Here is a 108,679-nt window from a genome sequence, read left to right on the forward strand (position 1 = left end):
CGTGGGCGCGCCGCCCGGCCCGGTCGCCGCGCCCACCGGCCGCCCCAACGTCGTGCCGAACTGGCAGGGCGAACTCATGGGCCGGCTGCAGCGCGCGCTGCGCTACCCCGAGAACTCGCGCTACCGGCGGGAGCAAGGCGTCGCGCTGGTCACCTTCACCATGGACCGGTCGGGCCGGGTGCTGGGCGCGCGCCTCGCCCGCTCCTCCGGCTCGCAGGACCTGGATGGGGAGGCGGCGGCGGTGGCGCTGCGCGCCTCACCGCTTCCCTCGCCGCCACCCGAGCTTCCGGGCGACCCGCTCACCCTGACCGTGCCGATCCGCTTCCACCTGCGGTGAAGCAACCCCTGGCGCGCGGCCACTTCCTCACGCCGCGTTCCCCGCCCCGGCCCGCGCAAGACTTCCCCACCGCGCGGGCCGGGATCACAGCCCCCGCTGGATGCGTCCCACGCGGTCCACGGTCAGCGCCTCGGGCCAGCCCCAGATCCGCTCGACTGCCACCACCGCCACGACCAGCACCGCCGCAGCCGCCATGGCGAGGAGGTGCGACCGCGAGGGCGGGTGCCGCAGCCATCGCGCCATCTGGATCGAAAGGCGCAGCAACGGGTCCATTCAGCCGCCGAGGCAGGCCGCTTCCAGCGCCGCGAAGGCGCGGGCGCGGTGGGAGAAGCGCCCCTTCTCCTCGGGCGTCATCTCGCCAAAGGAATGCGTCTCGCCCTCCGGCACGAAGAGCGGGTCGTAGCCGAAGCCGTTGCCGCCACGCGGCGGGTCGATCCAGCGCCCCTCGCAGCGTCCCTCGAAGCTTTCGGTGTGCCCGTCGGGCCAGGCCAGGACCAGCACGGCCACGAAGGCGCAGCGCCGCTCGGGCGAGCGGTCCTCCGCGGCGATGCGGGCCATGGCGGCGGGGTAGTCGCGCGACCCGTCCGGGCGCTGCGCCCAGTCGGCGGTGCGCACGCCGGGCGCGCCGCCCAGCCCTTCCACCGCAAGCCCGCTATCGTCGGCGAGGGCCGGCAGGCCGGTCGCGCGCGCGGCGGCCAGCGCCTTGATCGTCGCGTTCTCCCGGAAGGTGTCGCCGGTTTCCGCCGGCTCGGGCAGGCCCAGCTCCCCGGCGGAGAGGACCTCCAGCCCGTGCGGCGCCAGCAGCGCGGCGAATTCCCGCCGCTTGCCGGCATTGTGCGTCGCCAGCACCAGCTTGCCGGGGAGGAGGCGCCTCATCCCCCCACGGCCTCGCGCTGCTTCAGCACCAGCGCGGCAACGCCGTCCCGCGCCATGTCCAGCATGGCCAGGAACTGCGCCTCGCTGAAGGGCGCGCCCTCGGCGGTGGCCTGCACCTCCACGAGGTTGCCCGAGCCGGTCAGGACGAAGTTGGCATCCGCCTCGGCCGTGCTGTCCTCGGCATAGTCGAGGTCCAGGATCGCCTCGCCATTCGCGACGCCGCAGGACACGGCGGCGACGTGGTCGCGCAGCGGGATGGCGGACATGATGTTGGTGCGCACGCAATGCTGGAAGGCCAGGTGCAGCGCCACCCAGGCGCCGGTGATGGCGGCGCAGCGCGTGCCGGCATCGGCGTTGATGACGTCGCAATCCAGGGTGACGGTCATCTCGCCCATCGCCTTGCGGTCGGTCACGGCTCGCAGCGACCGGCCGATGAGGCGCTGGATCTCCTGGGTGCGGCCGCTCTGCTTGCCGCGCGCCGCCTCGCGGTCGCCGCGCGTGTGGGTGGCGCGGGGCAGCATGCCGTATTCCGCCGTCACCCAGCCCAGTCCCTGGTTGCGCATGAAGGGCGGCACCCGCCCCTCCACGCTGGCGGCGCAGAGGACCTCGGTGTTGCCGATGCGGATCAGGCAGGAGCCCTCGGCGTGCTTCGCGATGCCGGTCTCGATGGAAACGGGGCGCAGGGCCTCGGGGGTGCGGCCGGAAGGGCGCATGCTAAGATGCCTTCGAAATGGATGGGGTGCTTTAAACGGCAATGAGGCTGGCATGACCAGGGGTGGGTCCGCACCGCAGAACCTGGACGACGAGACGCGACACGCGGTCACGGTCGGATTGCCGCCCGCCGCGGCCTTCCGCCTCTTCACCGAGGGGTTCGGGCGCTGGTGGCCGCCGGAATATTCCTGGGCCGGAGACGGGCTGGTGCGGATCGGCATGGAGCCGGTCGAGGGCGGCGCCTGCTTCGAGGTCGGACCCCACGAGTTCCGCTGCGACTGGGGCCGCGTCACGGTGTGGGAGCCGCCGCGCTTCCTGGCCTTCACCTGGCAGATCGGCCCCGACCGCACCCCGCAGCCCGACCCGGCCCGCGCGTCCTTCGTGTCGGTCGCCTTCCGGCCGGAAGGGGCGCGGACCCGGGTGGAACTCACCCATGCCGGGTTCCGCAACCATGGCGAGGCCGGTCCCGCCTATCGCGAGGAGATGTCGAGCCCGCTGGGCTGGCCCCTCCTCCTGTCGCGCTACGCCCGCATCGCCGGCTGAGGCGACGCGGGCGCGGCGTCCCGTCACATCTGCTCGGACTGCGCGCCGGAATCCGGGCGCGGCCGCGCCAGTTCCGGCTCCCCGCCCAGCGGCTCCGAGATCATCGGCTCGAACTGCCCCTTGCCGTCATAGGACGGCCCCTGCGTCCAGCGCCCGCTGGGAATGGTGGTCCCGTCCTTGTGATGGCCGAGATAGGCGTAGGAGAACTCGTTCTTCTCGCCCGATTGCGGGAAGGAGTTGGGGATGGGCAGGCCAGCGGAGCCGCCCAGCTCCTCGATCACGGCGAGCCATTGCTGCTGGTGCATGGTGTCGCGCGCGATCAGGAAGGACAGCATGTCCTTCATGCCCGGATCGTCCGTCATGCCGTAGAGCCGCGTGGCTAGGACTCGCCCCGTCGCCTCGGCGGTGACGTTGGCGTACATGTCCGCCATGAGGTTGCCGCTGGCATAGACGTGGCTGGCGTTGAACGGCACGCCGTTGCAGTTCTCCGGCGTCGCACCAAGGCCGGTGGACAGGATGTGGCGCAGATTCATGCCGCCCAGCACCGCGCCGGCGACGCCGTCATTCGCCACGTCCTCCTGCATGGAGAGCGGCGCGCCCTCCAGGTTCAGCGCCACGGCGGTGGCCAGCATCTCGATATGGCCGATCTCCTCCGTGCCGGTGTTGATCAGCATGTCGCGGTACTTCTTCGGCCCACGCGCGCCCCAGCCCTGGAACAGGTACTGCATCATCACGCGGATCTCGCCCTCGACGCCGCCGATCGCCTGCTGCAGCGCGCGCGCGAAGATCGGGTTGGGACGCTCGACGCGCACCCGGTACTGAAGCTTGCCGTCCTGATAGAACATCGTGCCTTCCTCCGGCCTTAATCCATGCCGGGGAAAGCTTCAGGGGTGGATCGGTTGCCCTTGCTTCAGCGGGACACCACCCAGGGAAGGTCGGTGTCGGCGGTGCGCGCGCCGTGCCGCGTCAGCAGTGCATGGGCCTGCCCGCGGTGATGCGTCCCGTGGTTGAAGAGATGCATGACCAGCAGCGCCGCATGGTTGGTCCGTACTTTGCCCTGGCTGTTGGTCCAGGTGAAATCCGCGTCCAGCCAGGGCTGCGTGACCTCGGCCGCCCATCCCTCGATGCGCGCATCCAGGGCGAAGCGCGCCTCGCGCATCGCGTCCCAGTCCGGATGCAGCGCCGCGCTGCCGGGAATGCCGCCCGCCGGCGCGTCCCAACCCGCGAAGCGGTGCATCCAGATCGCGTCGGCCCAAAGCAGGTGGGACAGCGTGCCGTGCAGGGAGCCGAAGAAGGCGCCGTCCTCCGCGCGGCGCTGCGCCTCCTCCAGCATGTCGCCGGCCGCAAAGGTGCGACGGTTCATCTCGCTGTTGTAGGCGGCCATGGTCTGGACATATCGCGGCGTGATCATCCGATGCGCCTCCAGAAAAAGATGGTGGCATGGCCCCGCCCCTGCTCGTCCAGGGAAAAGCCCGGGATGCGCCCCGCCTCTTGCCAGCCCAGATCGCGATACAGCGGCTCCGCTAGGTCGCCCTCGCGCGTGTCGAGCACCAGCAGACGCCTTCCCAGCCGTTCCGCCGCCTGCTCGGCGCGGCGCATCAACGCCCGGCCGATGCCGCGCCGCCGATACGCCGGGTCCACCAGCAGCTTTCCCACCTCGGCCCGGTGGGTCTGGTTTTCCGGCATGGCGAGGTCGATCTGCACCGCCCCCGCCATCGCACCGTCCAGCCAAGCCACGAGGAGCACGCGCTGCCCCTGCGCCACCTCGGTCGAGACGCGCTTCCAGAACTGCCGCGACTTCTCGGGGGAAAGCGGCGCGAGAAAGGAGATGCTCGCCCCCTGCGCCACGCAATGGACCAGGATCTGGGCCAAGCGCCGCTCTGCGCTCGCCGCGGCCGCGGCGTCCAGCGCCTCCACCACCAGTCCCTTCGCCGGCTTGCCGTAGCGGAACTCCAGCGATTTCGACAGGTCGTCGAGGATGCGGATCGCGCCCTGCCGGACATAGCCGCGCTTCTCGTAGAAGGAATGCGCGGCCTCAAAGCGCGTGTCGGTCCAGAGCACCATGCGCTCCGCCCCCTCGGCGCGCGCATGCGCCTCGGCGACGGCCAGCAGGCGATGCGCGAGGCCGGTGCCGCGCGCCGCCTTGTCCACATAGAGGCGGCAGATCTCCCAGGCGCCGTCCTCGCGCAGCGGGCGCGTGGCGATCATCCCGTGCCGGTCCTCGCTCAGCCAGAGCTTGCCGCCCCGCGCGGCGAAGTGGCTGGCTAGGGCACGCAGCTCGGGCAGTTCGCCGTCCACGTCGAAGACGATGGACGGGTATTCGGCCCAGGCCTCGCCGACGAGGCGGATGAAATGCGGCGCGTCCGCGTCCGTGCCGTCACGCAGCGCGGGCAGCTGGGCTTGATCCGCGATCAAGCCCAGCTGCCCATCTGCGCGGCCGATTCACCGTTCCGGCGCAAGCGCCTTCGCGGATCGGACGCGGGACACGCCGCTTCGCTCACGACAGGCCCCGGCAGAATTCTTGGATGCGGCCCATCGCCTCGCGCAGTTCCTCCATGCCCGTGGCGTAGGAGATGCGGACATAGGGCGACATGCCATAGGCCGCGCCCTGCACCACGCCCACATGCGCCTCCTCGAGCAGCGCCAGGGCGAAGTCGGTGTCGTTCTCGATCCGCACCCCGCCCCTGGTGGTCTTGCCCAGGCAGGCGGCGATGTTGGGGAAGACGTAGAAGGCGCCCTCGGGCTTGTGGCAGGCCATGCCGGGGGCCCCGTTCAGCGCCTCCACCACGAAGTCGCGGCGGTTGCGGTATTCCGCCGCGCGCTCCGCCACCAGGTCCTGCGGCCCGTCCAGCGCCGCCACCGCAGCCGCCTGCCCGACCGTGGACACGCCGGAGGTCGCCTGACCCTGCATGTTGAACATGCCCTTGATCAGCTCCTTCGGCCCGCCGCAGAAGCCGATGCGCCAACCGGTCATCGCGTAGGTCTTGGAGGCGCCGTTGATCGTCAGCGTGCGGTCCTTCAGCCGCGGCTCCACCTCAGCGATCGTGCAGAACTCGAACCCGTCATAGACGAGGTGCTCGTACATGTCGTCCGTCATCACCCAGACATGCGGGTGGCGCAGCAGCACCTCGGCCAGCGCCTTCATCTCCTCGCGGGAGCAGGCGGCGCCGGTCGGGTTGTTGGGGAAGTTCAGCATCACCCATTTGGTCCTGGGCGTGATCGCCGCCTCCAGATCCTCCGGGCGCAGCTTGAAGCCGTTGTTCTGCGGGCAGGACACGGTGACCGGCACGCCACCCGCCACCTTCGCCATGTCGGCATAGGACACCCAGTAGGGCGCGGGGATCACCACCTCGTCGCCCGGGTCCAGCGTCGCCATGAAGGCGTTGTAGATGCTCTGCTTGCCGCCATTCGTGACCAGGATCTCGTCATCCGAGTAGTCCAGCCCGTTGTCGCGCTTGAACTTGCGTCGGATCGCCGCCTTCAGTGCCGGCGTGCCGCCCTGGGGCGGGTACTTGGTGTCGCCCTTCAGCGCCGCCTGGTGCGCTGCCTCGATCGCATGGGCGGGGGTGGCGAAGTCCGGCTCGCCCTGGGTCAGCGAGATCACCTTGATCCCCTTCGCCGCCAATTCGCGCGCCTTCATCCCCATGAGGACGGAGGCGGAAACCTGGACATCGGCAAGGCGGGCGGCGAGGGCGGGCATGGATGAATCCTGCGTCATGGAAATCCGGGGGAGGATAGGCCGCGCCCGCCCCTGTCGCCAGATGGGCGGGGCTGCGCTATCACGCCGCGCCATGCGCCACTTCCTGGATTTCGAGAAACCGATCGCCGAGCTGGAAGGCAAGGTGGAGGAGCTTCGCCGCACCACCGATGCCGGCGGCATCGACGTGGCGGAGGAGGTGGCGAAGCTGCGCGACAAGGCGGAGAAGCTGCTCGCCGCCACCTACGCCAAGCTTTCGCCCTGGCAGAAGGCCCAGGTTGCCCGGCACCCGGAGCGGCCCAAGTGCCTCGACTACGTAGCCGGGCTGATCGAGGAATGGACGCCGCTGGCCGGCGACCGCGCCTATGCCGACGACGCCGCCGTGATCGGCGGGCTGGGCCGGTTCCGCGGCCGCGCCGTCGCCGTGCTGGGCACGGAAAAGGGCCGCGACACCGACACGCGGGTGAAGCACAATTTCGGCATGGCCAAGCCCGAGGGCTACCGCAAGGCCCGCCGCATCATGGAACTCGCGGGCCGCTTCGGCCTGCCCATCCTGAGCTTCGTGGACACCTCCGGCGCCTTCCCGGGCATCGAGGCCGAGGCTCGCGGCCAGGCCGAAGCCATCGCCCGCTCCATCGAGGCGGGGCTCGACGCCCCCGTGCCCTTCGTCGCGACCGTGATCGGCGAGGGCGGGTCGGGCGGCGCCATCGCACTGGCCGCCGCCGACCGGGTGCTGATGCTGCAGCACGCCATCTATTCGGTGATCTCGCCCGAAGGCTGCGCCTCCATCCTGTGGCGCGACGCGGCCCTGGCCCCCCAGGCGGCCGAGGCGCTGCGCCTCACCGCCGAGGACCTCAAGCGCCTCGCCCTGATCGACGAGATCATCGAGGAACCGGTGGGCGGCGCGCACCGCGACGGCGCCGCCACGGTCGCGGCCGTGGGCGACGCGGTGGCGAACGCGCTGGAGCCGCTGCTTCTGCTGGACGGGCCGACGCTGAAGGCCCGCCGACGCGAGAAGTTCCTGGACATGGGCCGAAGCGCCGTCGCGTGAGGACGGGCGCGGAAGGGACCGCGCCATGGCGGTGAAGGCGGAAAGCCGCCGCGCCTTCCTGCGCGCCTTTCCGGCGGTGGCGCTGGCGATCTTCACCGCCGCCATCGACCAGACCATCACCGCCACCGCCCTGCCCGCCATGGCGGCCCGCTTCGGCGAGGTGGAGCGCATCTCCTGGGTCGTGGTCGCCTACCTGATCGCCGCCACCGTGGCCGCGCCGGTCTTCGGGCGGCTGGGCGATGCCTTCGGCCGCCGCCGCATGATGGTGCTGGGCTTCCTGCTGCAAGGCTCCGGCGCGCTGGCCGCCGCCTTCGCCCCCAATTTCGAGATGCTGCTGCTGGCGCGCCTCGTCCACGGCATCGGCGGCGGAGCGCTGCTCACCCTCGCCATGGCGGTGGTGGGGGAAAGCCTGCCGCCGCGCGAGCGCGGGCAGTACCAGGCCTATCTCGTGGCCTGCTTCATGTCCGCCTCCGCCCTCGGCCCCACGGTGGGCGGCTGGCTGACGGAGCACTACAGCTGGCAGGCGGTGTTCCTGCTGGGGCTGCCGCTGGCGCTGATCGGCCTCCTCGCCACCACGCGCCTGCCGCGCCGGCCCGGCGGGGGCGGGTTTTCCTTCGACGCGCCGGGCGTGGCGCTGTTCACCCTCTTCGTCGTGGCGCTGGTCGCGATGCTGGACCGGGTGCAGCGTCTGGACTGGGCGCTGGCCGCCTTCGGCGTGGCCTTCGCCGGCCTCGCCCTGGTCCTGCTGCTGCGCGCCGAGCGCCGCGCGCCCGACCCGCTCCTGCCACTTTCCGTGCTGGGCGAGGCGACGGTGTGGCGCACCAACGCCCTGTCCTCCTTCATCGCCGCGACGCTGGTGGCGATGATCTCCTTCCTGCCGCTCTACCTTTCGGTGGTGCGGGGCGTGCCCATCGCCACGGTCGGGCTCATGCTGCTGCCGATGAGCATGGGGGGTGGGCTGGGCGCGCTCTCCTCCGGCCTGTTCATGGCGCGCACCGGACGCAACATGCTGCTGCCCTCGGTGGGGCTGGCCGTTTCCACGCTGATCCTCTGCTTCCTGTCCTTTGGCGCCGGGCAGGTGCCGCTGTCGGTGTTGCCCTGGCTGCTCGGCCTCGTTTCCGTCGGCTTCGGCACCTCCTTCCCCGCCGTGCAGACTACGGTGCAGGTGGCGGCCGGTCCGGGGCGGCTCGGCACCGCCACGGCCAGCGTGCAGTTCATGCGGAACCTGGGCGCCGCCGCGGGCACCGCGCTGCTGGGCGCCCTGCTCTTTGGCACACTGGCGCTGGGCGAGGCCGGGCTGGCCGAGCGCGTCCGCGCCGCCATCCAGGGCGGCCGCGCCGCCCTCGGCGCGATGCCGGAGGCGGAACAGGCGGTGCTGGCCGCGGCGCTGGCGGAAGGGTTCCGCTCGCTCTTCGCCGGGGCGGCGGTGATGGGCGGCGTCGCCACGGTGCTGGCCTGGCGCGTGCCGCTGCGGCGGATCTGACCGGGCGCCTTGACGGTCGCCCGGCCCGCGGCGGAGGATGACGCCGTGATCCATTGCTGCGCCAAGCCTGCGAAGTCGAAGAAGTGCCCCTCGCGGGGCACCCTGGATCGTCGCGCGCGGTAAGCCCAAGCGCCACAGGATCAGGTTGAACCCCGCCGGTTTGGACGGGGTCGCCTTTTCACTCCCGTCTCCGGCACCAGACAGGAGACGGACCCTATGCAAGAGAACCCCCTGGCCCCTGAAGGGCTTTGGCTGCCCCTCGTCACGCCCTTCCGCGAGGGCCAGCTCGACGAGACCTCGCTGCGGCGCCTAGTGCGGCACTACGCGGAGCAGCCCATTGACGGTCTGATCCTCGCTGCCACGACCGGCGAAGGGCTTTCCCTCGACGAGGAGGAGGTTGAGCGTCTCGTCTTCGTCGTCGCCGAAACCCTGGCCGCCGCTGGCCGGCCGCTTCCCCTTCTCCTTGGCCTGTCTGGAAGCGACACCCGCAAGGTCGCGAAGGGGCTGGCACGCAGCACTGCTTGGCCGCTCGACGGCTACCTCGTGACCTGCCCCTCCTACACGCGGCCATCCCAGGAAGGGATGATCGGTCACTTCTCCACGCTGGCCGACGCCGCCGCTCGGCCGGTGATGATCTACAACATCCCCTATCGGACCGGCGTGAACCTCGGCAACGCGGCGATGCTGGAACTCGCCGCGCACCCGAACATCGTCGGGGTGAAGGACTGTTCCGCCGACATGGCACAATCCTTCGAACTGCTGCGCCGCAAGCCGCCTGGCTTTGCCGTGCTCACCGGCGAGGATGCCTTCTTCCACCCCATGCTGGCGCAGGGCGCCGATGGGGCCATCCTCGCCTCCGCCCATGTCGAGACGTGCCGCTTCGCCGCCGTGTGGGCCCGGATGCGCGCGGGAGACGCGGCGGGGGCGCTGGCCGCGTGGCACGCGATCTGCGACCTGCCGCGCCTGCTCTTCGCGGAGCCGAGCCCGGCGCCCCTCAAGCACTGGCTCTGGCGCGCCGGGCTGATCGACAGCCCGGAACTGCGGCTGCCGATGCTTCCGGCGAGCGACGGGCTCGCCGTCCGCATCGAGGCGGAGATGGACCGCTGCCAAGCCCTCCCCGCTCCGGCAGCTTGGTAGCGCATCGCTAGGTGGGGGTCGTCCGGAACAGCACCCCCGCCACCTCCGCGCCCTTTTCCACCCGCAGCGCGGCGTCGCGCCGCTCCTCCACGCGCAGCCCGGCTCCTTCCGCCAGAAGCGCCGCGTGGTTGGGGTTGTGGCGGAAGCGCAGCCCCTCGTGCAGCGCCACGGGGGCCTCGCCGCGCTCCAAACTGAACACCGCCGCGCCGCCCGGCCGCAGCGCGGCGCGGATCGCGGTAAAGGCGGGGGCAAGGTCGCCCAGGTAGTTCAGCACGTCCGCCGCCGCCACCACGTCCCAGGCGGCGGGGCGCTTCGGCAGGAACTCCAGCAGGTCGGCCTCGTGCAGCGCGTCGTAGATCCCACGCCCGCGCGCCTCCGCCAGCATGCGGGGCGACAGGTCCAGCCCTTCCAGCCGCGTCGCGAAGGGCTTCAGCGCCACGCCGGACAGGCCGGTGCCGCAGCCCAGGTCGAGCACGCGGCCCGGGGCGCGGTCCTCCAGCATCGCCGCCAGCAGGGCGGGCGTCCGGTAGCCCAGCGCCCCTTCCAGCTCCGCGTCGAAGCGCGGGGCGAAGGCGTCGAACAGCTCGCGCACGTAGCTGGCCGGGGCGCGGGGTGGCGCCTCGCCCTCGCCCAGCGCGGCCAGAAGGAACCCGGCCTGGGCGGCGAGCGGGCCGGACACGCGCCGCGCCACCTCCCGCGCCTCGTCACGCTCCCCCGTTTCCTTCAGGGCATGGGCCAGGGCCAGGGTGGCTTCCGGTGTCGGCGCGAGGCGCAGCGCCTCGCGAAGCGGGGCCAGCGCGGCCTGGGCCTCGCCCGCGGCCGTCAGTGCCTGGCCCAGGTTGCGCAGCGTCACCGCGTCATCCGGACGCATCTCCAGCACGCGCCGCATCACCGCGACCGCGGGGCCCAGCTGCCCGGCCTCGGCCAGGGCCGCGCCCTGGTTGCTGAGGAACAGGGGCGAGTCCGGCATGGCCGCCACGGCCCGCGCCGCGTGCTCCAGCGCCGCGCGGAGGTCGCCGCGCTGCCGTGCCGCCACGCCCAGCAGGTTCTCCGCATCCGGATGCCCGGGGGCGAGGCGCATGGCGCGGCGATAGAACCCCTCCGCCCCCGCGATGTCGCCGGCGCGGTGGCGCTCCGCGCCGCGGCGGAGCAGGTCTTCGGCGGTGATCCTCATGCCGCCCGGGTTACAGGGTCGCCGCTAAGTTGACACGGGGGGTCCGAGGGGCGAAAGCCGCCGCCAACGCCACAGGACAGACACGGAACCGCCATGTCGCTCGCTTTCGTCTTTCCCGGCCAGGGCTCCCAGGTGCCCGGCATGGGACGCGACCTCGCCGAGGCCTTCCCGGTCGCGCGCGAAACCTTCGAGGAGGTGGACGAGGCGCTGAAGCAGAAGCTGTCGCGCCTGATGTTCGACGGCCCGGCCGAGGAGCTGACGCTGACCGCCAACGCCCAGCCGGCGCTGATGGCCGTTTCCGTCGCCGTGGCGCGGGTGCTGGCCAAGGAAGGCGGCTTCGACCTGTCGCGGCAGGTTTCGCTCGTCGCCGGCCACTCGCTCGGCGAGTACAGCGCGCTGACCGCCGCTGGCACCTTCGACCTCGCCACCGCCGCGCGCCTGCTGCGGCTGCGCGGCGAGTCCATGCAGAAGGCCGTTCCCGCCGGCGAGGGTGCCATGGCCGCCCTGCTGGGCGCCGAGGCCGAGGGGGCCCGCGCCGTCTGCGCCGACGCCGCCGAGGGCCCGGAAGGTCGCCAGGTGGTGGAGGTCGCCAACGACAATGGCGGCGGGCAGGTCGTCATTTCCGGCGCCCGCGCGGCGGTGGAGCGCGCGATCGAGAAGGCCAAGGAGGCCGGCATCAAGCGCGCCATGCTGCTGCCCGTCTCCGCGCCCTTCCATTGCTCGCTGATGGAACCCGCCGCGCGCGCGATGGAGGAGGCGCTGGCCAAGGCCGGGATGCAGGTCCCCGCCGTGCCCGTGGTGGCCAACGTGTCCGCCGCGCCGGTCAGCGACGTGGATGCCATCCGCGCGCTGCTGGTCCAGCAGGTGACCGGCACGGTGCGCTGGCGCGAATGCGTCGCCGCCATGGCCGCGGCCGGCTGCATCCGCTTCGCCGAGATCGGCGCGGGCAAGGTGCTGACCGGGCTGATGAAGCGCAATGCCCCGGAGGCGACCGCCGTGACCGTGGGCACGCCGGCCGAGGTCGAAGCCTTCCTGAAGTCGCTGTGATCCAGCTTTCCGACGACCCAACGCCGGAGGAGCGCCAGGCGGTGCTCGACGCCATCGTCGCGTTCAACGACGCGGCGACCGGCGCGAAGGCGGAAACGCAGGCCTTCTCCGCGCTGGTGAAGGATGAGGAGGGGCGCACCCTCGGCGGGGCAATCGGCTATTCCCGCCACGGCTGGCTCTACATCGAGCTCCTGCACCTCCCCGAGGCGATGCGCGGCCAGGGCACCGGCACGCGGATCATGGAGGCGGCGGAGGCGGAAGCGCGGCGGCGCGGCCTCCTCGGCATCCACCTCGATACCTTTTCCTTCCAGGCGCCCGGCTTCTACGAGCGGCTGGGCTTCGCGCGCATGGGCACGCTGCGGGACCACCCGCCGGGCCACGCCATCCACTGGTACGCCAAACGCTTCGATGCAGGACCTCCGTCCGGCGAGGCCAAGCACCACTCAGGAGACGCATGATGTTCGACCTTTCCGGCAAGATCGCCCTGGTGACCGGCGCCTCCTCGGGCATTGGCGTCAGCATCGCCGAAGCGCTGCACGCGAACGGCGCCACGGTGGTGCTGACCGGGCGGCGCGAGGCCGAACTGCGCGCCGTCGCGGAAGGGCTGGGCGAGCGCGCTTCCATCCAGGTGGCCGACCTCAACGACCCCGCCGCCCCCGCCGCGCTGGTGGAAGCGGTGGAGGGCGCGCACGGCAAGCTCGACATCCTGGTGAACAATGCCGGCTTCACCCGCGACATGCTGGCGCTGCGCATGGGCGACGAGGACTGGAACGCGGTGCTGGAGGTGGATCTGAACGCCCCCTTCCGCCTCGCCCGCGCCGCGCTGCGCGGCATGATGAAGCGCCGCTCCGGGCGCATCGTTTCCATCGCCTCCATCGTCGGCGTCACCGGCAATGCGGGGCAGGCGAACTACGCCGCCGCGAAGGCCGGGCTGATCGGCATGAGCAAGGCGCTGGCGCAGGAAGTCGCGCCGCGCGGCGTGACGGTGAACGTGGTCGCGCCGGGCTTCATCGCCACGCCAATGACCGACAAGCTGAACGAGGCGCAGAAGACCGCGCTGCTGGGCCGCATCCCGCTGGCCAAGATGGGCGAGCCGAAGGACGTCGCCGCCGCCGTCGCCTATCTCAGCAGCGACGAGGCGGCCTGGGTCACCGGCACCACGCTGCACGTCAATGGCGGCATGCTGATGGTCTGATCCCCACGACAATTTTCCCGGACGCGATGCGCCCGGGAAAATCGCCGCGGGGGCTCCGTGAAGGGCGCTGGCTCTTCACGGTCTTCCCCGTTGCCGCGGCAGAGCCGCGGTGCCGACCGGGGCTTTCCGGCCGGGCACGCGTCCCCGGTTGGGCCAGGCGTCACTTGGCGCGCGTCGCGGCCTCGTAGTCGCGCATCAGCGTCTCGGTGATCTGGCCGGGGGTGAAGTCCTGGTCGCCGATGCGGCGGATCGGCGTCACCTCGGCGGCCGTGCCGGCCACGAAGGCCTCGGTGGCGCGGGGCAGTTCCTCCGGCTTGATGACGCGCTCCACCACCTTCATCTGGCGCTTCTTGGCCAGCCCCATCACCGTGCGGCGGGTGATGCCGTCCAGGAAGCAGGTGGGGGTCGGAGTGTGCAGCTCGCCGTCGAAGACGAAGAAGGCGTTGGCGCCCGTCGCCTCGGCCACGTCGCCCTTGTAGTCCAGCATCATCGCGTCGTCCGCGCCCTCGTCCATCGCGGCATGCTTGCTCAGCGTGCCGATCATGTAGAGGCCGGCGGCCTTGCTGGCGGTGGGGGCAGTGGCGGGGTCCGGCCGGCGCCACTTCGCCCAAGCCAGGTTGATCCCCTTCATGCGCTGCTCGACGCCGAAATACGCGCCCCATTCCCACACGGCGATGGCGACGTTTACCCCCGCCTGCTGCGCCGCCACCCCCATCTCGCCCGATCCGCGCCAGGCGATGGGGCGCACATAGGCGTCCGTCAGGCCATTGGCCTTGATCGTCGCGTCGCAGGCGGCGTCGATCTCGTCGGCCGAGTACGGCACCTGGAAGCCCAGGATGCGCGCCGAGTTGAGGAGCCGGTCCGTGTGCTCGCGCAGCTTGAAGATGCGGCCATCGTAGCAGCGCTCGCCCTCGAACACGGCCGAGGCATAATGCAGGCCGTGGCTCAAGACATGCAGATTGGCGTCGCGCCACGGGCGCATCTCGCCGTTCCACCAGATGAAGCCGTCGCGGTCGTCGTAGGGAACCAGGGCCACCACTCATCCTCCTTGCCCGGACCGGCCCCGTGCCGACCCGAATGGAACGCCGACTAGGCTTTCCGCGCATCAATCGTTCGTTCTATGCTTCGCTTCTAGAAGGTCCGCAAAAAATGTGTCAATCTTACTGACCGAAAAAGGACGCATGCCAGCCATGCCGGAACGCCCCGCCAGTCCGCCGCCCGCCGGCCGGAACCTGCTCTTCCTGCGCGAGGAGGAGCTGCGTCTCGCCCAGGACCTGCTGTATTTCGGCTATCGCGACTTCACCGCCGGGGCGGACCGCATCCTGGACGGGCTGGGCATGGGCCGGGCGCATCACCGCGTGATCCACTTCGTCGGCCGCGCCCCCGGCATCAAGGTGGGCGAGCTGCTCGCCATCCTCGCCATCACCAAGCAGTCCTTGGGCCGCGTGCTCCAGCCGCTGATCGAGCAGGGCTACGTGCGCCAGTCGCCCGGGCTGACGGACAAGCGCCAGCGCCTGCTCCACCTCACCCCCACCGGCGAGGCGCTGGAGCGCCAGTTGTTCGAGGCGCAGCGCGAATGGGTGCTGCGCGCCTATCGCGAGGCCGGTCCGCAGGCGGTGGAAGGGTTCCGTCAGGTGATGCGCGGCCTGATGGGCCCCGAGGCCCGCGCCCAGTTCGAGGGGCTGGAGCGGCAATCCGGCCGCGCCCGCCCCGCCTTTCTCCGGAGCGCCTGAGCCATGCCCGATTCCGGTGCCGATCTCCTCGTCGTGGACGACGATGCGCGGCTGCGCTCCCTGCTCCAGCGCTTCCTGGCCGAGCAGGGGCACAACGTGGCCGTCGCGGCCGATGCGGCGGAAGCGCGCGCGGCACTGGCCGCGATGGCTTTCGACCTCCTGGTCCTCGACGTGATGATGCCCGGCGAGACCGGGCTGGAACTGGCGGAGGCGCTGCGCCGCGGGGGAATGGAGACGCCCATCCTCATGCTCACCGCCCGGGGCGACCCGGATGACCGCGTGGCGGGCTTCGAGCACGGCGCCGACGACTATCTCGCCAAGCCCTTCGACCCGCGCGAGCTGGCGCTGCGCATCCGCACCATCCTGCGCCGCGCCGCCCCACACGCCCCGCCCTCCCCCGCGCCCTCCGGCCCCATCCGACTCGGCGAGCGCTGGTTCGACCCCGACCGCTCGGAACTGCGCGGGCCGGAAGGAACCCTGCGCCTGACGGGCGGCGAGGCCGCCCTGCTCGCCGCCCTGGCCGCCCGGGCCGGGGAGGTGCTGTCGCGCGAGGAGATCGCCGCCGCCATCGGCACGCCCGAGGCCGGCGAGCGCTCGGTGGACGTGCAGGTGACGCGTCTGCGCCGCAAGATCGAGATCGACCCGCGCGAGCCGCGCTTCCTCCACACCATCCGCCACCGCGGCTACGTGCTGCGCCCGGGGCCGTGACGCCGCTCCGCCCGGACAAGCGACTGTTGCGCCCGCTTGGCGCCCTGCTGCCGCGCGGCCTCTTCGCGCGCACCCTGCTGATCCTGCTGTTGCCCATGGTGATCCTGCAGGGCGTGGCGCTGCAGCTTTTCTACGGTGGGCATCTCGATGTCATCTCCCGCCGCCTCGCGGGCGCGCTGGCCGGCGACGTGTCCTTCGTGGCGGAACTGCTGACCCAGATGCCGGAGGAATCGCACCCGCTGATCCTGCGCGAGGGGAATTTCCGCCTCGGCCTCGCCCTGTCCTGGCAGCCGGGGCGCGGCTTCTCCGGCCCGACCCAGCGCGCGCCCTGGATGTCCTTCCTCCCGCTGGAGCGCGACCTCGACCAGGCGCTGCGCGAGCAGATGCCCCACCCCTTCGATGCCGACTGGCACAGCGACCCGCAGAGCATCGTCATCCGCGTCGGCCTGCCCACGGGGTTGCTGTCGGTGGAGGCACCGCGCAAGCGCCTCCTGTCCACCACCCTCTATGTCTTCGTGATCTGGCTCGTCGGCTCCGCCCTGCTGGCCGGGGCGGTGGCGGTGATGTTCCTGAAGAACCAGGTGCGCGCCATCCGCCGCCTCGCCACCGCCGCCGAGGATTTCGGCCTGGGGCGGGACAGCGGGGCGATCAAGCCCGAGGGCGCGCGCGAGGTCCGGCAGGCGGCGCTGGCCTTCAACAACATGCAGGAGCGCATCCTGCGCTTCGTGTCCCAGCGGACGGAGATGCTGGCCGGCATCTCCCACGACCTCCGCACGCCGCTCACCCGCATGCGGCTAACCCTGGCCATGCTCCCCCCCGACCCGCAGACCGAGGAGGACCTCGCCGCCCTTGGGGAGGATGTGGAGGAGATGGAGCGGCTGGTGGAAACCTACCTCGCCTTCGCCCGCGGCGAGGGGACGGAGCAGGCGCGCGACACAAACCTGTCCAGCCTGGTGGCCGAGGTGGCGGAAAAGGCCCGCCGCGCCGGCGCCCAGGTGGAGGTCCAGGCACCCGAGCACCTGTCGCTGCGCCTGCGGGGCGACGCGCTGAAGCGGGCGCTCGGCAACCTCCTCGACAATGCCCGCCGCCACGCCGAGCGGATCGCCGTCGCCGTGTCCGAGGCGCGCGAGGCCGGGCGGGACTGGGCCGAGATCACGGTGGACGATGACGGCCCCGGCATTCCCGCCGCCCAGCGCAACGAGGCCTTCCGCCCCTTCGCCTCGGGCTCCGCCACCGGCACGGGGCTCGGCCTCGCCATCGCGCGCGACATCGTCCGCGCCCATGGCGGCGAGATCCTGCTGGAGGAAAGCCCGATGCGCGGCCTGCGCGCCCGCATCCGCCTGCCGGTCTGAGCACCTTGATCTTCCGCCCGTTCGCGGCGATTGTGCGCCCATCTCCGGGCGCCCTTCGACGCGCCTGATTCACAATGACCAGGACGCGTGATGGCCAACACCGCCTCTGAGGGATCCACTCCCTACAAGCACCCCTACCATCTGGTGGACCCCTCGCCCTGGCCGCTGCTTTCCGCCTTCGCGGGCGGCGCGCTGGTCTCCGGCCTGATCGTCTGGGCGCATGGCGGCGGGCTGTGGCTCGTCCTGCTCGGCGCACTGGCTGTGCTGTTCTGCATGGCGGGCTGGTGGCGCGACGTGCTGAAGGAAAGCCGCACCCCCGGGCTGCACACCCCGGTGGTCCGCATCGGCCTGCGCTACGGCATGATCCTGTTCATCGCCTCCGAGGTGATGTTCTTCGTCGCCTTCTTCTGGGCTTATTTCCACTTCGCCCTGTATCCGGAGCACGTGTCGGGCGCCGAGACGGCGATCTGGCCGCCTGCGGGCATCCACACCTTCGACCCGTTCCACCTGCCCTTCCTCAACACGATGATCCTGCTGCTTTCGGGCTGCACGGTCACCTGGGCGCACCACGCGCTGCTGCACAATGACCGGAAGGGGCTGGTCACGGGCCTGGCGCTCACCGTCGTGCTGGGCATTTCCTTCACCATGCTCCAGGCCTGGGAATACGCGTCCGCGCCCTTCGCCTTCAGCGGCGGCGGCGTCTACCCCTCGACCTTCTACCTCGCCACCGGCTTCCACGGCTTCCACGTGATCGTCGGCACGATCTTCCTGGCGGTCTGCCTGGTGCGCGCCATCCGCGGCGGCTTCTCGGCAGAGCGGCATTTCGGCTTCGAGGCGGCGGCCTGGTACTGGCACTTCGTGGACGTGGTGTGGCTCTTCCTGTTCGTCGCCATCTACTGGTGGGGCGTGGGCGAGATCGCCCACCATTAAGGCCCTCTGGCGCCGGGCGGCGCTCTTGCCGCCCTGGCTTCCGCGCCTCCGACCTGTGGCGCGGCGTGGGTCCGCTCCGCACCGCGCGCCGGCCGATTTCCGGCCGGTTTCCCTGAAGTTCCGCCGATGATCCGACCCGCTTCCCTTCGCGGGGGCCGCCCCTGGCGGGCGCTGATCCTTCCCTCCTTCCTCGCCCTGCCGGTCCTGGCGCTGCTGCTCGGCCTCGGCACGTGGCAGGTGCAGCGCCTGGCCTGGAAGACGGCGCTGCTGGAGGAACTGGCCGAGCGCCAATCCCGCCCCGCCATCGAGGCGCCCACACAGCCCGACCCCTTCGCCGCCGTCAGCGCCACCGGGCGCTTCCGCCCCGGCGCCGAGGCCTTCCTGGGACTCGAGGTGCGCGGTTCGTTGCTGGGCGGCTCCCTGCTTGCGATCCTCGACCGCGAGGGCGCGCCGCCGCTCCTGGTCAATCGCGGCTGGGCGCCCTTCGAGGGTGGGCGGGTCGAGCGGCCCGAGGGCGTGGTGACGGTCACCGGCTACGCCCGCCCCGGCGAGCGGCGCGGCCTGATCACGCCGCGCGACAACCCTGCGGAGCGCCGCTTCCTGCATTTCGACCCCGTCGCCATCGCTGCCACGCTCGGCGCGCCCAACGCCCCCCCCTATGCGCTGGTGGTGGTGGAGCCGGGGCCGGCCACCACGCCATCCGGCTTCGGCGCCGCCCCGCCCCCGGCTCGCGCCACCCTGCCCGACCCCGCGACGGGCTTCCCCAGCCCGAACAACCCGCATCTGGGCTACGCCCTCACCTGGTTCGGCCTCGCCATCGGCTGGGTCGTGATCTTCGGCCTCTGGGCCCATCGCCGCCTCCGGGAACCCGCATGACCGCCTATGACCGCCTCCTGGCCCGCTTTTCCCGCATCGCCGCGCTGGGCGAGGCCGCCGCCATGCTCCACTGGGACGCCAGCGCGATGATGCCTCTGGGTGGCGGCACGGCGCGGGGCGAGCAGCTCGCCACTCTCGCCGGGCTGTCGCACGAGATGCTGACCGACCCGTGCGTGGAGGACGATCTCGCCGAGGCCGAGGCGGAGGGCGAATGGCACGCGGCCAACCTCGCCCTCATGCGCCGCACCCACCTCCGCGCCACCGCCCTTCCGGTCGAGCTGGTGGAGGCGACGGCCCGCGCCAATTCCGCCTGCGAGAAGGTGTGGCGCGACGCCAAGGCGCGCAGCGACTTCTCGGCCGTCCGCCCCTTCCTGGAAGAGGTGCTGCGCCTCCAACGCGAGACCGCCCAGGCCCTCGCCGCCCGCACCGGCCTGTCGGCTTACGACGCGCTGATGGATTCCTTCCAGCGTGGCGTGACGGCTGCCGAGGTCGAGCCGGTCTTCGAGGCCTATGCCGCCTGGCTGGCCGAGGCGTTGCCCCGCGCCGAGGATATCCAGGCCCGGCAGGGCGAGCCGCTGCCGCTGCGCGGCCCCTTCCCGGCTGCCGCGCAGCGCGAACTGTGTCGCAGCCTGTCCCTTCGCCTCGGGCTGGAGGAGTCGCATTCCCGCCTGGACGAGAGCCTGCACCCGTTCTGCGGTGGCACGCCGACCGATGTCCGCATCACCACCTTCTACAGCGAAGCCGACCCGGCCAAGGCCATCCTCGGCGTGCTGCACGAGACCGGGCACGCCCTCTACGAGCGCGGCCTGCCCGCCGGCTTCGCGCGCCAGCCCGTGGGCGAGGCGGCCGGCATGGCGGCGCACGAATCGCAGTCGCTGATCGTCGAGATGCAGGCCTGCCGCTCGGACCCCTTCCTGCGCTTCCTGTCCGGCGAGATGCGCGCGTCCTTCGGGGACGATCCCTCGCTGGATGCCGGCAACCTCGCCCGGAACTGGCGGCGGGTGGAGCGCGGCTTCATCCGCGTGGACGCAGACGAGATGACCTACCCCGCCCACGTCATCCTGCGCTTCCGGCTGGAGCGGGCGATGATCGAAGGGCGGCTGGAGGTCGCGGACCTGCCCGGCGCCTGGGCGGAGGGACTGCGTGTCCTGCTCGGCATCACGCCGCCGGACGACGCGCGCGGCTGCCTGCAGGACATCCACTGGCATGACGGCGCCTTCGGCTACTTCCCCTCCTACACGCTGGGCGCGATGGCAGCGGCGCAGCTGATGAAGGCGGCGCGGGCGGCCGAACCGGGGCTCGACGCGGCGCTGGAGCGGGGTGACCTGTCGCCGCTGCTGGGCTGGCTGCGGCGCGAGGTGCATGGCCGCGCCTCGCTGCTCGGCTTCCAGGATCTCATGCGCGCGGCGACCGGAAAGGGGCTGGACCCGTCGGACTTCACCGCGCATCTCTCCGCCCGCTACCTGGCGGAGTAGAGCGCGCTACCGCGTGGCGCGCCCCACATGCGCGCCCGCATTGGCCAGGGCGCCGCTGCGCTCCGCGTCGTTCAGCGAGCGGAAGAAGGTGTAGGACACGGTGATGGTGCGGATGTCGCGCGTTACCGGGTCTTCCGCGATGCGCGGGTCCACCCAGAAGGCTATGGGCATGTCCACGGACTGGCCGGGGGTCAGGGTCTGGTCCTCGAAGCAGAAGCAGGCCACCTTGTGGAAGTAGCGGCCCACCACCTCGGGCGTGACGTTGTAGGTGCTGATGCCTGTGGCCGGGGCGTCGGCGCTGTTGCGGGCGGTGTAGAAGGCCAGCGCCTCCTCGCCCAGCTTCACGCGGATGGCGGGCTGCTGCGCCGCGAAGCGCCATGGCAGTCCGGGCTGGGTGGCGGCGTTGAAGCGCACCGTCACCTCCGCCTCGCTGGCCGCGCCCGGCGCCGCCAGGCCGATCATCGGCGTGCCGCCATATCCCGTGACCTTGCAGAACAGGTCGTAGAGCGGCACCGAGGCATAGGCGAGCCCGACCATGCCGAAGACGACGCCGAAGGCGCCGCCGAGCATGCGGCGGTTCCGCTTGGCCAGGGCCTGGGGATCAAGACGCTGCGGCATCCCGCCTCTCCTCAGTCGCGCAGCAGGCGCGCGACGGCGATCAGGTAGAACAGCACCACCAGCCCCGCCAGCGCGGCAAGGATGGCCCAGTTCCGCGCCTTGCGGCGACGGTCGAACTCCCGCTGCTCCTCCGGAGTCATGCGAGCAGCAGCCGGTCCAGCGCCAGCGCGCCGAGCAGCGCGAAGAGGTAGGTGATGCTGAAGCGGAAGCAGGCCTTGGCCGGGCGGTCACCGGTGAGCGAAACGCCTGCCGCATCCTGCGCGTCGGTCCAGACCGCCCAGGCGTGGCGCAGGAAGTTCGCGCCCAGCAGCGCCGCGACGAGGCCGTAGACGGGGCCGGAGAAGCCGATGAGCCAGGGCACGAGAGTCAGCGGCACCAGCAGCACCGTGTAGATCACCACCTGACGCCGCGTCTCGCGCGCGCCGGAAACCACTGGAAGCATGGGAACGCCGGCGCGCTTGTAGTCCTCGTGGGCCCAGAGCGAGAGGGCCCAGAAATGCGGCGGCGTCCACATGAAGACGATGGCGAAGAGCACGAGCGGCAGCACGTCCACCGAGCCCGTCACCGCGACCCAGCCGATCAGCGGCGGGAAGGCGCCGGCCGCGCCGCCGATAACGATGTTCTGCGGCGTCCGGCGCTTCAGCCACATGGTGTAGATGACGACGTAGAAAAGGATGGATCCGGCCAGCACGGCAGCGGCGAGCCAGTTGGTCGCGAGGCCCATCAGCCCCACCGAGCCCACGGCCAGCACGACGCCATAGCCCAGCGCGGCGCCCGCCTCGATCCGCCCGGCCGGGATGGGCCGGGCGCGGGTGCGCTTCATCACGGCGTCGATGTCACGGTCATACCACATGTTGATCGCCCCGGCGGCGCCGGCCGCCAGGGTGATGCACAGGATGGCCGAGACGGCCAGGACCGGGTGCAGCGAGCCGGGCGCGATCAGCAGCCCGATCAGCCCCGAATACACGACCAGAGACAGGACGCGCGGTTTCAGCAGCGCGATCCAGTCACGCACCTCCGAGGCGCCGTGGAGGGCGGAAGCATCGAGGGGGGCTTGCGCCCCCCTCGAACCATGAACCGTGGTGTCGCTCATCGCGTGTCCCGGTGCTGCCCTCAGCGGATGCGGGGCAGCTCGTCAAAGGTGTGGAAGGGCGGCGGGGAGGAAACCTGCCACTCCAGCGTGGTCGCCCCCTCGCCCCAGGGATTGGACGACGCCACCGCGCCGCGGCGGAAGGTCGCCCACAGGACGAAGAAGAAGAACACGAAGGACGCGACCGAGATGTAGGAGCCGATCGAGGCGACGAGGTTCCAGCCCGCCAGCGCGTCCGGGTAATCCGGATAGCGGCGCGGCATGCCCTGGTTCCCCAGGAAGTGCATGGGGAAGAAGGTCAGGTTCACGCCGATGAAGGTCATCCAGAAATGGATCTGGCCGAGCTTCTCGGGGTACTGGCGGCCGCTCATCTTGCCGATCCAGTAGTAGATGCCGGCATAGATGCCGAACACGGCGCCCAGGCTCAGCACGTAATGGAAGTGCGCCACCACGTAGTAGGTGTTGTGCAGGATCTGGGTGATGCCGGCATTGGCCAAGACCACGCCCGTCACGCCGCCCACCGTGAACAGGAAGATGAAGCCGATGGCGAAGAGCATCGGCGTGTCGAAGCGCATGGAGCCGCCCCACATGGTGGCGATCCACGAGAAGATCTTCACCCCCGTCGGCACCGCGATCACCATGGTCGCGGCCATGAAGTAGGCGCGCGTGTCCACGCTGATGCCCGAGGTGAACATGTGGTGCGCCCACACCACGAAGCCCACCACGCCGATCGCGACCATGGCGTAGGCCATGCCGAGATAGCCGAAGACCGGCTTGCGGCTGAAGGTGGAGACTACGTGGCTGACGATGCCGAAGGCCGGCAGGATCATGATGTAGACTTCGGGGTGGCCGAAGAACCAGAACAGGTGCTGGAACAGCACCGGGTCGCCGCCGCCGGCCGGGTCGAAGAAGGCCGTGCCGAAGTTGCGGTCGGTGATCAGCATGGTGATGGCGCCGCCCAGAACGGGCACGGCCAGCAGCAGCAGGAAGGCCGTCACCAGCATGGACCACACGAAGAGCGGCATCTTGTGCAGCGTCATGCCCGGGGCGCGCATGTTGAAGATGGTCGTGATGAAGTTCGCCGCGCCGAGGATCGAGGACGCGCCCGCGAGGTGCAGGGCGAAGAGCGCCATGTCCATCGCCGGGCCGGGCTGGTACTCGGCATCCGACAGCGGCGGGTAGATGGTCCAGCCCGCGCCGGGGCCGCCGCCCACGAAGAGCGAGCCGCCCAGCAGCAGGAAGGCCGGCACCAGCAGCCAGAAGGAGATGTTGTTCAGCCGCGGGAAGGCCATGTCCGGCGCGCCGATCATGATGGGCACGAACCAGTTGCCGAAGCCACCGATCAGCGCGGGCATGATCACGAAGAACACCATGATCAGCCCATGGGCCGAGACGTAGGCGTTCCACATCTGCCCGTCGGCGAAGATCTGCATCCCCGGCGTCATCAGCTCGATGCGCATCAGCAGCGACAGGCCGATGCCCACGATCGCCGCGACGAGCGAGAAGATGATGTAGAGGGTGCCGATGTCCTTGTGATTGGTGCTGAACAACCAGCGCGCCACGAAGCCGGGCTTGTGGTCGTGATGGTCGTGGCCGTGGGCGTCTGCCGCATGCGCCATGGGGTCTGCCTCTCTCGAACTCGGGCCCGTCGCGTTACTGGCGCGCCGCGGCGATGTGAATGGTGTCTGCGGTGGCGGATGCAACCCCCACCGGCTGCTGCGGCATGGTGTGGGCGAAGCGCTGGCGCGCCTGGCCGACCCACTGCTCGAACTCGGCCGGCGTCACGGCGCGGACCATGATGGGCATGAACCAGTGGTTCACGCCGCAGATCTGGTTGCACTGGCCGTAATACACGCCCGGCCGGTCGGCCCGCATCCACGTCTCCATGATGCGGCCGGGAATGGTGTACTTCTGCACGCCGAGCGAGGGCACGAAGAAGGAATGGATCACGTCGGCGCCCTGGGTGATGACGCGCACCGTGGCACCGGCCGGGATCACCAGCGGCTCATCCACCGCGAGGTTCCGAAGCTGTCCGGGCTGCAGTTCCTCCTCGGGGATCGGGCGGCTATCGAAGTTGAAGTTGCCGTGGTCGGGGAAGGCGTAGTTCCAGTACCACTGGCGGCCCGTCACGTTGATCGTGATGTCGGCGTCGCGCGCCCGGTCCTGAAAATAGATCAGGCGGAAGGACGGGATGGCGATCACCAGCAGCAGCAGCACCGGAATCACCGTCCAGGCGATCTCGAGCGGCGTGTTGTGGCTCACGCGCGACGGCGTGGGGTTGCGGGACGCGCTGTAGCGCCAGATGCAATAGACCAGCAGCAGCGCGACAAAGATCGTGATCGCGACGATGATCCAGAAGACCAGCGTGTTGAAGGAATGGATCGCGTCCTTGACCGGCCCGCCCGAGGGCTGCAGCCCCATGCCCCAGGGCACCGGCGCGCCCAGGCTGGTTTCCGAGGCCATCGCCCCACCCATCGCAAGCATCGCGGCCAGTGCCGCCAGCCCCAGAACACGTCCGATCCGACCGATCACGCCATCCACCCCTGGAACACCGCGCGGCGGCCCCAGTGGCCGTCGCCCGCGCGCGCGTGACCGATTTTACGGGCCCGGCGCAGCGGCGCGACCATAGTCCGTGATGCACCCGCGAACAAGTCCGACCCCCCAGGAGCGACTTGCGGCGCGCCCTCAGGAACCGGGCTCGATCTCCGCTTCCGCAACGTCCTCCGCCACGTGGTCGGCCATGTCGGTGAGCATGGAGCGGATATGCGGGTCGCCCACCATGTAGAACACCATCCGCCCGCGCCGGTCCGCCTGCAGCAGCCGCGCCGCGCGCAGCAGTCGCAGGTGGTGCGACACGAGGCTGGCGGAGATGGAAAGCCGCTCCGCCATCGCGCCCACCGAGGCGGGCGAATCCAGGCAGGCCAGGATGATCTTGAGCCGCGTCGGGTCGCTCATCAGGCGGAACATCTCCGCCAGCTCGACCACCTCGTCGTCATTGATTCGCAGCGTCATGCGAACAGCTTCGCAGCGCATTCCCCTTGACGCAATGGCGCGAGGAGGCAACCTCCTTCCTTGCAAGTGACTGAAAATATTGGACGAATGAAGACGTGAACACCTGTTCAGGCGTCACCCGCCGCGCCATCCCGGCGCTCATCCTCGGCCTGCCCGCCCTTGCGCGCGCGCAGGGCGGTCCGGCGCGCCCCCTCGTCGTGGCCACGACCGCCATGGTGGCGGAGCTGGCGCGCGGCATCGGCGGCGAGGAGTTCACGGTCGAGGCGCTGATGGGCGAAGGGGTGGACCCGCATCTCTACCGCCCCACCCGCGCCGACCTCGTCCGGCTGCTGCGGGCCGATCTCATCCTGTGCAACGGGCTGCGGCTCGAAGGCCGGATGGGCGACGTGCTGGAACGCGCAGCCGCCACGCGCCCCGTCATCGCCGTGGCCGAAACCATTCCGCCCGCGCGCCGCCGCGCCCACCCCGAATATCCCGACGCGCCCGACCCGCATCTGTGGATGGACCCGCTGCTCTGGGCCGAATGCGCCGCGCCGGTCGCCGCTGCCCTGTCCCGGCTGCGGCCCGGCTTCGACCCGGCGCCAGGCCTCGCCGCCCTGGGGGGGCGCCTCGAGGGGATCGCCGAGTATGCGCGCCGCGCCTTCGCCCCGCTGCCGCCGGAACGGCGCCTCCTCGTCACCGCGCATGACGCCTTCGGCTATTTCGGGCAGCGCTTCGGGATGGAGCTGGCCTCCATCCAGGGCCTGTCCACCGAGGCGGAGGCCTCGCTCGCCCGCATCGAATCCCTGGTGGCGCTGCTGGTGGAACGCCGCGTTCCCGCCGTCTTTCCCGAAACCTCTGTCCCCGATCGCGCGGTGCGCGCCCTGATCGAAGGCGCCGGCGCACGGGGCCACCGCGTCGCGTTGGGTGGGGCGCTGTTTTCCGACTCGCTCGGCCGTCCCGGCACTTATCGCGGCACTTATGAAGGGATGCTGGACCACAACATCACCACCATCGCCCGCGCCCTGGGCGGCGAGGCGCCCGAGCGCGGGCTGCGGGGCCGGCTGTGATCCCGCCGCTTTCCCTGCGCGGCGTTTCGGTCCGCTACGGCGACCGTCCGGCCCTGTCCGACGTTTCCTGGGACGCCGTGCCCGGCCTCACCGCCATCCTGGGACCCAACGGCGCTGGCAAGTCGACGCTGCTGCGCGCCGCGCTGGGCCTCGTCCCCGCCACCGGCGAGGTGCGGTTCTTCGGTCGGCCCCTGGCGGACGTCCGGAACCGCGTCGCCTTCCTGCCGCAGCGTGCCTCGGTGGATTGGGACTTCCCGGCCACGGCGCTGGACGTGGTGGGGATGGCGCGGCTGCCGCGGCTGCGCCGCTGGTGGGGCGGGCTGCCGGGTCCCGATCGCGACGCCGCCCTGTCGGCGCTGGATTCGGTGGGGATGGCGGATTTCGCGGGGCGGCAGATCGGCCGGCTGTCCGGCGGCCAGCAGCAGCGCGTCTTCCTGGCCCGCGCCCTGGCGCAGGGCGCCGACCTGTTCCTGATGGACGAGCCCCTGGCCGCGGTGGACGCGGTGACGGAACGCGCCATTCTCGCCGTGCTCCACCGCCTGGTGGACGAGGGCAAGACCGTGCTGATGGTCCATCACGACCTGTCCCTGGTTTCGGAGCACTTCACCGACGTGCTCCTGCTCGCCGGGCGCGTCGTCGCCGCCGGCCCGGTGCGCGAGGCCTTCACGGAAGACAGCGTGGCCCGCGCCTTTGGCGGCCTGCCACGGATGATGGTGGCTTGATCGGGCACAACACCCTCATCGTCCTGCTGGGCTGCGTCGCGCTGGGCTTGGCGGCCGGGGTGGTCGGCTGCTTCGCCTTGCTGCGCGGCCGCGCCCTGCTCGCCGACGCGATCGGCCATGCCGCCCTGCCCGGCGTGGTGGCGGCCGCGCTGCTGACCGCCGCGCTGGGCGGCGAGGCGCGGGCGCTCGGCCCGCTGCTGCTCGGCGGCGCGCTTTCGGCACTGCTGGGGCTCTGGGCGCTGCGGATCCTCACCGCCTCCGGCCGCATCCGCGCCGATGCCGGGATCGCCGTGGTGCTGTCCGCCTTCTATGCGCTCGGCACGGTGGGGCTTTCGGTGGCGCAGGCCATTCCGGGCGCGGCCCAGGCCGGGTTGCCGCACTTCATCCTCGGACAGGCGGCGACGCTGACCACGAACGATGCGCTGGTCGCCGCCGCGCTGGCCCTCGGCGCGGTCGGCGCCGTGCTGGCGCTGTTCCAGCCGCTCCGCGCCCTTTGCTTCGACGAGGCGCATGCCGCCTCGCTCGGCCTTCCGGTGCGGCGGCTGGACGCTCTGCTGCTGGCGCTCATCCTGCTGGTGACGGTCGCCGGGTTGCCAGCGGTCGGGCTGATCCTGGTGGTGGCGCTGCTGATCGTGCCCGCCGCCGCCGCGCGCCTCGTCACCCGGCGCCTGCCGGGCATGGTGGCGCTCGCCGGCGGGCTGGGCGCCCTCGCCGGGGTGGCGGGGGCGCTCGCGTCGCAGCGCCTGCCGGAACTGCCGACCGGGGCGGCGGTGGTGCTGGCCGGACTGGTCTTCTTCGCCCTCGCCCTGCTGCTGCGGCGCCCGGCATGAGCAGCTTCCTCCAGCTCGACGCCCCCGCCCTCCTGGCCGCCACTCTGGCGGGCGGGACCTGCGGGCTGCTCGGCTCCTTTCTGGTGCTGCGGCGGGAAAGCCTGCTGGGCGACGCGCTCTCCCATGCCGTGCTGCCGGGCATCGTGGCGGGCTTCGCGCTGACCGGGCTGCGCGCCTCACTGCCCATGCTGCTCGGCGCGCTGGCGGCGGCGCTGCTCGCCACGGTCGCGATCGGGCTGGTGCGCCGTCTGGCGCGACTCGAAGCTGGGGCAGCGACCGGGCTGGTCTTCACCGGCTTCTTCGCCCTCGGCCTCGTGGGGCTGGAGGTAACGGGCGCGCGCATGGCCGATCTCGACCTGGATTGCGTGCTGTTCGGCCAGATCGAAACGCTGGTCTGGCTGGAGGCGACGGGCTGGGCTTCCTTGCTCGACCCCGCGGCACTGGCGGGGCTGCCGCGGCAGTTGGGGCTGCTCGCCGGCGTGGCGGCGGTGGCGGTGCTGGCCGTCGCGGCCTTCTGGCATCCGCTGCGGCTCGTCTGCTTCGACCGGGACTATGCGAGCGCCCTCGGCCTGCGCGTGTCCTGGTGGGAGATGGGGCTGAACCTGCTGATCGCCGCCGCCGCGGTCGCCGCCTTCGAGGCGGTGGGCACGGTGCTGGTGGTGGCGCTGCTGGCCTGCCCGGCCGTGGCGATGCGCCTGCTCACCGACACCTACCGGGTGCAGGTCTGGGGCGCGGCGGGGCTCGGTGCTGTTCTGGGAGCGCTCGGCGTGCTGCTGGCCGGGCCGCTGCCCGCGGCGCTCGGCCTCGCCTTCTCGGTGAACGCGGCGGGGGTGATCGGCAGCCTCGCGGGGCTGGCCGTCTTCCTCAGCCTGCGTTTCGCACCTCGACGAGGGTGAAGAGCGACATCGGCGGGCAGTTCTGCGTCCGCTCGATCCGCGCCGTGCCCTTGTCCAGCAGGTCCTCCAGCCGGAAATCCGGGTGCCAGCCCAGCACGCGCGCCAGCGGCGCCGTGGTCCGCTCCACCCACCAGCGCAGCCCGTCATCCGCCGCGAAGTGGTTCACGAAGAGCAGGTGCCCGCCAGGCCGCACCACGCGTGACATCTCGGCGAAGAGCTTGCGCGCATCCGGCACCACGGAGGCGGTGAACATCGCGACGGCGATGTCGAAGGAGGCGGTGCCGAAGGCCATGCTTTCCGCGTCCATCTCGAGAAGGCCATGCACGGCGGTGAGGCGCTCCGACGCCACGCGCTCGCGCGCCTTCAGCAGCATCTCGCGCGACAGGTCGATGCCGACCACTTCCAGGTCGCGCCGATAATGCGGCAGGGCCAAGCCGGTGCCGACGCCCACTTCCAGCACGCGGCGGCCGGCCGTCTGGGCCAGGCGGTTCACCGCATCCACTGCGGCGCGGCGGCCGAAGCCGGACACGCCGCCGAAGACCAGATCATACACCCCCGCCCATCGGCGATAGGCATCGCGGACCGAATCCGCATCCAACGCGGCACGTGGGTGGGCGCGTTCGTTCTCAGAGAGGCCAAAAGTGGAAATGTTGATGGTCCCTTCCGAACGGGGCGGCACCCGTTACCAACTGCCGACCGGGGGTGCAAGCTTCAACCCCCCGCCGCTTTGTCTCCGGCCGCCTTCGGACGCGACGGCGCGGCGGCGAGCAGCCCGCCCACGGCGATGACCACCGCGCCCAGCAACGTCCAGCCATCCGGGCTGTCGCCGAAGACCACGACGCCGGCCAGCGTGGCCCAGACCAACTGCGAATAGGAAAGCGGCGCGAGGATGGAGGCGGGCGCCCGCGCATGGGCCAGCACCAGCAGCCCATGGCCCAGCGCGCCCATCGTTCCCACCGCCACCAGCAGCGCCCATTCGGCGGCCGACGGAGGAATGAACACGAAGGGCTGGAGGAGCGAGGCGCCCAACGTGGCGGCGAGGCTGGTGTGGAGGATCGTCACCCGCGCATTGTCCAGCCCGGCGAGGCGCCGCGTCAGGATCTGGTACCAGGCGAAGCCGAAGGCAGTGCCCAGCGGCAGGAGGTAGCCCCAATCCGGCACGGTGCCGGTAAGAAAGGGCGGGCGCAGCGCCACCAGCACCCCGGCGAAGCCGAGCGCCACGCCCAGCCAGCGCCGCGCCCCCACTCGCTCGCGCAGCACCAGCGCCGCCAGCGCGACGGTGAGCAGCGGCGAGGCGAAGCCCACCGCCGTCGCATCGGCCAGCGGGATGCGCGCCAGCGCCATGGTGAAGAGCAGCGAGCAGCCGAGCAGGATCAGCGAGCGCAGCGCCTGCAGCCGCGGCGCGCGCGACCGCCACGGCAGGCGGCCGCGCGTGACGGTGAAGAACAGCGACACGGCCAGAAAGGCGAAGAGGAACCGTCCCCAGATGATCTGCGCCGGGTTGAAGCCGGCCGTCAGCCACTTCAGCGACGTGTCCATCGCCACGAAGATCAGCAGCGCCCCAAGCTGGAGCAGGATGCCGCGCAGGACCATGGGTGGCGGGCGCCCGCGCCGTCGCTACTGGCTCGCCCAGAGGATCCGGTGGATCCACTGCACGTCCTCGATCTCGAAGGAGTAGTCGGGGTGGACGGGGTTGAGGGAACGCAGCTCGATCCGCTTGGCGCTCTGGCGCTTGAGTTCCTTCGCCATCACCTCGCCGAGGCGCGTGCGGGCGACGACGCGGTCGCCGCGCCGGATGGGTGAGGAAGGCGAAACGATCACCATGTCGCCGTCGCGGAACACCGGCTCCATCGAATCGCCGGAAATCTCCAGCGCATAGGCATGCGGGTCGGGGATCTCGGGCAGGGAGATCTCGTCCCAGGCGCCGCCGACCGGAAAGCCGCCATCGTCGAAGAACCCCTCTCCCCCCGCCTGGGCGAAGCCGATCAGCGGCACGCGGCGCCCCACGCCGGGGCGCGGGCCGCGCGGGGCGGATGGCAGCGCCGCCTGGCCGGAAACGAGCGCCGCGAAGCCCTCGATGCCCACCTGGGTCGCGGACAGGATCTTGGCGATGCTCTCGGTCGAGGGCCAGCGCGCGCGCCCATCGGGGCCGATGCGCTTCGAGGGGTTGAAAGCCGTCGGGTCCAGCCCGGCGCGCCGCGCCAGCCCCGACGCGCTGAGGCCATTCTCGGCCGCCAGCGAGTCGATCGCGCGCCAGATGTCGTCATGCTTCACGGACGGAACCTTTATAGGCCCATCGTCAGCAGGCAATAGGAAAATGTTGCTTCTTTCCGCTTGCCCCTTCCCACAACCGCAGGTTATGTTCTTAATATGTTCTCAAGGCCGGATTCGGCCGGAACGCAAGCTGGAAAGGTCCGTTTCCCATGCCCCTCGCCCCCCGCGGCGGTCATTCCCCGGTCCTTGTGACCCTGGACCGCACCACCCCCTTCGCCTCTGCGGAGGAGGCGTGGTTCTGGACCATGTCCGCGTTGGTCGCGCGGCGCGACGGGGCGCGCGTTTCCGCCGGCAAGGGGCTGGTGCCGCGCCCCTGCGAGCCGGACGACGTGGTGAAGTGCCTGGACCGCCTGTATCGCCAGCGCCGCATCGAGCTGGCCCATGCCCGCATCATGCGGATCTGGGGCGAGCGCGGCACCGCCCCCAACCCGCGCCACACCTCCGAGCGCGGCGATGCCCGGCTGTGGCGCGAGGCGATGAACCGGCTGGAATGGCCATTGCGCGTCAAGGGAATCATCACGGCTGCCCCCGCCATCCCGGCCGGGTCGCCGGCGTCCACCGCCGAGATCATCCCCTTTCCACGGGCGCGATGAGCAGCCTCGCGGCGCGCGGCGCGGCGCCGGATCCGCAGCGCGTCTGGATCGTGTTCTCCGGCCGCGCCGACCATCGCTGGCTGCGCCTCCTGCGCCCCGGCTTCTGCCACTGCTTCGCCGCGCTGCACGACGCGTCAGGCTGGACGGTGCTCGACCCCCTCACCGGCCGCTTGGCCTGCGCCCGGCCCGAGGTCGCGCCGGATTTCGACCTGCCGCGCTTTTTTCGCCGGGCCGGAATGCGCGTTCTCGGTCCCTTTGCGCCCGCTGCGCCGGGACGCGGCAGCCTCCTCCTTCTCGCGCCCTTCTGCTACGTCTCGGTTTGCCGCGCCGTGCTGGGTCCGGCGGCACCGCGTGCATGGACCCCCCATGGCCTTTATCGAGGGTTGCGAAATCTTGGAGTGTCTAGGAAAGAAAACTTGACTCCGGCCGGGATGCCGCGTTAAGACACGCTCACCAACGGGCGAATTGCGTCCGCTGGCTTTTCCTCCTCCCCCCATTTTCAACTGTGAGCGCCCGGGACGTTTCGCACGTCCTGGGCGTTCTCTTTTTGTTCGGGCGAGGGGCAGGACCCATCCCCAAGCCGAGAGGAGACACGCCCGAATGGGAGGCCTGTTTCGTGCCCCGAAGCCCCTCGTGATCGAGGCCCCTCCGCCCTTGGCCGCCGCCGCCGCACCCGCGCCCGCGCCCGCGCCCGACATGGTGGCGGAGGATGCGCGCCAAGCAGCACGCTCCCGCGCCACGGGCGGGATGGCCGGCACGGTCGCCACCTCCTCGCGCGGGGTGCTGCTGCCCCTCTCCGTCACGCGTAAGTCGCTGCTGGGCGAATGAGCATGACGCCCGAAGCCCTGCTGGCCCGCCAGTCCCGCGCCGCCTCCCGCCGCCGCCCGCTCGAAGCAGGCTGGCGAGACGCCTACGCCCATGTCCTGCCGCGCGCCGAGGACGCCGCCGCGCTGTTCGACGCCACCGCCGCCGATGCGGCGGAACAGCTGGCCGCCTCGCTCCTTGCCGAGCTGACCCCGCCCTGGTCGCGCTGGTTCGGCCTCGCTCCCGCCGCGGGGGAGAACGGGGCGGACCCGGCCGCGCTGGAGCGCGTGGCCGAGACGCTGCAGGCGCATCTCGACCGCTCCAACCTGGCGCAGGAGATGCACCAAGCCTTCCTGGACCTCGTCATCACCGGCACCGGCCTCCTGCTGGTGGAAGAAGCGCCGCCCGGCGACGCCTCGGCGCTGCGCTTCACCGCCGTGCCGGTGCTGAGCGCGGTGCTGGAGGAAGGCCCCTCCGGCCGGCTCGACACCGTGTCCCGCGAAACGCGCTTTCGCGCGCGGAGATCGCGCGGCGCTTCCCCTTCGCCGAGCTGCCGGCCGCCTTGCTGCGCGAGGAGGAGGAGGACGAGCCGGCGCAGCACCGCGTGGTGGAAGCGGTGTGGCCGGATCGCTTCGGCCATCGCTACGCCGCCATCCTGGACAGCGCATCCGCCAATGCTCCGTGCTTCCTCGCCCAGGGCGGCTTCCCCGAGGCGCCCTTCATCGCCTTCCGCTGGCTGAAGGCGCCTGGCGAGGTCTATGGGCGTGGACCGGTCACCAAGGCGCTGCCCGACATCCGCACCGCGAACCGCGTGGTGGAACTCGTGCTGAAAAACGCCTCCATCGCCGTCACCGGCATCTGGCAGGCGGAGGATGACGGCGTTCTGAACCCGGCGACGGTGCAGCTCGTCCCCGGCCTGCAGGAGGTACGCGACGAGGTGGGCGGCGCCATCCGCCTCGACCCGTCTGAGCCGCCGACCGGCATGGTGCTGCCCGCCCGCGCCGCGCGCGCCGGCACGGTGCTGGGCTTCGACGCGCTGGGCAACGTCGCCGCCCTGCCGCGCAATGGGCAGGTCCTGGGCGGCTTTGCCGGCGCCGTGCCGCGCACCGTGGAGGACAAGCTGGGCGAGGCGCTGTCGGCGCGCAACTTCGGCGCGACGGGCGACGGCGTCTCGGATGACGGCCCGGCCCTGCAGGCGGCAATGAACGCCGCCGCCGTGTCCGGCTGGCACCTCGTCATCGGCGAGGGCACGCACCGCACTACCATGCCGCTGGCGCTGGGCGGCGCCGCCTCCGGCCTCACCATGCGCGGCGCCGTCCTGTATGCCGGCCCCCCGGGCCAGGCGGCGCTGACCCTTGGCGATGCCGGCGCGGTGCGCAACGCGGCCAAGGTCTATGACGGGCTGTGGGTGATCCGCGCCACGGTCAGTGACTGGCTGGACGAGGCCGATGCAGGCATCATGCTGCGCAACCTCGACGCCTCCACGGTGGAGATCCGCCAGGTGGAAGGATTCACGATCGGCATCCGGACCCTGGGCGCGGAGCGCGGCTTCGAGGACAGCGTGCTGTACCTCGGACGCGTGTTGAACAACCGCATCGGCCTCGACATCCGCACCGAGACGGCGGCGGCGTGGAACACCTCCGTCCGCTACCACGGCGGCCACTTCGCCATCGCCTCCTCGCTCCATCCGGACAAGGATCGGTTCGGCGTGCGGCTTTCCGCCGCGCCGGGTGCCTATGCCGCGCATAACCGCCACGTCTTCTTCGGCCCCGCCTTTGAGCTGCAGGTGCGCGACCGGCCCATCCGCGGCATCTCTTTCCTGTCGGAGGTGAACTCGCGAGCCGTGCTCGCCAACGGGATGCGCATGGAAGGCTGCTCGCCCTTCGCCGCCCGGCACACGGCGAATGCGCAGGACCATGTCTACGAGGTGGCCTGGGCCAGCCAGGGCTACGAGGTGGGCGTGGACTACGCGCCCAGCGCGGCGCGGGTCGGCGCGGTGGTGCGGGCGCTGCACCAGGCGGCGGCGCATCGCGAGTTCACCCGCGACGTCGCCAACATTCCCAATCTCCGCGCCGCCGCCTTCCGCTGGAGCGCGACGCAGACCGGCTTCGACCGCCTCGCCTGCCTGTCCAGCAACGTGGGCGGCTCGCCCTTCACCCTGGCGCATTTCGCCTTTCCGGGGCTGGAGGATTTCGGGCTCACCGATCGCGGCGTGGTGCTGACGGGCGGGCGGGGCTTCGGCTTCGTGGTGGATGCGCGGCGCTGCAAGGAGTTCGCGCTCGCCGTGGACGCGGACAACCCTCGCCTCGTCGTGCAGTGCTTCGATGCGGGGATGAACCTGCTTTCCGTCGCATCCGGCACGCTGGTGCGCGCCTCCGGCATGTCGCTCACCTGGAACGAGGCGGCGCGCTGGTGGCAGGGCGCGGCCGACCTTTCCGACGCGGCACTGACGCGGCTGCAGGTGGTGCGGCTGGAAGCCGCGGTGGCCTTCGCCATCATCGGCGTCGCGCGCATCGGCGCGGATTACGAGGTGCGCGCCCTGCGCCTCGCCACCGACCCGTCGCAGAACCCGCCTTTGCTGTTCGGCCTGCCCGACCTGCCGCACGGCGCACGAGAGTTGCGCGGCGAGGTGGCCTGGGACCCGCCTTCGGTCGCGGCGGGGGCCAGCGCGCAGGTGAACGTCACGGTGCCGGGGGTGCGGCCTGGCGATTTCTGCCAGGCGGGCTTCACGCTCTCCACCTCCGGCCTCGTGTTCCTGGCGCAGGTCGGCGCGCAGGACACGGTCACTGTGACTCTGTGGAACCGCACCGGCGCCGCGATCGACCTCGGCGCCGGCACGGTGCGCGTGCGGGTGCTTAAGGGATGAGCGCGGAGGAGGTGCCCGAGATCGACGCGCTGGCCGCCATGCGCGTGCTGGCGCGCGAATACGACCGGCTGCTGCATGACGAGGAGGCGGATGCGCGCGGGGCCTCGGCCCGGCACGCGGCGCTGAAGGTCATGCTCGCGCATTACGAGGCGCTGCGGAAGCTGCTGCCGCGCCCTGCCCCCTCGATCCTCGACCTCGGCGCCGCGCGCGCCGCCATCGCGCAGGAGGAACCATCCCTTGACGACGACGAAGGAGAGTCCGGCTGAGCTGATCGAATTCGCCTGGATCTGGAACCGCCTGCTCGGCCAGTCCACGCCGCCGGTCCACCGCCGCATCCTGCGCTGGCGGGGCGCGGGGAGGGCGGACGGCGCGGCGTGCTCATGGCCTTCCACGGCTGCGGCAAGAGCACGCTGGTCGGGCTGTTCTGCGCCTGGACGCTGTATCGCGACCCGTCGCGGCGCATCCTGGTGCTGGCCGCCGAGCAATCCCTCGCCGGCCGCATGGTGTCGCATGTCCGCCGCATCATCGAGCGCCATCCGCGCTGCGCCGCGCTGGTGCCGGACATGGCGGAATCCTGGGCGGCGGACCGCTTCACCGTGCGCCGCCCCGGCGCGCTGCGCGAGCCTTCCATGCTGGCGCAGGGCCTGCTGGGCAACATCACCGGCTCGCGCGCCGACCTCATCATCTGCGACGACGTGGAGGTGGCGAACAACTGCGACACGCCCGGCAAGCGCGAGGAGCTGCGCGAGCGCCTGGCGGAAACCGAGTTCGTGCTGGCGCCGGGCGGCAGCGTCCTCTACGTCGGCACGCCGCACACGGAGGAAAGCCTCTACCGCACCGGCGAGCCCTTCCTGCGCGGCTATGCGCGGCTGGAGGTCCCGGTGCTTGGGCGGGAGGGCGAATCCGCTTGGCCCGAGCGCTTCACCGCTGCGGGCATCGAGGCGCTGCGGGCACGGGTCGGGCCGCTGCACTTCACGCGGCAGATGCTGCTGCGCCCCGTCGCGGCCGCCGCGGCGCGGCTCGATCCCGCCCTGCTGATCCGCTACGCCGAGGAGCCGGAATACCGCGAGGCGAATGGACGCGCGCAGCTCTGGCTGCTCGGCCGGCGCATGGTGGCGGGGGGCGGCTTCTGGGACCCCGCCTTCGGCCGCGCCGGCGGTGGGGGCGACGGCTCCGTCCTCGCCGCCACCTACGCGGACGGGGAGGGAAACCATTACCTCCACCGTGTCCTGTGGCTCACCCAGCGCGAGGATGCGCCGGAGGACCCGGCCACGCAGCAATGCCGCCAGGTGGCGGAGGCGGCGGGCGCGCTGCACCTGCCCGTCATCCGGGTGGAGACCAACGGCATCGGCCGCTTCCTGCCCGCCCTGCTGCGGCGGGAGATGGCGCGGGCCGGCGTCGCCTGCCAGGTGCGGGAGGAGCCGAGCCGCGCGGCCAAGGCGCAGCGCATCCTCTCCGCCTTCGACCCGCTGCTGGCCGCGCGCCGCCTCTATGCCAACGACGACGTCCTCCGCTCCCCCTTCGCGCGGGAGATGGCGGAACGGCGGCCGGAGGCGAAGGGGGCACGCGACGACGCGCTGGACGCCGCCGCCGGCGCCCTGCTGCACGAACCGGCGCGCCTGCCGGGACTGCCGCCCCGCATCGCGCCACGCTGGCGCGGGGTGGCCTGACCTCCTGTCCGGACGCGTCCCACGAGCCGCCAGGCTCGGGGATGCCTAGTCCACCTTCAGCACGAGCGCCGCGTGGCGCTCGCGCCCCTCATCCGTGATCGCGAAACGCCCGTCTGGCCGCTCCGCCGCGAGGCCCATGGCCTCCAGGCGGCGCAGGCAGGGCTGGTCCGCGAGGCCGGGCGGCCTGCCATGCCGCCCCACCAGCGTCAGCCGGTGCAGGGCCGAGCGGCAGCACGTCTCGAGATAGGGCTCGTTCCACATCGCTTCTCACCCCCGCGTCGCCGCACTTGTGGCGACAACCACCCAAGGCTGCAAGGAGGCCGCATGGAAGCCATGACGCCCACCATGATGTGGTGGATCAACGCCGTGGAGGCGCCGATCGTCGCCGCGCTGTTCTACATGATCCACGGTCTGCGCAAGGACCTGGATGCGCGGCTGGAAACCAAGGACACGCGCCAGAGCGACGGCCTCGCCCGCACGCGGGAGGAGCTGGCGGCCTTCAAGCTGGAGGTCGCGCGCACCTATGTCCCCCTTTCGCTGATCCGCGACGTGGATCGCCGCATGACCGAGCAGCTATTCCGTATCGAGGAGAAGCTGGAGGAGATGCGGCGCGAAACGGAGGGCCGCCGATGAGCGCCGCCCCTGCCCTGACGGCCAACGAGGCCGCGGCGGAACTCCTCGCCCGCGTGCTCTACGCCGAGGCCGGGTCCTGCCCGGTGCGCGGCATCGAGGCGCTGGCCGGCCTGGCGATGAACCGCGCCCGGCTGGTGCTGGAGGACGCGGCGGCGCAGGCGCGCTTCGCCAATGGCGAGGCGCCGGCGAGCCTGCCGCGCGCCCTCATCGCCGTGCTGCGTGCGCCCTTCCAGTTCCCCACGCGCCATCCCCGCCACAAGCGCCACGCCCTCTTCGCCGCGCCGCCCGAGGAGGATACGGCGCTGGCGGTGTGCCGGCGCGTCGCACAGCGGGCGCTGGCCGGGGCGCTGCCCGACGCATCGCGCGGGGCACTGCTGTGGCACGGGGCTTTGTGCCTGCCCGGCTGGGCGGTGGGGCGCATCCCCTGCGCCGAGCTGGGGGGCCTGATCTTCTACCGCCCCGCGTGATAGCTCCATCCCATGGAGCGCTTCATCTACACGCTGGTCCGCGCGTCGGACTGGGAGGCGGCGCGGGCCCTCGGCGAATACCGGGGCAGCGCCGATGACAAGCGGGACGGGTTCCTGCATTTCTCCACCGCCGCGCAGTTGCGGGCGACCGCGGCGAAGCACCGGCGCTGCGTCCTCGACTTGTGGATGCTGGAGGCGAACACGGCGGCGCTGGGCGACGCGCTGCGCTGGGAGGCCGCGAGCGGTTCCTCGCGCCCCGGGCTTTTTCCGCATCTCTACGCGGCGCTGCCGGTTTCGGCGGTGACGCGCGCCGTCGCCGTGCCGCTCGGCCCGGATGGGGCTCACCGCTTCCCGGACGACGTCCCCTGAATGACGGCGCGCTCGCTCATCAGGCAGGCGAGCGCGACCACTACCCCACCCGCAATGGTGGGCCCGGCCGGGGCGTTGCCGAAGACCAGCCAGTCCAGCGTGACGCTCCAGGGCAGGGCGATGAACTCGAAGGGCGCGAGCCGCGCCGGGGTGGCGTGGCGGAAGGCCAGCGCCAGCAGCACCGTGGCGGTGCCGGCCAGGATCCCGTTCGCCATCAGCGCCAGGGCTTGCGGCACGTCGGGCGTCACCCAGTGCAGCCCCGCAAAGGGCGCGGTGGCGAGGAGCCCGAGTGTGGAGGGAAACAGCACCAGCCGCGCGATGCCGCTTTCCGCCTTCAGGCTGCGATTCACCGTGATGTTCACCGCGTAGGTCACGGTGCCGAGCGCGGCGCACAGGAAGCCGAAGGCGCTGCCGCCCCCGGACAGCGACGGCATCAGCGCCAGCAACACGCCCGCGAACCCCACGCCCGACCAGATCCAGGCGGCGCGCGGCACCGATTCGCGCAGGGCGAGCCGCGCCAGCACCAGGGTCATGAAGGGGGCGGTGAAGAAGACCAGGTAGCCATCGGCCAGCGGCAGGTGGCGGAACGCCAGAAAGAACATCAGCCCCGAGCAGAGCATCGCCACGGCGCGCAGTGCATGCAGGCGCGGATGCCCGGTGCGGAAATCGCCCCCGGTGCCCGGCCAGGCGGCGCGGAGGAGGAAAAGCAGCAGCAGCAGCGTCGCGTGGCGGAAGGTCAGCGCCTGGGCGGCGCTGAAATCCCCCGACAGGAACTTGCTGTTCGCGTCCAGCACGCCGAACAGGCCGATGCCGAGCATCAGCAGCACCGGACCCTTCATGGCAGCGGATTTCGGGCGGGGTGGCGCCCCCTGTCAACCTCCAGGGAACCGGGATAGGAGACGCGGCATGACGCCCGCCCTGGCCTCCGCCCTCCTGCCGCTCGTGCGCCGCTTCGATGCCGAGACGGCGCATGGCTGGGCCATCGCGGCGCTGCGCGCGGGGCTGGCCGGGCAGGATCGGACGCCCGACGCGCCGGAACTGACGGTGGAGGCGATGGGGCTGCGCTTCGCGAACCCGATCGGCCTCGCCGCCGGCTTCGACAAGGACGCGGCGGCGATCGTTCCGCTGCTGCGCCTGGGCTTCGGCTTCGTGGAGGCGGGAACGGTGACGCCGCGCCCGCAGGCGGGCAATCCGCGCCCGCGCCTGTTCCGGCTGGAGGAGGATCACGCGGTCATCAACCGCATGGGCTTCAACAATGCCGGGCTGGATTCCTTTCTGGCGCGGCTGCGCGACCTCCGGCGCCCGCTGCCCGGCATCGTCGGCGCCAATGTCGGCGTGAACAAGGAAGGCGCCGACCCGGAGCGCGACTACCCCGCGCTGTGCCGCGCCGTCGCGCCGCTGGCCGACTACGTGACGATCAACATCTCCTCCCCCAACACGCCGGGTCTGCGCGACCTCCAGGGCGAGGAGCGGCTGCGCGCCATCCTGCGCGCCGTCGCGCCGCGCGGCCTGGGCAAGCCCGTGCTGGTGAAGCTGGCGCCCGACCTTGCGGAGGAAGCGCTGCCGGCGCTGGTCGAGGCAGCGGTGGAGCATGGGGTGGCGGGGCTGATCATCAGCAACACCACCATTTCCCGGCCCGAGACGCTGCGCTCCGGGCATCGCGGCGAGGCGGGCGGGCTGAGCGGCCAGCCTCTCTTCGAGCGCAGCACGGAGATGCTGCGCCGCGCGCATCGGCTGGCGGGCGGGCGCCTCGTCCTGGTGGGCGCGGGCGGCGTGGCCTCGGCCGAGCAGGCCTATGCGAAGATCAAGGCCGGCGCGACGCTGGTGCAGCTTTACACCGGCTTCGCCTTCGCGGGACCGGCCCTGCCGGGGCGGCTAAAGCGGGACCTTCTCGCCCTGCTGCGGCGGGATGGCGTGGCGCGGCTGCAGGACGCGGTTGGCGTGGAGGCGTAATCCGATGAAGATCTGGGAAAGCCTGGAACCGGTCGCGGACCGGTATGACGGCTTCGTGCTCGATTTGTGGGGCGTCGTGCATGACGGGCGCAAGCCCTATGCCGGCGTGCCCGAATGCCTGCGGGAGATGCGGCGGCGCGGCAAGCGCGTGGTCTTCCTCACCAATGCGCCGCGCCGCTCCTGGTTCATCGCGAACATGCTGGACGGCATGGGGCTGGAGCGCGACCTGTATGACGGCATCATCTCCTCCGGCGAGGTGACGTGGCGCTGGCTGAAGGACAGGACGCATCCCTTCTTCGCGGCACTGCGCGGCCGCCGCGCCTTCCACATCGGCCCGGAGCGCGACCTGTCGGTGGTGGAGGATGGCGCGGCGGAGATCGTCTCCTCGCCGGAGGAGGCCGACCTGCTGCTGAACACCGGGCCGGACCCTGAGCGCGGCCCCCGTTCCGTGGAGCCCTATCGCGAGGATCTGCGGGCCTGCTTCGCCGCCGGCCTGCCCATGGTCTGCGTCAACCCGGACCGCGCGGTGATGGTGGCCGGCGAGCGCATCCTTTGCGCCGGGGCGCTGGCCGACGTGTATGCCGAGTGGGGCGGCTCGATCTGCGAGGTCGGCAAGCCGGATCCGGCCGTCTATGGCCCGGTGCTGGAGATGCTGGGCGTCGCCGATCGCCGCCGCATCCTTTGCGTGGGCGACACGCCGCACACCGACCTGCGCGGCGCGCAGGCGGCAGGACTCGATGCGTTCTGGGCGCTGACCGGGCTGACGGAAGATGCCCATGGTTCCAACCCCTCGCCGGCGCTGCTGGCGCGGGTGGCGGAGGAGGAAGGCGCGCATCCGCTGGGCGCGCTGCGGCGGCTGAACTGGTGAGGATTTCGACGCCGGCAAGCATCGCTTCCCGGCGTCGAAACATGCCCAAGAACAGCATGCCAAAATGGCATGCGCGCGTAAGCCGGTTCGAAAGGCTGGATGCCTGTTTCGGCACCAATTTCCGCAGCCTTTTCCACAGGAAAATGATTTGCATCGTGAATCCAGCCCTTGTGGCTGATTCGGCGTTTCCCCTACACCATCTGGTAGCAGGAGGAGGGGAAACTCCCATGGATTGGACTCGCGAGGCCATTGACCGCCTGCGTGCCCTTTGGGCCGAGGGACATTCCACCGCCGAGATCGGCCGCCGCATGGGCGTGTCCAAGAATGCCGTCGTGGGAAAGGCGCACCGCCTTCAGCTTCCTGCCCGGCCCAGCCCGATCCGCCGTGACCTCCAGGCGCCGCGCCCACCTTCCGCCGGACGCAAGCCGACCCTCCCGCCGCTGCGCGTCGCCCTGCCCGCCGCGGCCTCGCCCGTGGCCGAGGCGGCGCCCGCCCCACGGCGCGAGGCACCGGCTGCCCCTGCCCCGTCCCTGGCGGCACCGGTGCTGCGCCCCTTCCCGCGCGGCGGCGTGAAGACCTGCTGCTGGCCCATCGGCGAGCCGGGCACCGAGGGTTTCCGCTTCTGCACCGCCGAGGCGATGAGCCCGAAGCCCTACTGCCCCGAGCACGCGGCTCTCGCCTATGTCCGCGTGAAGGACCGCCGCGAGGACGCAGCGTAATCCCCACGAAACCTGCTTCGCAGGTTCCGCGGGGGCCTCATCCGGCGGCCTTTCCCGGGCGATGGCACCATGGTCCCGCGGCGAGGCCGCGGGAGCCGGACTCAGCTCCGGCGCTGCTGCGCCTTCACCTTGCGCATGTGCTTGCGCCACCCGCGCGAGCGGCGCGGCGCCTGCGGCGCCGCCGCATCGCCTTCCGCCTCGCCGCCACGCCCCAGCGCGCGCCGCGCGACATGGCTGGCGACGCTCGCCGCCAGGAAAACCGGCTTGGCGACGGTTTCGACGATGCTCGAGATGCTGGCCATGATCTTGCTCCTTGCCTGACGGGCGCCGTGCGCCCTGTCGGGACGCAACGCGCGGGAGGCTAGCGCGTCGCCGCTTCCAGGAAGCGGATCAGCGCCTGCATCTCCTCGGGGCTGGACACGCGTTGCACCGGCATGCGCGTGCCGGGCGTCACCACGTCCGGGCCGCGGGTGAAGAGATCCGTCACCGTCTCGGCGTTCCAGACGATGTCGCCGCGCGCCAGGCGCTCGGAATAGGCATAGCCCGCCACGCTGCCCATGCGCCGTCCGAACAGCCCGTGCAGATGCGGCCCGGCCATGGGGGCGGGATCCGGCCGCAGCGTGTGGCAGGCCTGGCAGGCGCGCCACACCTCGGCGCCCAGCGGGTCCAGCCCGGCATGGGCCACTTCCTCTGCTTGCGGCGCCAGCGGGCCGAGGGGGCGGGCGGTCGCGGCGTCCCAGCGCCGCACGCGGCGATCCTGCCCGCCGCTCCACAGCGTCGCGCCATCCGGCGCGAAGGCCAGTGACCAGACCGGCAGCCCCGGCCCTTCCAGCGTGCCCCGCACCCGGCCGGAAGGAAGGTCCAGCAGTTCCACCGCGCCGCCGATCGTGCCGATGGCGAGGGTGCGCCCATCCGGCGCGGCGGCCAGGGCGATGACCGGGCGCGGCCCGGCCCGAAGCTCGCGCTGCGCCCCATCGGGGGAAACCAGCGTCACCGTGCCGTCCACCCCCGCCACGGCGAGGGTCCCGTCGGGCAGGGCCAGCAGGGCGGTGCGCGGCAGGCCGAACTCGGCGAGAATGCGGGAGGCGCCATCCGCCTCCCAGCTTCGCAGCGTGCCGTCCTGCCCGGTGCTGTGCAGGACGCCGCCCGCGAAGGCCACGGCGTCCACGTTGCCCGCATGTCCCTCCAGCACCCGCGCCGTTCCGGTGTCGAGGTCCCACAGCCGCACCGTGCCGTCCCAGGCGGCGGAGGCGAGGTGCCTGCCTTCGGCGGCCAGGGCCGCGACCGGCTCGGAATGGCCTTGCAGCACGCGTTCCGGCTCCTGGCCTTCCGGGCCCCACAGGGCGATGCGCGCATCCTCGCCAGTCGTGGCAAGGCGTCCGTCGGGCAGGGACAGCACGGCATGGACCGCGCCCTGATGCCAGCGCAGGACGCGGCGGGCGCGGCCGGCGGCGGGGTCCCACAGGATCACGGCCTGGTCGAAGCCGCCGGAGGCCAGCAGCGCCCCGTGCGGCGCTAGCGCCCGCACCGGCCCGCCATGCCCGGCGAGATCCTGCCCGGCGGCAGGCGAGGCGGTGAGGAGCAGCAGCAGGAGGAGGCGTCGCATGACCGGAGATTTTCCGCGCCACGTCGCGCCGCGCAAGCGCCCCAGCTCGGGCCTGTTTCCCCTCCGGCCGCCGCGTGGGATAATCGTTCCCTTTCCCAAAGCGAGGAGCGCGGCATGGACGGGATGCGGTTCGAGGATCTGTCGGTCGGGCAGAAGGCGCGGTTCAGCAAGACGATCACCGAGGCGGACATCCTGCTCTTCGCCGCCGTGTCGGGCGACACCAACCCGGTCCATATCGATGCGGAGGCCGCCAAGGCCACGGCCTTCGGCGAGCGCATCGCGCACGGGATGCTGTCCGCCTCCTTGATCTCCACCGTGCTGGGGACGCGCCTGCCCGGTCCGGGCACGATCTACCTGGCGCAGACGCTGAAGTTCCGCGCCCCCGTGCGGATCGGCGACACGGTGACCGCGACCGCCGAGGTGACGGCACTCGACCCCGCGCGGAAACGGGCGACGCTCGCCACCGTTTGCACCGTAGCGGGCAAAACCGTGTTGGAAGGTGAGGCCACCGTGATGGTTCAATCGAAGGAATGAGGCGCGTCTGCGTCTTTTGCGGCGCGGCGCCGGGACGTGACCCCCGCCATGCGGAGCTGGCCCGTGCCCTGGGGCGCGCGATCGCGGCGCGCGGGCTGGGCCTCGTCTATGGCGGCGGCAAGGTCGGGCTGATGGGGATCGTGGCCGATGCGGCGCTGGAGGGCGGCGCGGAGGTGATCGGCGTCATCCCCGACGCGCTGATGGATCGCGAACTGGGCCATGGCGGCTGCACCGAGTTGCGCGTCGTCCCCTCCATGCACGTGCGCAAGCAGGAGATGAGCGAGCTGTCCGACGGGTTCGTGGTGCTGCCCGGCGGCATCGGCACGCTGGAGGAGGCGGTGGAGATCCAGTCCTGGGCGCAGCTGGGCATTCACGGCAAGGGCTTGGTCTTCCTGGACGAGGATGGCTACTGGGACCCGTATTTCGCGCTGATCGAACGCATGGCGGAAGGCGCGTTCCTGCGCGCCGAGTACGTGGGCCTCGCCCTGCGCGCCCATTCTCCGGAAAAGGCCCTGGACGCGCTGGCCGACTGGCGCCCGCCGGAGCTGACCCGATGGATGGTCCGCACCGAGGCATGATCCACGGCGACTGGCGCTCCCTGCCCGAGGCCGCGCGCGGCGGCACCGTGGCGCTCGGCAACCTGGACGGGGTGCATCGCGGCCACGCCGCCGTGCTGGCCGCGGCGCATCAGGCGCGGCCCGACCTCGCCCTGGCGGCGCTGACCTTCGAGCCGCATCCGCGCGAGCATTTCCGCCCCGACGACCCGCCCTTCCGCCTGACGCTGCTGCCGGCCAAGGCGGCGGCGCTGGCGGCCATCGGCGCGCGCCACGTCCACGCCCTGCCCTTCGGCGAGGCGCTGGCCGCCATGGGGGCGGAGGGATTCGTGGAGGAGGTGCTGCATCGCGGCCTGGGCGCGCGGCACTTGGCCTGCGGCGCCGATTTCGCCTTCGGCCACCGGCGCGGCGGCGACGTCGCCTTTCTGGCCGAGGCGGCGGAACGGCGCGGCATCGGGCTGTCCGTGGTGCCGCATATCGCAGATGCGGAGGGGCCCATCTCCTCCACCCGCATCCGGCGCCTCCTGCAGGACGGGTATCCGGAACGGGCGGCCGAGCTGCTGGGCCGGCCCTTCGCCGTGGTCGGGGAGGTGGCGCATGGCGACAAGCGCGGGCGCACCATCGGCTTTCCCACCGCCAACATCTTCCTGGGCCGGCACCTGGAGCCGGCGCGCGGCGTCTATGCGGTGCGGGCGCGCCTCGCCGATGGGCGCGTAGTGCCGGGGGTGGCGAATATCGGCCGCCGCCCCACCGCCGGCGGCGACCCGGTGTCGCGGCTGGAGGCGCATCTCTTCGACTTCGCGGGCGACCTCTACGGGCAGGAGGCGAGCGTCGAGCTGCTGCACTTCATGCGGGAGGAGCGGCGCTTCCCGGATTTCGACACGCTGCGCACCCAGATCGCGGCGGATGCGGCCGAGGCGCGGGCCTGGTTGAAGGCCTGACCCCTCCCTTGCCGAGGCGGCGGCGCTTGACCTTCGGGCTGCCGCGCCAGCATATCTGCCCCATGCACGCGCGCCCGGATCAGCGAATTCCAGGCCCGGTCCTCGTTTGAGGGCCGGGAGCCGCCGCTGACACCAACGCCTTTCGCCGCGCCGTGCCGCGCGGACCGGACCCACCCATGAACGACTCTCCCGACACCAAGCCCGCCCGCGACTATCGCGGCACGGTCTTCCTGCCGCAGACCTCCTTTCCCATGCGCGGCGATCTGCCGAAGCGCGAGCCGCAATGGCTGGCCCGGTGGGAAACGGAAGGTCAGTGGGCGAAGCTGCGCGAGGCCGGCAAGAGCCGCCCGCCCTTCGTGCTGCATGACGGCCCGCCCTATGCGAACGGGCCGCTCCACATCGGCCACGCGCTGAACAAGATCCTGAAGGACGTCCTCAACCGCGCGGCGCAGATGGCCGGCTTCGACGCCGACTACATCCCCGGCTGGGACTGCCACGGCCTGCCGATCGAGTGGAAGGTCGAGGAGGAGTACCGCGCCAAGAAGAAGAACAAGGACGAGGTGCCGGTGCTGGAGTTCCGCGCCGAGTGCCGCGCCTATGCCCAGAAATGGCTGGACTTCCAGACGGAAGAGTTCAAGCGCCTGGGCGTCGCGGGGGATTTCGCGCAGCGCTACGCCACGATGGACTTCCCCTCCGAAGCGGTGATCGCGGGGGAGATCGGGCGCTTCCTGCTCAATGGCTCTTTGTATCGCGGGCTGCGTCCGGTGATGTGGAGCCCGGTCGAGAAGACCGCCCTGGCAGAGGCGGAGATCGAATACGCGGATCATGTCTCGCCCATGCTGTGGGCGCGGTTCCGCGTGGCCGAGGGTGCGCTGGGAGGCGCCAGCCTCGTCGCCTGGACCACGACGCCCTGGACCATCCCGGCCAACCGCGCGCTCGCGGTCAACCCGGAGCTGGACTACGCGCTGGTGCACGTGAACGGCAGCGACGGCCTGTTCCAGGCCGGCGAGCGGATCGTCGTGTCATTCAAGCTGCTGCCCGACTTCGCCGCCGCCACCGGCCTCGGCGCACATGACGTGGTGCGGCTGCTGAAGGGCGAGGAGCTGGTGGGGCTGTCCTGCCGCCACCCCTTCGCCGGGCAGTTCCCCGACAGCGATCTTTATGAAACGCCGCGCCCCGTGCTGGCCGGCGACTTCGTCACGGACGAGGCCGGCACGGGCATCGTCCACCTGGCGCCCGATCATGGCGAGGACGACTTCAACCTGTGCCGCGCGCACGGCATTTCCGCCATCGAGAGTCTCAACGACGACGGCACCTACGCGGAGAAGATGACCGGCGTCGCCGGGCTGCATGTCTTCAAGGCGCACGACCGCGTGTGGGCGCTGTGCGAGGCGGCGGGCACGCTGCTGGCGAAGGGGAAGCTTTCCCACTCCTACCCGCATAGCTGGCGCTCCAAGAAGCCGGTGATCTTCCGCGCCACGCCGCAATGGTTCATCGCGATGGAGGACGGCAACGCCATCCGCGCCAAGGCGCTGGACGCGATCGCGGCGACGCGCTTTATCCCCGAGGTTGGTCGCAACCGCATCGTCGGCATGGTCGCGACCCGCCCCGACTGGTGCATCAGCCGCCAGCGCGCCTGGGGCGTGCCCATCGCCGTCTTCGTCGAGAAGCGCACCGGCGAGGTGCTGCGCGACGAGGCGGTGATGCGCCGCATCGTGGAGGCGTTCCGCAGCGAAGGCGCCGATGCCTGGTACCATCCGGACGCCGCCGCCCGCTTCCTCGGCAACGAGCGGAACCCGGACGACTACGAGCAGGTGATGGACATCGTGGATGTGTGGTTCGAGTCCGGCTCGACCCACGCCTTCGTGCTGGAGGCACGCGGCATGCCCTGGCCGGCGGATCTCTACCTCGAAGGCTCGGACCAGCATCGCGGCTGGTTCCAGTCCTCCCTGCTGGAAGCGGTGGGGACGCGCGGCGTCGCGCCGTTCAAGTCCGTCCTGACGCACGGCTTCGTGCTGGACGAGGGCGGGCGCAAGATGTCGAAGTCGCTGGGCAACGTCACCGCGCCGCAGGAGGTGATCTCCAAGTACGGCGCGGACATCCTGCGGCTCTGGGTGATGAACTCGGACACGGCCGAGGACCTGCGCATCGGCAAGACCATCCTGGAGCAGCAGGCGGAGCTGTATCGCCGCCTGCGCAACTCGCTGCGCTGGATCCTGGGCGGCCTCGCTGGATTCACGGAGGCGGAGCGCGTGCCGGTGGCCGAGATGCCGGAACTGGAGCGCTGGGTGCTGCACCGCCTTTCCGAGCTGGATGCGCGGGTGCGCGGCGCGGTGGCGAGCCATGACTGGTCCGGCGTAGTGCCGGAGCTTCACGGCTTCTGCGCCACCGACCTGTCGGCCTTCTGGTTCGACATCCGCAAGGACGCCCTCTACTGCGACGGCGCCGACAGCCTGCGCCGCCGCGCGGTGCGGACCGTGCTGGACCACCTGCATCGCTGTCTTTGCGCCTGGCTGGCCCCGGTGCTGGTCTTCACCGCCGAGGAAGCCTGGCGCGCCCGCTTCGGCGAGGAGGCGGAAAGCATCCACCTGCAGCTTTTCCCCGATCTTCCGGCGGAGTGGCGCGACGAGGCGCTGGCGGCGAAGTGGGCCCGCATCCGCGAGCTTCGGCGCGAGGTCACGGGGGTGATCGAGGCGGCGCGCGCCTCCGGCCAGGTCGGCTCCTCGCTCCAGGCCGCGCCGGCGCTCGCGCTGCCCGAGGCGGACCGCGCCCTGCTGGACGAGGAAGGCTGGGCCGAGGTCAGCATCACCTCCGGCTTCCGGCTGGAGACGGGCGAGACGCCGTCCGCGCGCTTCGCCCCCGCCCCCGGCGCCAAGTGCGAGCGCTGCTGGCGCGTCCTGCCAGAAGTGTCCGATGCGCATGGTCTGTGCCTGCGCTGCGAGGCGGTGGTGCAGCCATGAGCCTGCGCGCCGCCGGGCTGCTCTTCGCCCTGGTCCTGCTCGTGCTGGACCAGCTTTCCAAGTGGTGGGTGCTGGAGGTGCTCGACCTGCCCGGGCGGCGCTCCGTGCCGCTGCTGGAGGCGGGTCCCTTCGGGCTGGACCTCACCATGGTCTGGAACCGGGGCGTCACCTTCGGGATGTTCTCCGGCGAGGGGGCGTGGAACCACGTCATCCTCGCCCTGCTGGCCATGGCGGTGTCGGTGTTCCTGCTGCGCTGGCTGTGGAAGGCCGAGAACAGATGGGCCGCCCTGGCGCTGGGCGCGGTGATCGGCGGGGCGGTCGGCAACGTGATCGACCGGTTCCGCTTCGGCGCCGTGGTGGATTTCGTGGATGCCCACGCCTGGGGATGGCATTGGTACGTCTTCAACATCGCCGATGCCGGCATCGTGTGCGGCGTGGCCGTGCTGGTGGCCGACGCCTTGATTCGGCCCGAGGGGAGGCGCAAAGAAGCGCCATGAAGCACGGCCTCGTCCTGGTCCTCCCGCTCGCGCTGCTCGCCGCCTGCGGAGGGGAAACCTCCCGCACCCTCGGCCTGACGCGCGACGCGCCGGACGAGTTCCAGGTGACCACGCGCGCGCCGCTTTCCATGCCGCCCACGCTGGGCGACCTGCCGCGGCCGCGCCCCGGCGCCGCCCGCCCGCAGGAAGTCCCGGCGGCGCTGCAGGCGCAGTCGGCCCTGGTGCCGGGCGCTGGACTGGGCGGCTCCGCCAGCCGCGCCACCCCGGGCAGCGGCGAGGTGGCGCTGCTCGGCTCCGCCGGCGGGCCGGTCACGGGCGACATCCGCAGCCGCGTGGACGAGGAAAGCCTGCGGCTGGAGCGGACCGACCGGAACCTCGTGGACCGGCTGATGTTCTGGCGCGAGCAGGAACCGCCCGGCGTTCCCGTGGACCCGTCGCGCGAGGCCCAACGCCTGCGCGAGAACGCGGCGCTGGGCCGCGACGCGGTGGAGGGCGAGACGCCCGTGATCCAGCCGCAGCGTCGCCGCGGCCTGTTCAACTGGAACCTCTTCTAAGCGTCGCGCCGCACGGGCATCCTTCCGACGGAGGAAGGAAACCACATGCCCACACGCCGAGCCCTGCTCGCCACCCCGGCCCTCGTCCTGGCCGGGGCGGCCCGCGCCCAGAATCCTGGACCGCGCTTCGAAACCATCCACCGCTTCAACACCCCCGCCGCCCGGCAGGGAGTCTGCGCCGACGCCACCCGCGCCTGGGTGGTGGATGACCGGCTGATCATCGGCTTCGACCGCGCCTCGGGCGCGGAATTCGCGCGGTTCGAATCGCCGCGCGAAGGGCCGATCATCCACATGAACAGCCTGTCGCTGCACGAGGGGCGGATCTATGCCGCCCATTCCAACTATCCGAGCGAGCCCATGCTTTCCTCCGTCGAGATCTTCGACGCGGGAACCCTGCGGCATGTGGGCAGCCATTCCTTCGGCATCATGCCTGGCAGCATCACCACCTGGGAATGGCATGACGGCGTCTGGTGGGCGGTCTGGGCCAACTACTCGCGCGTCTTCGGCCCGAACCAGCGCCCCTACGGCAACACCTGGTGGACGCACCTGACGCGGCACGACGCCACGCTGCGCCAGACCGGCGGCTGGACCTTTCCGCCCGACATCCTGCGGCGGGCGGAACCGATGAGCATCTCGGGCGCGTCCTGGGGGCCGGGTGGGTTCCTGTGGTGCACCGGCCATGACCACAAGGAGGCCTATGCGCTGCGCCTGCCCGCCATGGGCTCGGTGCTGCAACGCGTCCATACCCTGCCGATCGAGGCGGAAGGCCAGGCCATCGCCTGGGAGAAGGGGGACGGCAACGTGCTGTGGCAGATCATCCGGTCGCGGCGCGAGGTGGTGGCGCAAAGGCTTTCCGGGCTTTGACGGCAAAGGGGGCGGCCCCGCGCGGGACCGCCCCCGATCCGCCCCGGCTCAGCCGCCCGTGCCGGCAGCCGGGGCTTCGTGCGCCTGGCCGCGCGTCTTCCAAAGCGAGAAGACGACGCCGCCCGCGATCAGCGCCAGGGTGACGCCGAGCGAGATGGCCGGGTCCAACTTGCCGACGATCCCGTTCCAGAAGATCTTCCCGCCGATGAAGACCAGCACCATGGCGAGGGCGTATTTCAGGTACTCGAAGCGGTGCACCATGGCAGCGAGCGCGAAGTAGAGGGCGCGCAGGCCCAGGATCGCCATGATGTTGGCGGTGTAGACGATGAAGGTGTCGGTGGTGATGGCGAAGATGGCCGGCACCGAATCCACCGCGAAGACCAGATCGGCGATGTTGATCACGACCAGCGCCAGAAAGAGCGGCGTGGCGGCCAGCACCAGCTTGCCCGTCTTGCCGTCGGCCACGCGGACGAAGAACTTCTGGTCGTGCAGCTGGTCGGAGACGCGCATGTGGCGCTTCATGAAGCGCACCACCGGGTTCTTGGACACGTCCGGGTCGGATTCGGGCACCACCAGCATCTTGATGCCGGTGACGATCAGGAAGGCACCGAAGACGAACAGCACCCAGCCATGCTCCTGCACCAGGGCGGCGCCAGCGCCGATCATGATGCCGCGCAGCACGATCACCGCGATGATGCCCCAGACCAGGGCGCGGTACTGGAAGCGGCGCGGGATGGCGAAGTAGCCGAAGATCAGGCTGATGACGAAGACGTTGTCGACCGAGAGCGCCTTCTCGATGAAGAATCCCGTGAAGAAGGTGATGCCTGCGTGCGTGCCGTCCGAGGTGGTGATGACCCCGCTTTCATAGGCCCACCAGATGGCGGCGCCGAAGGCCATGGCGAAGCCAATATAGAAGGCGGAAAGCCAGAGGCTTTCGCCGATGCCCATCTCGCGATTGTCGCGGTTCAGCACGCCGAGGTCGAAGGCGAGCAGCGCCGCGACCACCGAAAGGAAGCCGGCCCACATCCAGACCGGCTTGCCCACCCATTCCAAGAACAGGAATTCCATTGCGTATCCCCTGTGCGCGCGCGGCTTCGGAATCTCTCTGCCGCGCAGTGGCAGAAAGATCCGACATCGCGGGAGCGGCCATTGGCGGCCGCCCGGCGCCAGAGGGGCCCGGATCGGGGAGCGTCCTAGCCGAATGGATGTTCGGCAATCAAGAGGAAATGTGAATCGCCGGCCCCGGGGAGATTATGGTTGCGGGGCGGGGCCCTGCCTCCCACATCAGCGCTGGCGCGGGGCCGCCGTTTGCGCGCGGCGCGCCGCCGGATTAGGGTCCGGCAAGAACGCTTTTTCGGGATCGAGGCTCACACATGGGTTCCTTCAGCATCTGGCATTGGTTGGTCGTCCTGCTGGTCGTCCTGCTGCTGTTCGGCAGCGGCAAGATCAGCGGGCTGATGGGGGACCTCGCCAAGGGCATCAAGTCGTTCAAGCAGAACATCAAGGAAGACGACACGGCCGACGCCTCCATGACCGCGGAGAACGCGCCGCCGGCCTCAGGCACCATCACCGGCCCTGCCGCCACCACGACGGCCAGCCCGGCCCCGGGCGCGACGACCACGACCACGGCGGGCACGACCGCGGGCACCACCGGCCGCCCCGCGGCCTGATTCCCGCGTGACGCCGCTTCCCGGCGCGGCGGTCGAGGCCATCCGCGCCGCCGGCCGCCGCATGGATGCGCGCGGCTGGGTTCCGGCCACCGCCGGCAACATCTCTCTCCGCCTGGCCGATGGGCGCGTGGCCATCACGCGGTCGGGCTTCCACAAGGGCTTCATCCCGGAAGACGGGGTGATGGCGGTGGACCTCGACGGAAGGCCGGAGGATGCGGCGCTGCGCCCCTCCGCCGAGACGGGGCTGCATTGCGGCGTGTTTCGCCGCTTTCCTGAGGTGCGGGCGGTGCTGCACGGGCATTCCGTCCCGGCCACCACCTTGTCGCGCCTCGCGGGCGACGGCCTCACCCTGGCCGGGTACGAGCTGCTGAAGGCCTTTCCCGGCCTTCCGACGCACGAGGCGGCGGTGCGCCTGCCGGTCCTGGACAACGACCAGGACATCGCGCGCCTCCAGGCGCGGGTCGAGCATGCCTGGGGCGCAGGGGCCGCCGCGATTCCAGGCTATTTGATCCGGGGCCACGGGGTCTATGTATGGGGCGCCGACATGCCGGGCGCCTTGCTGCGGCTGGAGGCGCTGGAATTCATGCTCGCCTGCGAGCTGGAGCTTCGGAGACTTCGCCCATGAGCCGACTGACCGTGTGGGACGCCTCGACCCAGGAGGAGATCCTCCGCACCGAGGACGCCGACGAGATCGCGCGCACCCTGTCCGACATCGGCGTGCGCTTCGAGCGCTGGCCGGTGGCCGACCTGCCCAAGGGCGCCCCGGCCGAGCAGGTGCTGGAGGCCTACAAGCCGCGCCTCGACGCCTTCCTGGCCGAAACCAGCGCGGGCACGGCGGACGTGATCCAGCTGACGCCCGAGCACCCGATGAAGGACGCGCTGCGCGACAAGTTCCTGAAGGAGCACACCCACACCGAGGACGAGGTGCGCTTCTTCCACGAGGGCGCGGGCAATTTCGTGCTGCATGTCGGCGGCAAGGTCTATGACGCGCATTGCACGACGGGCGACCTGATCTCCGTCCCCGCCAACGTCACCCACTGGTTCGACAGCGGCGACAGGCCGGACTTCACCGTGCTGCGCGTCTTCACCGACACCAGCGGCTGGACCCCGCACTACACGGGCAGCGACATGGCGGAGCGGTTCCCGGTCCAGGTCGGCTGATGCCGGCTGCGTCCGATCGCCGCACGGGGCCGGGGGCATGACCCGGCCCGAGGGCGCCATGCCGCATGTCCTGACGGATATCGAGGGCACGACCACCGCCATCGCCTTCGTCCACCGCACCCTGTTCCCCTATGCGGCGGAGGCGATGGCCTCCTTCCTGCGCGACCATGGGGCGGAGCCGGAGGTGGCGGCGATCCTCCGCGACGTGCCCGGCGGGAAACGGCTCGGCGACAAGCTCGATACGCTGCGCGGCTGGATGGCGCACGACGCCAAGGAAACGCCGCTGAAGGCATTGCAGGGGCTGATCTGGCGCCAGGGCTATGCGGATGGCGCGCTGCGCGGCCATCTCTGGCCCGACGTGGCCCCGGCGCTGCGCGCCTGGCACGCCGGCGGCGCCCGTCTCGCCGTGTATTCCTCGGGCAGCGAGGAGGCGCAGCGCCTCCTGTTCCGCCACTCGGAGGCGGGCGACCTGGAAGGGCTGTTCGAGCGCTTCTTCGACACCCGCATGGGCGGCAAGCGCGAGAACGCCTCCTATGCCCGCATCGCCGAAGCCTGGGGCGCGGAGCCGGGGCGCATCCTGTTCCTGTCCGACGTGGCGGAGGAGCTGGACGCGGCGCGCGGCGCCGGGCTGCTCACCTGCCAGATCGTGCGGGCGGAGGACGGGACGGAGCGCTCCAACCGCCACCCGGTCGCGCGCGATTTCGACGAGGTTCCTTTCGCAGCCGCGAAGGGCTAAAGCGGATCGCGTCCGGATGGCCTCATCCGGACGCGAGACGATGCTCCCCCAAACCAGAGGCTGGGCCGTGCCGCGTGGACGCGACGCCGCCCGGAAGGCCGCGACCGGAGAGGCGCCCCCATGCTGACGACCTACACCGTCGAGAACGGGGTGCTCTCCCTGCGCGACGGCGTGCAGGACACGCAGGCCTTGCGCCGCGCGGTGTGGATCGACCTGCTCCAGCCCACGCTGGAGGAGGAGCGCGCGGTGCAGGACGCGCTGAACCTGGAGATCCCGACGCGGGAGGAGATGCAGGAGATCGAAAGCTCCTCGCGCCTCTACCGCGAGGGCGACGCGCTGGTCACCACGGCGTCCTTTCTGTTCGGCGCCGACACGGGCGAATTCGGATCCACCCCCATTTCCTTCGTGCTGACCGGACAGAACCTCGTCACCGTGCGCTACGCCACGCCGCGCGCCTTTTCGGTCTTCGCGGCGCGCTGTCAGAAGGGGCCCACCCTGCTAACCAGCCCGGACGCGGCGATGCTGCACCTGATCGAGCAGATTGTGGACCGGCTCGCCGACATCCTGGAGCGGATCGGCGCTGACATGGACCGCGCGAGCCAAGCAACCTTCCGCAACGCGCGCGGCTCCCCCGCCGCCGACAAGCGCGACCGCGACCTGAAGGACGCGCTGATCACGCTGGGCCAGGTGGGGGAGGTGACGTCGCGCGCCTCGGAAACGCTGCTCGGCCTGTCACGCATCCTCACCTTCCTGACCGCCGAGAAATCCCTCGCCATCCGCAAGGAGAACCAGGGCACCATCAAGACCCTGGTGCGCGACCTCCGCTCGCTGACGGAGCACGCGAACTTCCTGAGCAACCGCGCCACCTTCCTGCTCGACGCGCTGCTCGGCATGACCAACGTGGAGCAGACGGCGATCATCAAGACCTTCACCGTGGTGAGCGTCGCGCTGATGCCGCCCACGCTGATCGCCAGCATCTACGGCATGAACTTCCAGCACATGCCGGAGCTGGAATGGACGCTCGGCTATCCCCTGGCGCTGCTGCTGATGGTGGCGACCGCCGTGCTGCCGGTCTGGTACTTCAAGCGGAAGGGGTGGTTGTAGCCCCACGACACCGCTGCGCGGCGCCGCGGGGACCCCGTCGGGCGCCTTATTCTGATGGACCTTCTCCGTTGCCGCGGCAAAGCCGCGGCGCCGACCGGAACTTTCCGGGGGGCGGGCGTCCCGGTGCCCGCATGACCGCCGCTGCGGCTTGACGGCCGGCTCCGCTGCGTCATTCCTCCTCCGGAATCGCAGGAGAGCGTTCCTTGCCCCAGACCCATCGCATCCCCGCCTCGCCCGAAACCATTCGCTGGGGCAGCTTCGACGCCGCCCACAAGCCGGTGCTCGAGGTGGAGAGCGGCGACCTCGTCGTCCTGGAATGCGTCTCCGGCGCGCCGGAGGTGATGCCGCCCGCCGGTTCGCCGCTGCGCGTGCCGCCGGCCCTGGCCGCCATCCACGCGGCCAACCCGCCGCGTCCGGGTCCGCACATCCTCACCGGGCCGGTGGCGGTGCGGGGCGCCGAGCCGGGCGACGCGCTGCGGGTGGAGATCGAGAAGATCGAGCTGGGCGCCGACTGGGGCTTCTGCGGCTTCCGCCCGCTGGGCGGCACCATCCCCGAGGACTTCCCCTACCGCCACCTCCTCCACATCCCGGTGGACCGCGAGGCGCGCACCGCCACCGTGCCGGTGGGCGGCGGCATCACGCTGCCCCTCGCGCCCTTCTTCGGCGTGATGGGCGTGGCGCCGCCGGCCGAATGGGGCGCCATCTCCACCAAGGAGCCGCGCGCCCATGGCGGCAACCTCGACAACAAGGAGATCGGCGAGGGCGCGACGCTCTACCTGCCCGTCCACGTGCCGGGGGCGATGTTCAGCGCCGGGGACGGGCACGGCGTGCAGGGCGATGGCGAGGTGTGCATCAACGCGCTGGAGATGTGCCTGACCGGGCATTTCCGACTGACCCTGGAAAAGGGGGCGAAGCTCGCCTATCCGCGCGCCGAGACGCCGACCCACTTCATCTCCATGGGCATGCACGAGGACCTGGACGAGGCGATGAAGCGGGCGCTGCGGGAGATGATCGCGTTCATCGCCGCCCGCGCCAACATGTCGCCCGCCGATGCCTACCTGCTCTGCTCCCTGGCGGTGGACTTCCACGTCACCCAGACAGTGAACGGCGAGAAGGGGGTGCACGGGATGCTGCGGAAGGGCCTCCTGTTCTGAGGCGCCCGCCCGGCCGGGAGATGGGCGAATCGTGAACGCCGTGAAGGCTTGACCCGTCTCGGGCCGCGGCCCTTCACTTCCTCGTAACGAGGGAGAGGGGGACTTCCATGATTCGCAGTATCCTGGCCGCTGCCGCGCTGGCCGCGGGGCTCTTCGCCGCGCCGGCGGCGCAGGCGCAGGCCACGCTGGACGCGATCCGCGCCCGCGGGTCGCTGGCTTGCGGGGTCAACACCTCCGCGCCTGGCTTCACCACGCTGGACGCGCAAGGGCGCTACCAGGGCATGGTGGCCGATCTGTGCCGGGGCCTCGCCGCCGCGGTGCTGGGCAATCCGGACCGGGTGCGCTTCGTGCCGCTTTCCTTCGCCACGCGCTTCACCGCGCTGGGCGCGGGCGAGGTGGACGTGCTGATGCTCACCTCCACCCACACGCTGCTGCGCGACACCCAGCTGGGGCTGCGCTTCACCACCTACTACTTCTACGACGGCCATGGCTTCCTGGTGCGGCGCGACAGCGGCGCGAACCGGGTGCGCGACCTGGCAGGCGCCACGATCTGCACGCTGCAGGGCACCACCAACGAGCAGATCACGAGCGAGTATTTCCGCTCGCTCAACGCGCAGGTGAACATCCTGCTCTTCGCGGAGCAGGAGCAGGTGGTGCAGGGCCTCGGCGCCGGCCGCTGCGACAGCTACGCGATGGACGCCTCCGGCCTCGCCTCGGCGCGTGCCGCCCTGCCCCGCCCGGCGGACTGGGTGATCCTGGGCGAGCGCTTCTCCAAGGAGCCCTACGCGCCCGTGGTGCGGCGCGGCGACGACAACTGGTTCGACATCGTGCGCTGGTACGTCTCGGCGCTGATCGAGGCGGAGGAGCGCGGCATCACCGCCGGGAACGCGGAGGAAACCCGCCGCACCACCCAGGACGCCAATGTCCGGCGCCTGCTGGGCGGGACGCCGGAGCTGGGCCAGGCGCTGCGCCTCGACCCCGCCTGGGCCTTCAACGCGGTGCGCGCCATCGGCAATTACGGGGAGCTGTACAACCGCCACTTCGGCGAGAGCACGCCCATCGCCATGCCGCGCGCCCAGAACGACCTGTGGACCCGCGGCGGGCTGCTCTACGCGCCTCCCTTCCGCTGAGGGCGACGATCCGCCCCCCCGTGTCACGCTTTTTGTTGACGCGGAGCGGGGCGCGCAACAGCATCGCCCCACAAACAACAAGGTTGGGGCAGGCAAGGCATGTGGGGACGGGTGAAGCGCGCCGCGCTGGCGGTGGCTTGCGTCATGGGCGCCGCGTCGGCGGCGCAGGCGGGGCCGACGCTGGACGCGGTGCGGGCCCGCGGGCAGCTCGTCTGCGGCATCCACACCGGGGTGGCGGGCTTCGCCCTGCCCGACAGCCGTGGCGCGTGGCAGGGCATGGACGTGGATTTGTGCCGGGGCTTGGCCGTGGCGATCTTCAACGACGCCTCCAAGGTGCGCTTCGTGCCGCTTTCCTCCTCCACCCGCTTCACGGCGCTGGGCTCGGGCGAGGTGGACGTGCTGTTCCGCACCTCCACCCAGACCATGCTGCGCGACACCACGCTGGGGCTGCGCCACGTCGCCGCCTATTTCTATGATGGGCACGGCTTCCTGGTGCGGGCCGACATGAACGTGCAGCGCGTGCGCGACATGGCAGGCGCCACGATCTGCGTCCTCCAGGGCACCACCAATGAGCAGGTGACGGCGGACTATTTCCGCTCGATCAACGTGCCCTTCCAGCCGGTGGTGTTCGAGCGGACGGACCAGGCGGCGGCGGCCCTGCAGACCGGGCGCTGCGACGCCTTCGGCTCCGACGCCTCGCAGCTCGCCGCCGTGCGCTCCACTATGCCCAACCCCGCCCAGTGGCAGGTCCTGCCCGAGCGCTTCTCCAAGGAGCCCTACGCCGCCTATGTGCGCCGGGGCGACGAGGACTGGTTCGAGCTGGTGCGCTGGTACACCTACGCCATCATTGAGGCGGAGGAGCAGGGGGTGACCCGTGACAATGTGGAGGAGATGCGGCGCACCAGCGCGAACCCCAACACCCGCCGCCTTTTGGGCGTCACGCCCGAGCTTGGCCAGTCGCTCAAGATAGACCCGCTCTGGGCGGCCAACGTGATCCGGGCGATCGGCAATTACGGCGAGCTGTACAATCGCCATTTCGGCGAGAACACGCCCATTGGATTGCCGAGAGGGCCGAACAATCTATGGACCCAGGGCGGGCTGATGTACGCTCTGCCCCTGCGCTGACGAAGCTTCCCTGGCCCACAAGCCTCCTGAACCAAGGCTGAACCAGAGGGAAAAATTTCGAAGTTTCGCACAATTCACCTTTCATGCGGCCTTCCGGCAACGCTACACTGGCGATTATCCGGGGGCCGATCGGTGTCCGCCCTCCCAGGCGACGACCGAAAGGCCGTCCGAACAATGGTTTGCGCTGGAAGTCCGGGACTCAAATGAACGTGATCCACTCCGAAGCCCCGAAGGCCGAGACGCGCGCCGCTACGCCGGTGCCCGCCGAAATGCCGGCCGAGGCAACGCAGGCGCCGCGCCGGCGGGGGCTTTGGCTGTGGGGCCTTGCCGCGCTGGTGGCCGCCGGGGGCGGCTGGTTCGCGCTGGAAGGGCGGCGCGAGGCCGCGGTCGCCGTGCCGGCGGAAGCCGCGCCGCGCCCGCCCGCCGGCGAGTTCCGGCTGAGCGAAGGCGAGACGCGCTCCCTGCGCATCGAGCCGGTCGCCGCCCGCGCCTTCCGGCCGGAGCGCGTGGCCGAGGGCCGCATCACGGTCAACGAGGACCGCTCGACCCCCCTGCTTTCCCCCTATACCGGGCGGGTGACGCGCGTCTTCGCCCGGCCGGGCGAGCGGGTGGAGGAGGGCGCGCCCCTCTACGAGATCGAGACGCCCGACGTGACGGGCGCGGCCAATGACCTGCTTTCCGCGTTGGAGAATGTCGGCAAGACCCGCGTGGCGCTGGAGCAGGCGCGGCGGGAGCAGACGCGCCAGCAATCCCTGCTTTCCGCCCGCGCCACCTCACAGCGCGAAGTGGAGCAGGCCAATCTCGCCTTCGCCGGCGCCGGGGCCGACCTCCGCTCCGCCGAGGCGCAGCTGGAGGCGGCGCGCGACAAGCTGCGCGTGCTGGGCCGTTCCCGCGCGGAGATCACGGAGATCGAGCGCACGCGGCAGGTCAGCGGCGTCGTCACCGTCCGCGCGCCGCTGGGCGGCACCGTCACCCAGCGCCGCGTCGCACCGGGGCAGTGGCTCTCCGGCGGCGGGGGCGACCCGGTCTTCACCCTCAGCGACCTGTCCAGCATGTGGCTCGTCGCCGCGGTGCGCGAGATGGACGTGCCCCTGATCCGCGAGGGTCAGCCCGTGGAGGTGACGGTGAGCGCCCTGCCGGGCCGCCGCTTCGACGCGCGCATCGTCCGCATGAATCCCGGGCTCGACGCCTCCACCCGCCGCCTCACCGTGATGGCCGAGGTGCAGGACCCCGAGCGCGTCCTGAAATCCGAGATGTTCGCCACCTTCCGCATCGCGGTGGGCGAGGCGGCGGAGGCCCCGGCCGTGCCGGCGAGCGCAGTGATCTTCCGAGGCTCCGACGCCTTTGTCTGGACGGCGCAGGATGGCGGCCGCTTCAGCCAGCGCCGCGTCGGGCTGGGCATCCGCCAGGGCGAACTCATCCAGGTGACGGACGGGCTTTCCGCCGGCGAGCGGATCGTGACCGGCGGCGCCCTCTTCATCGACCGCGCCGCGCGCATCGACTGACCAAAGGTCGTTTCCCATCATGCGGCAGATCGTCGCCTTCGCCCTGCAGCAGCGGGCGCTCGTGCTCATCGTCTTCGCGGTGTTCATCGCCGCCGGCGCCTATGGCTTCGCCAAGCTGAACATCGAGGCCTATCCGGACCCCGTTCCGCCCCAGGTCGTGATCATCACGCAGAACCCGGGGCAAAGCGCGGAGGAGATCGAGCGCTACGTCACCATCCCGGTCGAGCTGGCGATGGCCGGGCTGCCCAACCTGAACTCCGTACGCTCCACCTCGCTCTTCGGCCTGTCCGACGTGCGGGTGCAGTTCACCTTTGCCTACACTTACGAGCAGGCGCTGCAACAGGTGCTGAACCGCCTCGCCGTGCTGCGCGACCTGCCGGACGGGGCGCAGCCGGTCATCTCGCCCCTGTCGCCCATCGGCGAGATCATGCGCTACCGCGTGGTCGGCCCGCCCGGTTTCTCCGTGGACGACCTCAAGACCCTCCAGGAATGGGTGCTGGAGCGGCGCTTCCGGCGCGTGCCCGGCGTGGTGGACGTGTCCTCCTTCGGCGGCCGCTCCAAATCCTACAACGTCGTGGTGGACCTGCCGCGGCTCAACGCCTTCAACCTGTCCCTGCCCGCGGTGATCGGGGCGGTGCGCGCCGGCAACGTCACGGTGGGCGCGGGCATGATCCAGATCGGCCCGCAATCGGCCGTGGTGCAGGGGGTAGGCCTCATCCGCTCCATCGAGGACATGCGCAACATCGTCCTCGGCGCCAGCGAGGACGGCACGCCCGTCCTGCTGTCCGACGTGGCGACGGTGGAGGTGGGAAGCCTGCCGCGCCTCGGCATCGCCGGGCACGAGGCGGACGAGGACGTGGTGCTGGGCACCGTGCTGATGCGGCGCGGCGAGCAGACCCTGCCCACCATCCACGGCGTGCAGCGCGAGGTGGCGCGCATCAACGCGGGCGGCGTGCTGCCGCCCGGCGTGCGGCTCGACGTCATCTACGACCGCGAGGAGCTGGTGAAGATCACCACCAAGATGGTGGTGAAGAACATCATCCTCGGCGTCGTTCTGATCCTGATCATCCAGTGGCTCTTCCTGGGCGACCTGCGCGGCGCGGTGGTCGTGGCGGCCACCATCCCCTTCGCCTTCTTCTTCGCCGTGCTGCTCATGCTGGCGAGAGGCGAGAGCGCCAACCTGCTCTCGCTCGGGTCGCTCGACTTCGGGCTACTGGTGGATGCCACCATCATCATGGTGGAGAACATCTACCGCCACCTGACCCTGGCGCGGCGGCAACCGCACCTTGCGGGGCCGGTCGTGCCGGGCATGTCGGGCATTTCGCAGATCATCCTCCGCGCGGGGGGCGAGGTGGGCAAGCCCATCGCCTTCGCGCTGCTGATCGTCATCGTCGCCTTTATCCCGCTCTTCACCATGGGCGGGATCGAGGGGCGCATCTTCGGCCCGATGGCCAAGACCTACGCCTACGCCATCGGCGGCTCGCTGGTCGCGGCCTTCACCGTGGTGCCGGCCCTTTCCGCCGTGCTGCTGCGCGAGGACAGCCAGGAGCGCGACACCTGGCTCGTGCGGCACATGCGCACCGCCTATGCCGGGCTCTATCGCGTCGCGATGCGGGCCCGGGAGCTGTCGCTGCTGCTGGCCGGCATCCTGGTCGCCGCCTCCATCTTCCTGCTGTCCCAGATGGGCGCCGAGTTCCTGCCGACGCTGGAGGAGGGAAACCTCTACGTCCGCGCGACCATGCCGGGCTCGATCAGCCTGGAGGAGGGGCACCGGACGGTGCAGGGAATCCGCGCGACGCTGCTGGAATTCCCCGAGGCGATGACCGTCACCTCGCAGCAGGGGCGGCCGGATGACGGCACCGACCCGGCGGGGTTCTTCAACGCGGAGTTCTTCATCCCGCTCAGGCCGCCCGGCGAATGGACCACGGCGCATAACCGCCTGGGCCTCGTCGCCGCGATCAACGGGCGGCTGGAGCAGCGCTTCCTGGGCGTGCAGTTCTCCTACGCGCAGATGATCTCGGACAACGTGCAGGAAGCGGCGTCGGGGGTGAAGGGCGAGAACGCGATCAAGGTCTTCGGGCCGGAGCTCGACGTGCTCACCAACTATGCGGACCGCATCCAGCGCCTGCTGGGTGGCGTGCGCGGGCTGGAGGACGTGGCGGTGTTCCCGACGCTGGGCCAGCCCACCGTCGCCGTGACCATCGACCGCGCCCGCGCCGCGCGCTTCGGCCTCGCCGTCGAGGCGATCAACGACGTGGTTCAGGCGGCGATCGGCGGGCGCGAGTCGGGCCGCGTCTACGAGCCGGGCGGCGACCGCAACTTCCCCATCGTCGTGCGCCTCGCCGCGGCCTATCGCAACGACCTGGAGAACATCGCCCGCATCCCCGTCGGCGGGCCGCGCGGCGCCGTGTTGGCGGACGTGGCCGATGTGCGCCTCGTCTCGGGCACGGCCTACGTGTATCGCGAGGACGGGACGCGCTACGTGCCCATCCGCTTCTCCGTGCGCGGGCGCGACCCGGCCAGCGCGGTGCGCGAGGCGCAGGCGCTGGTGGAGCGCGAGTTGCAGATGGCGCCCGGCTACCGCCTCGACTGGGTGGGCGAGTTCCGCAACCTGCAGGAAGCGGTCGGGCGGCTCCTGTTCGTCGTGCCCATCGCGCTCGCGATCATCATGGTCCTGCTCTACGTGCAGTTCGGCAACGTCCGGGAGATGCTGCTGGTCATGGCCATGGTGCCCTTGTCGCTCGTCGGCGGCATCCTGGCGCTGGCCGCGGCGGGGCTGAACTTCTCCGTCCCCGCGGCGATCGGCTTCCTGGCGCTGTTCGGCATCACGGTGATGGAGGGCATCATCCTGGTGTCGCACTTCAACCACCTGCGGCACGAGGGCATGCCCTGGCGGCAGGCGCTGGACCAGTCGGGCCAGGACCGGCTGCGCCCGGTCTTCATGACCTGCTTCGCCTCCTTCTTCGGGCTGCTGCCCATGGCCCTCGCCACCGGCATCGGCGCCGACGTCACCAAGCCGCTGGCGCTGGTGGTGGTGGGCGGCATCGGCCTCGTGCCCATCTTCATCCTCGTCACCTTTCCCGCGCTGATCGACCGGTTCGGCCGCCCGCGCGACCTGGCGCGCAGCGAGGCTGCCCTAGCCGAACGGCGCGCCCGCGCAGGACTTCCCGCATGAAGCGTCTCCTTCTTGCCGGCGTGGCGCTGCTCGCCCTTGCCGGACCCGCCTTCGCGCAGAATGGGCAGCGCACGCCCAGCGGCTCGCAGCCCCTGCCCCTGCCGACCGGCACGCCGGTGCTGCGCCTTGCCGAGGCGGAGCAGCGCCTCGTCGAGCGCAACCTCGCCGTCATCGCCGCGCAGCGCGGGGTCGATGCGGCGCGGGCGCAGCGCCTCGTTTCCTCCTCGCGGCCGCCGCCGGAGGTGAGCGTGGGCAACACCTTCGGCCAGTACACGGAAACGAGCCGCCGCTCCGTGCGCGATGCACGCTTCCTGTCGCCCACCACCAACATCAATGCCGGGCTGACCGTGCTGATCGAGCGCGGGGGCAAGCGCGAGCTGCGCACGCGCCTCGCCGACGAGAACATCGTGGTGGCGGAGGCGCAGGTCCTGGACGCGCTGCGGCTCCAGCTCTTCACCCTGCGCCAGGCCTTCATCGCGGCGCTGGCGGCGCGCGCCAACCTGGAGGTCGCGTTCAACAACCGCGAAAGCCTGGACCGGACGGAAGGGCTGCTGGCGCGCCAAGTGCGGGACGGCGCCATTCCCGAGGGCGACCTCCTGCGCTTCCAGGCGAGCCGCCTGCCCTTCGAGGCCGAGGTGACGAGCGCCGCCCAGGCCTATGCCGCCGCGGTGGCGCAGGTCGCTGTCGCGCTCGCCGCCGATGCAGCGTCCTTCAGCCCGGCCCCCGCCCAGGCGCAGCGGCGCCAGACCGCCTCGCAGCCGCGCCTCGTGCTGCCGCCCGTCGCCTTCGACCTGCGCGGCAACTTCGAGGCCCGGCCCGGCCTGGGCGTGTCGCAGGGCGAATTGCGGGACGCGGTGCAGACCCGGCCCGACGTGGTGGTGGCGGCACGGCAGTTCCAGGCGGCGGTGGCGAACACCGACCTCGCCCAGGCGGGGCGATACCGCGACGTGACGGCCAGCGGGGGCTGGAACCGGACCGCGCTGTCGCAGGACCAGCCGGAAACCGCGCGCCGGAGCTTCGCCAACAACGAACTGTCCTTCAACCTGTCCATCCCGATCTTCACCAACCAGATCACCCAGGGGAATATCGGCGTGGCGCGCGGCCAGCAGGGCCAGGCGGAGGCGGCGGCGCGCGCCGCGCTGCTGCAGGCGCGGGCGGATTTCGCCACGGCCTGGGCCAGCTACGAGCAGTCGCGCAACCTGCTGCGCATCTTCACCGAAGGCGGTGCGCTGAACCGGGCGGAGCAGGCCTATCGCTCGGCCGAGCAGGCCTATCTGGCGGGCGGGCGGGCGCTGGTGGACGTGCTGGACGCGCTGCGGACGCTGAACGCCACGCGCGTCGCGGCCAACAACGCGCGCCAATCCTACCTGACTGCCCTGGCCCAGCTGGAGGCGGCCACGGGCGTCAGCGGGATCGCGCCGCGGCTTTGAGCCACGGCGCCCAGAGCAGGGCGAGCAACGGCACCAGCCAGGCCACCCGCGCGCCGTAGCGGTGATGCGGCATGGACAGCGCGCCGGTGGCGAAGGCATTGCCGATCACGCCGGCCAGCACGGCGAGGATCAGCCCGGCCTCGCGCCGCCGTCCGGCGCGCCAGGCACGCAGTGCGGAGAGCGCGGCGAAGGGTGCGGCCAGCGCCACCAAGATCGGGTGCAACCAGACGATGACGCGGGCCTCGTCCAGTAGCAGGTCGCGCTGCTGCGCCGCCGCCTCGTAGGCGCGGAGTTCGGAGAGTGGGAAGCCCTGGACGAGGCGCTGCCGCACCCCCTCCCCCACATCCGCGGCCCCCAACGTGTCGCCGATCCGCATGAGGCGGAGCTGGCGCAGCCCGTTGCCCAGGGCCTGCCAAACCAGGGTCGCCGGCTCGCGCCGGATCGTTTCGCGCACGATCTCCCGCGCCTCGTCGGACAGCAGGACGCCGCCGAGGAAGCGCGGCTGCCCGTCCGGGCCGCGATTCACCGGGCTGTCGCCATTCCACAGGAACAGGTCGGAATTGGTGGGGAGCGCGCCGGCGAAGGCGCAGAGATACCAGCCGCGCGCGGGGCACAGCGCCTCCACCGTCCGCGCGGCGGGGCCATCGGCGACGAGGCGCGCGAGAAGAAAGGTGGAGCCGTGCGGCGAGAGCGCGAACCGCCCATGCCCCACCGCATTGGTCGCGAGCAGCAGCAGGACGGCGCCGGCGAGCGGGATCGAGGCGCGGAGCAGCGCGCGCCACTCGCGCAGCAGGAGGGCGAGCGCCAGCACGGTGAGCAGCATCGGGATGTTGGACAGGTGCGCCGCCGCCGCGACGCTGCCCAGCAAGGCGAGCCAGAGCCGCTCGCCGCGCCCCAGCCCCTCCCAGTGCCAGCCGAGCAGCGCGGCGGAGACCAGCGCCACCGGCACCAGGATGTCTGGCATGACCATCGCCGCCGACCAGGGGGCGGTGGTGAACAGCGCCAGGGCGGCGCAGAGCAGGAGGTGGCGCAGCGGCGCCGCCCGCCCCGCGGCACGGGCCAGCAACCAGACGATGTGCGAGACGAGGATGCCCTGCGCTAGCACCGTGCCCCACAGCGTCAGGTGCCAATGCCCGAGGAAGGCGAAGGGGCCGTAGATCCAGGGCTTGTCCCAGATCATCAGGGGCTCGACCGTCTGCGCCAGAAAGGCGGCGCTGTCGGAGAAGAGCAGCGGGTAGCCGTTGAGGAAGGCGGGCCAGAGGAGAAGCAGCGCCCCGCCCAGGATGGCGGCGACCTGCCTCACCAGCGCGAGGCGGCGTCCTCGTCCGCCGTGCGGGCCTCCACCCAGCGCGAACCGCCCTCGGCCAGTTCCTCGCGCTTCCAGAACGGGGCCTTGGTCTTCAGCCAGTCCATCAGGAAGGCGCAGGACTCCAGCGCGGCGGCGCGGTGGGCGCTGGCGGTGAGAACGAGGACGATGGGCTCGCCCGGGGCGATGCGGCCGTGGCGGTGGATCACGGTGCAGGCCGAGAGCGGCCAGCGCGCCATCGCCTCCTCCGCGATGCGGGTGAGGGCGCGCTCGGTCATGCCGGGGTAGTGTTCCAGCACCATGGCGCGCAACCCGTCATCGGCGCGGCACAGCCCGGTGAAGGAGGCCAGCGCCCCGACATCCGTGCGGCCTTCGGTGAGGCGCGCGGCCTCCGCCGCCGCGTCGAAGGGCGCTTCCTGGACGAGGATGCGCGGCGCCATCTCAGCCACCCGTGACGGGGGGAAAGAAGGCGACCTCGTCGCCCGGCGCGACCGGGGTGTCGGGGGTGGCGAAGTCCTGGTTCACCGCGGCGCGGATGGTGCGGCGATTCTCGAAGGCGGCCGCGTGGCCGGGCGAGCGCCCGGCCAGGTGCTCGACCAGCGCGGCCACGTCGCGCACGCCCTCGGGCAGGGCGATCTCCTCCTCCGCCACGCCGGTCCTTTCGCGCACCCAGGCGAAATAAAGGATCTTCATGCCGTCACCGTGGGGTGGGCACCTGCTCCACCCGGCCCGGCTCGATGATGGTGGTCACGGCGCCGTCGCGGATGGCGACGCCGGGGCCTTGCGGCGACAGGGTGGTGGAAACGTTGCCGGTGCCGGTGGTCGTGGTGGTGGGGCCGCGCGTCGTGGGCAGCACCTGCCCGTCGGCGCGGAAGGGGCGCGGCGGCGGCTCGGGGATGGGGACGCTGGGCGGCACCACGTTCTGCGGCGCGCGCTGCGGCGGGAAGCTGAGCGCATCGGGCGGCGGCGAGGAGGAGCCGCGCCGGCCGCGCCGGATCTCGTTGCCCGGATCTTCCAGCCCCATGCGCTGGTTGCCGATGCCGCGCAGCGCCTCGTCCGGATTGGCCAGGGTGGCGCGCGGGGTGTCGTCGGCGGGCCACATGTCGCCCGGCTCGGGGCGCAGCGCCGCCGCAGGATCCGGGGCCACGCCGCCCGCGCGGACGCGCTGCACCGTCAGGCTGTCGCCCGGCGACGCGGCGCGCATCCCGCCCCATTGCGGCCCGTAGCGTCCGCTGAAATCGGTCAGCCCGTCGGTGAGGCGGGAGAGGCCCCGCTCGACCCCGGCGCAGCCCGGCAGGAGCAACGCGAGGAGCAGCAAGGGGAGCGGTCGGGGACCCATCAAGAACTCCAGGGCAACGGACGGAAGGTGGGCCGGACAATGCGCCGCAACAAGGTGAACCTCAAGGCCGGCCCCGTTCCCGCGCCGCGTCGGGCATCGGGACGGGCGAGGCGTGGCGCAGCCCCGCGAGCAGGTAGTCCTTGCCCGTCAGCAACGTCAGGATCGCGGCGGTCCACAGCATCACCTCGCCCAGCAGCCCGATGGGCAGGAAGCCGAGGCCGATGACGGCGGCGCCGGAATCGCCGGCCAGCAGCACGCCCAGCGCCCCCATCTGGAAGCCAGTCTTCCACTTGGCGAGCTTGGTCACCGGCAGGCCGATCCGCAGCCCGGCGAGGTATTCGCGCAGGCCGGAGACCAGGATCTCCCGCAGCAGGATCACGATGGCGGGCAGGAGCGACCAGTTGGGCAGGCGCTCGAACCCCGCGAGGCACATCAGCGCCGCCCCCACCAGCAGCTTGTCGGCGATCGGGTCCAGCATCCGGCCGAAATCGGAGGTGATCTGGCGGTCGCGGGCGATCTTGCCGTCGAAATAGTCGGTGATGGCGGCGGCCGAGAACACCGCGCAGGCGGCCATGTCGGCCCAGGGCTGGCGCAGCGCCGCCAGGGCCACCAGCAGGGGGATGGCCACGATGCGGGAAAGCGTCAGCAGGTTGGGCAGGTCGGTCGGCACAGGCGATTCTTAAAGCAGAACGAAGGCATCGGCCATCGCCGCGCGGGGTAACTCAGCTCCCCCCCCCCTGCGGGACGGTGGCACCCGGGTGGAAATGGCCGTGGATGCGCCGGGCGAGGCTGCGCCCGATGCCGGGGCAATTGGCCAGGTCGTCCTCGCCCGCGTTCCGCACTCCCCGCGCCGAGCCGAAATGGTTGAGCAGGCGGCGCTTCACCGCCGCGCCCACGCCGGGGATGTCGTCCAGCTCGCTGCGCGTCATCGCCTTGGCGCGGCCAGCGCGGTGGGCGCCGATGACGAAGCGGTGCGCCTCGTCCCGCAGGCGCTGGAGGTAGTAAAGGACGGGGTCGCGCGGGGGCAGCTGGAAGGCCTCGCGCCCGGCCATGTGGAACCATTCGCGCCCCGCGTCGCGGTCGACACCCTTGGCGATGGCGACCAGCGGGATGTCCTCCAGCCCCAGGTCGCGCATCACCTCCAGCGCCACGTTCAACTGGCCCACCCCGCCATCGATGAGCACGAGGTCGGGCCAGCCCGGCTCGGCCCGGGTCGGGTCTTCCTTCAGGGCGCGGGAGAAGCGGCGGTCCAGCACCTCGCGCATCATGGCGAAGTCGTCGCCCGGCTTCGCCTCCTTGATGGAGAATTTCCGGTAGGCGTTCTTCATGAACCCCGCCGGCCCGGCGACGATCATCGCGCCATAGGCCGCGGTGCCCTGGATGTGGCTGTTGTCGTAGACCTCGATCCGCTCCGGCCGCTCCGGCAGGTCGAAGAGGCGCTGCGCCCCGTCCAGGAGCTGCGCCTGGGCGGTGGACTCCGCCAGCCGCCGCTCCAGCGCCTCGCGCGCGTTGGTGGCGGCGTGCTCGACGAGGCGCAGCTTGTCGCCGCGCCTGGGCGTGTGGAACTCCACCTTGCGGCCGGCCTTGTCCGACAGCGCCTCGGCGAGAAGCGCGGCCTCGGGCGCCTCCACCGCGGTGAGGATGAGGGGCGGCGGCGGGAGGTCAGCGTAGAGCTGCGCCAGGAAGGAGCCCATCACCTCCTCCGGCGTGATGTCGGAGCGGGAATGGGAGAGGAAATAGGGGCGGTTGCCATTGTTGCGCCCGCCGCGGAAGAAGAAGACCTGCACGCAGCTCTGGCCGGCGGCCATGTGCAGCGCCACCACATCGGCATCGCCCAGCCCTTCCACGTTGATGCGGCTGCTGCCCTGGACATGCGTCAGGCCGCGGATGCGGTCGCGCAGCGCGGCGGCGCGCTCGAACTCCAGCGCCTCCGCCGCCTGTTCCATCTCAGCGGCGAGGCGCTTCTGGATGGAGGGGACGTGGCCGGCGAGGAACTGCTTCGCCTCCGCCACCAGAGACCGGTAGTCGTCGCGGCCGATGCGCTCCACGCAGGGAGCGGAGCAGCGCTTGATCTGGTGCAGCAGGCAGGGGCGCTCGCGGTTCTCGAACACCGTGTCGTTGCAGGAGCGCAGGAGGAAGACGCGCTGCAGCGCCGTCAGCGTCTGGTTCACCGCCCAGACCGAGGCGAAGGGGCCGTAATAGGACGCGCCCTTGCGCCGCTCCCCACGATGCTTGCTGATCTGCGGCCAGGGGTGGTCGTCGCTGATGACCAGCCAGGGAAAGGATTTGTCGTCGCGAAGGACGATGTTGTAGCGCGGCCGCAGGCGCTTGATGAGGTTGGCCTCGAGCAGCAGCGCCTCCGCCTCGCTGGCCGTGGTCACGACCTCGAGGCGGCGCGTCTCGTGCACCATGCGCTTCAGCCGCTCGGGCAGGCGGGCGGTCTGGGTGTAGGAATAGACGCGCTTCCGCAGAGCGCGCGCCTTGCCGACATAGAGCACGTCCCCCTTGCCATCGAGCATCCGGTACACGCCGGGCGCCAGGGGCAGGGTGGTCAACGCCGCCTCGATCGCCTGCACGCCCTGGAGGAGCGGCGGCGGAGGGGTTTCGGTGAGTTCGTGATCACTCATGCGATGCAGCAACGCCACTTGTCCACGGAAGCTGTGGATAAGCCTGTGAGCGAACAAGCGTCGATGCTGGCCAAGGCCAGGGAGTCCCTGGGTTTCGCCACGTTTGCTTTACTTTTGTGCAACATAACATGTCTTTGATTTCGCTGCATTTTTTCGAGAAAGACGGCATGAGAATGTGGCAAGATACGTGAAAAAACTTACATGCAACCCTCTGGCCATGGGATGCCAAGAGACAGTGGATGAAAACCACAATGGGCCAGAGATTCACCTTGACTCGGCGGTCCCCAGCGGGGCTCCGCCGGACCCGTCAAAGCCGGGTGCGCTCGATCGTCACGCCGACACTGGCGATGTCGGGAAAGGCATCGGGCTTTTCAATGGAGACGCGGGCGAGGCGCACGCGGGGGTCCACTAGGGCGGCGGCGGCCACCGTCTCGGCCAGCGTTTCCACCAGCATGACATGGCCACGCGCCACCGCCTCGCGCGTCGCCTGCACCACCCGGTCGTAATCCACCACGCGGGCGAGGTCGTCCGGGCCGATCCCGACCGCCGCGCTCTCATCCTCCACCGCCAGCTCGATATGGACCAGGATGCGCTGCGGCGCCGCCTTTTCGTGCGCATGGACGCCCAGCCGCGCCTGAAGTTCGAGGCCGCGCACGAAGACCTGACGCAACCGCAGCGGATGGGCGCTCAACGCCGCTCCTCCGTCGTGCCGAAGGCGACGTCGCGGCCCCGGCGGCGCAGGCGCTGGCCCCCGTCCACCACCACCACCTCCCCGGTCACGCGGGGGGCGCGCAGCAGAAAGAGCACCGCCTCGGCCACGTCCTCCGGCTCCACCCCCTGCCCCAGCGGGTTGTTGCGGTGGGCGCGCTGGAAGTTCTCCTCCGACTGCTTGCCGGAGATCAGGGTGAGGGCCGGGGCGACGCCATTCACCCGGATTCGGGGGGCGAAATGCAGCGCCGCCATCTCCGTCATGCCGAGGAGTCCGTACTTGCCCAGCGCGTAGGTGAAGTAGTCGGGGTTGGGGGCGAAGAGCCGGTTGTCCAGCAGGTTCACCACCGCGCCATCCTGCCCCTCGGCCAGTTCTGCCGCGAATCCCTTGAGCAGCAGAGCGGGGGCGACGAGGTTCACCGCAGCTTGGCGGTGAAAGGTCTCGGCGCTGAACTCGGACGGCGTGTCGTAGAGGAACAGGCTGGCATTGTTCACCAGCGCGTCCAGCCCGCCGCACAGCGCGGCGGCGCGCGCGGGCAGCGCCTCGGCCCGCGCCGCTTCGGAAAGGTCGGCCTCGATCGTCCAGGCCCGCCCGCCCGCCGCCGCGATCTCTCGCGCCAGGGCATCGGCCTCGGCGCCGCCGGTGCGATGGTGGATCACCACGCCGAAGCCGGCGGTGGCGAGGGTGCGGCACAGAACGGCGCCGATGCGCCGGGCGCCGCCAGTGACGAGCACGTTCGGCAAGCAGGGGCCTCTTGGTCCGGGGGGTGGCGGGGCCTATAGCCCGCGCCCAGCAAGGGGAGAAGCCCGATGGACCCGATGAGCCTGTTCCCGGGAGGCTATGTCTGCTCCCGCGTGCTGGGCATGGAAACCGAGGTAGCGATCGGTCTGCACCCGTGGGAGCGGCACCACGAACGCCCCAACCGCCTCAGCGTGGATGCAGAGATGTTCGTGCCCGAGGGGGCAGCGGGCGGCGGCATCGTGGATTATGACGGGGTACGCGACCTCGTGCGTGGCTGGCGTGGCCGCCCGCATGTCGAAGTGCTGGAAACGCTGGCGGAAGAGTTGCTGGCCGAGTGCTTCCGCGACGCGCGCGTGGCGGCGGCGCGGGTGCGCATCACCAAGACGCAGATCTTTCCCGAGGCGCGCGGCGCCGGCATCGAGGTATTCCGCCGCCGGAAGGCGTGAAGGGCCGCGCCCCGGCGGGGGGCGCGGCCCGGAGGCTCAGATCCGGCCGTCGAGGGTCGGGCGGGTGGCCGCCGTCTCGTCGGCGCGGGTCTCGCCATGCGGGCGGGTGATGCCGGTCCGCGCATTGTCGTCCATGTGGCCGTGGCCCTGCGCCATGTCGCCGTCCTGGTTCACCAGGTCGTAGGAGGTCCAGCCAGCGGAGCGGTAGCTTTCGCCCCGCTCGCGCAGGGAGACGGGCTGGTGCCGGGCCATGATGGTCTCGGCATTGGCGGCCTGGGTGGCATCAGCGGCGCGCACCGTCACCAGCGTGCCGCCGCGCTTCACGCCCTCGGCGTAGACATGGGCGTCGGCCTCGTCCACGCCGGCGGAGGTCAGCGCGCCCAGCAGGCCGCCCGCCGCGGCGCCCACACCGGCCGTGGTCGCGGCGGCGATCAGCCAGCCCGCGGCCACCACCGGGCCGAGGCCCGGAATGGCGAGCAGGCCCAGCCCGGCCAGCAGCCCGGCGCCGCCGCCCACCACCGTGCCGATGGTGGCGCCCACGCCGGCGCCGGTGGATTCATCCGTGTCCGTTGTACGGCTCGCATTGCTCACCTCGCCATCGGCGCGGCGGTGCAGGATGCTGATATCGCCGGCGGCGAAGCCCGCCGCCTCCAGGTCGCGCACCGCGGATTCGGCGTGGGAGTAGTCGTCGAAGAGCTTGACGATGGTCTGCATGGTTCGGCTCCTTTGCTCAGCGATGCGTCACGTTGCCCTGGTAGTCCATGGACACCTGGACCTGCCTTCCCTCGCGCATCGCGGTGCCGCGCCAGACGCCGTTGTCGTCCCGACGCAGTTCACGCACCTGGCTGAAGCCGGCACCTTCCATGCGGGAGCGCGTCTGGCCCTCAGTGAAGGAATTGGCGCCGGGCACCTGCGTGGCGCTCGTGCCGGCGGCAGGGGCGACGTTGGCCGTGCCGTCGCGACGGTCCGAGTCGTTCGCCGCCGCGGCGCGTCCGCCCTGGCTCGTGTCCATGTTGGCGCCCACGGGGGCGTTGGTGATGCTGGTGCCCGCGCTGCCAGGGGGTTGGTTGGTGATGCTGGTGTTCGCGCCGCCAGGGGGTTGGTTGGTGATGGCGCTCGACGACGCGCCGGCCGGGGCCGGGCGATTGGACGGGACCATCCCCGGCGTGGTCACCGGCGCGTCGGTAACGGAAGCCGCGCCCGGCTGCACCGCGGTGTTATTGCTGTTGCGGATGCCGCTCGGATGGCCTGCCGCGGTGGAGGGGGCAGCCGGTCCCGGCGTGGCCCCGGTGCCGTAATCCCTCGACACGCCCATCGGCAGGGCGATGTCGGAGCCGGGGACGTTGCGCTCCGTGCTGGCCGGCCCGGTCGGGCCGGACACCGCGGCGGGCGAGCGCCCATCCGTCACCTGCCCGCCAGAGCGCAGCGGATCGTTCGTGTTGGGCGAGGTGACGTCGGAGCTGCGCGCCATGCCGGTGTTCGCGCCCTGCACCGGATTGGCGGTCGGGTTCATGTTGGGCTGGTTGGTTTGCGGGGCGCCCCGAACGGCAGGCGCCGTGGCGGTGCCGCTGCCCTGCGGCACGGTCTGCGCCAGCGCCGGGCCGGCCAGAAGCACGGCGCAGAACGCCGCGATGGCGGGCTTTGTGGTCGGATTGCTCATGCGGCGTTCCTCCTGAACTGGGTCCGGCCGCACGGGGCGGCCATGATCCGGGAGCAACGGCTGGGTTCAGGCGGGGTTGCTGGCGCGGCGTTCCCACACGGCCCAGGCCGCGAGGCCCGGCAGGAAGAGCAGCAGGTCGCGCAGGCGCCGCGTCACCGCCAGCGCCGCCGAGGTCGCCGGGTCCAGCCCGACCAGCGCGCCGAGGCCGATGAACCCCGCTTCCTGCAACCCCAGCGCGCCCGGGACCAGGAAGGCGGCGGAGGACAGGGCCTGGATCAGCGCCTCGATCACCAGCGCCTCCGCGAAGCCCAGATCGGCGCCGAGCACCTGGAAGGCGACCCAGATCTCCAGCGCGCCAGCCACCCAGGCGGCGAATTGCCACAGGAAGCACAGGGCGATGGCACGCGGCCGGCGCCAGGCGCGGCGCACGTAGCGGTCCATGCGCGCGGAGTGGGCGGCGAAGGCGTCCAGCCGACCGGCGGCGATGCGGTTCAGCGCCCCCGCCATGCGGCCGAACAGGGCGAGGCGCTGCGCGGCGATGAACAGCCCGCCCAGCGCCGCGCCGCTCGCGAAGCCGAGCAGCAGCCCGCCCCAGCCCACCGCCCCGCCCCCCGCCGCCAGCAGAGCGAGCCCCAGCAGGGCAAAGGCCAGCTGCGACAGGATGGAGAGCGCCACGTCCATCAGCAGCCCGCCCGCCGCTGGGGCGGGCGGCACGCCCTGACGGCGCAGCAGACGGAACGACGCCAGCTCGCCGCCGATGCGGCCCACGGGCAGGAGGCCGTTCACGCTTTCCCGCACCCAGACGTTGAAGGTCATCACCGGCAGCGTGGGGCGGACGCGGCTCGGCATCAGCACCGCCCAGGCCCAGGCGTTCAGCCCCATGGACGGCAGGTGCGCCAGCGCCACCAGGGCGAGGCCCGGCCCCGCGGCGGCGAGCAGCGCGCCCACCGCCGAAAGGTCCTGCGCGGCGATCACCGCCACGGCGAGGGCCAGCCCGCACAACGCCAGGATCAGGCCGAGGCGGTTCACCCCAGCATCGCCGCGTAGCCGCCGCGCGGCAGGCCCGAAACCGCCTCGCGCACCTGCGCGTCGGTCAGCGCCGCGAGTTCGTCGGCGTAGCGGTAGCCGGGCGCGGAGCCGGCGAAGCCGCCGCGCATGGCGGGGTGGAAATAGAGTTCCGTCACGCCGCCCGGCAGCAGGGGCAGCACCGCGCGCAGCCGGTCCGCGGAAAAGGCGCCGGACCAGGCGAAGCCCAGCACGCGGTCGGGCGCGGCAAGGCCCCAGTTGCGCGCGCGCTTGCGCAGCACCGCGACCCAGCCATTGAGCAGCGCCGAGGGCAGCTTGCGGCTGGAAGGATCGGCCTTGCGCGGCATGGCCGGATCCTCGTTGGGCAGGCGGATGGCGCGCACACCGGCCCCGGCGGCGGCCTGCATCAGCGCCGCCGCGATGTGCGGATGGAGGTGGTAGTGCTTGTGGGCGTTGACGTGGTCGCAGCGCAGCCCCGTTTCCGCGAAGCGCGCCAGCTGCGCCGCCACCTCGGCTGCGAGTTCCGCCCGGGCCTCGCGCGACAGGGCGAGCAGGAGGCCGAGCGAGGCCATGTCGTCGCGGAAGCGGCCATTCTTCTGCGTCAGCGAGGGGATGCGTGCGGCGGGCAGCACCGGGTGCCCGTCGGTCAGCGTCAGGTGCAGCCCGATCGCGAGGTCGGGATTGCTGCGCGCGACGCGCACCCCTTCCTCGAACCCCGCCTCGCCGACCATGAGCGAGGCGGCCGAGAGCACGCCCTCGCGATGGGCGCGCTCGGTCCCTTCGTTCACCTCGGCGGCGAGGCCGAGGTCGTCGGCGGTGAAGATCAGGCGGGGCGTCACGTCCGGCGGGACCGGGCCTCTAGCTGGCGGAGTCGCGCTTCTCGGTCCGCAGGCGCGCGGCTTCCGCCATGACGAGCGCCGTCATGGCGATGATGTCGGCGGCGCTGGCCTGCATTCCCTTGTCCGCGAACCAGCGGCGGCAAAGATCAGCCGTGTCGCACACCTCGACCAAGGCAGTCTGGAAGGGCTCGGGCACGCGCCCGAGCACCTGGTCGAAGGTTTCGCCCATCAGGCGGCCGCCTTGCCGGCGTTGCGCTCCTTGAGGAAGCGGAAGAACTCCACGCCTTCGCGCAGGCGGCGCACCAGCATCTGCCGGTCGCGCACCATCTCGCCGCAGATGCTCGCGATCTTGGGCACGCGGAAATAAAAGCGCCGGTAGAAGCTCTCGACGCTGTCGAAGATCTCGGTGTGCGTCAGGTGCGGGTAGTGCAGCGGCGCGATCTGCACGCCGTGCGCGTCCACGTAGTCGGTGTTCGCGATGTCCAGCCAGCCCTCACGCGCTGCCTGGTCGTACAGGAAGGTGCCGGGATAGGGCGCGGCGAGGCTCACCTGCACGGTGTGCGGGTTGGTCTCGATCGCAAAGCGGATCGTTTCCTCGATCGTTTCCTTGGTTTCGCCGGGCAGGCCGAGGATGAAGGTGCCGTGGATGGCGATGCCCAGCTCGTGGCAATCCTTGGTGAACTGGCGCGCCACCTCGACCCGCATGCCCTTCTTGATGTTGTGCAGGATCTGCTGGTTGCCGCTCTCGTAGCCGACGAGCAGCAGGCGCAGCCCGTTGTCGCGCATCACCTTCAGCGACTCGCGCGGCACGTTGGCCTTGGCGTTGCACGACCAGGTCACGCCCAGCTTGCCCAGGCCGCGCGCGATCTCCTCCGCGCGGGGCAGGTTGTCGGTGAAGGTGTCGTCGTCGAAGAAGATCTCCTTCACGCCCGGGAAATTCGCCTGGATGTAGCGGATCTCCTCCAGCACGTGGCCGACGGAGCGGGTGCGGTAGCGGTGCCCGCCCACGGTCTGCGGCCAGAGGCAGAAGGTGCAGCGGCTCTTGCAGCCACGCCCGGTGTAGAAGCTGACATAAGGGTGCTTCAGGTAGCCGATGAAGTACTTCTTGTAGTCGAGGTCGCGCTTGTACACCTCGGACACGAAGGGCAGCTCGTCCATGTTCTCGAGCACCGGGCGATCCTCATTGTGGACCAGCACGCCGTCGCGGTTGCGGAAGGACAGACCCTTGATGGCGCGGAGATCCATGCCCTCCGCCACGTCCTTCACCGTGAAGTCGAACTCGTTGCGGGCGACCCAATCCACCACCGGCGCGTCGCGCAGCGATTCCTCGGCCTGCACCGCCACCTTGGCGCCGATCATGCCGACCTTGAGGGACGGGTTCGCCGCCTTAAGCGCCTCGGCCACCTTCACGTCGGAGGCGAAGGAGGGGGTGGAGGTGTGCATCACCACTTGGTCGTAGTCGCGCGCCATGGCCGTGACGTCGGCCAGGGTCTGGTCGTGCGGCGGCGCGTCCACCAGCTTGGAGCCGGGCACCAGCGCGGCGGGCTGGGCGAGCCAGGTGGGGAACCAGAAGCTCTTGATCTCGCGCCGCGCCTGGTAGCGCGCGCCGGCGCCGCCGTCGAAGCCGTCGAAGGAGGGGGCCTGCAGGAACAGGGTGCGCATCATGGCGGTCAGGAACCTCGGTGGCGTGGGGACCCGGCCTCGGTCATGCGACCCTTGGCCGAGAGGGCGTAGCGCCGGCCTTGCCAGTCCACCCGCCCCGTCGCCCATGCCGTGGCCCAGATGGCGGCCGAAAGCAAGTCACGAATCGGCAAGCTCGCAAGACGACGGATGCAGGGCGGCCGCTCCAGCGCCCGATCCACCCCCACCGCCAGCGCCAGCCGCGCCGCCAGGGCCACCGCCAGCACGGCGGCCGTCGGCGCACCCGGGGCCAGCGCGAGGGCGAGAAGGGCCCAGGGCAGCGGGTGCGTGAAAGCCAGCCCGGCATAGCCCGCCGGGTTCAGCAGGCGCACCGTGCGTGCCCAGCGCAGCTCGTGCCGCCACAGCTCGGCCAGGGAGGCCTCGGTCATGGCGTGGCCGGGCAGGACGGGAGAGACGACGACGCGCAGCCCCAGCTTCCGCACCGCCGCGCCCAGGGCGTGGTCGTCGGCCAGCAGGTCCAGAAAGGCGCGGAACCCGCCAAGCCGCTCCAGCGTCTCCCGCCGCAGCGCCACCGTGGCGCCATAGCAGCCCTGCGCCTTGCCCAGCGCCTCGCCCAGCGCGGCATTGGGCAGGAAGTGCCAGTCGATGCCCAAGGCCGCCAGCCGCGCCCAGGCGGAGTCGCGCCGCGCCTCCCCGCGATAGAGGCAGGTGACGAGGCCCACGGAGGGATCGGCCAGGGGGGCGGAAACGGCGGTCAGCCATTCCGGCGGGCAAAGCATGTCGGAGTCGGCCGCCACCAGCACCGGATGGGCCGCCGCCGCCTCCAGATGCGCAAGCTGCGACACCTTGCGGTTCGCTCCCAGCACCGCCCCGCCCGCCAGCAGGCGCCCCGGCGCCGGGCCGGTGGCGATCGCGGCCTCCGCCACGGGCCGCGCCGGGTCGGCGGGGTCGGCCACGGCCATCAGCACCTCGAAGGGGGCCGCGTGGCGCTGCCCGAAGCTGGCGCGCAGCCCTTCCTCCAGCCCAGGCTCCGCGCCGTGCAACGGCTTGAGCACGGAGGCCGGCAGGGCGGGCGCGGCCGGCAGGGACGACGCGGCCAGGCGGCGCAGGGCGTGGCGGGCGGCCAGGGCCTGGCCGGCACCCGCAAGGGCCAGGATGGCGAAAAGGACGGCGAGGAAGGTCACGCCATCACCATCGCGCGCGGCATGGCGCTTTGGTAGGGTAGGATGTCATGCGCCTCCTGCCCCTCCTCCTGCTGCTTGCCGCCTGTGCCACCGCCCCCGCGCCCGGCGGCGACCCGGCGGACCCGTTCGAGCCGACCAACCGGCAGATTCTTCGGTTCAACGAGGGGCTGGACGAGGCGGTGATCCGCCCGGCGGCGGAGGCCTATCGCGCCGCGCTGCCGGCACCGGTGCGGACCGGGATCCGCAACGTGCTGAACAACCTGAACCAGCCGGTCATCTTCACCAACAACGTGCTCCAGGCCCGCTTCCTTGATGCCGGCCAGACACTGATGCGCTTCTACATCAACACCACGGCCGGCCTCATGGGGATCTTCGACGTGGCGACTCTCGGCGGCGCGACGGAGCGTCCGGCGGATTTCGGCCAGACCCTTCACGTCTATGGCGTGCCGGACGGGCCGTATCTCATGCTGCCCGTGGTCGGGCCGGCGCATCTGCGCGACGCGGTGGGCCAGGGCGTGGATTCGCTGGCCAACCCGGTGGGCATCGCGGGTGGCCTCATCATGGGCAGCACGGTGAACGGGCTGATCGGCGTGGGGCGTGGCGTGATCGGCGGGTTGGACCTGCGCGCCGAGAACATCGAGAACCTGGATGCGCTGCGCGCCGACAGCCTGGATTTCTATGCCCGGCTGCGCTCCGTTGTGCGGCAGCGGCGCGACGCGGAACTCGGCCGCACCTCGGCCGACACGGGCACGGTGCAGACGCTGGACGACCCGGATGCCGCCCTGCCCGGCGCCGGGCCGCTGATGCCGGTGCCTCTGGACGATCCGGGCGAGGCGCCGGCCGCCACGCAGCCCGGGGAAGGGTTCAGCGTGTTCCGCGCGGCGCCTCCCGGCGCCGCTGGGCAGCGCTCACGTCCCCAATAGCTGGGCGGTGCGGGCGTTCAGCTCGTTGGCGAGGCGTGTCGGCCCGCCATCGCGCAGGATCCCCGAGAATTCCGAGCGGCGCGAGGCCAGCTCGCTGATCGTGCCGGTCAGGTAGATGTCCACGATGCGGCCGCGCCGCACCAGGTAGGACAGCACCACCGGCTCCTGCCCGCCCGTGCGGTTCAGGTGGGTGCGGACCAGCACGTCGCCATTGGGCAGGGTCTGGGTTCCGACGGTCGTGAAGCTTTCGCCCGAGAACCCGTCGAAGCGCGCGGCGTAGGTGGCGACCGACCAGCGGGAGAAAGCCTCGGTCAGCGCCTGCTGCTCCGCCGGGCCGAAGCCGGTCCAGGGCGGGCCGACCGAGATGCGCGTCATGGCGGCGAGGTCGAAGCTCTGCTGCATCGCGCTGGAAAGCCGGTCGTAGCGGCCGCGTGCCCCCAGGCGCTGCGCGTCGCGCATCACGGCCAGAAGCGCCGCGTGGAAGCGCTCGACCACGGCGGTGGGGTCGGCGCCCTGCGCCAGGGCGGGCAGCGGCATGAGGGCGGCGGCGGAAAGGAGGGTGCGTCGCGTCGTCATGGGAGCGGAATATAGGGGCGGCCCCGCGGCTGGACGAGGGAAGTCTGCCTTGCCAGAAGCGGTTCATGCCGCCTTCCACCATCCTGCTCACCGGCGCGACCGGCTTCTTGGGCGCGTCGCTGGCGCGGGAATTGCTGTCCGCCGGGCACCGGGTCCGCGCCCTGGTGCGCCCCGAAACGCCGCGCGACACGCTGGCGGGGCTGGAGCTCGACTGGGCGCCGGGCTCGCTGACCGACCGGGATTCGTTGCGCCGGGCCGTGGCGGGGGTGGATGCGGTGATCCACGCCGCCGCCGATTACCGCATCTTCGTGCCCGATCCCGAGCGGATGCGCGCGGTGAACGTGGAGGGCACGGAGGCGCTGATGCGCGCGGCGCTGGAAGCGGGGGTGCGGCGCGTCGTCCATGTCTCCTCCGTCGCCACGCTGAAGCCGCGCGCGGACGGGCAACCGGCGACGGAGGCGGATGCGGCGCGGCCGGAGGAGGCGATCGGCCCCTACAAGCGCAGCAAGACCGAGGCGGAGCGGGTGGTCGAGGCGCTGGTGCGCGAGGCGGGGCTGCCGGCGGTGATCGTGAACCCCTCAACCCCCATCGGCCCCTATGACCGCCGCCCCACCCCCACGGGCCGGGTGATCCTGGAGGCGGCGCGCGGCAAGATGCCGGCCTATGTCGAGACCGGGCTGAACCTCGTCCATGTGCGCGACTGCGCCGCGGGGGTGGTGGCGGCGCTGGACCGCGGCGCGGTGGGGGAACGGCACATCCTGGGCGGGCAGGACGTGACCCTGGCCGAGATGCTGCGCTTCATCGCGGCGGAATGCGGCCACCGCGCACCCTTCCGCCTGCCGCGCGCGCCGCTCTTCCCCCTGGCATGGGTGGCGGAGGCGGCGGCGCGCGTTTCGGGGCGGGAGCCGATGCTGACCCTGGACGGGCTGCGCATGGCGCGGACCCGGATGTTCTTCGACCCCTCCAAGGCGCAGCGCGTGCTGGGGTTCGCGGCGCGGCCCTGGCAGGAAGGGGTGCGCGACGCCATCGCCTGGTTCCGCGAGGCCGGGATGCTGGCCCGATGACCGCGCTGGCGCTGGCGGCGCTGCTGGCCTGGATCGTGCTGCTGTTCGGGCGCGGCTTCTTCTGGCTGGCGCGCGACGACGACCGGGACGCCGCATCGCTGCCCGACCCGGCGGAATGGCCCGCCGTCGCCGCGATCATCCCGGCGCGCAACGAGGCCGAGACCATCGCGGCGACGGTCGCGAGCCTCTGCGCGCAGGATTATCCCGGCAAGCTGCGTATCGTGGTGGTGGATGACCGCTCCACCGACGGCACGGGCGCACTGGCCCGGGCGGCGGGGGACGGGCGCCTGCTCGTGGTCACGGGCGGCGAGCGGCCGCCGGGCTGGTCCGGCAAGCTGAACGCGCTGCGCCAGGGGTTGGACGCCGTCGCGGGCGAGGGGCATTCGCGCATCCTCCTCACCGATGCCGACATCGTGCACGACGCCGACAGCCTGCGCCGCCTCGTGCAGCGCATGGAGCACGGGCGGCTGGACCTCGTTTCCCTCATGGCGCGGCTGCGCTGCGACAGCGCGGCGGAGCGCTGGCTGATCCCGGCCTTCGTCTTCTTCTTCGCCATGCTGTATCCGTTCCGATGGAGCAACAACCCACGCGCCCGCACCGCCGCCGCGGCCGGGGGCTGCGTCCTCCTGCGCCGCGCCAGCTTCGAGGCGCGGGGCGGGCTGGACTCCATCCGGGGCCGCATCATCGACGATTGCGCCCTGGCAGGGATGATGAAGCGGGGCGGCGGGCGGCTCTGGCTCGGCCTGACGGAACGGGTGCGGTCGCTGCGCGCCTATGACGATCTGGGCACGATCCGCGCCATGGTGGCGCGCACCGCCTATGCCCAGCTGGGCTACAATCCTTGGATCCTCCTGGGCATGGTGGCGGCAATGGCGCTGGTGTTCCTCGCGCCGCCGCTGCTGGCCGTCTTTGCGGAAGGGGCGGCGCGGTGGATCGGTCTGCTGGCCTGGGGGATGATGACCCTGGCCTTCGCGCCGACGCTGCGCCGCTTCGGCTTGTCGCCGCTGCGCGGCCTCGCCCTGCCGATGGTGGCCGGGACCTACCTGCTCTTCACCCTGGATTCCGCCCGGGCGGAATGGGCGGGGCGGGGCGGGCTGTGGAAGGGTGAAACCCTTTCCCGCACATGAAGACATGGCAAATCAGCGCGATCGGCGCTTCCGCCCGGCCGCGGGCCTCGCGTATCCATGCAGCGAGGGGAAGCCGACGATCCGAGGGGATGAGGTCAACGCCGTGAAGATGATGTCGGAAACGGCCGGTCGCGCCACCGGGGGGGTGGTGGCCGGCGATGCGCTGGACCGCGCGATCCGTTCCGCCGCGGGCCACTTGCTGGCGCACCAGCAGCCGGACGGGCACTGGGTGTTCGAGCTGGAGGCGGACGCGACCATCCCCGCCGAGTACCTGATGCTCCACCACTTCTTCGGCAACATCCAGCCGGAGCGGGAGGCCGCGATCGGCCGGTACCTGCGGCGCATCCAGGCGGCGCATGGCGGCTGGCCGCTCTTCCATGGCGGTCCGCTTGACGTGTCCTGCTCGGTGAAGGCCTATCTGGCGCTGAAGCTGATCGGCGACAGCGCCGATGCCCCGCACATGGTCCGCGCGCGCGAGGCGATCCTTGCCGCCGGCGGCGCCGAGAAGTCCAACGTCTTCACCCGCGCGACTCTGGCGATCTTCGGCGCGGTGCCCTGGCGGGCGGTGCCGATGATGCCGCCCGAGATCATGCTGCTGCCGCGCTGGTTCCCTTTCCACATCAGCAAGATCTCCTACTGGGCGCGCACCGTGGTGGTGCCGCTGACCGTGGTGATGGCGCACCGCCCCGTGGCGGCGAACCCGACCGGCGCCACCATCGCCGAGCTGTTCCGCACCCCGCCCGAGCAGGTGAAGGAATGGCCCGGCGGCGCCCATCAGGCGGAGCCGTGGTCCTCCCTGTTCAAGGGGCTGGACGCGGCGCTGCACCGCGCCCGCTCCATCTTCCCGCGCACCCACCGCCGCCGCGCCGAGGCGGCCTGCGAGCGCTTCGTCACCGAAAGGCTGAACGGCGAGGACGGGCTGGGCGCGATCTACCCGGCCATGGCCAACGCCGTGATGATGTACCACTGCCTCGGCGTGCCACCCGACGACCCGCGCGTGGTGACGGCGTGGGGCGCGGTGGAGAAGCTTGTGAAGGAGCGCGAGGACGGCGAAACCTACGTCCAGCCCTGCCTTTCGCCCGTCTGGGACACCGCGCTCTCCTCCCACGCGCTGCTGGAGGCGGGCGGGCACGAGCGGGAGGTGCGCCAGGGCCTCGACTGGCTGCTTTCCAAGGAGATCCGCGACGTGGTCGGCGACTGGTCCTGGCAGCGTCCGGAGCTGAAGCCCGGCGGCTGGGCCTTCCAGTACGAGAACGCGCACTATCCCGACGTGGACGACACCGCCGTGGTGGTGCTGGCCATGGACCGCTTCCGCCGCGAGACGAACGGGGGCTCGGCCGCCATGGACGGCGCGGTGGACCGCGCCGTGGACTGGACGGTGGGGATGCAGTCGCGCGGCGGCGGCTGGGGCGCCTTCGACGCCGACAACACCTTCCACTACCTGAACCACATCCCCTTCGCCGACCATGGCGCGCTGCTCGACCCGCCGACGGCGGACGTGTCCGGGCGCTGCCTTGCCATGCTGGCCCAGCTGGGCCGGGGCGACGAGGCGGCGAGCCGCAACGCCATCGAGTACCTGCTGCGCGAGCAGGAGGCCGACGGCTCCTGGTACGGGCGCTGGGGGGTGAATTACGTCTACGGCACCTGGTCGGCGCTGACGGCGCTGAACGCGGCCGGGCTGCCGCACGGCGACCCGGCCATCCGCCGCGCCGTGTCCTGGCTCATCGCCCGGCAGAACCCCGATGGCGGCTGGGGCGAGGACGGGATGTCCTATCCCGCCCGCGGCGGCACCCGTCCGGACGCGCCGCTTCCCGCCCCCTCCTCCGCCAGCCAGTCCGCCTGGGCGATGCTGGGGCTGATGGCGGCGGGCGAACTGGATCACCCGGCGGTCGCGCGCGGCGCCGAATGGCTGCTGTCGCGGCAGGGGCCGGATGGCGGCTGGCCGGAGGAGGACTACACGGGAACCGGCTTCCCGCGCGTCTTCTACCTCCGCTACCATGGCTACCGGCGAATCTTCCCGCTCTGGGCCCTGGCGCGGCTGCGGAACCTGCGCCAGTCCAACACGCGGCGCGTCGGGGTGGGGCTGTAACAACCCCGGGCACCGGGGCGTGTTGAGTCGCGGAACCTCCCTAGGGACCGCGATCCATGCCCCATTTCAAGCCGCTTTCCCGTCAGGTCATCGTCCTGACGGGCGCCTCCTCCGGCATCGGCCTCGCCACTGCGCGCATGGCGGCCGAGCAGGGGGCGAGGCTCATCCTTGTCGCCCGCAACCGCGAGGCGCTGGAAACCCTGGCGGAGGAGCTGCGCGCCAAGGGCACGGAGGCGCAGGCGCTGGCCGGCGACGTGACCGACCCGGCGACGCATGAGCGCGCGGCGGCGCTGGCGCTGCAGCATTTCGGCCAGATCGATTCCTGGGTGAACGACGCCGGCGCCTTCATCTACGGCCGCGTGGACGAGACGCCGATCGAGGATCAGAGGCGCCTCTTCGACGTGGTCTACTGGGGCACGCTGCACGGCTCGCTGGTCGCGCTGCGCCACCTGCAGGATCGTGGCGGCGCGCTGGTCAACATCGGCTCCGTGCTCGGCGAGCGCGCCATCGCGCTGCAGGGCCCCTACTCCGCGGCGAAGTTCGCGGTGAAGGCGATCACCGACACGCTGCGGATGGAGGCGCGCATGGCGGGCTCCAAGGCCTCGGTGACGCTGATCAAGCCGGGGCCGATCGACACGCCCTACATGGAGCACGCGCGCAACCTCACCGGCGCGCCGGGCACGCGCAACCCGCCGCCCGCCTATCATCCGCGCGTGGTGGCGCGGGCCATCCTGCATGCCTGTACCCATCCGGTGCGCGACCTGACGGTGGGCGGCGGCGGCGCGGCGATGGCCTGGATGGGCAAGCTCTTCCCCGCCCTCACCGACATGGCGATGGTGGCGATGGCGCGGCCCGTGCAGGAAAGCGATGATCCGGGCCGCGCGGCGCGGCGCGACAATCTCTACCAGCCGAAGGAGGACCTGGCCGAAACCTCCTCCCTGTCCGGCCCGGCGCCGCGTCGTTCCTCCCTGCTGCTGGAGATGCAGATGAACCCGCTCGCCGTGGCGACGGCCGGGGTGGCGGGCGCCGCGGCGCTGCTGCTGTTCCAGCAGAGCCGGCGCGGCAGCACCGGGCGGGGCTGGCGCCGGACCGCGCCGCGCCGCATGGGCAGCGCGGCCGAATAGCCGCGCCGCGAAGGGGAACCACATGGGCTGGACCATCGCCATCCATGGCGGCGCGGGCACGATCGCCCGCGCGGAGATGAATGCCGGGCAGGAGGCGGCGCATCGCGACGCGCTGCACGCGGCGCTGGAAGCGGGCGCCGCCGTGCTGCGCGAGGGCGGCGCGGCGGAGGAGGCGGTCCTCGCCGCCGTCTCCAGCATGGAGGACTGCCCGCTGTTCAACGCGGGGCATGGCGCCACCCTCACCGCCGCCGGCCATGCCGAGCTGGACGCCGCGTTGATGCTGGATGACGGGCGCGCGGGCGCGGTCACCGGGGCGCGGCGCATCCGCAACCCGGTGCGCGCCGCCCAGGCGGTGATGCGGCACACGAAGCACGTGCTGCTTCAGGGCGAGGCGGCGGACGGACTGGCGGCCGAATGCGGCCTCCCCCTCGCCGAGTCGGGCTACTTCGTCACGCCCCACCGCTTGGCGCAGCTTGAGGCGGCGCGGCGGGACGGGGAGCTGGTGCTGGACCATGACGGGCGGATGGGCACGGTCGGCGCGGTGGCGCGCGACGCGATCGGGGCGCTGGCCGCCGCCACCTCCACCGGGGGCATGACCAACAAGCGGCCGGGGCGGGTGGGCGACAGCCCGGTGATCGGCGCCGGCACCTGGGCGGACGGGCGCGTCGCCGTGTCCTGCACCGGCACGGGCGAGGCCTTCCTGCGCTGCGCCGCGGCGCACGAGGTGGCGGCCCGGATGCGCCTCGCCGGGGAGGACCTAGGAGCGGCCACGCGCTTCGTCGTCGAGCAGGCGGTGCCGGAGGCGGGGGGCTCGGGCGGGTTGATCGCGGTGGACGCAGCGGGCCACTTCGCCCTGCCCTTCAACACCTCGGGCATGTATCGCGGCGTGTGGCGCGACGGCGATGCGCCGGAGGTCGCCATCTTCCGCGATTGACCGGCCGCGAATCTGCTAGAGCGGGATGTCCCGCGGAGGCGCGCCATGATCTGGGAGGTGTCGCTCTTTGCCCTGGTGGGCTTTGCGGCCCAGCTGGTGGATGGCGCGGTCGGCATGGCCTACGGGCTGTCGGCCACCACGGCCCTGCTCAGCCTCGGCGTCACCCCCGTCACGGCCAGCGCCAGCGTCCACGCGGCGGAGATCTTCACCACTGGCGCCTCCGGCTACGCGCATTGGCGCCTGGGCAATGTGCGGCGCGACCTGGTCGTGCGCCTCGCCGTGCCAGGCGTGGTGGGGGGCATGATCGGCGCCTATGTGCTGACCGGGATGCCGACCGGCACGATGCAGGTAGTGGTTTCGGTCTACCTGCTCGGGCTCGGCGCGCTGATCCTGCACAAGGCGGCCTGGCCCCGCCCGCCCGTGGCGATGCCGGACTGGCAGGTCCGGGTGCTGGGCTTCTTCGGCGGGATCGTGGATGCGATGGGCGGCGGCGGCTGGGGGCCGATCGTCACCTCGACGCTGCTGGGCAAGGGCGACGCGCCCCGCGAGGCCATCGGCTCCGCCAACCTCGCCGAGTTCTTCGTCACCACGGCGGTCACCGCCACCTTCGTCTTCACCGTGGGGCTGTCGCTCTGGCCGGTCATCGCCGGGCTGGTGCTGGGCGGCGTGCTTGCCGCGCCCTTCGCGGCGCTGGTGGTGCGGCACCTGTCGCCGCGCAGGCTGCTGCTGCTGGTGGGGGTGGTGGTGTCGCTGCTGGCCCTGCGGAACCTGCTGGCGGCGCTGGGCACCCTTGGCGCGACGGGCTGATAGCCGGCGTGCTTCGGCGGTGGAGATGGCACGCCATCGGAGGCGGCGGTTCCACCCTCCCCCGCAGGCGAGGGAAAGGCCGCCTGGTCGGGCGTCCTCCCCGCTTCGGATGGCCGCTCGCGGCGGCCTTACGCGCTGACGCGCCGGGCCGTCTCGCGCGGCATGTAAACCGCCGGCTGGACGTATGTGGACCGTGTCATCTCCGCGATCACCTGCTTCGCCAGGCGCAGGTAAGTCCCCTCATGCCAGCGCCAGGTACCCAGGAAATGCAGCATCGCGGCACTGGCGAGGGCCTCATCGGGGTTGTCACCGAAGAAGCAGCTGTACCTTGGCCAGGGCAACGCCACGCCCCCCGGCGAATTGGCGACGAGGTAGTTGGATGCGACCTGCTCGGTGCCCCATTCGGCCCAGCGCGGACCGGTCAGGCCCTGCATGGCGGTCGAGAAAGCCTCGACGGCCTGGCGGTTCGTGTCGTTGCAGGCGAAGCCGGCAAACCCGGCCGAGCCGCGCACGTAGCGACGCCCCATGCCAGCCGGGAGGTGCGGAAGCGACCGTTCCGCGAGGACCTGGATATGCGGGGGACCCGAAGGTGGGAGCCTTGCGGCGGATGCCACATCCTCCAGGCTGGAAATGACCTGGTCCGAACCGGTGTTGAGGGTGAAGGCCCGGTTCTCGCGGATCGCTTCCAGGACTTCCGGGATCGGGCCGGTCGCCAGCATGTCCGAGTCCAGCTGGATGACGTAGCTGTCACGGCTGAGGTCCAGGATGTACAGCAGCCTCTCCCAGCAGCCACCCTTGGGGCACGCTGCCGTGGCGATGGAATCCATCCTGACGAAGCGTGGCGAGCCGAGGTGACGGCGGAACAGGGCGCGATGCCGTTCCGTGAGGGTCCCGTCATCCATGATGACGATCTCACCGCCAAGCAGGTGGCGATAGAAGGATTTGATCGCCAGCAGGTACATGAGATGATCGGCGCCACTCACCATGCTGACGATGCGAAGCCGTGCGGGCTTTATTTGCAGCGGCGGCGTTTTCAGCACATCGCGGCAAATCCAATTGAAACGAGCCATTGCGGCACGTCTTCGCAAGGCGGTAAGCAACTGGGTGTTCTCCTTCCTCGTCTTTATTCCTGCGAGATGGTCATAGCTTATGGACGGGGCTCACGCGGGCTGGGGCCTTGCGAAATATATGAAATTCGAATTATCGTTTATTTTATACGTCTCTCGCCGTATGAAGGCCTAAAGCTTGTCGAAAATTCTTCATATGTCCAGATAAATTGTGAGTTAGTCGAGTTGACGGCGGTTTGCGCGTCCTGCCCCTCGCCCTGCCCTGAAGGTGCGGCAACGCAGCGCCAGAAAACCCAGATCATTCGTTCCACCGCTTTGATGCCGTGGAATAAATCAGCGCCCGGTGGAGATCACAGGAGGCGTGGATCCGACAACGTCAAATCGTTGCCTGCCTGTCAAGGAGCCAGAGCCTCCTGCTCCTAAGGTCCTCGCAATCCCGCGAAGAACTCCCGCAACAGCGCCGCGTTCTCTGCCTCGCGCACGCCGCCCACCACCTCCGGCGCGTGGTGGCATTGCGGGTGGGCAAAGACCCGCGCCCCATGCTCCACCCCGCCGGATTTCGGGTCATAGGCGCCGAACACCACGCGCCGCACCCGGAACAGGGAGGCGGCGGCGGCGCACATCGGGCAGGGTTCCAGCGTCACGGTCAGGGTGCAGCCGGGCAGGTGCTTGTCGCCCAGGGCGCGCGCCGCCTCGTGCAGCGCCAGCATCTCGGCATGGGCGCCGGGGTCGCGCCATTCCTCCACGCGGTTGCCGGCGCGGGCCAGGACGCGGCCCCGCGCGTCGCTCACCACCGCGCCCACCGGCACCTCGCCGCGCCGGGCGGCGTCGCGCGCCTCCTCCAGCGCCAGATCCATCATGGGGCGCTTGTGCCGCGATGCTGGACGCGGGGGAAGCCGCCGCGTAACCACGGCCCCATGAAACGCCCCATCATCGGCCTCACGCTGGACAGCGAACCCGCGGGCGGCTGGTCGAAGCTGCCCTGGTACGCGCTGCGGCAGAACTACTTCTCTGCCGTCATCGAGGCGGGCGGCCTGCCCGTCGCCCTGCCCCACGCGCCGGAGCTGGCCGCCGACTACCTGGGGGCGCTGGACGGGCTGCTGGTCACGGGCGGCGCCTTTGACGTGGACCCGGCGCTGTGGGGGCGGGAGCCCCTGCACCCCAAGGCCACGCTGAAGCCCGGCCGCACCGATTTCGAGATCGCGGCGACGCGCGCGGCGCTCGAGCGCGACATGCCGGTGCTGGGCATCTGCGGCGGCCAACAGCTGCTCGCCGTGGCGCTGGGCGGCACGCTGATCCAGCACATCCCCGACGAGCTGCCGAGCGAGATCCCGCACGAGCAGCCCAATCCCCGCACCGAGCCGGGGCACGACATCGAGGTCGCGCCCGGGTCGCTGCTGGCGCGCCTCACCGGCCGGGCGCGCATGGCGGTGAACTCCGCGCACCACCAGGCGGTGCGCGACGTGCCGGATGGGGTGGTGGTGAATGCCCGCGCCCCGGACGGGCTGGTCGAGGGGATCGAGGCGCCGCGCCACCGCTTCGCCCTGGGCGTGCAGTGGCACCCGGAATACGGGGTGGACCCCGCCGACCCCCTGATCCTGCGCGGCTTCGTGGAGGCGTGCCGTGGCTGAGGACGCACCCGACTCCGAGCGCGGCGAGCGCATCGCCAAGTGGCTGGCCCGCGCCGGCGTCGCCTCGCGTCGCGACGCGGAACGGCTGATCGCCGAGGGGCGGGTGAAGCTGAACGGCAAGCCCGTCGAGCAGCCTGCCACCTTCGTCGGCGCCGAGGACCTAGTGCAGGTGGATGACCGCGCGGTGCACGAGCCGGAGCGGACGCGGCTGTTCCGCTACCACAAGCCCGCCGGCCTCATGACCACGCATCGCGACCCCGAGGGGCGGCCGACCGTGTTCGAGCGCCTGCCGCCGGGCCTGCCGCGGCTGATCTCGGTCGGGCGACTGGACCTCAATTCCGAGGGGCTGCTGCTGCTGACCAATGACGGCGCCCTGTCGCGCCGGCTGGAGCTGCCCAGCCAGGGCTGGGTCCGCCGCTACCGCGTGCGCGTCTTCGGCCCGGTGGACGACCGCGCGCTGAAGGCGCTGGCGAAGGGCGTGACGGTGGAGGGCGTGCGCTACGCCCCCATCGAGGCCGGGCTGGACAGCCGCAAGGGCGACAATTCCTGGCTGACCGTGGCGCTGCACGAGGGCAAGAACCGCGAGGTGCGCCGGGTGATGACCTTCCTGGGGCTGCAGGTGTCGCGGCTGATCCGCGTCGCCTATGGCCCCTTCCAGCTCGGCACCCTGCCCGAGGGCGCGGTGGAGGAGGTGAACCCCAAGGTGCTGCGCGAGCAGCTGGGCCTCGCCGCGCCCGTCAGGCGGCGTGGGTGAGGATCATCGCGGGCCGCTGGAAGGGACGGAAGCTCCTCGCGCCGGAGGGCACGGTGACGCGCCCCACCAACGAGCGCGCGCGCCAGGCCCTGTTCGACATGCTCTGGCACGCCCCCTGGGCCGGGCGCGACCGGGTGGAGGGGGCGGAGGTGCTGGACGCCTTCGCCGGCACCGGCGCGCTGGGGATCGAGGCGCTGTCGCGCGGCGCGGCGCGGGCGCATTTCCTGGAGAACCGGCCGGAGGCGCTGGCCGCCTGCCGCGCCAATCTCCGCGCCTGCAAGGGGGCGGAAGGGCGCGTCCTGCCGGCCGACGCGCTGCGCCCGCCCCGCGCCCCGGCGCCCTGCACCCTGGTCTTCCTGGACCCGCCCTATGGCGAGGGACTGGTGCCACGCGCCATCGAGGCGCTGGGCGCGGCGGGGTGGATCGCCCCGGATGCGCTGATCTGCGCAGAGCTCGGCCCGGGCGACCCCGCGCCGGAGGAAGGCTTCGAAACCCTGGCCGAACGCGCGCACGGCAAGGCGCGATGGAACATCCTTTCCCCCCGCTGACGGTGGAGACCCTGCTGCTGGTCCTGCCCGCGCCGGAGCGCGGCGGGGCGGAGCGGCAGAGCCTCGCGGCGGCGGAGGGGTTGCGGCGGCGGGGGATGCGCGTGCTGGTCGCGGCCTCGCCCGCCCTCGCCTGCGCCTCGCCAGGGCTGGCCCTGCCCCTGGCGCACCATCCAGGCCGGCCGGCCGCCGAGGCACGGCCCCGGCAGCGCGCCCTCCTCGGCGCCCTGCTGCGGCGCTGGCGGCCCGACGCGGCGCTGGTTTGCTGCCCACTGCCCGGCGAAGGGCTGGGGACGATGGAGGCGCTGTCCGAGGCCGGAGTGCCGACCCTGGCGCTGCACCACCTCGTCCGCCGCGACTGGATGCTGGGAAGGGAGGAAGCCGCGGCGATGCGCGGGCTGCGCCTGGGCTGGGCCGCCGTGTCCGCCGCCGCCGCGCGCCGGCTGGAAACGCTGGCGGAACTGCCCGACGCCTCGGTGGCGGTGCTTCCCAACCCCCTTCCCGGCTTCGTCCCGCTGCCTCGCCAACCGGACTCGCCGCCGCTCCTCCTGCAGGTCGGGCGGCTGGACGGGCGCAAGGGCGCGCATCTGGCCCCCGAGGTGGCGCGGCGCATCGCCCCTTCCCGCCTCGCCCTCGCGGGTGCGGGGCCGCTTGGCGGCACGCTGGCGCCGGCCGTGGAACTGGGTGCGGTGGCGGACATCCCCGCGCTGCTGGCCCGTGCCAGCGCCCTCCTCCTTCCCTCCGAGCATGAGGGCCAGCCCTTGGCGGTGCTGGAGGCAATGGCGGCCGGCTGTCCGGTCATCGCCAGCGCCGAGGCGCTGGAAGCCTGGGACGCGCCGGGGGACTGGGCCTGGGTGGCCCGGCGCGACCCGGAGGGTATCGCCGCCACCTTTCGCGCCGTGCTGGCCGCGCCGGAGGAAGCGGCCCGCAAGGCCGCCCGCGCACGCGAGGCGGCCTACGGCGAGGAAGCGATGCTGGACCGGCTGGAAGTCCTGCTGCTGCGCGAGGCGCTGTGGCCGCGCTGATCCAGGCCGATGCGCTGGGCGTCACCGCCGCACCGGGGCGCTTCACCCTTCCGCTGCCCGGCGCGCCGACCGTCGCGGGCGTGGCGCTGCACGCGGCCCGGCCCGGCGCGCTGCGGGTGGCGCTGCTGTCCGAGGACCGGGCGGTCGCGTCCGTGGAATCGGGAGGCCCGGCAGGGTGGCGCTTTCTCCCCCTTTCCGGTTCGGGGGTTGCGCTGCGGGTAGAGGCCACGGCGCCGCTGACGCGCGCGTGGGGGGAGCGGCGCCCGGCGCTGCGCCTCTGGGCGGGGGCGGCGCCCCTGCCCCAATGGCGGGAAACGGGGCCCGCCCGCCTCGCCGGCCTGCCGCCGCGCGCCTTGTTGCGCCTCGGCGCCGGGGAGGCGACGCTGCTTGCCCTGCCGGAGGGGTTCGTCCTGGCCGGGTTGGACACGTTGCGCGGCACTCCGCCCCTCTGGCGGATGGAGGGCGGCGCGCTGGTGCTGCGTGCCGACGCGCCCTGGGAAGGCGTGGTTCAGCTTCGCCCGAAAAGCCGCGCGAACTCGCCCTGACCGAGGCGCAGAAAGGTCGGCCGCCCGTGCGAGCAGGTGGCGGCGCGCGGCGTCCGCTCCATGGCGCGCAGCAGCGCATCCATCTCGGCTGGGTTCAGCCGCCGCCCGGCGCGGATGGAACCGTGGCAGGCCAGCCGCGCCAGGGCGGCGTCCAGCCGCGCCTCGAGCGCCGTGGACTCGCCGGATTCCGCCAGTTCCTCCGCCAGGTCACGCAGCAACGGCGCCGGGTCGGGTCCGCCGAGCAGGGCCGGCAGGGCTCGCACCAGCACCGCGTCGCGGCCGAAGCCCTCGATCTCCAGCCCGAGCCGCGCCAGGGCGGGGGCGGCGTCCAGCAGGCGGTCGGCGTGACGCGTTTCCACCACGGCGGGCAGCAGCAGCGGCTGGGCGCGGACGCCGCCCTCCGTCATTTGCTCGCGCAGGCGCTCATGGGTCAGGCGTTCGTGGGCAGCGTGCTGGTCCACCAGCACCAGCGCGCCGTCCGGCGCCTCGGCCAGGATGTAGCATTCCATCACCTGCGCCAGCGGCCGGCCGAGGGGCTGGTCGGGCGGGGCAGGGGGTGGTTCCTCCGGTGGTTCCTCCGGTGCTTCCCCGCGCGGCGGGGCGGGGGCGAAGCCGAGCGGCAGCGCGACCTCCGCCACGGCGCGGGGCTGGGCGGCGGGGGCCGGGGCGAAGCGCAGCGGCGCGGCCGGGGCCTGCGCCGCCCCCACCCCCAGCGCCCGTCGCAGCGCCCCGATCAGCGCGCCGCGCACCGCGGCGGCGTCGCGGAAGCGGAGCTCCGTCTTCATCGGATGGACGTTCACGTCCACCTCGCGCGGCGGGATTTCCAGGAACAGGGCGCAGGCCGGGTGGCGGCCGGGCATCATCACGTCCCGGTAGGCGACGCGCAGCGCCGCGCGCAGCATCGGGTCGCGCACCGGGCGTCGATTGACGACGAGGTGCTGCTCCGCCGCCGTGGAGCGGGAAAAGCCGGGCCCGCCCGCGAGGCCGGCAAGGGAAACGACGCCACTTCCCGTCACGGGAAGGGCGGCGGCGGCGAAATCCGGCCCCAGCAGGTCGGCGACGCGCCGCTCCCAGCTCGTCGGCTCCAGCCGCAGCACCGGGCGGCCATCCAGCGACAGCTCGAACCCCACCTCCGGCCAGGCCAGGGCGAGGCGGCGCAGCGCCTCGGCCGCGGCCTCGCCCTCGCGCGCGGGGGTGCGGAGGAACTTGCGCCGCGCCGGGGTGGCGAAGAACAGGTCGGTGACCTCGACGCGCGTGCCGGGCGGGCCGGCGGCGGGGCGCGGCACCTCCTTGCGCCCGGCCTCCACCGCGACGCTGTGCGCCTCGCCGCCCGGCGGGCGGGAGGTGATGAGCAGGCGCGACACGGCGCCGATGGAGGGCAGCGCCTCCCCCCGGAAGCCCAGCGTGCTGATGCTGAACAGCATCGCCTCCTCCGGCAGCTTGGAGGTGGCGTGGCGCTCGACGCAAAGCGCGAGGTCCTCCGGCCCCATGCCGGCGCCGTCATCCTCCACCAGGACGCGGCCGGTACCTCCATCCTCCAGCGCGACGCGGATGCGGCGGGCGCCGGCATCCAGCGCGTTCTCCACCAGCTCCTTCACCACGGCGGCCGGGCGCTCCACCACCTCGCCGGCGGCGATGCGGTCGGCGGTGGCGGGCGGGAGGAGGCGGATGGGCATGCGCGCCCTTATGCCATGCCTCGCGCCGTCAGGCGCGGAGGAACCCATGGACCGCCGTCAGGCGCGAAGGAGCCCGGGGAATCCGTCCAGCGCCAGCCGGTGGTAGATCGGCACGAGCTTGTCCAGCCGGCGGGACTGCGCCGCCTGGCGGAGATTCTCGACCTGGGCGAGATAGCGCGCGGTGTCGCGCTGTCCGAGGATGCCGTCCAGCGCCTGCTCCAGTTCCTCGCCCGTGTCGCGCAGCTCGCCGATGTCGCCATAGGCGCGAAAGAAATGCTCGGTCAGGGGGATGCGCGTGGCCAGCACCGGTTTTCCGAAGGTCAGCGCGTCGATCATCGTGCCCGAGGCCGACAGGTCGTAGTAGCCGCGACGCATGGGCAGGCAGATGTAGTGCAGCCGGCGGAGGCGCTCGGTGAACTCGGAACGGGGCAGGTGGCTGGATGGCGGGTGCAGCAGCACCCCCTCCGGCACCTCGGGCTGGCCCTTGCCCTTGCTGCCGATGTGGTCGAACTCCACGGCCTCGCCCCAGCGAGCCTTCAGCCGGGCCGCGAGCGTCATGAAGGTGTCGCCGCCCTTGGCCTGGCTGCCTATACCCAGGAGACCGACCCGCACCGGCCCGGAGGACAGGTCGAGCGGCGTCTGCTCCGATGCCTCCCGCTCGTTCACCGGCAGGGGCAGCACGTCCAGGCGGTTCGCCAGGACGGGGAAGTGCCGCAGCAATTCCTCGCGGACCGGCTCCTCCAGCAGCAGGTGCCGCGTGGGGACGGGAAAGCGCGTGAGCAGCGCCGCGCGCGTGTCGAGGGCGCGCAGCACGGGATTGCGCGGGCGCGTGCCCACCGCGTCGATGAGATTGCCGTGATACCCGACCTGCAGCCCCACCCGCCCGCGCCGCAGGAGCGACGCCGCGACGGCGGCGAAGGGTGTGGTCGCGGTGGTGGAGATCAGGAAGAGCAGCACGTTCTCGCCGGGCGGCGCGGCGCGCAGGGCGCGCCGGATCATCCGGAACTCGTCGCGCAGCCGCGACAGGCTGATCGTGCCGGGACTGCCGAAATGCTGCGTGGGCAAGGCGAGCGTGTCGAAGCGGAGATTGGGCAGCGCCTGCAGCCCCGCATCCTGCCGCACCTCGGCAAGGTGGGTTTCCTCCGCGAAGAAGCACACCTCCTCGTTCGGAAAGGCGCGGGCGATGACCTTGACCGTGGAGGTGTTGCCGGGCGCGTGGAAATGCCCCTTCCAGCTCGGCTCGACGATGATGATCATGCGTTCTCGCGCGCGGCGGGGCCGGCGGCCCAGGCGGGGATCAGGGTCTGGGCCGCCCGGTGGTCCTCCGGCGTGCCGATGTCGAGGAAGGGGGCCTCGGTCACGTGGGCCCGCACGTCCAGCGTCCCCGGCTCGGCCAGGATTCCGGTTTCCAGGTTGAAGGCCTCCGGCATCGGGCGGCGCGCCGGCAGGTCGCGGCGCAGCAGGTAGACGCCCCCGTTCACCAATCCCTCGCCGGAAGCGCCCTTTTCCGCGAGGCCCAGCACGCGGTTGCCTTCGAGGCGCATGCTGCCGAACCGGCTGCGATCCTCGACCCGGCGCACGGCCAGCACGATGTCGGCGGCGGGCGCCTCCTCGGCCATCGCGGCCAGCGACACGCCGAGCCAGGTGTCGCCGTTCAGGGCGAAGACCCTTTCCTCCCGGCACAGGCGCAGCGCGGCCCAGAGCGCGCCGCCCGTGCCCAGCGGCACCTCCTCGCGCGCATGGGTGATCTCCATGCCCGCGAAGCGGGGCCCGACATCCTGCTCGATCCGGTCGCCCATGTAGCCGTTCGCCAGCACGACGCGGGCGATGCCCTGCCGCGCCAGCGCTTCCAGCAGCCAGAACAGGAACGGACGCCCCGCCACGGGCGCGAGCGGCTTGGGGACGTCGCTCACCACCGGCCGCAGCCGCGTGCCGAGGCCGCCGGCCAGCACCACCGCTTCCCGTGGGATCATGTCTGCGCTTCGCGCGGGAAGATCTCGGCCTCCACCAGGCCGCAAACCGCGTGGCCCAGCACCTCGTGCCCTTCCTGGATGCGCGGCGTGAGGGCGGAGGGCACCTGCAGGCACAGCTCGCAGCGCGATGCGATCTCGGTCGCGCCGGGCCCGTTGCCGGTGAAGCCGACCGTCACCAGCCCGGCCGCCCGTGCCGCCTCCACCGCACGCAGCACGTTGGGCGAGCGGCCGGAGGTGGTGATGGCGAAAAGCACGTCCCCTGCCCGGCCGAGCGCCTCCACCTGACGGGCGAAGAGGCACTCATAGCCGTAGTCGTTGCCGATGGCGGTGAGGATGGAGCTGTCGGTGGTCAGCGCGATGGCGGCGAGGCCGGGCCGGTCGTAGTGGAAGCGCGACACCAGCTCCCCCGCCCAATGCTGCGCATCGGCCGCCGAGCCGCCATTGCCGCAGATCAGCAGCTTGCCCCCGGCGCGCAGCGAGGCCGCGACGAGCGAGGCCGCCTGCGCGGTGGCGGCGCACAGCGCCTCGTCCGCCTCCATCGCCTCCAGGAGGCGCCGCGTGTCTCCGATCGCGTCCCGAACCGCCTTCAAGCCCACCACGAAGTCGCGCCCTCGCTGGTGAAGCGCACGGTTTCCGTCCGGAAGCCACCTTCCTGGAGGGCGCGCAGCACGGCGGCGCGCCTTTCCAGCGGGGCCAGGAACATGATGAAGCCCCCGCCCCCCGCGCCCGACACCTTGCCCGCGATGGCCCCGGCGGCGGTGGCGACTTCCATCGCCCGCTCGATGCTGTCGTTGCTGATGCCGGCCGCCATTTCCCGCTTGGACGCCCAGCCCGAGTTGAGCATCTGCGCCACGGTCGGCAGATCCTCCTTCAACAGCGCCTTCTTCATCGCGATCGCGCTGGCCTTCAGCTCGTGCATGGCTTCCACGGACCGGCCCTCGCCCTTGGCCACGTTGCGCGACTGCTCGGCGATGATGGTGGCGCTTTCCCGGCTGATGCCGGTGAAGCAAAGGATGGTCTGCGCCTCCAGCTCGGCGATCACGGCCGACTTGATGCGCAGGGGGTTCACGACCACCGTGTTGTCGGCGTGGAACTCCATGAAGTTGAAGCCGCCAAAGGCCGCCGCGTACTGGTCCTGCCGCCCGCCGGCGAGCCCGAGATCCTCCCGCTCGATGGAGAAGGCGAGCTGCGCCAGGTCGTACTCGCTCAGCGGCAGGCTGAAGAACTCGGTCATGGCCTGCAGCATCGCCACGACCAGGGTAGAGGAGGAGCCGAGGCCCGAGCCGGCTGGCGCCTCGGAAAAGGTGCTGATCCGCAGGGCAGGCGCCCGGCGCCCCCCCAGGAAATCCTGCACCACGCGGTTGTAGACGGCCTTGTGCAGGTCGAGCCGGCCGTCGAAGGGCAGACGCGCCGCGACCGGCACCTGGATCGCGATGTCCAGGTCCTGGCTTTCCAGCTCCAGCATCGAACCCTGCAGGGGGGCCAGGCTGACATAGATGTAGCGGTCGATCGTGACGTTCATCACGGCCCCGCCATGGATGTCGGCATAGGGGGACACATCGGTCCCGCCCCCCGCGAGGCCCAGGCGCAAAGGCGCGCGTGCTCTTGCCATGCCCGCCACGTTCACGGCCCGCTGTAACACCTGGAACTGGGACATCTACTCTGCTTTCCGTGGAGAACCGCACCCGAAACGGTTCCCTAGAGGGGGAAGCTAGACGTTTCTCATAAAGGCATGAAAGCCTTTTTTATGGTCTTCGATGAATTTTCCGGTGCAGAAATCCTGCGTCTGTCACCGCTGCAATCGTTGGATCTCCGCCAGCAGCCCGCTGGTCGAGCTGTCATGCGGGACGCGCCGTCCATCGGTCAGCTCGCGCAGGATGGGCGTAGCGAGGACCTTGCCGAGCTCCACCCCCCATTGGTCGAAGGGATTCACGTCCCACAGGCAGCCCAGCACGAAGACCTTGTGCTCATAAAGGGCGATCAGCGAGCCGAGGGCCTGCGGGTCGAGGCGCGGCATCACGATGGTGTTGGAGGGCCGGTCGCCCGGCGAAACGCGGTGCGGGACCAGGCGCGCGATCGTTTCCTCGTCCGCGCCGGCCTCGCGCATCTCGGCCTTCACCGCGTCGGCGTCGCGGCCCACCATCAGCGCCGCCGCCTGGGCGAGGCCGTTGGCAAGCAGGATGCGGTGGTTCTCGTCGTGCCGATGGTCGGACTTGGCGACGAGGATGAAATCCACCGGCACCGGATTCGGCCCCTGGTGGACCAGCTGCATGAAGGAATGCTGCGCCGAGGTGCCCGGCTCGCCGAACACGACGGGGCCGGTCGACCAGGGGGTCGGCGTGCCGTCGCGGCGCACCGACTTGCCGAGGCTTTCCATCTCCAGCTGCTGGAGATGCGCGGGCAGGCGGCGCAGCCGCTCGTCATAGGGCAGCACGGCGCGGCGGTGGATCTTCAGCCCGCCCACGTGCCACGCCTCCACCAGCGCCAGCAGGATGGGCAGGTTCTGCTCGAGCGGCGCCCCGAGGAAGTGCTGGTCCATCTCGCGCGCTCCGTCCAGCAGCGCCTCGAACCGCTCCCAGCCGAGCGACAGGGCGAGGGACAGGCCGAGCGCGGACCAGAGCGAGAAGCGCCCCCCCACCCAGTCGCGGAAGGGGAAGACGCGGTCGGCGGCGATGCCGAAGGCCTCGCAGGCAGCGAGGTTGGTGGAAAGCGCGGCGAAATGCGCCGAGGCGCCGTTGCGCCCCACGCTCGCCTCCATCCAGGCGCGCACGAGCCGCGCATTGGCCATGGTCTCGGCGGTGGTGAAGGTCTTGGAGCCGATCAGCACCAGGGTGCGGCGCGGGTCCAGCATGGGCAGCACGGTTTCCCAGCCATGCCCGTCCACGTTGCCCAGATGCACCGGCCGCATCGGGTCGCCCGCGCGCCACAGGGCGCGCGTCACCATGACGGGGCCGAGGTCGGAGCCGCCGATGCCGATGCTCAGCACCGTGTCGAAGCGCTGGTTGGTGGCGCCGCGCACCTCGCCGCGATGCACGCTCTCGGTGAAGGCGCGCATGTAGGTGAGGGTCCGCAGCGCATCCTCGTGCGCCGCAGCGCCCGCGCCCGGCAGGCCGCCACGCAGCGCCATGTGCAGGGCGGCGCGACGCTCGGTGTTGTTCACGATCTCGCCATTCGCCATGGCGTCGCGCCCCTGCTCCACCCGCGCCGCGCGGGCGAGGTCGAAGAGCGCCTCGCGCACCTCGTCGGAGATGGCGGTCTTGCTCATGTCGAGCAGCAGGCCGGCGCCGCGGTGGCTGTAGCGGTCGAAGCGCTTCGGGTCGGCGGTGAAAAGCGGCCGGATGGCGGAGGCGCCAGGACGGCGGCCAAATTCTTCCACGCGGGCCCAGGCGTCTTCCAGCACGTCGTCCATTCCCGTTCCGATTCCGGTGAGCGGGGAGTGTTACAACCCTTGCGGCTCGCCCGCCACCGCGAGGGACAAGGCCGCGGCATCGAGGCGCCGCGCGGCGCGCGCCACGTCCTCGCGCGTCAGCGCCGCGAGGCGCGCGGGGCGGCCCGCCAGCCAGGCCGGGTCGCGCCCCGCCTGCCGCAGCCCGAGCAGCAGCGAGGCGGTGCGCCGCGTGTCGGTGAATTGCAGCGGCAGCGAGCCGGACAGGAAGGCGACGGCGTCGCGCACCTCCTCCTCCGTCGGCCCCTCGGCCGCCATCGCCGCCCAGCCCTCGCGCAGGAGGCGCCAGACCTCGCCGACCGTGGCGTTGTCCGTCTGCACCTGCCCGACCACGACGGCGCGGCCGAAAAGCAGGTCCAGCCCCGCCCCGATGCCGTAGGTCAGGCCGCGCTCCTCGCGGATCGTGCGGGTGAGGCGGGAGGTGAAGCCGCCCCCGGCCAGGATGCGCAGCGCGACCTGGAAGGCTTCCCAGTCCGGGTCGGTGGGCAGCAGCGCGTCCTGGCCGAAATACAGGGTCGATTGCGGCGCCGCCTTCTCCACGCGCCGCACGCCGAAGCGCTCCGGTGAGGGCAGCGGCGGAACGGGCTCGGGCGCGCCTTCGGGCAGGGTCGCGAAAAGGGCTCGGATGAGGTCGCGCAGCCCGTCAGGGTCGATGTCGCCCGCCGCCGTCAGCAGGATGCCGCCGCGCCGCATCTGCGCATCCAGCGCCGTGCGCACCTCCTCCCGCGAAACGGCGGACAGCGACTCGGGCGTGGGCTGGCGGCCGGCGGGATGGTCGGGATAGGCGGAGTGCCAGAACTCGCGCCGGGCGAGGCCGGCCGGGGTTTCCAGCGCCTGCCGCGCGCCCAGCACGGCGCGGGCGCGCACCCGGGCCAGGGCGGATTCATCCAGGCGCGGCGCCGTCATGGCGAGGCGGGCTAGGCGCAGCGCCTCGGGCAGGGCGGGGGACAGGGTGCGGAACGAACCCTCGAAGGAATCCCGCCCGCCGGAAAAGCCGAGCCCGATCCCGGCATCGCGCGCCGCGTCCGCGAAGGCGATGTTGGACAGGTCCCCCGCGCCCTCGGAGAGCAGGGCGGCGGCCATGCCGTGCAGTCCCTCATGCCCCTCGGGATCGCGCGCGGCGCCGCCGGGCCAAGCCCAGGCGACGGAAACGACGGGCAGGGAGTGCTCCTCCACCAGCCATGCGGTGACGCCGCCTTCCTCCAGCACCTGGATGGGCACGGAAAAGCCGCGGCGCGGCGGCAGGGAGACGCCGAAGAGGGTGTCGCTCACGCGGGGAACTCCTCGAAACGGGCGCCAACGCAACGCGCACCCTTCAAAACCATCCGGCCGCAAGGCGGCCGGCGCGTGGCCTGGGGAACCGGTGTGCCCACCGGCCGGCTTCCGGAGGCAAGGCCGCCGGCGCCGCCAGGCCGCTCTCCGGGCCAGCACACCCCCGACGCGGCGAAGCCCAGCGGCCGGAGGCCGCGCCCGGCGACTGAGGGCACGAAAAAATTCATGCCGAAGGCATGAGCCAGCCGGCGGTGGAAACCGGGTTGTCGGACAGGACGCCGCGGATGGCGCGCGTCGCCGCCTCGGGCGTCACGGCGGCGATGCGCTGCGGCCAGAATTCCACCGCTTCGATCGGAAGGCCGATGGCCAGGGACCCGCCCAGCATGCGCGGCGCTGCCCCCAGACCGTCCAGGGCCAACAAGGCGCCCGCGGTCTGCTGGCGGATGGCGCGGCGCGTTTCCCCTTCGGAGATCCCTTCCTGCACCAGCGTGCCGAGGGTGCGGTTCACCGCCTCCTCGATCTGCTCGGGGGAAACGCCGGGGCGCGGCGTGGCATAGACCACCAGCGTGCCGACCCCGACCACGTCGCCGTCATAGGAAGCCCCCGCCCCGACCGCGAGGCCGGTTTCCACCAGCGCGGCATGGAGGCGCGAGCCGGGGCCGCTGCCCAGCACATGCGCGGCCACTTCCAGCGGGTCGCTCATCTCCGTTTCGCCAAAGGTGGCGGAGGGGGCCGCGAAGCCGCGCAGGAAGCTGGCCTCCCGCACCGCCGGATCCTGCGCGACGAGGCGCGCCTCGGGCGAGCGCGCGGGCGGCGGGGCGCGGTCGCGGCCCGGGTCGGCGCGCCCCGGGATGGGGCCGTAGAACTCGTCGGCCCAGCGGCGCAGATCCGCCTCCCGCACATCGCCCGCCACGACCAGCACGCAGTTCGACGGTGCGTATCGCGCGGCGTGGAACCGGACCATGTCCTCGCGGGTGATGGCGCGGATCTCGTCCTCCCACCCGATCAGCGGGCGGCCGCGCCAATGCTGCGGCCCCCACATGGCCGCGTCGAAGCGCTCCATGAAGCGGGCGCGCGGATTGGCGGAGATGCGGGAGCGGCGCTCCTCGAAGATCACGCCGCGTTCCGGCTCCACCTCCGCCTCGGGGATGAGCACGGCGCCGAGGCGGTCCGACTCCATCCGCATCATCAGCGGCAGGCGGCTCGCCTCGACGATCTGGAAGTAGCCGGTGACGTCGCGCGAGGTGAAGGCGTTGTCCTGCCCGCCCTCGGCCGAGACGGTGCGCGACAGCGCGCCGGAGGGAATGTTCGGCGAGCCCTTGAACATCATGTGCTCAAGGAAGTGGGCGAGGCCGGAGCGGCCATGCGGGTCTTCGCCCGCCCCGGCGGAGACGTAGAGGTAATGCGCGGCGACCGGGGCGCGGCGGTTCTCCGCCAGCACCACGCGCAGCCCGTTCGGCAGCGTCCAGTGGACCGCGCCGAAGAGCGGGCGCTCCTGGATGCGCGGGGCGTCGGTCGGGTCGGAATCGGGCCGCGCGCCCCCGGCGGCGGGGGTGGAGGCGAAGGCCGGGACGGCCTGCGGAACCAGGGGCAGGGCGGCCGCGCCTTTCAGCGCGGCGCGGCGGGACATCTCGGCCATGGGGTCGAAGATGGGGTCGCTCCCCGCTTCCCTCAACTCTCGGGCCGGATGTTCAAGCGGCGCACCACCGGGCCCCAGAACGCGACCTCGTCGCGGATCAGCGCCGCCAGCGTCGCGGAGTCGCTGCCCAGCGGCTCGAACCCGGCCGCCTCCAGCACGCGGCGGGTCTCGGCGCTCGTCATGGCACGCCCGGCTTCCGTGGCGAGGCGGGCAATGCGCTCCTCCGGGACATTGGCCGGGGCAAAGAGGCCGATCCAGGCATAGATATCGCCCGCGGGCTCGCCCTGCTCGACCAGGGCGGGAACGTCGGGAAGCTGGGCCATGCGCCCGGCGCCGGACACGCCGATGGCGCGCACCTGCCCGCCGCGCGCCTGGCCGACCACGGCGCCCGCAGCGGCGGCCGTCATCTCGATGCGCCCGGCCACCACCTCCAGCACGCTTTGCGGGACGGAGCGGAAGGGGACGTGCACCATCTCCAGCCCATGCCGCGCCGCGAACTCGGCCATGATCAGATGGCCGGTGGAGCCGGCGCCGACCGAGCCGTAGTTCAGCTTCCCCGGATTGGCGCGGGCATGGGCGATGAGTTCGGCCACGTTGCGCACCGGCACGCCGGGGTTTACCGACAGTACGAAGGGCATGCGCGCCAGCAGCGAGACGGGGCGCAGATCGGCCACCGGGTCGTAGGGGAGCTGCGGGTTCAGGATGCGGGCGATGGAGCCGGGCCCGCCGATGGTGACCCCCAGCGTGTGGCCGTCCTGCGCCTTGGCCACGGCATCGGCGCCGATGGTCCCGCCGCCCCCGGCGCGGTTGTCCACCACCACGGGCTGGCCCAGCACGGCCTGCAGGTGGGTGGCGACGGCGCGGGCAGCGATATCCGGGGTGGAGCCCCCAGGGAAGCCCACGATCACCCGCACCGGGCGATCGGGCCAGGTGGGCTGCGCGGATGCCAGCCCCGGCAGGGCCAGGGCGGGCAGGGCAAGGGCGGCGCGGCGGCCGATGGTCATGGCGTCTTCCCAGGAAAGCGGCGATTCCGGCCTATAGCTTCACCCTGCGGCAAAGGCGAGGCGCGGCGCGATGAAGCCGTGCGCCGCGAAGGCGGTAGCGCCGTAATCGCCCACCCGCGGATACCAGACGCGCAGCACCGTCCAGTCATTGCCCGGCGAGACATCCAGCACCGGCTGGTCCTCGGCGATGCGGCCCCGGCCGCTGCCGCTGGCCCAGTTGGCGTGGTCCACCCGGATCTCGCGGGAGGAGGAAACGCGGCGCACCACGGCGAGGTGACCCTGCGGCAGCCGCGAGGTGCGGGCCAGGACCAGCACGGCGCCCGGTTCCGGCCGGCTGCCGCGGGCGTAGCGCCCGGCGGCGGCCTCCCACCATTGCCAGGCATCGCCGCGAAGCTGGATGCCGGAGCGGCTGCGGGCATAGGGAACGCAGGACAGGTCGAGGCTCGGCCCCGGCTCGGGCACGCCGGGAATGCGCGGCGCGCGCGACGTGCCGCAGCCGGAAAGCGCCAGAAGCGTGGAAAGGCCCAGCAACCCCCGCCGGTCCAACATGCCAAGATTCCCCGTCCGCCTTCCCCCGAAGGCGTCGGTCCATCCTAGCGAAAAGGAGAAGGGTTATTCCAGCCCGACCAGGGCGCGGGCGAAGTGGCGCGCCTCGAAGGGGCGCAGGTCGGCGGCCGTCTCGCCAACGCCGACGGCGTGGATGGGCGTTCCGAACTCCTCGGCCAGCGCGACCACGACGCCGCCCTTGGCCGACCCGTCGAGCTTGGTGACGACGAGGCCGGAAACCTCCACCATCTCGGAAAAGACGCGCAGTTGGGACACGGCGTTCTGGCCGGTGGTCGCGTCCAGCACCAGAAGCACGGAATGGGGCACCGCCGCGTCCTGGCGCTTCATCACGCGGACGATCTTGCGAAGCTCCTCCATCAGCGCGGTCTTGTTGTGCAGCCGCCCGGCCGTGTCCACGAGCAGCACGTCGGCGCCGACATCCCGCGCGCGGGAAAGCGCGTCAAAGGCGAGGCCGGCGGCATCCGCGCCGTCCTTGGCGGGGGCCACCACCTCCGCCCCCGTGCGCGACCCCCAGACCTGGAGCTGCTCCACGGCAGCGGCGCGGAAGGTGTCGCCCGCGCACATGATGACCTTCATTCCGTCGGCGCGGTACTGCTCGGCTAGCTTGGCGATGGTGGTGGTCTTGCCGGTGCCATTCACGCCGACCACCAGCACGACATGCGGCTTGAGCGCGCGGTCGATCACCAGCGGCTTCGCCACGGGGCCGAGGATGGCGGCGATCTCGTCGGCCAGCGCTCCCTTGATCTCCGCATCCGTCGCCTCGCGGCCGAAGCGGGTGCGGCGGAAGCCTTCCACCACGCGCCCCGACGCCTTCACGCCGAGGTCGGCGGCGATCAGCGTCTCCTCCAGCTCCTCCAGAGCGGCGTCGTCCAACTTGCGCTTGGTGAAGACGCCGGTGATGGAATCGGTGAGCTTGGCGGTGGAGCGCGACAGGCCCTGCTTGAGCTTGGCAAAGAACCCGCCCATCCGCATCGGGCCGCCCGGCGGCTCGATCACCGGGGGCGTGATCTCCGGCGGGATCGGGTCGCTGATCGGCTCCGGCACCGAGGGGGGCGGCATCTCGGGCGGCGGGGCGGGCGGGTTTTCCGGCGCCGGCGGCTCGACCACCGGCGGCCGGGCCGGCTCGGTGGGCGGCTCGGGCGTCAGCGGCTCCGGCGAGGGGTCCGCAGGCGGGTGCGGCACCTGGGCTTCGGCCGAGGGAGCATCCGCCAGGGGTGCATCGGAGCGCGACTCGGGTTCCTCGGCGGGCGGCGCCTCGCCCTTGCCGGTGACGCGGCGCCACAAATCACGCAGGGCCATCAGACGCGCTCCCCGAGCAGGGTGGCGCCATCCGTGCCCGTCACCCGGGCGCGCAGCAGCGTGCCGGGCGCGTCGGGGGCGCCGGAAAGCCGCAGCGCGGCGCCATGCGCGGTCATGCCCAAGCCCTTGCCTTCCATCAGCACCTCCTCCTCCGCGCCGAGGCGCCCTGCCAGGAACCGCGCCCGCTCGCGCAGCCCCGCCGCGCGCAGCCGTGCCGCACGGTCGCGCCGCAGCGCAACGGGGGTGGGCGGCATCCGCGCCGCTGGCGTGCCCGGGCGCGGCGAATAGGGAAAGACGTGGAGGAAGGCGAGGCCTGCCTCCGCGATGAACGCTTCGAGCCATGCGTGTTGCGCCTCCGTTTCGGTGGGGAATCCTGCGATCAGGTCCCCCCCCAACGCGGCGCCGGGACGAAGGTCGCGGGCGCGGCGGGCCAGGGCCAGGAGGTCGGCGTGGCGGTGGCGGCGGCGCATGCGCTTCAGCACGAGGTCGTCGGCGTGCTGGATGGACAAGTGCAGGGAGGGAGCCAGACGCTCCTCCTCCGCCCAGACGGCCCAAAACCGGTCATCGAGCGCGGCCGGGTCCAGCGAGGACAGGCGCAGCCGCGCGAGTCCCGGCGCGGCGCGCAGGACAGCGCGGATCAGCCCGGCAAGGTCCGGGTGGCTAGCGAGGTCCACGCCGGAGAGCACGATCTCGCGGTGCCGCTCCGCCAGCGCCGCCGCCTCGCGCGCCGCCTCGGCGACGGGCAGGCCGCGCGAGGGGCCGCGCCCCTGCGGGATGACGCAGAAGGTGCAATGGTGGTCGCAGCCCTGCTGCACCGCCAGGAAGGCGCGCGTCCCGGCCGTGGCGGCGGGCACAACCGGATCCGCCACGGTGATCGGCGCGGGCGGCGCGTCCCAGGCCATCGGGTCCAGCTTGCGCCCGTTGCCGATGACGCGCGCCACGCCCGGCAGGGCGGCCCAGGTATCGGGCGCGATCTGCGCCGCGCAGCCGGTGACCAGGATGGGGCGACCCGGATTCTCGCGCGCCGCGCGGCGGATCGCCTGCCGCGCCTGCGCCTCGGCCTCGGCGGTGACGGCGCAGGTGTTGACCACCAGCGCCCCCGCCCAGCCGCTGCGCTCCGCGAGGTGGCGCATCGCCTCGCTTTCCGCCGCGTTCAGGCGGCAGCCGAAGCTCAGCGCCTCAGCCAAGCGCGATCTCGCCGGAAAAGGCGGTGGCGACGGGGCCGGCCATCAGCACGTGGCCGTCGCTTTCGCGCCATTCCAGGCGCAGTTCGCCGCCCGGCATCTCGATCGTCACGGCGCGATCCGCCAGGCCGCGGCGATGCGCGTTCACCGCTGCCGCGCAGGCGCCGGAGCCGCAGGCCAGGGTCAGCCCTGCCCCACGCTCCCACACCACGAGGCGCATGCGGTCGCGGCCCAGCATCTGCGCGAAGCCGATATTGCCGCGGTCGGGCAGCCAGGGATCGCGCTCCAGCAGGGGGCCGATGCGCCCGATCTCCAGCGTGTCGAGGTCATCTACGAAGAAGGTGACGTGCGGATTGCCCATGGAGCAGGCGACGCCGCCCCGCACGCCCTCCGCCGCCATCGGCACGTGCAGCGTGTCGCAGGGGCGCGCCAGCGGCACGTCGCGCCAGTCGAGGCGCGGCGCGCCCATGTCCACGCGGAACAAGCCGCCGGGCAGGCGCTCGGCGGCCAGCGTGCCGCCGGCGGTGCGGATGGAAAGCCGGTTGCGCCCCGTCTCGTCCAGCACCAGCGCGGCGGCGCAGCGCGTGCCGTTGCCGCAGGCCCCGGCCTCGCTGCCGTCGCTGTTGTGGAAGCGGATGAACAGGTCGGCGCCCGCCGCGTCACGCTCCAGCGTCACCAGCTGGTCGAAGCCGACGCCGCGATGCCGGTCGCCGATGAGGCGGATGGCCTCCTCGGTCAGCCCGGTCGGGCGGTCGCGCGCGTCCACCACAACGAAGTCGTTGCCCAGGCCGTGCATCTTGCGGAAGGGAAGGCGCATGCGAGGGATATAGACCCTCCCCCCGCGCGCCGCGAGCATGGGGGGCATGCCGGACTTGAGGCGCGCGGCCGGGGCGGCCAATGTCCCGCCGCCATGACGCCTCCTTTCCTGCTCCTCCTCCCCCTCGCCCTGCTGGTCGCCGGATGCGGCAGCCGCTACAGCGCCGACGAATACGCATCCAGCGCGGTGCAGCAGGCCAACCCCGTGCAGCGGGGCACGGTGGTGGGCGCTCGCCGCGTCGCCATCGCGGCCGAGGGCGCGGCGGGGGCTGCGGCCGGCGCGGCGGCGGGCGGCGTGGTCGGCGGCGCGACCGCGACCGGCCGCGTGGGCAGCGCCCTGGGCGCGGTGGGCGGCGCCCTGGTCGGCGGGCTGGTCGGCACGGCGGCGGAGCGCGCCTCGGCCAACACCGACGCGGTCGAGTACGTCATCCAGCGCGCCGACAAGGACGAGCTGGTGAGCGTCACCCAGCGCGACGCCGTGCCGATCCCCGTCGGGACGCGCGTGCTGGTCATCGCGGGCGCGCAGGCGCGGGTGGTGCCGGACTACCTGGAGGTGCGGCCCACGGCGACCGCGCCCGCTGCCGCGCCCGCCGCGTCGCCCGCGCCGGTCACGGCCACGCCCCTGTCCGCCCCCACCGAGGTGCCGGTCGCGATCTCGCCGGTCGTTCCGTCGCCCGTGGCGGTGCCGCCGCCCCCGGTCGTTCCGGCCCCGCCGTCTCCGGGGTGAACCGGAACGAATCAAGGCGCGATTGTGGCATAAATGCGCCATCCGTATGGCCCCCAGGTTGAGCCGCACGGACCGGGGCGATAACTGCCCGTGCATGAAAGCAGCACCGACCCTCCTGCTGGCGCTGGCCCTTGCCGGGTGCGGCACCCGCTACAATCCCGACGAATACGCCAGCCGCGCCGTCCAGCAGGCCAACCCGGTGCAGCAGGGCGTGGTGATCGGCGCCCGCCGCATCGCCATCACGACCGATGGCCATGCCGGTGCGGCGGTGGGCGGGGCCTCGGGCGGGGCGCTGGGCGCGGCCTCGGGCGGGCACCCCATGGCCAGCACCCTCGGCGCGGTGAGCGGCGCGCTGGTGGGCGGCGTGCTGGGCGCGATGACAGAGCGCGCGGCGACGGCGAGCGACGGCACCGAATACATCATCCGCCGCACCGACCGTCCGGAACTGGTGAGCGTGACCCAGCGCGACCGCGACCCCCTGCCCGTGGGGGCGCGCGTCCTGGTCATCGCCGGGGCGCAGGCGCGCATCGTCCCCGACTACACGAGCGAGATCCCGGGGCTGCCGCCGCTGGACGGCGCGCCCCCGACCCCGTCCCCGCAGCCCGTCGCCGCGCGCCCCCTCGCGCTGTCGGCCATCCCGCTGCCGCAGCCGCACGTGCCGCATCTCGTGGGCCTGCCGCGCTGAGGAAGGCCGTTTGACTCGCGGCGGGCGCGCCGCTACACGCCCGCCTTCCCCCGCGCCGCTTGGCCTTTGGACAGCCCGGCCGGGACGCGTCCCCCTTCGGCGTGGTGCCGATGCGTGGGATGCCACAACCCACCGACAGGAGGGCCCGAATGTCCAAGATGAAGACCACCTCGAGCGCGAAGAAGCGCTTCAAGATCACGGCGAC

The 108,679-nt window shown here is 71.9% G+C and carries 117 protein-coding genes and 1 pseudogene (1 of these 118 cut by a window edge); 64 read left to right on the forward strand and 54 right to left on the reverse strand.

Annotated elements, in window-relative coordinates:
- Positions 1-337 (forward strand): energy transducer TonB (locus tag OF850_RS08855; RefSeq protein ID WP_301589674.1); only part of this gene is annotated, 337 nt, incomplete at its 5' end.
- Between the two features lie 84 nt (positions 338-421).
- On the opposite strand, the gene OF850_RS08860 is transcribed toward OF850_RS08855, so the two are convergent.
- Genes OF850_RS08860 through rph form a run of 3 tightly spaced genes read right to left on the reverse strand, consistent with a single transcriptional unit; the run spans position 422 to position 1,926 of the window.
- On the reverse strand, positions 422-610 hold the full coding sequence (locus tag OF850_RS08860) for a hypothetical protein (protein ID WP_301589676.1): 189 nt from the start codon (positions 608-610) through the stop codon (positions 422-424).
- Positions 611-1,213 carry a non-canonical purine NTP pyrophosphatase gene (locus OF850_RS08865; RefSeq protein ID WP_301589677.1) on the reverse strand — a complete coding sequence of 201 codons (603 nt, stop codon included), beginning with the start codon at positions 1,211-1,213 and terminating at the stop codon, positions 611-613.
- Positions 1,210-1,926, reverse strand: coding sequence for a ribonuclease PH (rph, locus tag OF850_RS08870; protein WP_301589678.1), 717 nt, complete (start codon positions 1,924-1,926; stop codon positions 1,210-1,212). Before rph ends, OF850_RS08865 begins: the two co-directional genes overlap by 4 nt.
- A 52-nt stretch (positions 1,927-1,978) precedes the next feature.
- Between rph and OF850_RS08875 the strand changes: the two genes are divergently transcribed.
- Positions 1,979-2,467, forward strand: coding sequence for an SRPBCC family protein (locus OF850_RS08875; RefSeq protein ID WP_301589679.1), 489 nt, complete (start codon positions 1,979-1,981; stop codon positions 2,465-2,467).
- 23 nt (positions 2,468-2,490) lie between these two features.
- On the opposite strand, the gene OF850_RS08880 is transcribed toward OF850_RS08875, so the two are convergent.
- The 4 genes from OF850_RS08880 to OF850_RS08895 all read right to left on the reverse strand — a co-directional run bounded on the left by OF850_RS08880 (position 2,491) and on the right by OF850_RS08895 (position 6,167).
- Entirely contained in the window at positions 2,491-3,312 is an 822-nt protein-coding gene (locus OF850_RS08880) for a manganese catalase family protein (protein ID WP_301589681.1), read from the reverse strand.
- A 65-nt stretch (positions 3,313-3,377) separates the two neighbouring features.
- Positions 3,378-3,878 (reverse strand): DinB family protein, encoded by a 501-nt coding sequence (locus OF850_RS08885; protein ID WP_301589683.1) that lies wholly within the window; start codon positions 3,876-3,878, stop codon positions 3,378-3,380.
- Positions 3,875-4,882 (reverse strand): GNAT family N-acetyltransferase, encoded by a 1,008-nt coding sequence (locus OF850_RS08890; RefSeq protein WP_301589684.1) that lies wholly within the window; start codon positions 4,880-4,882, stop codon positions 3,875-3,877. Before OF850_RS08890 ends, OF850_RS08885 begins: the two co-directional genes overlap by 4 nt.
- A gap of 82 nt (positions 4,883-4,964) precedes the next feature.
- Positions 4,965-6,167 (reverse strand): pyridoxal phosphate-dependent aminotransferase, encoded by a 1,203-nt coding sequence (locus OF850_RS08895; protein WP_301589685.1) that lies wholly within the window; start codon positions 6,165-6,167, stop codon positions 4,965-4,967.
- A gap of 91 nt (positions 6,168-6,258) precedes the next feature.
- Here OF850_RS08895 and OF850_RS08900 point away from each other — a divergent pair, with 91 nt between their 5' ends.
- The 3 genes from OF850_RS08900 (at position 6,259) to dapA (ending at position 9,835) form a co-directional block, all read left to right on the forward strand.
- A complete protein-coding gene (locus tag OF850_RS08900) occupies positions 6,259-7,215 on the forward strand; it encodes an acetyl-CoA carboxylase carboxyltransferase subunit alpha (RefSeq protein WP_301589686.1) in 957 nt (318 codons plus the stop codon).
- 25 nt (positions 7,216-7,240) lie between these two features.
- Positions 7,241-8,698 carry an MFS transporter gene (locus OF850_RS08905; protein ID WP_301589687.1) on the forward strand — a complete coding sequence of 486 codons (1,458 nt, stop codon included), beginning with the start codon at positions 7,241-7,243 and terminating at the stop codon, positions 8,696-8,698.
- Between the two features lie 216 nt (positions 8,699-8,914).
- Positions 8,915-9,835, forward strand: coding sequence for a 4-hydroxy-tetrahydrodipicolinate synthase (dapA, locus tag OF850_RS08910; RefSeq protein WP_301589688.1), 921 nt, complete (start codon positions 8,915-8,917; stop codon positions 9,833-9,835).
- 7 nt (positions 9,836-9,842) lie between these two features.
- On the opposite strand, the gene OF850_RS08915 is transcribed toward dapA, so the two are convergent.
- Positions 9,843-11,009, reverse strand: a complete 1,167-nt coding sequence (locus tag OF850_RS08915) for a methyltransferase domain-containing protein (RefSeq protein ID WP_301589689.1) — start codon at positions 11,007-11,009, stop codon at positions 9,843-9,845.
- Positions 11,010-11,102: 93 nt separating this feature from the next.
- Between OF850_RS08915 and fabD the strand changes: the two genes are divergently transcribed.
- Genes fabD through fabG form a run of 3 tightly spaced genes read left to right on the forward strand, consistent with a single transcriptional unit; the run spans position 11,103 to position 13,251 of the window.
- On the forward strand, positions 11,103-12,056 hold the full coding sequence (gene fabD / locus OF850_RS08920) for an ACP S-malonyltransferase (RefSeq protein ID WP_301589690.1): 954 nt from the start codon (positions 11,103-11,105) through the stop codon (positions 12,054-12,056).
- Positions 12,053-12,514 (forward strand): GNAT family N-acetyltransferase, encoded by a 462-nt coding sequence (locus tag OF850_RS08925; protein WP_301589691.1) that lies wholly within the window; start codon positions 12,053-12,055, stop codon positions 12,512-12,514. Before fabD ends, OF850_RS08925 begins: the two co-directional genes overlap by 4 nt.
- Positions 12,514-13,251, forward strand: coding sequence for a 3-oxoacyl-[acyl-carrier-protein] reductase (fabG, locus tag OF850_RS08930; protein WP_301589883.1), 738 nt, complete (start codon positions 12,514-12,516; stop codon positions 13,249-13,251). The genes OF850_RS08925 and fabG overlap by 1 nt, the downstream gene beginning before the upstream one ends.
- A 160-nt stretch (positions 13,252-13,411) precedes the next feature.
- On the opposite strand, the gene OF850_RS08935 is transcribed toward fabG, so the two are convergent.
- The gene (locus tag OF850_RS08935; protein ID WP_301589692.1) at positions 13,412-14,287 is read right to left on the reverse strand and encodes a branched-chain amino acid aminotransferase; all 876 of its coding nucleotides are present in this window, start codon (positions 14,285-14,287) and stop codon (positions 13,412-13,414) included.
- A gap of 154 nt (positions 14,288-14,441) precedes the next feature.
- Here OF850_RS08935 and OF850_RS08940 point away from each other — a divergent pair, with 154 nt between their 5' ends.
- The 6 genes from OF850_RS08940 (at position 14,442) to OF850_RS08965 (ending at position 20,325) form a co-directional block, all read left to right on the forward strand.
- Positions 14,442-14,984 carry a MarR family winged helix-turn-helix transcriptional regulator gene (locus OF850_RS08940; protein WP_301589694.1) on the forward strand — a complete coding sequence of 181 codons (543 nt, stop codon included), beginning with the start codon at positions 14,442-14,444 and terminating at the stop codon, positions 14,982-14,984.
- Between the two features lie 3 nt (positions 14,985-14,987).
- On the forward strand, positions 14,988-15,692 hold the full coding sequence (locus tag OF850_RS08945) for a response regulator (protein ID WP_301589696.1): 705 nt from the start codon (positions 14,988-14,990) through the stop codon (positions 15,690-15,692).
- Between the two features lie 26 nt (positions 15,693-15,718).
- Positions 15,719-17,044: an ATP-binding protein gene (locus OF850_RS08950; RefSeq protein WP_301589697.1), complete on the forward strand. Its 1,326-nt coding sequence runs from the start codon at positions 15,719-15,721 to the stop codon at positions 17,042-17,044.
- Positions 17,045-17,134: 90 nt separating this feature from the next.
- Positions 17,135-17,974, forward strand: a complete 840-nt coding sequence (locus OF850_RS08955) for a cytochrome c oxidase subunit 3 (protein ID WP_301589698.1) — start codon at positions 17,135-17,137, stop codon at positions 17,972-17,974.
- A gap of 126 nt (positions 17,975-18,100) precedes the next feature.
- A complete protein-coding gene (locus OF850_RS08960) occupies positions 18,101-18,850 on the forward strand; it encodes an SURF1 family protein (RefSeq protein WP_301589699.1) in 750 nt (249 codons plus the stop codon).
- Positions 18,847-20,325 carry a carboxypeptidase M32 gene (locus OF850_RS08965; RefSeq protein WP_301589700.1) on the forward strand — a complete coding sequence of 493 codons (1,479 nt, stop codon included), beginning with the start codon at positions 18,847-18,849 and terminating at the stop codon, positions 20,323-20,325. The genes OF850_RS08960 and OF850_RS08965 overlap by 4 nt, the downstream gene beginning before the upstream one ends.
- A 6-nt stretch (positions 20,326-20,331) precedes the next feature.
- Here OF850_RS08965 and OF850_RS08970 read toward each other — a convergent pair whose 3' ends face one another.
- The 6 genes from OF850_RS08970 to OF850_RS08995 all read right to left on the reverse strand — a co-directional run bounded on the left by OF850_RS08970 (position 20,332) and on the right by OF850_RS08995 (position 25,045).
- Positions 20,332-20,943, reverse strand: a complete 612-nt coding sequence (locus OF850_RS08970) for a cytochrome c oxidase assembly protein (RefSeq protein WP_301589702.1) — start codon at positions 20,941-20,943, stop codon at positions 20,332-20,334.
- Positions 20,944-20,954: 11 nt separating this feature from the next.
- Positions 20,955-21,083, reverse strand: a complete 129-nt coding sequence (locus OF850_RS08975; RefSeq protein WP_301589703.1) for a hypothetical protein — start codon at positions 21,081-21,083, stop codon at positions 20,955-20,957.
- On the reverse strand, positions 21,080-22,036 hold the full coding sequence (locus OF850_RS08980; RefSeq protein WP_301589704.1) for a heme o synthase: 957 nt from the start codon (positions 22,034-22,036) through the stop codon (positions 21,080-21,082). The genes OF850_RS08975 and OF850_RS08980 overlap by 4 nt, the downstream gene beginning before the upstream one ends.
- 20 nt (positions 22,037-22,056) lie before the next feature.
- Complete coding sequence (gene ctaD, locus OF850_RS08985) at positions 22,057-23,652, reverse strand: cytochrome c oxidase subunit I (RefSeq protein ID WP_301589705.1); 1,596 nt, start codon at positions 23,650-23,652, stop codon at positions 22,057-22,059.
- Positions 23,653-23,686: 34 nt separating this feature from the next.
- Positions 23,687-24,565, reverse strand: a complete 879-nt coding sequence (gene coxB / locus OF850_RS08990; protein ID WP_301589706.1) for a cytochrome c oxidase subunit II — start codon at positions 24,563-24,565, stop codon at positions 23,687-23,689.
- Positions 24,566-24,718: 153 nt separating this feature from the next.
- A complete protein-coding gene (locus OF850_RS08995) occupies positions 24,719-25,045 on the reverse strand; it encodes an ArsR/SmtB family transcription factor (RefSeq protein WP_301589707.1) in 327 nt (108 codons plus the stop codon).
- A 95-nt stretch (positions 25,046-25,140) separates the two neighbouring features.
- Here OF850_RS08995 and OF850_RS09000 point away from each other — a divergent pair, with 95 nt between their 5' ends.
- Genes OF850_RS09000 through OF850_RS09015 form a run of 4 tightly spaced genes read left to right on the forward strand, consistent with a single transcriptional unit; the run spans position 25,141 to position 28,542 of the window.
- Positions 25,141-26,094, forward strand: a complete 954-nt coding sequence (locus tag OF850_RS09000) for a metal ABC transporter solute-binding protein, Zn/Mn family (RefSeq protein WP_301589708.1) — start codon at positions 25,141-25,143, stop codon at positions 26,092-26,094.
- Positions 26,091-26,816, forward strand: coding sequence for a metal ABC transporter ATP-binding protein (locus tag OF850_RS09005; protein ID WP_301589709.1), 726 nt, complete (start codon positions 26,091-26,093; stop codon positions 26,814-26,816). The genes OF850_RS09000 and OF850_RS09005 overlap by 4 nt, the downstream gene beginning before the upstream one ends.
- Positions 26,813-27,646: a metal ABC transporter permease gene (locus tag OF850_RS09010; protein WP_301589710.1), complete on the forward strand. Its 834-nt coding sequence runs from the start codon at positions 26,813-26,815 to the stop codon at positions 27,644-27,646. The genes OF850_RS09005 and OF850_RS09010 overlap by 4 nt, the downstream gene beginning before the upstream one ends.
- A complete protein-coding gene (locus OF850_RS09015) occupies positions 27,643-28,542 on the forward strand; it encodes a metal ABC transporter permease (RefSeq protein ID WP_301589712.1) in 900 nt (299 codons plus the stop codon). The genes OF850_RS09010 and OF850_RS09015 overlap by 4 nt, the downstream gene beginning before the upstream one ends.
- Here OF850_RS09015 and OF850_RS09020 read toward each other — a convergent pair.
- Genes OF850_RS09020 through OF850_RS09030 form a run of 3 tightly spaced genes read right to left on the reverse strand, consistent with a single transcriptional unit; the run spans position 28,511 to position 30,816 of the window.
- The gene (locus OF850_RS09020; protein WP_301589884.1) at positions 28,511-29,197 is read right to left on the reverse strand and encodes a class I SAM-dependent methyltransferase; all 687 of its coding nucleotides are present in this window, start codon (positions 29,195-29,197) and stop codon (positions 28,511-28,513) included. The genes OF850_RS09015 and OF850_RS09020 overlap by 32 nt on opposite strands.
- A 56-nt stretch (positions 29,198-29,253) precedes the next feature.
- Positions 29,254-30,135: a DMT family transporter gene (locus tag OF850_RS09025; protein WP_301589713.1), complete on the reverse strand. Its 882-nt coding sequence runs from the start codon at positions 30,133-30,135 to the stop codon at positions 29,254-29,256.
- Between the two features lie 24 nt (positions 30,136-30,159).
- Positions 30,160-30,816: a S24 family peptidase gene (locus OF850_RS09030; protein WP_301589714.1), complete on the reverse strand. Its 657-nt coding sequence runs from the start codon at positions 30,814-30,816 to the stop codon at positions 30,160-30,162.
- A gap of 149 nt (positions 30,817-30,965) precedes the next feature.
- On the opposite strand from OF850_RS09030, the gene OF850_RS09035 reads away from it, so the two are divergent.
- The 6 genes and pseudogenes from OF850_RS09035 (at position 30,966) to terL (ending at position 36,749) form a co-directional block, all read left to right on the forward strand.
- Positions 30,966-31,409 carry a hypothetical protein gene (locus OF850_RS09035; RefSeq protein ID WP_301589715.1) on the forward strand — a complete coding sequence of 148 codons (444 nt, stop codon included), beginning with the start codon at positions 30,966-30,968 and terminating at the stop codon, positions 31,407-31,409.
- On the forward strand, positions 31,406-31,852 hold the full coding sequence (locus tag OF850_RS09040; RefSeq protein ID WP_301589716.1) for a hypothetical protein: 447 nt from the start codon (positions 31,406-31,408) through the stop codon (positions 31,850-31,852). Before OF850_RS09035 ends, OF850_RS09040 begins: the two co-directional genes overlap by 4 nt.
- Positions 31,853-32,009: 157 nt before the next feature.
- Positions 32,010-32,237 (forward strand): hypothetical protein, encoded by a 228-nt coding sequence (locus tag OF850_RS09045; protein WP_301589717.1) that lies wholly within the window; start codon positions 32,010-32,012, stop codon positions 32,235-32,237.
- Positions 32,238-32,239: 2 nt separating this feature from the next.
- Positions 32,240-35,079: pseudogene (locus OF850_RS23665) on the forward strand (portal protein).
- Positions 35,076-35,345, forward strand: coding sequence for a hypothetical protein (locus OF850_RS09055; RefSeq protein ID WP_301589718.1), 270 nt, complete (start codon positions 35,076-35,078; stop codon positions 35,343-35,345). Before OF850_RS23665 ends, OF850_RS09055 begins: the two are co-directional and overlap by 4 nt.
- A 114-nt stretch (positions 35,346-35,459) precedes the next feature.
- A complete protein-coding gene (gene terL, locus OF850_RS09060) occupies positions 35,460-36,749 on the forward strand; it encodes a phage terminase large subunit (RefSeq protein ID WP_301589885.1) in 1,290 nt (429 codons plus the stop codon).
- 45 nt (positions 36,750-36,794) lie between these two features.
- Here the strand turns inward: terL and OF850_RS09065 are convergent, their stop codons facing one another.
- Positions 36,795-37,010: a hypothetical protein gene (locus OF850_RS09065; RefSeq protein WP_301589719.1), complete on the reverse strand. Its 216-nt coding sequence runs from the start codon at positions 37,008-37,010 to the stop codon at positions 36,795-36,797.
- A 63-nt stretch (positions 37,011-37,073) separates the two neighbouring features.
- On the opposite strand from OF850_RS09065, the gene OF850_RS09070 reads away from it, so the two are divergent.
- The 3 genes from OF850_RS09070 to OF850_RS09080 are packed head-to-tail and all read left to right on the forward strand — an operon-like array spanning position 37,074 to position 38,218.
- Positions 37,074-37,382 carry a hypothetical protein gene (locus OF850_RS09070; protein WP_301589721.1) on the forward strand — a complete coding sequence of 103 codons (309 nt, stop codon included), beginning with the start codon at positions 37,074-37,076 and terminating at the stop codon, positions 37,380-37,382.
- Positions 37,379-37,849, forward strand: coding sequence for a cell wall hydrolase (locus OF850_RS09075; protein ID WP_301589723.1), 471 nt, complete (start codon positions 37,379-37,381; stop codon positions 37,847-37,849). Before OF850_RS09070 ends, OF850_RS09075 begins: the two co-directional genes overlap by 4 nt.
- A 12-nt stretch (positions 37,850-37,861) precedes the next feature.
- Positions 37,862-38,218 (forward strand): DUF952 domain-containing protein, encoded by a 357-nt coding sequence (locus OF850_RS09080; protein WP_301589724.1) that lies wholly within the window; start codon positions 37,862-37,864, stop codon positions 38,216-38,218.
- Here OF850_RS09080 and OF850_RS09085 read toward each other — a convergent pair.
- Positions 38,191-39,057, reverse strand: a complete 867-nt coding sequence (locus OF850_RS09085) for a DMT family transporter (protein WP_301589725.1) — start codon at positions 39,055-39,057, stop codon at positions 38,191-38,193. The two genes, OF850_RS09080 and OF850_RS09085, sit on opposite strands and share 28 nt — an antisense overlap.
- 67 nt (positions 39,058-39,124) lie before the next feature.
- Here OF850_RS09085 and OF850_RS09090 point away from each other — a divergent pair, with 67 nt between their 5' ends.
- The 3 genes from OF850_RS09090 (at position 39,125) to OF850_RS09100 (ending at position 41,758) form a co-directional block, all read left to right on the forward strand.
- Positions 39,125-40,171 (forward strand): quinone-dependent dihydroorotate dehydrogenase, encoded by a 1,047-nt coding sequence (locus tag OF850_RS09090; RefSeq protein WP_301589726.1) that lies wholly within the window; start codon positions 39,125-39,127, stop codon positions 40,169-40,171.
- A gap of 4 nt (positions 40,172-40,175) precedes the next feature.
- Positions 40,176-41,039, forward strand: a complete 864-nt coding sequence (locus tag OF850_RS09095; protein WP_301589728.1) for a TIGR01459 family HAD-type hydrolase — start codon at positions 40,176-40,178, stop codon at positions 41,037-41,039.
- Between the two features lie 227 nt (positions 41,040-41,266).
- On the forward strand, positions 41,267-41,758 hold the full coding sequence (locus tag OF850_RS09100; protein ID WP_301589729.1) for a GcrA family cell cycle regulator: 492 nt from the start codon (positions 41,267-41,269) through the stop codon (positions 41,756-41,758).
- A 101-nt stretch (positions 41,759-41,859) separates the two neighbouring features.
- On the opposite strand, the gene OF850_RS09105 is transcribed toward OF850_RS09100, so the two are convergent.
- Positions 41,860-42,060: a hypothetical protein gene (locus tag OF850_RS09105; protein ID WP_301589731.1), complete on the reverse strand. Its 201-nt coding sequence runs from the start codon at positions 42,058-42,060 to the stop codon at positions 41,860-41,862.
- A 59-nt stretch (positions 42,061-42,119) separates the two neighbouring features.
- Complete coding sequence (locus tag OF850_RS09110) at positions 42,120-43,364, reverse strand: c-type cytochrome (protein ID WP_301589732.1); 1,245 nt, start codon at positions 43,362-43,364, stop codon at positions 42,120-42,122.
- Between the two features lie 114 nt (positions 43,365-43,478).
- On the opposite strand from OF850_RS09110, the gene OF850_RS09115 reads away from it, so the two are divergent.
- The 7 genes from OF850_RS09115 (at position 43,479) to OF850_RS09145 (ending at position 50,268) form a co-directional block, all read left to right on the forward strand.
- Positions 43,479-43,898 carry a MaoC family dehydratase gene (locus OF850_RS09115; protein ID WP_301589733.1) on the forward strand — a complete coding sequence of 140 codons (420 nt, stop codon included), beginning with the start codon at positions 43,479-43,481 and terminating at the stop codon, positions 43,896-43,898.
- Positions 43,895-44,476: an LOG family protein gene (locus tag OF850_RS09120; protein ID WP_301589734.1), complete on the forward strand. Its 582-nt coding sequence runs from the start codon at positions 43,895-43,897 to the stop codon at positions 44,474-44,476. The genes OF850_RS09115 and OF850_RS09120 overlap by 4 nt, the downstream gene beginning before the upstream one ends.
- The gene (locus OF850_RS09125) at positions 44,473-45,393 is read left to right on the forward strand and encodes a bifunctional riboflavin kinase/FAD synthetase (protein WP_301589735.1); all 921 of its coding nucleotides are present in this window, start codon (positions 44,473-44,475) and stop codon (positions 45,391-45,393) included. The genes OF850_RS09120 and OF850_RS09125 overlap by 4 nt, the downstream gene beginning before the upstream one ends.
- A 176-nt stretch (positions 45,394-45,569) precedes the next feature.
- The gene (gene ileS, locus OF850_RS09130) at positions 45,570-48,353 is read left to right on the forward strand and encodes an isoleucine--tRNA ligase (protein ID WP_301589736.1); all 2,784 of its coding nucleotides are present in this window, start codon (positions 45,570-45,572) and stop codon (positions 48,351-48,353) included.
- Positions 48,350-48,850: a signal peptidase II gene (lspA, locus tag OF850_RS09135; protein WP_301589737.1), complete on the forward strand. Its 501-nt coding sequence runs from the start codon at positions 48,350-48,352 to the stop codon at positions 48,848-48,850. The genes ileS and lspA overlap by 4 nt, the downstream gene beginning before the upstream one ends.
- Positions 48,847-49,404 (forward strand): DUF3035 domain-containing protein, encoded by a 558-nt coding sequence (locus tag OF850_RS09140; protein WP_301589738.1) that lies wholly within the window; start codon positions 48,847-48,849, stop codon positions 49,402-49,404. Before lspA ends, OF850_RS09140 begins: the two co-directional genes overlap by 4 nt.
- 45 nt (positions 49,405-49,449) lie before the next feature.
- The gene (locus OF850_RS09145) at positions 49,450-50,268 is read left to right on the forward strand and encodes a hypothetical protein (protein ID WP_301589739.1); all 819 of its coding nucleotides are present in this window, start codon (positions 49,450-49,452) and stop codon (positions 50,266-50,268) included.
- Between the two features lie 48 nt (positions 50,269-50,316).
- On the opposite strand, the gene OF850_RS09150 is transcribed toward OF850_RS09145, so the two are convergent.
- Positions 50,317-51,336, reverse strand: a complete 1,020-nt coding sequence (locus OF850_RS09150) for a TerC family protein (protein WP_301589740.1) — start codon at positions 51,334-51,336, stop codon at positions 50,317-50,319.
- 305 nt (positions 51,337-51,641) lie between these two features.
- Between OF850_RS09150 and OF850_RS09155 the strand changes: the two genes are divergently transcribed.
- The 11 genes from OF850_RS09155 to OF850_RS09205 all read left to right on the forward strand — a co-directional run bounded on the left by OF850_RS09155 (position 51,642) and on the right by OF850_RS09205 (position 64,458).
- Positions 51,642-51,938: a twin-arginine translocase TatA/TatE family subunit gene (locus OF850_RS09155; protein WP_301589741.1), complete on the forward strand. Its 297-nt coding sequence runs from the start codon at positions 51,642-51,644 to the stop codon at positions 51,936-51,938.
- A gap of 7 nt (positions 51,939-51,945) precedes the next feature.
- Positions 51,946-52,563 carry a methylthioribulose 1-phosphate dehydratase gene (locus tag OF850_RS09160; RefSeq protein WP_301589742.1) on the forward strand — a complete coding sequence of 206 codons (618 nt, stop codon included), beginning with the start codon at positions 51,946-51,948 and terminating at the stop codon, positions 52,561-52,563.
- Positions 52,560-53,099 (forward strand): 1,2-dihydroxy-3-keto-5-methylthiopentene dioxygenase, encoded by a 540-nt coding sequence (locus tag OF850_RS09165; protein ID WP_301589743.1) that lies wholly within the window; start codon positions 52,560-52,562, stop codon positions 53,097-53,099. The genes OF850_RS09160 and OF850_RS09165 overlap by 4 nt, the downstream gene beginning before the upstream one ends.
- Before the next feature lie 37 nt (positions 53,100-53,136).
- The gene (mtnC, locus tag OF850_RS09170; protein WP_301589744.1) at positions 53,137-53,835 is read left to right on the forward strand and encodes an acireductone synthase; all 699 of its coding nucleotides are present in this window, start codon (positions 53,137-53,139) and stop codon (positions 53,833-53,835) included.
- A 120-nt stretch (positions 53,836-53,955) separates the two neighbouring features.
- The gene (locus OF850_RS09175; protein ID WP_301589745.1) at positions 53,956-54,939 is read left to right on the forward strand and encodes a magnesium transporter CorA family protein; all 984 of its coding nucleotides are present in this window, start codon (positions 53,956-53,958) and stop codon (positions 54,937-54,939) included.
- 203 nt (positions 54,940-55,142) lie between these two features.
- Positions 55,143-56,093, forward strand: coding sequence for an acetamidase/formamidase family protein (locus tag OF850_RS09180; protein WP_301589746.1), 951 nt, complete (start codon positions 55,143-55,145; stop codon positions 56,091-56,093).
- Between the two features lie 107 nt (positions 56,094-56,200).
- Positions 56,201-57,223: an amino acid ABC transporter substrate-binding protein gene (locus tag OF850_RS09185; protein WP_301589747.1), complete on the forward strand. Its 1,023-nt coding sequence runs from the start codon at positions 56,201-56,203 to the stop codon at positions 57,221-57,223.
- A gap of 99 nt (positions 57,224-57,322) precedes the next feature.
- Positions 57,323-58,348: an amino acid ABC transporter substrate-binding protein gene (locus tag OF850_RS09190; protein ID WP_301589748.1), complete on the forward strand. Its 1,026-nt coding sequence runs from the start codon at positions 57,323-57,325 to the stop codon at positions 58,346-58,348.
- A gap of 203 nt (positions 58,349-58,551) precedes the next feature.
- Entirely contained in the window at positions 58,552-59,853 is a 1,302-nt protein-coding gene (locus OF850_RS09195; RefSeq protein WP_301589749.1) for an efflux RND transporter periplasmic adaptor subunit, read from the forward strand.
- A gap of 19 nt (positions 59,854-59,872) precedes the next feature.
- Complete coding sequence (locus tag OF850_RS09200; RefSeq protein WP_301589750.1) at positions 59,873-63,028, forward strand: efflux RND transporter permease subunit; 3,156 nt, start codon at positions 59,873-59,875, stop codon at positions 63,026-63,028.
- Positions 63,025-64,458 (forward strand): TolC family protein, encoded by a 1,434-nt coding sequence (locus OF850_RS09205; RefSeq protein ID WP_301589751.1) that lies wholly within the window; start codon positions 63,025-63,027, stop codon positions 64,456-64,458. The genes OF850_RS09200 and OF850_RS09205 overlap by 4 nt, the downstream gene beginning before the upstream one ends.
- Here OF850_RS09205 and OF850_RS09210 read toward each other — a convergent pair.
- From OF850_RS09210 to OF850_RS09245, 8 genes are all read right to left on the reverse strand, one after another.
- The gene (locus OF850_RS09210) at positions 64,433-65,761 is read right to left on the reverse strand and encodes a hypothetical protein (RefSeq protein ID WP_301589752.1); all 1,329 of its coding nucleotides are present in this window, start codon (positions 65,759-65,761) and stop codon (positions 64,433-64,435) included. The two genes, OF850_RS09205 and OF850_RS09210, sit on opposite strands and share 26 nt — an antisense overlap.
- Positions 65,758-66,204 carry a molybdenum cofactor biosynthesis protein MoaE gene (locus tag OF850_RS09215; protein ID WP_301589753.1) on the reverse strand — a complete coding sequence of 149 codons (447 nt, stop codon included), beginning with the start codon at positions 66,202-66,204 and terminating at the stop codon, positions 65,758-65,760. Before OF850_RS09215 ends, OF850_RS09210 begins: the two co-directional genes overlap by 4 nt.
- A 1-nt stretch (position 66,205) precedes the next feature.
- Positions 66,206-66,457 carry a molybdopterin converting factor subunit 1 gene (moaD, locus tag OF850_RS09220; protein WP_301589754.1) on the reverse strand — a complete coding sequence of 84 codons (252 nt, stop codon included), beginning with the start codon at positions 66,455-66,457 and terminating at the stop codon, positions 66,206-66,208.
- 4 nt (positions 66,458-66,461) lie between these two features.
- Entirely contained in the window at positions 66,462-67,103 is a 642-nt protein-coding gene (locus tag OF850_RS09225) for a hypothetical protein (RefSeq protein WP_301589755.1), read from the reverse strand.
- A 61-nt stretch (positions 67,104-67,164) separates the two neighbouring features.
- Complete coding sequence (pgsA, locus tag OF850_RS09230) at positions 67,165-67,773, reverse strand: CDP-diacylglycerol--glycerol-3-phosphate 3-phosphatidyltransferase (RefSeq protein WP_301589756.1); 609 nt, start codon at positions 67,771-67,773, stop codon at positions 67,165-67,167.
- A 52-nt stretch (positions 67,774-67,825) separates the two neighbouring features.
- Entirely contained in the window at positions 67,826-69,730 is a 1,905-nt protein-coding gene (gene uvrC, locus OF850_RS09235; RefSeq protein ID WP_301589757.1) for an excinuclease ABC subunit UvrC, read from the reverse strand.
- Positions 69,731-70,037: 307 nt separating this feature from the next.
- The gene (gene folB / locus OF850_RS09240) at positions 70,038-70,421 is read right to left on the reverse strand and encodes a dihydroneopterin aldolase (protein ID WP_301589758.1); all 384 of its coding nucleotides are present in this window, start codon (positions 70,419-70,421) and stop codon (positions 70,038-70,040) included.
- Complete coding sequence (locus OF850_RS09245) at positions 70,418-71,173, reverse strand: SDR family oxidoreductase (RefSeq protein WP_301589886.1); 756 nt, start codon at positions 71,171-71,173, stop codon at positions 70,418-70,420. Before OF850_RS09245 ends, folB begins: the two co-directional genes overlap by 4 nt.
- 75 nt (positions 71,174-71,248) lie before the next feature.
- On the opposite strand from OF850_RS09245, the gene OF850_RS09250 reads away from it, so the two are divergent.
- Positions 71,249-71,626, forward strand: coding sequence for a dihydroneopterin aldolase (locus tag OF850_RS09250; RefSeq protein WP_301589759.1), 378 nt, complete (start codon positions 71,249-71,251; stop codon positions 71,624-71,626).
- Between the two features lie 36 nt (positions 71,627-71,662).
- On the opposite strand, the gene OF850_RS09255 is transcribed toward OF850_RS09250, so the two are convergent.
- The 7 genes from OF850_RS09255 to hpnI all read right to left on the reverse strand — a co-directional run bounded on the left by OF850_RS09255 (position 71,663) and on the right by hpnI (position 77,976).
- Positions 71,663-72,340, reverse strand: a complete 678-nt coding sequence (locus tag OF850_RS09255) for a hypothetical protein (protein WP_301589760.1) — start codon at positions 72,338-72,340, stop codon at positions 71,663-71,665.
- 16 nt (positions 72,341-72,356) lie between these two features.
- Positions 72,357-73,286 (reverse strand): hypothetical protein, encoded by a 930-nt coding sequence (locus OF850_RS09260; protein WP_301589761.1) that lies wholly within the window; start codon positions 73,284-73,286, stop codon positions 72,357-72,359.
- 66 nt (positions 73,287-73,352) lie between these two features.
- On the reverse strand, positions 73,353-74,315 hold the full coding sequence (locus tag OF850_RS09265) for a lysylphosphatidylglycerol synthase domain-containing protein (protein ID WP_301589762.1): 963 nt from the start codon (positions 74,313-74,315) through the stop codon (positions 73,353-73,355).
- Complete coding sequence (gene hpnK, locus OF850_RS09270) at positions 74,312-75,151, reverse strand: hopanoid biosynthesis-associated protein HpnK (protein WP_301589763.1); 840 nt, start codon at positions 75,149-75,151, stop codon at positions 74,312-74,314. Before hpnK ends, OF850_RS09265 begins: the two co-directional genes overlap by 4 nt.
- 19 nt (positions 75,152-75,170) lie before the next feature.
- Complete coding sequence (locus OF850_RS09275; RefSeq protein ID WP_301589764.1) at positions 75,171-75,380, reverse strand: hypothetical protein; 210 nt, start codon at positions 75,378-75,380, stop codon at positions 75,171-75,173.
- Complete coding sequence (hpnJ, locus tag OF850_RS09280) at positions 75,380-76,816, reverse strand: hopanoid biosynthesis associated radical SAM protein HpnJ (RefSeq protein WP_301589765.1); 1,437 nt, start codon at positions 76,814-76,816, stop codon at positions 75,380-75,382. The genes OF850_RS09275 and hpnJ overlap by 1 nt, the downstream gene beginning before the upstream one ends.
- A 5-nt stretch (positions 76,817-76,821) precedes the next feature.
- On the reverse strand, positions 76,822-77,976 hold the full coding sequence (gene hpnI, locus OF850_RS09285) for a bacteriohopanetetrol glucosamine biosynthesis glycosyltransferase HpnI (RefSeq protein ID WP_301589766.1): 1,155 nt from the start codon (positions 77,974-77,976) through the stop codon (positions 76,822-76,824).
- Positions 77,977-78,023: 47 nt separating this feature from the next.
- Here hpnI and OF850_RS09290 point away from each other — a divergent pair, with 47 nt between their 5' ends.
- Complete coding sequence (locus OF850_RS09290; protein WP_301589767.1) at positions 78,024-78,899, forward strand: MlaA family lipoprotein; 876 nt, start codon at positions 78,024-78,026, stop codon at positions 78,897-78,899.
- On the opposite strand, the gene OF850_RS09295 is transcribed toward OF850_RS09290, so the two are convergent.
- Positions 78,885-79,475, reverse strand: coding sequence for an ABC transporter substrate-binding protein (locus tag OF850_RS09295; protein ID WP_301589768.1), 591 nt, complete (start codon positions 79,473-79,475; stop codon positions 78,885-78,887). The genes OF850_RS09290 and OF850_RS09295 overlap by 15 nt on opposite strands.
- A gap of 65 nt (positions 79,476-79,540) precedes the next feature.
- On the opposite strand from OF850_RS09295, the gene hpnA reads away from it, so the two are divergent.
- The 6 genes from hpnA (at position 79,541) to OF850_RS09325 (ending at position 86,620) form a co-directional block, all read left to right on the forward strand.
- Positions 79,541-80,539 carry a hopanoid-associated sugar epimerase gene (gene hpnA, locus OF850_RS09300; protein WP_301589769.1) on the forward strand — a complete coding sequence of 333 codons (999 nt, stop codon included), beginning with the start codon at positions 79,541-79,543 and terminating at the stop codon, positions 80,537-80,539.
- Positions 80,536-81,666, forward strand: a complete 1,131-nt coding sequence (locus OF850_RS09305) for a glycosyltransferase (RefSeq protein ID WP_301589770.1) — start codon at positions 80,536-80,538, stop codon at positions 81,664-81,666. Before hpnA ends, OF850_RS09305 begins: the two co-directional genes overlap by 4 nt.
- Before the next feature lie 112 nt (positions 81,667-81,778).
- Positions 81,779-83,755, forward strand: coding sequence for a squalene--hopene cyclase (gene shc, locus OF850_RS09310; protein ID WP_301589887.1), 1,977 nt, complete (start codon positions 81,779-81,781; stop codon positions 83,753-83,755).
- Positions 83,756-83,811: 56 nt separating this feature from the next.
- Positions 83,812-84,879 carry an SDR family oxidoreductase gene (locus OF850_RS09315; RefSeq protein ID WP_301589771.1) on the forward strand — a complete coding sequence of 356 codons (1,068 nt, stop codon included), beginning with the start codon at positions 83,812-83,814 and terminating at the stop codon, positions 84,877-84,879.
- 22 nt (positions 84,880-84,901) lie between these two features.
- Positions 84,902-85,813 carry an isoaspartyl peptidase/L-asparaginase family protein gene (locus tag OF850_RS09320; RefSeq protein WP_301589773.1) on the forward strand — a complete coding sequence of 304 codons (912 nt, stop codon included), beginning with the start codon at positions 84,902-84,904 and terminating at the stop codon, positions 85,811-85,813.
- 45 nt (positions 85,814-85,858) lie between these two features.
- A complete protein-coding gene (locus tag OF850_RS09325) occupies positions 85,859-86,620 on the forward strand; it encodes a sulfite exporter TauE/SafE family protein (RefSeq protein ID WP_301589774.1) in 762 nt (253 codons plus the stop codon).
- A gap of 128 nt (positions 86,621-86,748) precedes the next feature.
- Here the strand turns inward: OF850_RS09325 and OF850_RS09330 are convergent, their stop codons facing one another.
- Together OF850_RS09330 and OF850_RS09335 are read right to left on the reverse strand one after the other, a co-directional pair.
- Positions 86,749-87,660, reverse strand: a complete 912-nt coding sequence (locus OF850_RS09330; RefSeq protein ID WP_301589775.1) for a hypothetical protein — start codon at positions 87,658-87,660, stop codon at positions 86,749-86,751.
- Between the two features lie 446 nt (positions 87,661-88,106).
- A complete protein-coding gene (locus OF850_RS09335; protein ID WP_301589888.1) occupies positions 88,107-88,544 on the reverse strand; it encodes a nucleoside deaminase in 438 nt (145 codons plus the stop codon).
- Between the two features lie 60 nt (positions 88,545-88,604).
- On the opposite strand from OF850_RS09335, the gene OF850_RS09340 reads away from it, so the two are divergent.
- The 5 genes from OF850_RS09340 to OF850_RS09360 are packed head-to-tail and all read left to right on the forward strand — an operon-like array spanning position 88,605 to position 92,187.
- Complete coding sequence (locus tag OF850_RS09340) at positions 88,605-89,318, forward strand: gamma-glutamyl-gamma-aminobutyrate hydrolase family protein (RefSeq protein ID WP_301589777.1); 714 nt, start codon at positions 88,605-88,607, stop codon at positions 89,316-89,318.
- A complete protein-coding gene (locus tag OF850_RS09345; RefSeq protein WP_301589778.1) occupies positions 89,311-90,072 on the forward strand; it encodes a pseudouridine synthase in 762 nt (253 codons plus the stop codon). The genes OF850_RS09340 and OF850_RS09345 overlap by 8 nt, the downstream gene beginning before the upstream one ends.
- Positions 90,069-90,620 (forward strand): 16S rRNA (guanine(966)-N(2))-methyltransferase RsmD, encoded by a 552-nt coding sequence (gene rsmD / locus OF850_RS09350; RefSeq protein ID WP_301589779.1) that lies wholly within the window; start codon positions 90,069-90,071, stop codon positions 90,618-90,620. Before OF850_RS09345 ends, rsmD begins: the two co-directional genes overlap by 4 nt.
- Positions 90,596-91,642: a glycosyltransferase family 4 protein gene (locus OF850_RS09355; protein ID WP_301589780.1), complete on the forward strand. Its 1,047-nt coding sequence runs from the start codon at positions 90,596-90,598 to the stop codon at positions 91,640-91,642. The genes rsmD and OF850_RS09355 overlap by 25 nt, the downstream gene beginning before the upstream one ends.
- A complete protein-coding gene (locus tag OF850_RS09360; RefSeq protein ID WP_301589781.1) occupies positions 91,630-92,187 on the forward strand; it encodes a hypothetical protein in 558 nt (185 codons plus the stop codon). Before OF850_RS09355 ends, OF850_RS09360 begins: the two co-directional genes overlap by 13 nt.
- On the opposite strand, the gene mutL is transcribed toward OF850_RS09360, so the two are convergent.
- From mutL to dapF, 13 genes are all read right to left on the reverse strand, one after another.
- On the reverse strand, positions 92,151-93,863 hold the full coding sequence (gene mutL, locus OF850_RS09365; protein WP_301589782.1) for a DNA mismatch repair endonuclease MutL: 1,713 nt from the start codon (positions 93,861-93,863) through the stop codon (positions 92,151-92,153). The two genes, OF850_RS09360 and mutL, sit on opposite strands and share 37 nt — an antisense overlap.
- 57 nt (positions 93,864-93,920) lie before the next feature.
- Positions 93,921-95,120, reverse strand: a complete 1,200-nt coding sequence (locus OF850_RS09370) for a glycosyltransferase family protein (protein WP_301589783.1) — start codon at positions 95,118-95,120, stop codon at positions 93,921-93,923.
- A complete protein-coding gene (locus OF850_RS09375) occupies positions 95,117-95,836 on the reverse strand; it encodes a sugar phosphate nucleotidyltransferase (RefSeq protein ID WP_301589784.1) in 720 nt (239 codons plus the stop codon). The genes OF850_RS09370 and OF850_RS09375 overlap by 4 nt, the downstream gene beginning before the upstream one ends.
- Positions 95,833-96,435 (reverse strand): D-sedoheptulose 7-phosphate isomerase, encoded by a 603-nt coding sequence (locus OF850_RS09380; RefSeq protein WP_368044683.1) that lies wholly within the window; start codon positions 96,433-96,435, stop codon positions 95,833-95,835. The genes OF850_RS09375 and OF850_RS09380 overlap by 4 nt, the downstream gene beginning before the upstream one ends.
- Entirely contained in the window at positions 96,423-97,493 is a 1,071-nt protein-coding gene (locus OF850_RS09385; protein ID WP_301589785.1) for a GHMP family kinase ATP-binding protein, read from the reverse strand. Before OF850_RS09385 ends, OF850_RS09380 begins: the two co-directional genes overlap by 13 nt.
- Before the next feature lie 132 nt (positions 97,494-97,625).
- On the reverse strand, positions 97,626-99,245 hold the full coding sequence (gene pgi, locus OF850_RS09390) for a glucose-6-phosphate isomerase (protein ID WP_301589786.1): 1,620 nt from the start codon (positions 99,243-99,245) through the stop codon (positions 97,626-97,628).
- A 30-nt stretch (positions 99,246-99,275) separates the two neighbouring features.
- Entirely contained in the window at positions 99,276-100,553 is a 1,278-nt protein-coding gene (locus OF850_RS09395; RefSeq protein ID WP_301589787.1) for a M16 family metallopeptidase, read from the reverse strand.
- A gap of 223 nt (positions 100,554-100,776) precedes the next feature.
- A complete protein-coding gene (locus OF850_RS09400) occupies positions 100,777-102,228 on the reverse strand; it encodes a M16 family metallopeptidase (RefSeq protein ID WP_301589788.1) in 1,452 nt (483 codons plus the stop codon).
- Entirely contained in the window at positions 102,225-103,196 is a 972-nt protein-coding gene (locus OF850_RS09405; RefSeq protein WP_301589789.1) for a Bug family tripartite tricarboxylate transporter substrate binding protein, read from the reverse strand. Before OF850_RS09405 ends, OF850_RS09400 begins: the two co-directional genes overlap by 4 nt.
- Positions 103,197-103,235: 39 nt before the next feature.
- On the reverse strand, positions 103,236-103,745 hold the full coding sequence (locus tag OF850_RS09410) for a CHAP domain-containing protein (protein ID WP_301589790.1): 510 nt from the start codon (positions 103,743-103,745) through the stop codon (positions 103,236-103,238).
- Positions 103,746-103,808: 63 nt separating this feature from the next.
- The gene (ftsY, locus tag OF850_RS09415) at positions 103,809-104,729 is read right to left on the reverse strand and encodes a signal recognition particle-docking protein FtsY (protein ID WP_456313986.1); all 921 of its coding nucleotides are present in this window, start codon (positions 104,727-104,729) and stop codon (positions 103,809-103,811) included.
- A 332-nt stretch (positions 104,730-105,061) separates the two neighbouring features.
- On the reverse strand, positions 105,062-106,249 hold the full coding sequence (locus OF850_RS09420; RefSeq protein WP_301589792.1) for a MiaB/RimO family radical SAM methylthiotransferase: 1,188 nt from the start codon (positions 106,247-106,249) through the stop codon (positions 105,062-105,064).
- The gene (dapF, locus tag OF850_RS09425) at positions 106,242-107,063 is read right to left on the reverse strand and encodes a diaminopimelate epimerase (protein WP_301589793.1); all 822 of its coding nucleotides are present in this window, start codon (positions 107,061-107,063) and stop codon (positions 106,242-106,244) included. Before dapF ends, OF850_RS09420 begins: the two co-directional genes overlap by 8 nt.
- A 93-nt stretch (positions 107,064-107,156) precedes the next feature.
- Here dapF and OF850_RS09430 point away from each other — a divergent pair, with 93 nt between their 5' ends.
- The 3 genes from OF850_RS09430 to rpmI form a co-directional block, all read left to right on the forward strand.
- Positions 107,157-107,789, forward strand: coding sequence for a hypothetical protein (locus OF850_RS09430; RefSeq protein WP_301589794.1), 633 nt, complete (start codon positions 107,157-107,159; stop codon positions 107,787-107,789).
- A 94-nt stretch (positions 107,790-107,883) separates the two neighbouring features.
- Positions 107,884-108,474 (forward strand): hypothetical protein, encoded by a 591-nt coding sequence (locus OF850_RS09435; protein WP_301589795.1) that lies wholly within the window; start codon positions 107,884-107,886, stop codon positions 108,472-108,474.
- Positions 108,475-108,623: 149 nt separating this feature from the next.
- Positions 108,624-108,679, forward strand: the 5' portion of a protein-coding gene (gene rpmI, locus OF850_RS09440; protein WP_207539063.1) for a 50S ribosomal protein L35. 151 nt of this gene lie beyond the right edge of the window; the window shows 56 of its 207 coding nt (coding positions 1-56); it begins with the start codon at positions 108,624-108,626; its stop codon lies off the right edge, out of view.

Origin of the sequence: Sabulicella glaciei, from assembly GCF_026183895.1 — a bacterium.
In the GTDB taxonomy this organism is placed as follows: domain Bacteria; phylum Pseudomonadota; class Alphaproteobacteria; order Acetobacterales; family Acetobacteraceae; genus Roseococcus; species Roseococcus glaciei.

Coding starts and splice junctions, on each gene's coding strand:
- OF850_RS08860 (WP_301589676.1), bottom strand. CDS start 610: ATGGACCCGTTGCTGCGCCTTTCGATCCAGATGGCGCGATGGCTGCGG.
- OF850_RS08865 (WP_301589677.1), bottom strand. CDS start 1,213: ATGAGGCGCCTCCTCCCCGGCAAGCTGGTGCTGGCGACGCACAATGCC.
- rph (WP_301589678.1), bottom strand. CDS start 1,926: ATGCGCCCTTCCGGCCGCACCCCCGAGGCCCTGCGCCCCGTTTCCATC.
- OF850_RS08875 (WP_301589679.1), top strand. CDS start 1,979: ATGACCAGGGGTGGGTCCGCACCGCAGAACCTGGACGACGAGACGCGA.
- OF850_RS08880 (WP_301589681.1), bottom strand. CDS start 3,312: ATGTTCTATCAGGACGGCAAGCTTCAGTACCGGGTGCGCGTCGAGCGT.
- OF850_RS08885 (WP_301589683.1), bottom strand. CDS start 3,878: ATGATCACGCCGCGATATGTCCAGACCATGGCCGCCTACAACAGCGAG.
- OF850_RS08895 (WP_301589685.1), bottom strand. CDS start 6,167: ATGCCCGCCCTCGCCGCCCGCCTTGCCGATGTCCAGGTTTCCGCCTCC.
- OF850_RS08900 (WP_301589686.1), top strand. CDS start 6,259: ATGCGCCACTTCCTGGATTTCGAGAAACCGATCGCCGAGCTGGAAGGC.
- OF850_RS08905 (WP_301589687.1), top strand. CDS start 7,241: ATGGCGGTGAAGGCGGAAAGCCGCCGCGCCTTCCTGCGCGCCTTTCCG.
- dapA (WP_301589688.1), top strand. CDS start 8,915: ATGCAAGAGAACCCCCTGGCCCCTGAAGGGCTTTGGCTGCCCCTCGTC.
- OF850_RS08915 (WP_301589689.1), bottom strand. CDS start 11,009: ATGAGGATCACCGCCGAAGACCTGCTCCGCCGCGGCGCGGAGCGCCAC.
- fabD (WP_301589690.1), top strand. CDS start 11,103: ATGTCGCTCGCTTTCGTCTTTCCCGGCCAGGGCTCCCAGGTGCCCGGC.
- fabG (WP_301589883.1), top strand. CDS start 12,514: ATGTTCGACCTTTCCGGCAAGATCGCCCTGGTGACCGGCGCCTCCTCG.
- OF850_RS08940 (WP_301589694.1), top strand. CDS start 14,442: ATGCCGGAACGCCCCGCCAGTCCGCCGCCCGCCGGCCGGAACCTGCTC.
- OF850_RS08945 (WP_301589696.1), top strand. CDS start 14,988: ATGCCCGATTCCGGTGCCGATCTCCTCGTCGTGGACGACGATGCGCGG.
- OF850_RS08955 (WP_301589698.1), top strand. CDS start 17,135: ATGGCCAACACCGCCTCTGAGGGATCCACTCCCTACAAGCACCCCTAC.
- OF850_RS08960 (WP_301589699.1), top strand. CDS start 18,101: ATGATCCGACCCGCTTCCCTTCGCGGGGGCCGCCCCTGGCGGGCGCTG.
- OF850_RS08965 (WP_301589700.1), top strand. CDS start 18,847: ATGACCGCCTATGACCGCCTCCTGGCCCGCTTTTCCCGCATCGCCGCG.
- OF850_RS08970 (WP_301589702.1), bottom strand. CDS start 20,943: ATGCCGCAGCGTCTTGATCCCCAGGCCCTGGCCAAGCGGAACCGCCGC.
- OF850_RS08975 (WP_301589703.1), bottom strand. CDS start 21,083: ATGACTCCGGAGGAGCAGCGGGAGTTCGACCGTCGCCGCAAGGCGCGG.
- OF850_RS08980 (WP_301589704.1), bottom strand. CDS start 22,036: ATGAGCGACACCACGGTTCATGGTTCGAGGGGGGCGCAAGCCCCCCTC.
- ctaD (WP_301589705.1), bottom strand. CDS start 23,652: ATGGCGCATGCGGCAGACGCCCACGGCCACGACCATCACGACCACAAG.
- OF850_RS08995 (WP_301589707.1), bottom strand. CDS start 25,045: ATGACGCTGCGAATCAATGACGACGAGGTGGTCGAGCTGGCGGAGATG.
- OF850_RS09015 (WP_301589712.1), top strand. CDS start 27,643: ATGAGCAGCTTCCTCCAGCTCGACGCCCCCGCCCTCCTGGCCGCCACT.
- OF850_RS09025 (WP_301589713.1), bottom strand. CDS start 30,135: ATGGTCCTGCGCGGCATCCTGCTCCAGCTTGGGGCGCTGCTGATCTTC.
- OF850_RS09035 (WP_301589715.1), top strand. CDS start 30,966: ATGCCCCTCGCCCCCCGCGGCGGTCATTCCCCGGTCCTTGTGACCCTG.
- OF850_RS09040 (WP_301589716.1), top strand. CDS start 31,406: ATGAGCAGCCTCGCGGCGCGCGGCGCGGCGCCGGATCCGCAGCGCGTC.
- OF850_RS09045 (WP_301589717.1), top strand. CDS start 32,010: ATGGGAGGCCTGTTTCGTGCCCCGAAGCCCCTCGTGATCGAGGCCCCT.
- OF850_RS09055 (WP_301589718.1), top strand. CDS start 35,076: ATGAGCGCGGAGGAGGTGCCCGAGATCGACGCGCTGGCCGCCATGCGC.
- terL (WP_301589885.1), top strand. CDS start 35,460: ATGGCCTTCCACGGCTGCGGCAAGAGCACGCTGGTCGGGCTGTTCTGC.
- OF850_RS09065 (WP_301589719.1), bottom strand. CDS start 37,010: ATGTGGAACGAGCCCTATCTCGAGACGTGCTGCCGCTCGGCCCTGCAC.
- OF850_RS09070 (WP_301589721.1), top strand. CDS start 37,074: ATGGAAGCCATGACGCCCACCATGATGTGGTGGATCAACGCCGTGGAG.
- OF850_RS09075 (WP_301589723.1), top strand. CDS start 37,379: ATGAGCGCCGCCCCTGCCCTGACGGCCAACGAGGCCGCGGCGGAACTC.
- OF850_RS09080 (WP_301589724.1), top strand. CDS start 37,862: ATGGAGCGCTTCATCTACACGCTGGTCCGCGCGTCGGACTGGGAGGCG.
- OF850_RS09085 (WP_301589725.1), bottom strand. CDS start 39,057: ATGAAGGGTCCGGTGCTGCTGATGCTCGGCATCGGCCTGTTCGGCGTG.
- OF850_RS09090 (WP_301589726.1), top strand. CDS start 39,125: ATGACGCCCGCCCTGGCCTCCGCCCTCCTGCCGCTCGTGCGCCGCTTC.
- OF850_RS09095 (WP_301589728.1), top strand. CDS start 40,176: ATGAAGATCTGGGAAAGCCTGGAACCGGTCGCGGACCGGTATGACGGC.
- OF850_RS09100 (WP_301589729.1), top strand. CDS start 41,267: ATGGATTGGACTCGCGAGGCCATTGACCGCCTGCGTGCCCTTTGGGCC.
- OF850_RS09105 (WP_301589731.1), bottom strand. CDS start 42,060: ATGGCCAGCATCTCGAGCATCGTCGAAACCGTCGCCAAGCCGGTTTTC.
- OF850_RS09110 (WP_301589732.1), bottom strand. CDS start 43,364: ATGCGACGCCTCCTCCTGCTGCTGCTCCTCACCGCCTCGCCTGCCGCC.
- OF850_RS09115 (WP_301589733.1), top strand. CDS start 43,479: ATGGACGGGATGCGGTTCGAGGATCTGTCGGTCGGGCAGAAGGCGCGG.
- OF850_RS09120 (WP_301589734.1), top strand. CDS start 43,895: ATGAGGCGCGTCTGCGTCTTTTGCGGCGCGGCGCCGGGACGTGACCCC.
- OF850_RS09125 (WP_301589735.1), top strand. CDS start 44,473: ATGATCCACGGCGACTGGCGCTCCCTGCCCGAGGCCGCGCGCGGCGGC.
- ileS (WP_301589736.1), top strand. CDS start 45,570: ATGAACGACTCTCCCGACACCAAGCCCGCCCGCGACTATCGCGGCACG.
- lspA (WP_301589737.1), top strand. CDS start 48,350: ATGAGCCTGCGCGCCGCCGGGCTGCTCTTCGCCCTGGTCCTGCTCGTG.
- OF850_RS09140 (WP_301589738.1), top strand. CDS start 48,847: ATGAAGCACGGCCTCGTCCTGGTCCTCCCGCTCGCGCTGCTCGCCGCC.
- OF850_RS09145 (WP_301589739.1), top strand. CDS start 49,450: ATGCCCACACGCCGAGCCCTGCTCGCCACCCCGGCCCTCGTCCTGGCC.
- OF850_RS09150 (WP_301589740.1), bottom strand. CDS start 51,336: ATGGAATTCCTGTTCTTGGAATGGGTGGGCAAGCCGGTCTGGATGTGG.
- OF850_RS09155 (WP_301589741.1), top strand. CDS start 51,642: ATGGGTTCCTTCAGCATCTGGCATTGGTTGGTCGTCCTGCTGGTCGTC.
- OF850_RS09165 (WP_301589743.1), top strand. CDS start 52,560: ATGAGCCGACTGACCGTGTGGGACGCCTCGACCCAGGAGGAGATCCTC.
- mtnC (WP_301589744.1), top strand. CDS start 53,137: ATGACCCGGCCCGAGGGCGCCATGCCGCATGTCCTGACGGATATCGAG.
- OF850_RS09175 (WP_301589745.1), top strand. CDS start 53,956: ATGCTGACGACCTACACCGTCGAGAACGGGGTGCTCTCCCTGCGCGAC.
- OF850_RS09185 (WP_301589747.1), top strand. CDS start 56,201: ATGATTCGCAGTATCCTGGCCGCTGCCGCGCTGGCCGCGGGGCTCTTC.
- OF850_RS09190 (WP_301589748.1), top strand. CDS start 57,323: ATGTGGGGACGGGTGAAGCGCGCCGCGCTGGCGGTGGCTTGCGTCATG.
- OF850_RS09195 (WP_301589749.1), top strand. CDS start 58,552: ATGAACGTGATCCACTCCGAAGCCCCGAAGGCCGAGACGCGCGCCGCT.
- OF850_RS09200 (WP_301589750.1), top strand. CDS start 59,873: ATGCGGCAGATCGTCGCCTTCGCCCTGCAGCAGCGGGCGCTCGTGCTC.
- OF850_RS09205 (WP_301589751.1), top strand. CDS start 63,025: ATGAAGCGTCTCCTTCTTGCCGGCGTGGCGCTGCTCGCCCTTGCCGGA.
- OF850_RS09215 (WP_301589753.1), bottom strand. CDS start 66,204: ATGGCGCCGCGCATCCTCGTCCAGGAAGCGCCCTTCGACGCGGCGGCG.
- moaD (WP_301589754.1), bottom strand. CDS start 66,457: ATGAAGATCCTTTATTTCGCCTGGGTGCGCGAAAGGACCGGCGTGGCG.
- OF850_RS09225 (WP_301589755.1), bottom strand. CDS start 67,103: ATGGGTCCCCGACCGCTCCCCTTGCTGCTCCTCGCGTTGCTCCTGCCG.
- uvrC (WP_301589757.1), bottom strand. CDS start 69,730: ATGAGTGATCACGAACTCACCGAAACCCCTCCGCCGCCGCTCCTCCAG.
- OF850_RS09250 (WP_301589759.1), top strand. CDS start 71,249: ATGGACCCGATGAGCCTGTTCCCGGGAGGCTATGTCTGCTCCCGCGTG.
- OF850_RS09255 (WP_301589760.1), bottom strand. CDS start 72,340: ATGCAGACCATCGTCAAGCTCTTCGACGACTACTCCCACGCCGAATCC.
- OF850_RS09260 (WP_301589761.1), bottom strand. CDS start 73,286: ATGAGCAATCCGACCACAAAGCCCGCCATCGCGGCGTTCTGCGCCGTG.
- OF850_RS09275 (WP_301589764.1), bottom strand. CDS start 75,380: ATGGGCGAAACCTTCGACCAGGTGCTCGGGCGCGTGCCCGAGCCCTTC.
- hpnJ (WP_301589765.1), bottom strand. CDS start 76,816: ATGATGCGCACCCTGTTCCTGCAGGCCCCCTCCTTCGACGGCTTCGAC.
- OF850_RS09290 (WP_301589767.1), top strand. CDS start 78,024: ATGCGCCTCCTGCCCCTCCTCCTGCTGCTTGCCGCCTGTGCCACCGCC.
- OF850_RS09295 (WP_301589768.1), bottom strand. CDS start 79,475: ATGACGACGCGACGCACCCTCCTTTCCGCCGCCGCCCTCATGCCGCTG.
- hpnA (WP_301589769.1), top strand. CDS start 79,541: ATGCCGCCTTCCACCATCCTGCTCACCGGCGCGACCGGCTTCTTGGGC.
- OF850_RS09305 (WP_301589770.1), top strand. CDS start 80,536: ATGACCGCGCTGGCGCTGGCGGCGCTGCTGGCCTGGATCGTGCTGCTG.
- shc (WP_301589887.1), top strand. CDS start 81,779: ATGTCGGAAACGGCCGGTCGCGCCACCGGGGGGGTGGTGGCCGGCGAT.
- OF850_RS09315 (WP_301589771.1), top strand. CDS start 83,812: ATGCCCCATTTCAAGCCGCTTTCCCGTCAGGTCATCGTCCTGACGGGC.
- OF850_RS09320 (WP_301589773.1), top strand. CDS start 84,902: ATGGGCTGGACCATCGCCATCCATGGCGGCGCGGGCACGATCGCCCGC.
- OF850_RS09325 (WP_301589774.1), top strand. CDS start 85,859: ATGATCTGGGAGGTGTCGCTCTTTGCCCTGGTGGGCTTTGCGGCCCAG.
- OF850_RS09335 (WP_301589888.1), bottom strand. CDS start 88,544: ATGGATCTGGCGCTGGAGGAGGCGCGCGACGCCGCCCGGCGCGGCGAG.
- OF850_RS09340 (WP_301589777.1), top strand. CDS start 88,605: ATGAAACGCCCCATCATCGGCCTCACGCTGGACAGCGAACCCGCGGGC.
- OF850_RS09355 (WP_301589780.1), top strand. CDS start 90,596: ATGGAACATCCTTTCCCCCCGCTGACGGTGGAGACCCTGCTGCTGGTC.
- mutL (WP_301589782.1), bottom strand. CDS start 93,863: ATGCCCATCCGCCTCCTCCCGCCCGCCACCGCCGACCGCATCGCCGCC.
- OF850_RS09370 (WP_301589783.1), bottom strand. CDS start 95,120: ATGATCATCATCGTCGAGCCGAGCTGGAAGGGGCATTTCCACGCGCCC.
- OF850_RS09375 (WP_301589784.1), bottom strand. CDS start 95,836: ATGATCCCACGGGAAGCGGTGGTGCTGGCCGGCGGCCTCGGCACGCGG.
- OF850_RS09385 (WP_301589785.1), bottom strand. CDS start 97,493: ATGTCCCAGTTCCAGGTGTTACAGCGGGCCGTGAACGTGGCGGGCATG.
- pgi (WP_301589786.1), bottom strand. CDS start 99,245: ATGGACGACGTGCTGGAAGACGCCTGGGCCCGCGTGGAAGAATTTGGC.
- OF850_RS09405 (WP_301589789.1), bottom strand. CDS start 103,196: ATGACCATCGGCCGCCGCGCCGCCCTTGCCCTGCCCGCCCTGGCCCTG.
- OF850_RS09410 (WP_301589790.1), bottom strand. CDS start 103,745: ATGTTGGACCGGCGGGGGTTGCTGGGCCTTTCCACGCTTCTGGCGCTT.
- ftsY (WP_456313986.1), bottom strand. CDS start 104,729: ATGGGCGGGTTCTTTGCCAAGCTCAAGCAGGGCCTGTCGCGCTCCACC.
- dapF (WP_301589793.1), bottom strand. CDS start 107,063: ATGCGCCTTCCCTTCCGCAAGATGCACGGCCTGGGCAACGACTTCGTT.
- OF850_RS09430 (WP_301589794.1), top strand. CDS start 107,157: ATGACGCCTCCTTTCCTGCTCCTCCTCCCCCTCGCCCTGCTGGTCGCC.
- OF850_RS09435 (WP_301589795.1), top strand. CDS start 107,884: ATGAAAGCAGCACCGACCCTCCTGCTGGCGCTGGCCCTTGCCGGGTGC.